The 114018-nt window shown below is 56.9% G+C and carries 108 protein-coding genes and 1 pseudogene (2 of these 109 running past the window's edge); 56 read left to right on the plus strand and 53 right to left on the minus strand.

Going from position 1 to position 114018, the window contains the following annotated elements; all coding sequences use genetic code 11:
• A protein-coding gene (locus AAE045_RS06760) for a GntR family transcriptional regulator (RefSeq protein ID WP_202304236.1) crosses the window boundary here: on the plus strand, positions 1-101 show its end. The gene continues 586 nt to the left of window position 1, outside the view; only the last 101 of its 687 coding nucleotides appear in the window; its start codon lies beyond the left edge, outside the window; it ends in the stop codon at positions 99-101.
• A 90-nt stretch (positions 102-191) separates the two neighbouring features.
• Here AAE045_RS06760 and AAE045_RS06765 read toward each other — a convergent pair whose 3' ends face one another.
• The 5 genes from AAE045_RS06765 to rspA all read right to left on the minus strand — a co-directional run bounded on the left by AAE045_RS06765 (position 192) and on the right by rspA (position 6858).
• Entirely contained in the window at positions 192-1643 is a 1452-nt protein-coding gene (locus tag AAE045_RS06765) for a mannitol dehydrogenase family protein (RefSeq protein ID WP_455547044.1), read from the minus strand.
• A 145-nt stretch (positions 1644-1788) separates the two neighbouring features.
• A complete protein-coding gene (locus AAE045_RS06770; RefSeq protein WP_455547045.1) occupies positions 1789-3084 on the minus strand; it encodes an MFS transporter in 1296 nt (431 codons plus the stop codon).
• A 74-nt stretch (positions 3085-3158) separates the two neighbouring features.
• Positions 3159-4172: a Zn-dependent oxidoreductase gene (locus AAE045_RS06775; protein ID WP_455547046.1), complete on the minus strand. Its 1014-nt coding sequence runs from the start codon at positions 4170-4172 to the stop codon at positions 3159-3161.
• Positions 4173-4245: 73 nt separating this feature from the next.
• Complete coding sequence (locus tag AAE045_RS06780) at positions 4246-5580, minus strand: MFS transporter (RefSeq protein WP_202304240.1); 1335 nt, start codon at positions 5578-5580, stop codon at positions 4246-4248.
• 63 nt (positions 5581-5643) lie between these two features.
• Positions 5644-6858: a starvation-sensing protein RspA gene (gene rspA, locus AAE045_RS06785; protein ID WP_202304241.1), complete on the minus strand. Its 1215-nt coding sequence runs from the start codon at positions 6856-6858 to the stop codon at positions 5644-5646.
• A gap of 310 nt (positions 6859-7168) precedes the next feature.
• Here rspA and AAE045_RS06790 point away from each other — a divergent pair, with 310 nt between their 5' ends.
• Together AAE045_RS06790 and speG are read left to right on the plus strand one after the other, a co-directional pair.
• Positions 7169-7519 carry a DUF1283 family protein gene (locus AAE045_RS06790; RefSeq protein ID WP_455547047.1) on the plus strand — a complete coding sequence of 117 codons (351 nt, stop codon included), beginning with the start codon at positions 7169-7171 and terminating at the stop codon, positions 7517-7519.
• Between the two features lie 127 nt (positions 7520-7646).
• Positions 7647-8204 carry a spermidine N1-acetyltransferase gene (speG, locus tag AAE045_RS06795; RefSeq protein WP_455547048.1) on the plus strand — a complete coding sequence of 186 codons (558 nt, stop codon included), beginning with the start codon at positions 7647-7649 and terminating at the stop codon, positions 8202-8204.
• 34 nt (positions 8205-8238) lie between these two features.
• Here speG and aldA read toward each other — a convergent pair whose 3' ends face one another.
• The 6 genes from aldA to AAE045_RS06825 form a co-directional block, all read right to left on the minus strand.
• Complete coding sequence (gene aldA, locus AAE045_RS06800) at positions 8239-9678, minus strand: aldehyde dehydrogenase (protein WP_455547049.1); 1440 nt, start codon at positions 9676-9678, stop codon at positions 8239-8241.
• Between the two features lie 220 nt (positions 9679-9898).
• Positions 9899-10519 carry a LysE family translocator gene (locus tag AAE045_RS06805; protein ID WP_455547050.1) on the minus strand — a complete coding sequence of 207 codons (621 nt, stop codon included), beginning with the start codon at positions 10517-10519 and terminating at the stop codon, positions 9899-9901.
• 78 nt (positions 10520-10597) lie between these two features.
• A complete protein-coding gene (locus AAE045_RS06810; protein ID WP_455547051.1) occupies positions 10598-11713 on the minus strand; it encodes a Gfo/Idh/MocA family protein in 1116 nt (371 codons plus the stop codon).
• A gap of 2 nt (positions 11714-11715) precedes the next feature.
• Positions 11716-12774: a sugar phosphate isomerase/epimerase family protein gene (locus tag AAE045_RS06815; RefSeq protein ID WP_455547052.1), complete on the minus strand. Its 1059-nt coding sequence runs from the start codon at positions 12772-12774 to the stop codon at positions 11716-11718.
• Complete coding sequence (locus tag AAE045_RS06820; RefSeq protein WP_455547053.1) at positions 12774-13862, minus strand: Gfo/Idh/MocA family protein; 1089 nt, start codon at positions 13860-13862, stop codon at positions 12774-12776. The genes AAE045_RS06815 and AAE045_RS06820 overlap by 1 nt, the downstream gene beginning before the upstream one ends.
• Positions 13852-15099, minus strand: a complete 1248-nt coding sequence (locus AAE045_RS06825; protein WP_455428063.1) for an MFS transporter — start codon at positions 15097-15099, stop codon at positions 13852-13854. Before AAE045_RS06825 ends, AAE045_RS06820 begins: the two co-directional genes overlap by 11 nt.
• A 185-nt stretch (positions 15100-15284) precedes the next feature.
• On the opposite strand from AAE045_RS06825, the gene AAE045_RS06830 reads away from it, so the two are divergent.
• The gene (locus AAE045_RS06830; protein WP_455547054.1) at positions 15285-16256 is read left to right on the plus strand and encodes a LacI family DNA-binding transcriptional regulator; all 972 of its coding nucleotides are present in this window, start codon (positions 15285-15287) and stop codon (positions 16254-16256) included.
• Positions 16257-16445: 189 nt separating this feature from the next.
• On the opposite strand, the gene AAE045_RS06835 is transcribed toward AAE045_RS06830, so the two are convergent.
• Positions 16446-17273, minus strand: a complete 828-nt coding sequence (locus AAE045_RS06835; RefSeq protein ID WP_455547055.1) for an aminoglycoside phosphotransferase family protein — start codon at positions 17271-17273, stop codon at positions 16446-16448.
• A 216-nt stretch (positions 17274-17489) separates the two neighbouring features.
• Positions 17490-18203 (minus strand): glutamine amidotransferase, encoded by a 714-nt coding sequence (locus tag AAE045_RS06840; protein WP_455547056.1) that lies wholly within the window; start codon positions 18201-18203, stop codon positions 17490-17492.
• Between the two features lie 192 nt (positions 18204-18395).
• On the opposite strand from AAE045_RS06840, the gene AAE045_RS06845 reads away from it, so the two are divergent.
• Genes AAE045_RS06845 through AAE045_RS06855 form a run of 3 tightly spaced genes read left to right on the plus strand, consistent with a single transcriptional unit; the run spans position 18396 to position 24813 of the window.
• Positions 18396-19700 (plus strand): SrfA family protein, encoded by a 1305-nt coding sequence (locus AAE045_RS06845; RefSeq protein WP_455547057.1) that lies wholly within the window; start codon positions 18396-18398, stop codon positions 19698-19700.
• A 2-nt stretch (positions 19701-19702) separates the two neighbouring features.
• On the plus strand, positions 19703-22675 hold the full coding sequence (locus AAE045_RS06850; protein ID WP_455547058.1) for a virulence factor SrfB: 2973 nt from the start codon (positions 19703-19705) through the stop codon (positions 22673-22675).
• On the plus strand, positions 22672-24813 hold the full coding sequence (locus AAE045_RS06855; RefSeq protein WP_455547059.1) for a virulence factor SrfC family protein: 2142 nt from the start codon (positions 22672-22674) through the stop codon (positions 24811-24813). Before AAE045_RS06850 ends, AAE045_RS06855 begins: the two co-directional genes overlap by 4 nt.
• 41 nt (positions 24814-24854) lie before the next feature.
• Here AAE045_RS06855 and AAE045_RS06860 read toward each other — a convergent pair whose 3' ends face one another.
• Entirely contained in the window at positions 24855-25565 is a 711-nt protein-coding gene (locus tag AAE045_RS06860) for a YnfC family lipoprotein (RefSeq protein WP_455547060.1), read from the minus strand.
• 109 nt (positions 25566-25674) lie between these two features.
• Between AAE045_RS06860 and AAE045_RS06865 the strand changes: the two genes are divergently transcribed.
• From AAE045_RS06865 to osmV, 9 genes are all read left to right on the plus strand, one after another.
• Positions 25675-25980, plus strand: coding sequence for a DUF1161 domain-containing protein (locus AAE045_RS06865; protein ID WP_455547061.1), 306 nt, complete (start codon positions 25675-25677; stop codon positions 25978-25980).
• A 228-nt stretch (positions 25981-26208) separates the two neighbouring features.
• Positions 26209-28647, plus strand: a complete 2439-nt coding sequence (gene ynfE, locus AAE045_RS06870) for a selenate/tellurate reductase subunit YnfE (protein WP_455547062.1) — start codon at positions 26209-26211, stop codon at positions 28645-28647.
• 10 nt (positions 28648-28657) lie between these two features.
• On the plus strand, positions 28658-29275 hold the full coding sequence (locus tag AAE045_RS06875; RefSeq protein WP_455547063.1) for a DMSO/selenate family reductase complex B subunit: 618 nt from the start codon (positions 28658-28660) through the stop codon (positions 29273-29275).
• A 1-nt stretch (position 29276) separates the two neighbouring features.
• Positions 29277-30134: a dimethyl sulfoxide reductase anchor subunit family protein gene (locus tag AAE045_RS06880; protein ID WP_455547064.1), complete on the plus strand. Its 858-nt coding sequence runs from the start codon at positions 29277-29279 to the stop codon at positions 30132-30134.
• A gap of 63 nt (positions 30135-30197) precedes the next feature.
• Positions 30198-30827: a Tat proofreading chaperone DmsD gene (dmsD, locus tag AAE045_RS06885; protein WP_455547065.1), complete on the plus strand. Its 630-nt coding sequence runs from the start codon at positions 30198-30200 to the stop codon at positions 30825-30827.
• Between the two features lie 396 nt (positions 30828-31223).
• Entirely contained in the window at positions 31224-31940 is a 717-nt protein-coding gene (osmY, locus tag AAE045_RS06890) for an osmoprotectant ABC transporter permease OsmY (protein WP_455547066.1), read from the plus strand.
• Between the two features lie 19 nt (positions 31941-31959).
• Complete coding sequence (gene osmX, locus AAE045_RS06895; protein WP_455547067.1) at positions 31960-32862, plus strand: osmoprotectant ABC transporter substrate-binding protein OsmX; 903 nt, start codon at positions 31960-31962, stop codon at positions 32860-32862.
• A 9-nt stretch (positions 32863-32871) separates the two neighbouring features.
• Complete coding sequence (gene osmW / locus AAE045_RS06900) at positions 32872-33519, plus strand: ABC transporter permease (RefSeq protein WP_455428048.1); 648 nt, start codon at positions 32872-32874, stop codon at positions 33517-33519.
• Positions 33519-34664 carry an osmoprotectant ABC transporter ATP-binding protein OsmV gene (osmV, locus tag AAE045_RS06905; protein ID WP_455547068.1) on the plus strand — a complete coding sequence of 382 codons (1146 nt, stop codon included), beginning with the start codon at positions 33519-33521 and terminating at the stop codon, positions 34662-34664. Before osmW ends, osmV begins: the two co-directional genes overlap by 1 nt.
• A 132-nt stretch (positions 34665-34796) precedes the next feature.
• Here osmV and hisD (AAE045_RS06910) read toward each other — a convergent pair whose 3' ends face one another.
• The 4 genes from hisD (AAE045_RS06910) to AAE045_RS06925 all read right to left on the minus strand — a co-directional run bounded on the left by hisD (AAE045_RS06910) (position 34797) and on the right by AAE045_RS06925 (position 39469).
• Positions 34797-36104, minus strand: coding sequence for a histidinol dehydrogenase (gene hisD, locus AAE045_RS06910; protein ID WP_455547069.1), 1308 nt, complete (start codon positions 36102-36104; stop codon positions 34797-34799).
• Between the two features lie 3 nt (positions 36105-36107).
• The gene (locus tag AAE045_RS06915; protein WP_455547070.1) at positions 36108-37247 is read right to left on the minus strand and encodes an ester cyclase; all 1140 of its coding nucleotides are present in this window, start codon (positions 37245-37247) and stop codon (positions 36108-36110) included.
• Positions 37248-37430: 183 nt separating this feature from the next.
• On the minus strand, positions 37431-38402 hold the full coding sequence (locus tag AAE045_RS06920) for a nuclear transport factor 2 family protein (RefSeq protein ID WP_455428044.1): 972 nt from the start codon (positions 38400-38402) through the stop codon (positions 37431-37433).
• Positions 38399-39469, minus strand: a complete 1071-nt coding sequence (locus tag AAE045_RS06925; RefSeq protein WP_202303644.1) for a LacI family DNA-binding transcriptional regulator — start codon at positions 39467-39469, stop codon at positions 38399-38401. The genes AAE045_RS06920 and AAE045_RS06925 overlap by 4 nt, the downstream gene beginning before the upstream one ends.
• 367 nt (positions 39470-39836) lie before the next feature.
• On the opposite strand from AAE045_RS06925, the gene AAE045_RS06930 reads away from it, so the two are divergent.
• The 7 genes from AAE045_RS06930 to clcB all read left to right on the plus strand — a co-directional run bounded on the left by AAE045_RS06930 (position 39837) and on the right by clcB (position 47347).
• Complete coding sequence (locus AAE045_RS06930) at positions 39837-41087, plus strand: MFS transporter (protein WP_455547071.1); 1251 nt, start codon at positions 39837-39839, stop codon at positions 41085-41087.
• Positions 41088-41170: 83 nt separating this feature from the next.
• Complete coding sequence (hisD, locus tag AAE045_RS06935; RefSeq protein ID WP_455547072.1) at positions 41171-42502, plus strand: histidinol dehydrogenase; 1332 nt, start codon at positions 41171-41173, stop codon at positions 42500-42502.
• Positions 42502-43266, plus strand: coding sequence for an SDR family NAD(P)-dependent oxidoreductase (locus AAE045_RS06940; protein ID WP_455547073.1), 765 nt, complete (start codon positions 42502-42504; stop codon positions 43264-43266). Before hisD (AAE045_RS06935) ends, AAE045_RS06940 begins: the two co-directional genes overlap by 1 nt.
• Positions 43263-43982, plus strand: a complete 720-nt coding sequence (locus tag AAE045_RS06945; protein ID WP_455547074.1) for an alpha/beta fold hydrolase — start codon at positions 43263-43265, stop codon at positions 43980-43982. Before AAE045_RS06940 ends, AAE045_RS06945 begins: the two co-directional genes overlap by 4 nt.
• Positions 43979-44770, plus strand: coding sequence for an HpcH/HpaI aldolase family protein (locus tag AAE045_RS06950; RefSeq protein WP_455547075.1), 792 nt, complete (start codon positions 43979-43981; stop codon positions 44768-44770). Before AAE045_RS06945 ends, AAE045_RS06950 begins: the two co-directional genes overlap by 4 nt.
• Positions 44771-44780: 10 nt before the next feature.
• Complete coding sequence (locus tag AAE045_RS06955; protein ID WP_455547076.1) at positions 44781-45947, plus strand: cupin; 1167 nt, start codon at positions 44781-44783, stop codon at positions 45945-45947.
• Positions 45948-46051: 104 nt separating this feature from the next.
• Positions 46052-47347, plus strand: coding sequence for a voltage-gated ClC-type chloride channel ClcB (gene clcB, locus AAE045_RS06960; protein ID WP_455547077.1), 1296 nt, complete (start codon positions 46052-46054; stop codon positions 47345-47347).
• Here the strand turns inward: clcB and bioD are convergent.
• From bioD to AAE045_RS06975, 3 genes are all read right to left on the minus strand, one after another.
• Complete coding sequence (gene bioD / locus AAE045_RS06965; protein WP_455547078.1) at positions 47300-47995, minus strand: dethiobiotin synthase; 696 nt, start codon at positions 47993-47995, stop codon at positions 47300-47302. The genes clcB and bioD overlap by 48 nt on opposite strands.
• Before the next feature lie 127 nt (positions 47996-48122).
• Positions 48123-49340 (minus strand): sugar metabolism global transcriptional regulator Mlc, encoded by a 1218-nt coding sequence (mlc, locus tag AAE045_RS06970; RefSeq protein WP_455547079.1) that lies wholly within the window; start codon positions 49338-49340, stop codon positions 48123-48125.
• A gap of 117 nt (positions 49341-49457) precedes the next feature.
• Entirely contained in the window at positions 49458-50366 is a 909-nt protein-coding gene (locus tag AAE045_RS06975) for a LysR family transcriptional regulator (RefSeq protein WP_455547080.1), read from the minus strand.
• 99 nt (positions 50367-50465) lie between these two features.
• Here AAE045_RS06975 and AAE045_RS06980 point away from each other — a divergent pair, with 99 nt between their 5' ends.
• The 5 genes from AAE045_RS06980 (at position 50466) to AAE045_RS07000 (ending at position 55037) form a co-directional block, all read left to right on the plus strand.
• Positions 50466-51716: an MFS transporter gene (locus AAE045_RS06980; RefSeq protein ID WP_455547081.1), complete on the plus strand. Its 1251-nt coding sequence runs from the start codon at positions 50466-50468 to the stop codon at positions 51714-51716.
• A gap of 72 nt (positions 51717-51788) precedes the next feature.
• Complete coding sequence (locus AAE045_RS06985; RefSeq protein WP_455547082.1) at positions 51789-53273, plus strand: carboxypeptidase M32; 1485 nt, start codon at positions 51789-51791, stop codon at positions 53271-53273.
• A 174-nt stretch (positions 53274-53447) separates the two neighbouring features.
• Positions 53448-53837, plus strand: coding sequence for an acid resistance repetitive basic protein Asr (gene asr, locus AAE045_RS06990; protein WP_455547083.1), 390 nt, complete (start codon positions 53448-53450; stop codon positions 53835-53837).
• A 204-nt stretch (positions 53838-54041) separates the two neighbouring features.
• Positions 54042-54122 carry a small membrane protein YdgU gene (gene ydgU, locus AAE045_RS06995; RefSeq protein WP_455547177.1) on the plus strand — a complete coding sequence of 27 codons (81 nt, stop codon included), beginning with the start codon at positions 54042-54044 and terminating at the stop codon, positions 54120-54122.
• Between the two features lie 108 nt (positions 54123-54230).
• The gene (locus tag AAE045_RS07000) at positions 54231-55037 is read left to right on the plus strand and encodes a trypsin-like serine peptidase (protein ID WP_455547084.1); all 807 of its coding nucleotides are present in this window, start codon (positions 54231-54233) and stop codon (positions 55035-55037) included.
• Between the two features lie 23 nt (positions 55038-55060).
• Here the strand turns inward: AAE045_RS07000 and AAE045_RS07005 are convergent, their stop codons facing one another.
• From AAE045_RS07005 to AAE045_RS07020, 4 genes are all read right to left on the minus strand, one after another.
• Positions 55061-55495, minus strand: coding sequence for an MchS3 family protein (locus tag AAE045_RS07005; protein ID WP_455547085.1), 435 nt, complete (start codon positions 55493-55495; stop codon positions 55061-55063).
• A 139-nt stretch (positions 55496-55634) separates the two neighbouring features.
• Positions 55635-55964 carry a multidrug/spermidine efflux SMR transporter subunit MdtI gene (gene mdtI, locus AAE045_RS07010; RefSeq protein WP_455547086.1) on the minus strand — a complete coding sequence of 110 codons (330 nt, stop codon included), beginning with the start codon at positions 55962-55964 and terminating at the stop codon, positions 55635-55637.
• Entirely contained in the window at positions 55951-56328 is a 378-nt protein-coding gene (gene mdtJ / locus AAE045_RS07015) for a multidrug/spermidine efflux SMR transporter subunit MdtJ (protein WP_455547178.1), read from the minus strand. Before mdtJ ends, mdtI begins: the two co-directional genes overlap by 14 nt.
• Positions 56329-56462: 134 nt before the next feature.
• Positions 56463-56585 carry a protein YdgV gene (locus AAE045_RS07020; RefSeq protein WP_455547087.1) on the minus strand — a complete coding sequence of 41 codons (123 nt, stop codon included), beginning with the start codon at positions 56583-56585 and terminating at the stop codon, positions 56463-56465.
• A gap of 253 nt (positions 56586-56838) precedes the next feature.
• Between AAE045_RS07020 and AAE045_RS07025 the strand changes: the two genes are divergently transcribed.
• Positions 56839-57879, plus strand: coding sequence for an AI-2E family transporter (locus tag AAE045_RS07025; RefSeq protein ID WP_455547088.1), 1041 nt, complete (start codon positions 56839-56841; stop codon positions 57877-57879).
• A gap of 154 nt (positions 57880-58033) precedes the next feature.
• On the opposite strand, the gene pptA is transcribed toward AAE045_RS07025, so the two are convergent.
• From pptA to AAE045_RS07040, 3 genes are all read right to left on the minus strand, one after another.
• Entirely contained in the window at positions 58034-58264 is a 231-nt protein-coding gene (gene pptA, locus AAE045_RS07030; protein WP_455547089.1) for a tautomerase PptA, read from the minus strand.
• 20 nt (positions 58265-58284) lie between these two features.
• Positions 58285-59106: an arylamine N-acetyltransferase family protein gene (locus AAE045_RS07035; protein ID WP_455547090.1), complete on the minus strand. Its 822-nt coding sequence runs from the start codon at positions 59104-59106 to the stop codon at positions 58285-58287.
• A 74-nt stretch (positions 59107-59180) separates the two neighbouring features.
• Positions 59181-59795, minus strand: coding sequence for a glutathione S-transferase family protein (locus AAE045_RS07040; protein ID WP_455547091.1), 615 nt, complete (start codon positions 59793-59795; stop codon positions 59181-59183).
• A 160-nt stretch (positions 59796-59955) separates the two neighbouring features.
• On the opposite strand from AAE045_RS07040, the gene AAE045_RS07045 reads away from it, so the two are divergent.
• Positions 59956-63051: a beta-galactosidase gene (locus AAE045_RS07045; RefSeq protein WP_455547092.1), complete on the plus strand. Its 3096-nt coding sequence runs from the start codon at positions 59956-59958 to the stop codon at positions 63049-63051.
• 70 nt (positions 63052-63121) lie between these two features.
• On the opposite strand, the gene AAE045_RS07050 is transcribed toward AAE045_RS07045, so the two are convergent.
• On the minus strand, positions 63122-64012 hold the full coding sequence (locus tag AAE045_RS07050) for a LysR family transcriptional regulator (RefSeq protein ID WP_455547093.1): 891 nt from the start codon (positions 64010-64012) through the stop codon (positions 63122-63124).
• A gap of 19 nt (positions 64013-64031) precedes the next feature.
• Entirely contained in the window at positions 64032-64382 is a 351-nt protein-coding gene (locus tag AAE045_RS07055; protein ID WP_455547094.1) for an MmcQ/YjbR family DNA-binding protein, read from the minus strand.
• Positions 64383-64611: 229 nt separating this feature from the next.
• On the opposite strand from AAE045_RS07055, the gene ansP reads away from it, so the two are divergent.
• The 3 genes from ansP (at position 64612) to AAE045_RS07070 (ending at position 67950) form a co-directional block, all read left to right on the plus strand.
• Positions 64612-66111: an L-asparagine permease gene (ansP, locus tag AAE045_RS07060; RefSeq protein WP_455547095.1), complete on the plus strand. Its 1500-nt coding sequence runs from the start codon at positions 64612-64614 to the stop codon at positions 66109-66111.
• Between the two features lie 385 nt (positions 66112-66496).
• Positions 66497-67492, plus strand: a complete 996-nt coding sequence (locus AAE045_RS07065) for a hypothetical protein (protein ID WP_455547096.1) — start codon at positions 66497-66499, stop codon at positions 67490-67492.
• 200 nt (positions 67493-67692) lie between these two features.
• Entirely contained in the window at positions 67693-67950 is a 258-nt protein-coding gene (locus AAE045_RS07070; RefSeq protein ID WP_455547097.1) for a biofilm development regulator YmgB/AriR family protein, read from the plus strand.
• Positions 67951-68009: 59 nt separating this feature from the next.
• Here the strand turns inward: AAE045_RS07070 and AAE045_RS07075 are convergent, their stop codons facing one another.
• Complete coding sequence (locus AAE045_RS07075) at positions 68010-68741, minus strand: MerR family transcriptional regulator (protein ID WP_455547098.1); 732 nt, start codon at positions 68739-68741, stop codon at positions 68010-68012.
• A 251-nt stretch (positions 68742-68992) separates the two neighbouring features.
• Positions 68993-70216, minus strand: coding sequence for a diguanylate phosphodiesterase (locus AAE045_RS07080; RefSeq protein ID WP_455547099.1), 1224 nt, complete (start codon positions 70214-70216; stop codon positions 68993-68995).
• Between the two features lie 343 nt (positions 70217-70559).
• Between AAE045_RS07080 and ycgZ the strand changes: the two genes are divergently transcribed.
• The 6 genes and pseudogenes from ycgZ (at position 70560) to AAE045_RS07110 (ending at position 73993) form a co-directional block, all read left to right on the plus strand.
• The gene (gene ycgZ / locus AAE045_RS07085) at positions 70560-70805 is read left to right on the plus strand and encodes a regulatory protein YcgZ (RefSeq protein ID WP_455428014.1); all 246 of its coding nucleotides are present in this window, start codon (positions 70560-70562) and stop codon (positions 70803-70805) included.
• A 162-nt stretch (positions 70806-70967) separates the two neighbouring features.
• Entirely contained in the window at positions 70968-71273 is a 306-nt protein-coding gene (locus AAE045_RS07090) for a hypothetical protein (RefSeq protein ID WP_455547100.1), read from the plus strand.
• Between the two features lie 40 nt (positions 71274-71313).
• Positions 71314-71592 carry a biofilm/acid-resistance regulator YmgB/AriR gene (locus AAE045_RS07095; RefSeq protein WP_455547101.1) on the plus strand — a complete coding sequence of 93 codons (279 nt, stop codon included), beginning with the start codon at positions 71314-71316 and terminating at the stop codon, positions 71590-71592.
• 428 nt (positions 71593-72020) lie between these two features.
• Positions 72021-72203, plus strand: coding sequence for a hypothetical protein (locus AAE045_RS07100; RefSeq protein ID WP_455547102.1), 183 nt, complete (start codon positions 72021-72023; stop codon positions 72201-72203).
• A pseudogene (locus tag AAE045_RS07105) lies at positions 72151-72264 on the plus strand (SDR family oxidoreductase); the annotation flags it as partial. The gene AAE045_RS07100 and the pseudogene AAE045_RS07105, both read left to right, overlap by 53 nt.
• Positions 72265-72301: 37 nt before the next feature.
• Positions 72302-73993, plus strand: coding sequence for a thiamine pyrophosphate-binding protein (locus tag AAE045_RS07110; protein ID WP_455547103.1), 1692 nt, complete (start codon positions 72302-72304; stop codon positions 73991-73993).
• Between the two features lie 46 nt (positions 73994-74039).
• Here AAE045_RS07110 and AAE045_RS07115 read toward each other — a convergent pair whose 3' ends face one another.
• The 3 genes from AAE045_RS07115 to AAE045_RS07125 all read right to left on the minus strand — a co-directional run bounded on the left by AAE045_RS07115 (position 74040) and on the right by AAE045_RS07125 (position 75873).
• Complete coding sequence (locus AAE045_RS07115) at positions 74040-74693, minus strand: anti-sigma factor (protein ID WP_455547104.1); 654 nt, start codon at positions 74691-74693, stop codon at positions 74040-74042.
• On the minus strand, positions 74690-75247 hold the full coding sequence (locus AAE045_RS07120; RefSeq protein WP_455547105.1) for an RNA polymerase sigma factor: 558 nt from the start codon (positions 75245-75247) through the stop codon (positions 74690-74692). Before AAE045_RS07120 ends, AAE045_RS07115 begins: the two co-directional genes overlap by 4 nt.
• 65 nt (positions 75248-75312) lie before the next feature.
• The gene (locus tag AAE045_RS07125; RefSeq protein WP_455547106.1) at positions 75313-75873 is read right to left on the minus strand and encodes a fasciclin domain-containing protein; all 561 of its coding nucleotides are present in this window, start codon (positions 75871-75873) and stop codon (positions 75313-75315) included.
• A 281-nt stretch (positions 75874-76154) separates the two neighbouring features.
• Here AAE045_RS07125 and pqqU point away from each other — a divergent pair, with 281 nt between their 5' ends.
• Positions 76155-78284, plus strand: a complete 2130-nt coding sequence (pqqU, locus tag AAE045_RS07130) for a TonB-dependent receptor PqqU (RefSeq protein WP_455547179.1) — start codon at positions 76155-76157, stop codon at positions 78282-78284.
• Between the two features lie 123 nt (positions 78285-78407).
• Here pqqU and AAE045_RS07135 read toward each other — a convergent pair whose 3' ends face one another.
• Together AAE045_RS07135 and AAE045_RS07140 are read right to left on the minus strand one after the other, a co-directional pair.
• Positions 78408-78701: a YicS family protein gene (locus AAE045_RS07135; protein ID WP_455428008.1), complete on the minus strand. Its 294-nt coding sequence runs from the start codon at positions 78699-78701 to the stop codon at positions 78408-78410.
• An 88-nt stretch (positions 78702-78789) separates the two neighbouring features.
• Complete coding sequence (locus AAE045_RS07140; RefSeq protein ID WP_455547107.1) at positions 78790-79698, minus strand: LysR family transcriptional regulator; 909 nt, start codon at positions 79696-79698, stop codon at positions 78790-78792.
• Positions 79699-79827: 129 nt separating this feature from the next.
• Between AAE045_RS07140 and AAE045_RS07145 the strand changes: the two genes are divergently transcribed.
• From AAE045_RS07145 to yjiA, 4 genes are all read left to right on the plus strand, one after another.
• Entirely contained in the window at positions 79828-81246 is a 1419-nt protein-coding gene (locus tag AAE045_RS07145) for a DHA2 family efflux MFS transporter permease subunit (RefSeq protein WP_455547108.1), read from the plus strand.
• A 289-nt stretch (positions 81247-81535) separates the two neighbouring features.
• Entirely contained in the window at positions 81536-83689 is a 2154-nt protein-coding gene (locus AAE045_RS07150; protein ID WP_455547109.1) for a carbon starvation CstA family protein, read from the plus strand.
• A 133-nt stretch (positions 83690-83822) separates the two neighbouring features.
• Positions 83823-84026, plus strand: coding sequence for a YbdD/YjiX family protein (locus tag AAE045_RS07155; protein WP_105592421.1), 204 nt, complete (start codon positions 83823-83825; stop codon positions 84024-84026).
• Positions 84027-84037: 11 nt separating this feature from the next.
• Positions 84038-85000: a GTPase gene (gene yjiA / locus AAE045_RS07160; protein WP_455547110.1), complete on the plus strand. Its 963-nt coding sequence runs from the start codon at positions 84038-84040 to the stop codon at positions 84998-85000.
• A gap of 14 nt (positions 85001-85014) precedes the next feature.
• Here yjiA and btsR read toward each other — a convergent pair whose 3' ends face one another.
• A complete protein-coding gene (btsR, locus tag AAE045_RS07165; protein ID WP_455547111.1) occupies positions 85015-85734 on the minus strand; it encodes a two-component system response regulator BtsR in 720 nt (239 codons plus the stop codon).
• Positions 85728-87416 carry a LytS/YhcK type 5TM receptor domain-containing protein gene (locus AAE045_RS07170; protein ID WP_455547112.1) on the minus strand — a complete coding sequence of 563 codons (1689 nt, stop codon included), beginning with the start codon at positions 87414-87416 and terminating at the stop codon, positions 85728-85730. Before AAE045_RS07170 ends, btsR begins: the two co-directional genes overlap by 7 nt.
• Positions 87417-87628: 212 nt before the next feature.
• On the opposite strand from AAE045_RS07170, the gene umuD reads away from it, so the two are divergent.
• The 3 genes from umuD to yciZ all read left to right on the plus strand — a co-directional run bounded on the left by umuD (position 87629) and on the right by yciZ (position 89634).
• The gene (umuD, locus tag AAE045_RS07175; protein ID WP_271128748.1) at positions 87629-88051 is read left to right on the plus strand and encodes a translesion error-prone DNA polymerase V autoproteolytic subunit; all 423 of its coding nucleotides are present in this window, start codon (positions 87629-87631) and stop codon (positions 88049-88051) included.
• Complete coding sequence (locus tag AAE045_RS07180) at positions 88051-89316, plus strand: Y-family DNA polymerase (protein ID WP_455547113.1); 1266 nt, start codon at positions 88051-88053, stop codon at positions 89314-89316. Before umuD ends, AAE045_RS07180 begins: the two co-directional genes overlap by 1 nt.
• 135 nt (positions 89317-89451) lie before the next feature.
• On the plus strand, positions 89452-89634 hold the full coding sequence (gene yciZ, locus AAE045_RS07185) for a protein YciZ/DeoL (RefSeq protein ID WP_202303587.1): 183 nt from the start codon (positions 89452-89454) through the stop codon (positions 89632-89634).
• Positions 89635-89676: 42 nt separating this feature from the next.
• Here yciZ and fsa read toward each other — a convergent pair whose 3' ends face one another.
• Complete coding sequence (gene fsa / locus AAE045_RS07190) at positions 89677-90339, minus strand: fructose-6-phosphate aldolase (RefSeq protein WP_455547114.1); 663 nt, start codon at positions 90337-90339, stop codon at positions 89677-89679.
• A gap of 134 nt (positions 90340-90473) precedes the next feature.
• On the opposite strand from fsa, the gene AAE045_RS07195 reads away from it, so the two are divergent.
• The 4 genes from AAE045_RS07195 (at position 90474) to osmB (ending at position 95090) form a co-directional block, all read left to right on the plus strand.
• Complete coding sequence (locus AAE045_RS07195; RefSeq protein WP_455547115.1) at positions 90474-91373, plus strand: glycyl-radical enzyme activating protein; 900 nt, start codon at positions 90474-90476, stop codon at positions 91371-91373.
• A 5-nt stretch (positions 91374-91378) separates the two neighbouring features.
• Positions 91379-93811, plus strand: coding sequence for a formate C-acetyltransferase/glycerol dehydratase family glycyl radical enzyme (locus AAE045_RS07200; RefSeq protein WP_455547116.1), 2433 nt, complete (start codon positions 91379-91381; stop codon positions 93809-93811).
• A 43-nt stretch (positions 93812-93854) separates the two neighbouring features.
• Positions 93855-94613, plus strand: a complete 759-nt coding sequence (gene yciT, locus AAE045_RS07205; RefSeq protein WP_455547117.1) for a DNA-binding transcriptional regulator YciT — start codon at positions 93855-93857, stop codon at positions 94611-94613.
• A 258-nt stretch (positions 94614-94871) separates the two neighbouring features.
• On the plus strand, positions 94872-95090 hold the full coding sequence (osmB, locus tag AAE045_RS07210; protein WP_271128996.1) for an osmotically-inducible lipoprotein OsmB: 219 nt from the start codon (positions 94872-94874) through the stop codon (positions 95088-95090).
• Positions 95091-95219: 129 nt separating this feature from the next.
• Here the strand turns inward: osmB and yciH are convergent, their stop codons facing one another.
• From yciH to pgpB, 5 genes are all read right to left on the minus strand, one after another.
• Positions 95220-95546, minus strand: coding sequence for a stress response translation initiation inhibitor YciH (gene yciH, locus AAE045_RS07215; protein WP_455547118.1), 327 nt, complete (start codon positions 95544-95546; stop codon positions 95220-95222).
• 2 nt (positions 95547-95548) lie between these two features.
• Positions 95549-96286 carry an orotidine-5'-phosphate decarboxylase gene (gene pyrF, locus AAE045_RS07220; RefSeq protein WP_455547119.1) on the minus strand — a complete coding sequence of 246 codons (738 nt, stop codon included), beginning with the start codon at positions 96284-96286 and terminating at the stop codon, positions 95549-95551.
• 207 nt (positions 96287-96493) lie between these two features.
• The gene (lapB, locus tag AAE045_RS07225; RefSeq protein WP_455547120.1) at positions 96494-97663 is read right to left on the minus strand and encodes a lipopolysaccharide assembly protein LapB; all 1170 of its coding nucleotides are present in this window, start codon (positions 97661-97663) and stop codon (positions 96494-96496) included.
• 6 nt (positions 97664-97669) lie between these two features.
• Positions 97670-97975, minus strand: a complete 306-nt coding sequence (locus AAE045_RS07230) for a LapA family protein (protein WP_455547121.1) — start codon at positions 97973-97975, stop codon at positions 97670-97672.
• 137 nt (positions 97976-98112) lie between these two features.
• Positions 98113-98877: a phosphatidylglycerophosphatase B gene (gene pgpB / locus AAE045_RS07235; protein ID WP_455547122.1), complete on the minus strand. Its 765-nt coding sequence runs from the start codon at positions 98875-98877 to the stop codon at positions 98113-98115.
• A 206-nt stretch (positions 98878-99083) separates the two neighbouring features.
• Here pgpB and ribA point away from each other — a divergent pair, with 206 nt between their 5' ends.
• A complete protein-coding gene (gene ribA / locus AAE045_RS07240; RefSeq protein ID WP_455427987.1) occupies positions 99084-99674 on the plus strand; it encodes a GTP cyclohydrolase II in 591 nt (196 codons plus the stop codon).
• 107 nt (positions 99675-99781) lie between these two features.
• Here the strand turns inward: ribA and acnA are convergent, their stop codons facing one another.
• The 6 genes from acnA to topA all read right to left on the minus strand — a co-directional run bounded on the left by acnA (position 99782) and on the right by topA (position 107299).
• Positions 99782-102457 (minus strand): aconitate hydratase AcnA, encoded by a 2676-nt coding sequence (acnA, locus tag AAE045_RS07245; protein ID WP_455547123.1) that lies wholly within the window; start codon positions 102455-102457, stop codon positions 99782-99784.
• 156 nt (positions 102458-102613) lie between these two features.
• Positions 102614-102712, minus strand: a complete 99-nt coding sequence (gene ymiC / locus AAE045_RS07250; protein WP_455427985.1) for a small membrane protein YmiC — start codon at positions 102710-102712, stop codon at positions 102614-102616.
• Positions 102713-102874: 162 nt separating this feature from the next.
• Entirely contained in the window at positions 102875-103054 is a 180-nt protein-coding gene (locus AAE045_RS07255) for a hypothetical protein (protein ID WP_455547124.1), read from the minus strand.
• 2 nt (positions 103055-103056) lie between these two features.
• On the minus strand, positions 103057-103218 hold the full coding sequence (locus tag AAE045_RS07260) for a YmiA family putative membrane protein (protein ID WP_202303686.1): 162 nt from the start codon (positions 103216-103218) through the stop codon (positions 103057-103059).
• Between the two features lie 311 nt (positions 103219-103529).
• Positions 103530-104504 carry an HTH-type transcriptional regulator CysB gene (gene cysB, locus AAE045_RS07265; protein WP_172569831.1) on the minus strand — a complete coding sequence of 325 codons (975 nt, stop codon included), beginning with the start codon at positions 104502-104504 and terminating at the stop codon, positions 103530-103532.
• Positions 104505-104701: 197 nt separating this feature from the next.
• Positions 104702-107299, minus strand: coding sequence for a type I DNA topoisomerase (gene topA, locus AAE045_RS07270; RefSeq protein WP_455547125.1), 2598 nt, complete (start codon positions 107297-107299; stop codon positions 104702-104704).
• Positions 107300-107704: 405 nt separating this feature from the next.
• Here topA and AAE045_RS07275 point away from each other — a divergent pair, with 405 nt between their 5' ends.
• Positions 107705-107956, plus strand: coding sequence for a YciN family protein (locus AAE045_RS07275; RefSeq protein ID WP_455427981.1), 252 nt, complete (start codon positions 107705-107707; stop codon positions 107954-107956).
• Positions 107957-108007: 51 nt separating this feature from the next.
• Here AAE045_RS07275 and sohB read toward each other — a convergent pair whose 3' ends face one another.
• Positions 108008-109057, minus strand: a complete 1050-nt coding sequence (gene sohB / locus AAE045_RS07280) for a protease SohB (RefSeq protein ID WP_455547126.1) — start codon at positions 109055-109057, stop codon at positions 108008-108010.
• Between the two features lie 263 nt (positions 109058-109320).
• Here sohB and AAE045_RS07285 point away from each other — a divergent pair, with 263 nt between their 5' ends.
• Both AAE045_RS07285 and cobO read left to right on the plus strand, forming a co-directional pair.
• On the plus strand, positions 109321-110082 hold the full coding sequence (locus tag AAE045_RS07285) for a YciK family oxidoreductase (RefSeq protein ID WP_455547127.1): 762 nt from the start codon (positions 109321-109323) through the stop codon (positions 110080-110082).
• Positions 110079-110669 (plus strand): cob(I)yrinic acid a,c-diamide adenosyltransferase, encoded by a 591-nt coding sequence (gene cobO, locus AAE045_RS07290; RefSeq protein WP_455547128.1) that lies wholly within the window; start codon positions 110079-110081, stop codon positions 110667-110669. The genes AAE045_RS07285 and cobO overlap by 4 nt, the downstream gene beginning before the upstream one ends.
• A 95-nt stretch (positions 110670-110764) precedes the next feature.
• Here the strand turns inward: cobO and AAE045_RS07295 are convergent, their stop codons facing one another.
• Positions 110765-113140 (minus strand): glycoside hydrolase family 3 N-terminal domain-containing protein, encoded by a 2376-nt coding sequence (locus AAE045_RS07295; RefSeq protein ID WP_455547129.1) that lies wholly within the window; start codon positions 113138-113140, stop codon positions 110765-110767.
• 321 nt (positions 113141-113461) lie between these two features.
• On the opposite strand from AAE045_RS07295, the gene AAE045_RS07300 reads away from it, so the two are divergent.
• Positions 113462-114018: the start of a glycoside-pentoside-hexuronide (GPH):cation symporter gene (locus AAE045_RS07300; protein WP_455547130.1), read on the plus strand. The gene runs 838 nt beyond the window's last position; 557 of the gene's 1395 nt are visible here — the first part of the coding sequence; the start codon lies at positions 113462-113464; its stop codon lies off the right edge, out of view.

The following is a 114018-nucleotide window of genomic DNA, read 5'->3' on the forward strand; positions in this document are numbered from 1 at the left end:
AGCACGATGTGGATCAGGCGATGCACCGCCATCTGCATGAGATAAGCCAGTCCATCCTATTGATTCGTCAGGAGAACAAAGACTGGTTTAGCGAGGAGTGATATTACACGGAAGTGTAAGGTGCTTACGCTTTCGTAGGTCGGATAAGCAAAGCGTCATCCGACAAAATCTGACGGATGACGCCGGGCCAATCAGTACTTCGCCACCGTTGCTTTAGCGCCGTTTTCACGCACCGCAAGATAAGCTTCTGTCACCTGCTTCACGAATTTCTCGTTTGCCGGTAAATCTTCGCCAAAGATGGTTTTCAGCCCCAGCAGCGCCTGCACGCGGGCTTCCCCTTCCTTGCTTCCTGACACCGCCTGCTGAATCGACGGCAGAAGCGGATCGCTGACCTCGATTTTTTCGCCCTGCTCGTCCACGCCGCCGACGTAGCGCATCCAGCCCGCCACGCCCAGCGCCAGCAGATCGAAACGGCTGCCGTTCGCCAGATGCCAGCGAATGGAGTCCAGCCAGCGCTGCGGAAGCTTCTGGCTGCCGTCCATGGCGATTTGCCAGGTGCGGTGCTTCAGGGCCGGGTTGGTGTAGCGGGCAATCAGCGAATCTGCGTACTTGCCTAAATCAACGCCCTGCACCTTAAGCGTAGGAGCCTGTTCGTTAAGCATCAGCGCATGGGCCATGCGGCGGTAGTTTTCATCCTGCATGCAGTCAGAAATATGCTGGTAGCCCGCCAGATAGCCCAGATAGGCCAGGAAGGAGTGGCTGCCGTTAAGCATTCGCAGCTTCATCTCTTCAAACGGCAGCACGTCCTTAACCAGTTCAGCGCCTGCTTTTTCCCACGCTGGACGCCCGGCAACGAAATTATCTTCGATAACCCACTGGCGGAACGGCTCACAGGCCACCGCAGCCGGATCCGCTACGCCCGTCGCCTGCTCAACCAGCGCCAGGGTTTCTGGCGTCACGGCAGGCACAATACGGTCTACCATCGTTGACGGGAACGTGACGTTAGCTTTGATCCAGGCACCCAGTTCCGGACTGATGGCCTCGGCTAAAGCGGTGATCACGTTGCGGGTCACATGGCCGTTTTCCGGCATGTTGTCGCAGGACATCACGCTAAACGGGGGCAGCCCGGCTGCTTTACGGCGCGCCAGCGCTTCGACAATCACGCCAGGTGCGGACTGCGGCTGGTGCGGGTTTGCCAGGTCATGCACGATAAACGGGTGATCCATCAGGATTGTCCCCGTGGCAGGAGCGTGGCAGTAGCCCTTTTCCGTCACGGTAAGGGAAACAATCGCCACTTCTGGCTGCATCATGGCATCAAATACGGCCTCCAGGCCGTCAACCTGAGCGTGAAGCGCCTTTTTCACTACGCCCACCACGCGGCACTGCCAGCCATCGGCGGACATTTCAGCCACGCTGTACAGTTTATCCTGCTGTTTGAGGTCGGCAATCTGCTGTTCGCCGCCGACCAGGTTTACTTCGCAGTAGCCCCAGTCGCTGCCGTGCTCCTGAGCAAGGATATCGGCATAAACGGCCTGGTGCGCGCGATGAAACGCGCCGAAGCCCAGGTGCACGATGCGCGGGACAAGTTTATTACGGTCGTAGTGCGGCACGGTGGCTTTTGCAGTTAAGAGCTTGTTTTCCATTTTAAAACTCGCTGTTTAGGGATCTCGGGACAGCTACAGACTACCTGCTATGGTAGTCTGCATTTTGATTTGAATTAATGTTCCGGCGTTTGGTATGACACAAATTCATAATTTGTATGACAACTCACAAAATGGCCAGCCGCACTCAGGAATGGCTGATTGCCAGAGGCTTTTCAGTTTTTGGCTGTTTGATAACAAAGAAGACCAGCACCGCACCGACGGCTGCCACCACCCCCGCAAGGATAAAGGCGCTGTCAAACTTGCCGGTATTCTGCACGATGAAGCCGGTGACAATCGGGCCGATAATCCCGGAGATGCTGCCGACAAAGTGAATAAACCCGCTGACGCTGCCGATACGCTTTTTAGTCACCACGTCCTGAATAATCGCCCAGTAAATAGAGCCGGTGACGTACAGGAAGAAGATAGAGATGGACATCAGGATGACGGCCGGAACAACCGAGCTGACCGAGCCAGCAAGCGCAACGCAGATAGCCGCTGCCAGTAAGCAAACCACTAAGACAATTTTTCTGGAAAGCAGAAGTTTCCCGGTGATGCGCAAAATTGCGTCGGAAATAACGCCGCCGAGCGCCAGGCCGACAAAGCCGACGATCCATGGAATAACCGTGGTAATACTCATCTCTTTAATATTCAGCCCGTGCGCCTGTACCAGATAAGACGGGAACCAGCTCAGGAAGAAGAACAGAATATAGTTGTAACAGAAGAAGGCAAAAGCGGTGACCAGGATAATAGGCTGCTTAAGATAGTGGCCCAGCGTATGGTCGGAAGCATCATCATTCAGGCCGCTGTTAGCAGCGTCATCCTGCGCTTTAAGCTCCGCGATATACGCCTGCTCTTCCGCGCTGACGCGACGGCTTTTCTCCGGGCTGTCCGCCACGATAAAGAACCAGACCAGCATCCAGACGATACCGATGCAGCAGATGATCATAAACGCCGGACGCCAGCCGAACGAGAGCGCCAGATAACCGACGATTGGCCCGGCAACCGCGCCGCCCAACGGCGAACCCGCGCTGAGGAAGCCAACGGCCGTCGCCGCCTGTTTTCGCGGGAACCAGCCGTTAATCATCTTGTTAGCCGACGAACAAATTGGCCCCTCCGCCATGCCGAACAGCACGCGCAGAATCAGCATCGACCAGAAGCCGGTTGCCAGCGCGGTCATACCGCAGAAGATAGACCACAGGCCAACGGCGCTGCCCAGCACGACCATCGGGCCGAACTTATCCACCGCCAGGCCGCCGATGAAATTAAATAAAGCGTAACCAAAGAAGAAGCTGCCAAATATCATCCCGAACTCTTCGGCATTAATAGTCAGATCTTTTTCGATCATCGGCAAGGTAATAGATAACGCAACCCGGTCGAGGTAATTGATCATATAGACTAAAAACAGCAACAGTACGATTATCCAGCGTAAATTCTTAGCCATAACTACTCCATAAATACGGTCTTACTATTTTGTAGGGTACGCAAAACAACAAAATGAGCGTAATGATGTGTGGTTTAAAATTTCAAAAGGACCTTGCAGCAGTGCTTCTGGTCTTCTTCAAATATCTTCATCGCCTCCAGCACCTCGGTATAAGGGTACTGATGGGTAATTAATTTCTCCGGCTGGACTTTTTTCTCTGTCATCCAGCTAATCACCTGCGGGAAGCGGTTGCTGTTTAAGCGCGAGCTGAAAATAGACAGCTCTTTACTGGTGATACCCTGCTGGCTGATAACGCAAGGATCCGAAGAGAACCCCATAATGCCGATGCGGGCGGCCGGGGATGCCAGGCTAATGGCTTCCGGCAGAATTGCAGGATGACAGGCGGCGTCAATAATCACCGTTGGGCGAATGCCCTTTTCTTCCAGCCAGCTTTTCAAATCGATATTCGTGTTGTTGATAACCCGGTCGGCACCGTTAAGCTCCGCCATAGCCAGACGCTCGTCAATGCGGTCCGCCACGATAATCTCTTTCACGCCATAGACGCCGCGCAGCGCCTGGATTGAGGTCAGCCCCATTGGGCCTGCGCCATAGACCAGCGCCGTGTCTAAAGGGCCAGGGTTCAGCTGGCTGCAAATGTTGGCGGCAATGGTGAACGGCTCCACCATCGTTGCTTCGTTATCGGGAATGCTGTCCGGCACCACGTGGGCATTTTTAGCGGGCAGCGTAATAAACTCGCTGAAGCCGCCGTCGCGGTGCACGCCAATGACCTGAAGCTCAGCGCATACGTTTGGGCGGCCTACCGAGCAGGGATAACAGTGTCCGCAGCTCACCACCGGGTCACCGACTACTCGCTCGCCAATGCGCGACGCGTCTACGCCCTCGCCGACCGCGTCAATATGGCCAAAGAATTCATGGCCGATAACGCGCGGGTATTTCGCGAAAGGATTGTGCCCGCGATAAATATGCACATCCGAACCGCAAATACCGGCGCTGGATACTTTGATACGGACTTCGCCAGCCTGTGGATTAACAAGTGGACGTTCCTCAATCTCTAATTTTCCTGGTGTCTGAATAGTGATGCTTTTCATATTTATCTTCTCATTATCAAAAATAAAATACTCAACTGTGTTTGAGGGCCGGTGGCATGTCCGGCCACGGTAATTAATGTTTATGCCATTCGTGGAATTCTTTTTTAAGCTTCAGCGGCGCGGTTTCCGGCATGGTCAGCAAGCCAATAACGGAAATAATCCCCAGCACGATGACATAAATTGCCAGCCCGTAATAATGTCCGCCGGTCATCTGCAATATCTTCACCGCCACCAGCCCCAGCACGCCGCTGCCGATAAGCGAGCCAACCTGCCAGATCAGGGCAATGCCGCTGCAGCGGATATGCGTCGGGAACAGCTCCGGGAAAAACGAAGCCTGCGGGGCGTAGCACATGCTGTGGCCGAAGCTCAGCACCAGAATCATCACCAGCTGGGTTAACCAGAAGGAATCCTGATTAATCGCCATAAAGAACGGAATAATCATAATGACCTGTAGCAGCGCCCCCAGAATATAGACGGGCTTTCGGCCTACCTTGTCGCACAGCGCGCCCATTAACGGGATAGCCAGCACCTCAAGCACGACGGCTACAATCATGGTTTCCATTAAAATATTGGCATCCAGATTGTTCGCCTTGCCGTAGGCCAGCACGATGACGGTAAACATCGCAAAGGTGCAGGCTTCGATAAGCTTCGCGCAGACGCCTTTCACCACGATGCCGGGATAGTCGCGAACCACCTCAATCAGCGGGCGCGACTCTTCCGCTTTGGTTTCCCGGATCTGTGCAAAGACCGGCGATTCGTCAATGCGCAGGCGGATAAACAGCCCGACGATCACCAGCAGCAGGCTCAGCAGAAACGGAATGCGCCAGCCGTAGTCCATCATCTCTTCCGGCGACAGCGTGGCGTTCAGCAGCGCGAAGAGCGCCAGCGGTAATAAAAAGCCAACCGGTGCGCCAATCTGCACCCAGCTGGAGAAATAGCCGCGCCTGGCGGGTGCCGAATATTCTGCGGTCATCAGCACCGCCCCCGCCTGCTCTCCTCCTACGCCAAAGCCCTGCAGTACGCGGATGAGGATCAGCAGCGCGGGTGCCCAGGCGCCAATCTTTTCATAGGTTGGCAGCAGCCCAATGCAGAACGTCCCTAACCCGACAATCAGGATGGTGATAACCAGGGCCTTTTTACGCCCGACCTTATCGCCGATATGGCCGAAGACAATGCCCCCCAGCGGCCGGGCCAGAAAGCCCACGGCATAGGTGGCAAAGGCGGCCAGCGTGCTGATTAACGGATCTGCGCTGGGGAAAAACAGATGGCCGAAAAACAGCACGGCAGCCGTGCCATAGGCGAAAAAGTCATAGTACTCAGCGGCGGTACCGATAGCCGATGCCGAAGCTACACGCCGGATGATCGACCTGTTTCCTGCATCATTCTTAATATCGACTGAACTGACCATGATTATCTGACCTTTATTGTAGGGTTGAGGTTGTTACCATCCCTGGCCGCTGCGGCTAATGGCCTACCAGTTCCACAAGGTGCCGTCTTCGAGGCGGGCTACCGGCAGATGCGCGGGCTCATACGGGTATTTCGCCGCCAGCTTTTCGTCAAATTCGATACCCAGCCCCGGCTTCTCGCCCGGATGCATATAGCCGTTATCGAAGGTCCAGCTGTGCGGGAACACTTCCAGCATCTGCTCGGAATAGCCCATATACTCCTGCACGCCGAAGTTCGGCACCCACAGGTCAAAGTGCAGCGCGGCGGCCATGCAGATCGGAGAGAGATCTGACGGGCCATGTGAACCGGTGCGCACCTGGTAAAGCGAGGCGAAATCGGCGATGCGGCGCATGCCGGTGATGCCGCCCGCGTGGGTAATGGTGGTGCGGATATAGTCGATTAGCTGCTCTTCAATAAGCTGCTTGCAGTCCCAGATGCTGTTGAAGACTTCGCCGACGGCAATTGGCGTCACGGTGTGCTGGCGGATGAGGCGGAAGCACTCCTGGTTTTCCGCAGGCGTCGGGTCTTCCATCCAGAACAGGCGGTAATCTTCAATGCTCTTGCCGAAGCGCGCCGCTTCGATCGGCGTCAAGCGGTGGTGCATGTCGTGCAGCAGATGTTCTTCAAAGCCAAACTTGCTGCGCACGGCGTCGAAAAGCTTTGGCGTGAAGTCGAGGTATTTTTCAGTGGACCACAGCTGCTCCTCCGGCCAGGCGCCTTTGGTGGCTGGCTCGTAGGCAAGCCCCTTGCCTTTTGACATGCCGTAGGTGGTTTTCATCCCCGGCACGCCGCACTGCACGCGAATCGCCTTGAAGCCCATCTCTTTATGGCGGGCGTAATCCTCAAGCACATCATCAAGCGTGTGGCCGGTTGTATGGCAGTAAACCATCACACCTTCGCGGGATGCGCCACCCAGCAGCTGGTACAGCGGCATGCCTGCGGCTTTGGCCTTGATATCCCACAGCGCCATGTCCACCGCGGAAATTGCCGACATGGTTACCGGGCCGCGACGCCAGTACGCGCCTTTATAGAAGAACTGCCAGATATCTTCGATGCGGTGCGCGTCACGGCCAATCAGCTGCGGGCAAACGTGATCCTGCAGATAAGAAGCCACCGGCAGTTCGCGCCCGTTCAGGGTGGCGTCGCCGATGCCGGTAAGCCCGTCGTCGGTGGTGATTTTTAACGTAACGAAGTTACGGCCGGGACAGGTGACAAACACTTCAGCCTTCACAATTTTCATTCTGCTTTCCTTACTACGGAGGTTTCCAGGTCGACAATGAGCAGAAAACTACCGCTGGACGAACTACCATACAAGTATATTTATTCGATTTTGACGGACTGAGTCACATTTTTCCGTGCGGCTTCAGGAGGGCTAAACAAAGAGAAAAGCAGGCTTAAAACACCAGGCCAGTGCGGGAAACAGTAAGGTTGTTTTGCTTCAATTGAACTCTGTCAGGGATAATAGTGACTAACGGATGCCCCTATGGCGCACTGGAACCACAGTGTTATAGTAACGATGAAGTCGTGCTTCACCTAAAAAGGAAACTGCAATGAACACAATCCTTCGCAAACGTCTGGCTCAGGCTTTGCTGCCTCTGGCGTTACTGATGAGTGCGTTCGCGTTAACTCAACCGGCCCAGGCTGAAACCAGCAAGCTGATTATTGAGTCCGGGGACAACGCGCAGACTCGTCAGGAGGCCGCGATGGAAAAAGAGCAGTGGAATGACACCCGCTCTTTACGTCAGAAGGTAAATAAGCGAGCGGAAAAAGAGTGGGATAAAGACGATGTCGCCTTCGACAACCGCGACAACTGCCAGCAAAGTTCGAACGTGAATGCCTATTGGGAACCCAATACGCTGCGCTGTCTGGATCGTCGCACCGGTCGCGCCATCACGCCGTAATATCCGCATTGAACCGATAAGGCTTCTCTTCTGAAGCCTTATTTTTGTAGGGTGGATAAGCGCCAGCGTCATCCACAAAAGCTATCGATAACTGAAAAGCCCCGTCTACACCCAGAAAGGAATCCCCATGAGTACAGAACTCAGCATCAGGCTGCGCCCTCTTGAACGTGAAGATTTACGTTTCGTCCATCAGCTGGACAACAACGCGAGCGTGATGCGCTACTGGTTTGAAGAGCCTTATGAAGCCTTCGTTGAGCTTTCAGACCTGTACGATAAGCACATTCACGACCAGAGCGAACGCCGCTTTGTAGTGGAGTGCGACGGCGAGAAAGCAGGCCTTGTAGAATTAGTGGAGATCAACCACGTTCACCGCCGCGCCGAGTTTCAAATCATCATCGCCCCGGATTTCCAGGGCAAAGGGCTGGCCTCCCGTGCCGCTAAGCTTGCGATGGACTACGGCTTTTCCGTCCTCAACCTCTACAAGCTTTATCTGATCGTGGATAAAGAGAACGCCAAAGCCGTACACATCTACAAGAAATTAGGCTTTATGGTGGAGGGAGAGCTGATTCACGAGTTCTTTATCAACGGCGAGTACCGTAACACCATCCGCATGTGCATTTTCCAGCAGCAGTATCTGGACGCCCATCGCCCGGCAGGCTCGCTGTTAAAACCGACCGCCCAGTAGCTTACTGCCGGGGGCAAGCCCCCGGCACTGAAGGCTAAACCTGCAGATAAACCATCTGGGTCTGGAGATATTCATTCAGGCCGTGACGCCCGTCCGCCCCGCCGATCCCCGATTTGCGCCACCCCGCATGGAACCCCTGCATCGCTTCAAAGTGCTCGCGGTTGATGTACGTTTCGCCGAACTTCAGCCCTTTTATCGCCTTCATGGCGGTATTCAGGTCGCGGGTATAGATTGAGGATGTCAGACCGTAGTCGCTGTCGTTCGCCATCGCCACCGCTTCGTCCAGCGTGTCAAAGGTTGTCACGGGCAGCACCGGACCAAAGGTCTCTTCGTGCATGATGGTCATATCCTGGCGCACGTCGACCAGCAGCGTTGGCGGATAGAAGTAGCCTTTGCCCTCCGGCGTTTTGCCCCCGGTCACTACGCGGGCGCCTTCTTTCACCGCCTGCGCTACCTTCTGTTCCACGCGCTCAAGCGCGGCGGCGTTAATCAGCGGCCCCATTGCGACGTCGTTACGCTCGGCCGTATCGCCAAAGCTAACCTGCTTAAACGCTTCGCTGAGGCGGGTAATAAACTCGTCGTAAATGCCCTTCTGCACGTATACGCGTTCAGCACAGTTACAGACCTGCCCGGTATTGATCATGCGGGAGTCCACGACGGCTTTTACCGCGATATCCAGATCCGCATCGTTCATCACGATAGCCGGGGCCTTGCCGCCCAGCTCCAGACAGACCTTAGTGATGTTTTTAGACGCTGCCGCCATGATTTTCTCACCCGCAGCGACGCTGCCGGTCATGCTGACCATCGCCACTTTCGGGTTACCGGCAAGCTCCTGGCCCACGGTTTCGCCACGCCCCAGCACCAGGTTGAACACACCTTTTGGCAGACCGATGTCGTGAACAATTTCTGCGAAAGCAATCGCATTATTCGGCGTGAACTCGCTCGGTTTAATGACGATGGTATTGCCGGTGATTAACGCTGGCGCGAGCTTGCGGGCAATCAGGAAGAACGGGAAGTTCCACGGCAGAATGCCGGTAGTGACGCCCAGCGCCCGCTTAAAGACAAGAATGTTTTCGCCCGGCCGGTCGCTCTGCAGGATTTCACCTTCGTAGCGGCGCGCCCACTCGGACATGTAATCCAGATAATCGGCGGTAAAGGCCACCTCCACCTCAGCCAGCTGCTGGGTTTTCCCGCCTTCCGCCACAATCATGGCGCTGATAGCCGCCGCGCGTTCGCGAATGCCTGCTGAGATTTTACGCAGCCAGCCCGCCCGCTCGATAGCAGGCAGCGCTTCCCACGCATCCTGCGCGCTGGCAGCGGCATCAATTGCGTCGCGAGCCTGCTGCGCGCTGCCGTCCGGAATGCGGGAAATCACCTCTTCGGTAGCCGGATTAATCACGTCAATCCACCTATCGCCCTGCCACTGAACAAACTGACCGTTGATATACATCGGGTGCTGTACGGGTGCCGTCATGACCGTCTCCTGAATGTGCAGATGAATGCCTGTTGTTATCGATACGTAAAACATTTGTAATCACTTTAAGCATCACAGGCAGGAAGTCGGGCAAAACGGTCATTTTTTGTGATGGCGCTCAATGAATTGTGCGCCGGAAGGATATTTTATTTACATATTAACAACATGAGACTGACCGTTTTAGCCGCAGAGCGTTTAAAACGGTCAATACGGGCAGGTTTCAGCGGCTGCTGATTGCCAGTTTTGCGGCAAACAGCATAAACAGGCCGCCCGTCGTACGGTCCATCCATTTCACTACGGCGGGAATTTTGAACAGGCCTGCTGCGTAGCGGGTAGTTGCAATCAGCGTCAGCGACCAGAGCGTACCAATCAATACGTGGATCGCGACGAGGAGAAAAGTCCAGACCACCGGGGAATGCCCCGCCGGAATAAACTGCGGCAGAAAAGAGACGTAAAAAATGCCCATTTTGGGATTGAGAACGTTACCCAGCATACCCCGGATAAACCAGTTGCCGCCGGGACGAGCGTCGGACTGAAAAGCATCAAACGTCCGGCGTGGCCGGAGAAGCAGCTGAACGCCCAGCCAGCATAAATACGCCGCGCCGCAGTACTTGAGCACGTTATAGGCCAGTTCAGAAGCGGCAAGCAAAGCGCCCAGGCCAAAGGCAACAACCGCGCCCCAGATAAAACACCCGGCGTCTATGCCGAGCGCGGCCTGAAATGCTTTCTTACCGCCTTCAACGGTGGCGGTACGCAGAATAAGCGCGGTATCAAGACCGGGGGTAAGCGTGAGGAGTAAGGCGGCGAGGGAATAAGCAAGAAGTGCATCAGCGACGGACATTTTGTCTCTCCGAAAGAGCGGATGTTACTGAAAATTTAACGCCCGCTCAATTGAAGAGATTTCACTTTCTCTGTTTCACTACCAGTCCATCCACACCCCGCCCTGGTCGCTGCTGGCGCGCAAGGTTTCGATAAAGCGCATGCCTGACAGGCCTTCAACAATTCCCGGTAATAAGGGCGTTGTACCGCCACGAATTTTCGTTGCCGCCTCACGGTAGATTTGCGCGAAGCCTTCCAGATACCCCTCCGGGTGGCCCGCCGGGGTGCGGCACTGATGGCGGATTGAATCATGATTATTGACGCCGTTTCGCGTGACAACGTAACTATTTCCGTGCAGCGGATGGATCTCCAGTATCTCCGGCTGCTGCTGGCGGAAGCAGATGCTGCCCCGGCTGCCGACTATCCGCAGGCGCAGATCGTTTTCAAAGCCCGGCGCAACCTGACTTGCCCACAGGCGGCCCCGCGCGCCGTTGGCGTAACGCATTTCGGCGTAAACTTCGTCGTCCAGCTCGCGGCCTTCGATGCGGGTCAGCAGCTCTCCGCGAATGGCTTCCGGCTCCATGCCGGTGACAAACGCCGCCAGCTGCCAGGCGTGGGTGCCAATGTCGCCAATCGCCCCGGCCCCCGCGAACTGCGCTTTGCCGCGCCAGCTCGCCTGCTTGTTATCCGTCAGCTCCAGCCGGTCGTTCAGCCAGCCCTGCAAATATTCCACCTCTACGTTGCGGATGTCGCCAATCTCACTGTTGGCGATGCGCGCCCGCGCCTCGCGCACCATCGGCAGCGCGCTGTAGTTATGGGTCAGAATAAAATGCGAGCCGCTCTGGTTGATGAGAAACGCCAGCTCTTCCCCTTCCGCAAGGCTGACGCCCAGCGGCTTATCGCAGATGACATGAATTTTCTTTTCAACAAACGCTTTGGCGATGGGAACGTGCAGGAAGTTAGGCGTGACGATGGCTACGGCTTCAATGCCGTCCGATCTTGCGGCCTCCTGCTCCGCCATCTCCTGCCAGCTTTCATAGCTGCGGCCCGGCTCGACAAACAGCGCTTCACCGCTGCGTTTTGCTACTTCCGGGGATGAGGAAAACGCGCCCGCAACCAGCTCAAACTGGTCGTCAAGACGTGCGGCAATGCGATGCACGCCGCCGATAAACGAACCTTCACCGCCGCCCACCATGCCTAACCGTATGCGTTTCATCGTTAACCCTCCAGCCCGAGCATTTTACGCACCGCCGCACCGTTGCTTTCGCTATGGGCAAAATCATCAAAAGCGTAGTCGGCAACGGGAATGATGTGGTCGGCGATAAACTTCGCCCCTTCGCGCGCGCCCGCTTCGCCCGATTTCAGACAGCACTCCCATTCAAGCGTAGCCCACCCTTCATAGCCGTACTGCGCGAGCCTGCTGAAAATGCCTTTGAAATCGACCTGCCCGTCCCCCAGCGAACGGAAACGACCCGGACGCTCCACCCACGGCTGGAAGCCAGCGTACACGCCACTGCGGGCAGAGCGCTGAAACTCCGCGTCTTTTACGTGGAAGGCCTTAATGCGGGAGTGATAGAGATCGATAAACCCGAGGTAGTCCATGTGCTGCAGCAGCATGTGGCTTGGGTCAAAGAGAATATTGCAGCGCGGATGATTATCAACCAGCGCAAGAAAACGCTCGAACGTGACGCCATCGTGCAAATCTTCACCGGGATGCAGCTCAAAACAGACGTCGACGCCTGCCTCATCGAAGGCATCGAGCACCGGCCTCCAGCGTTTCGCCAGCTCCTTAAATGCTTCATCGATAAGTAAGGCATTGCGCGGCGGCCACGGGTAGAAATATGGCCAGACCAGCGCGCCAGAAAATGTGGCATGGGCCTTCAGCCCCAGGTTTTGCGAAGCCAGCGCCGCCTGCTTCAGGCTTTCAACGCCCCACTGCTGGCGGGCCTTAGCATCTTGCGCCAGTTCAGGCGGGGCAAAACCGGCAAACGCGGCGTCGTAAGCAGGATGCACGGCAATCAGCTGGCCCTGCAGATGCGTGGAAAGTTCGCTGATTTGCAGGCCGACGTTAGCCAGCGTGCCGCTGATTTCCGCGCAGTAATCTTTGCTTTCTGCTGCTTTGCGCAGATCGAAAATATGCGGCAGATGCGTCGGGATCTGCACCGCTTTGTAGCCCAGGCCCGCAGCCCAGCCTCCCAGGGTTTCCAGCGAGTTAAACGGCGGCCTGTCGCCGATGAACTGGGAAAGAAAAATGGATGGCCCTTTTAGCGTTTTCATTATGAAATCTCCTTAATGTTCACCATGCGCTGCTCGCGCGCCGCGAGGTCAGCCGCCAGCACCACCGCCAGGCTCTCGATGGCCTGCTGCTGGTGCTGCGTTAAATCGTTATCGTCAAGAATTGCACGGGCAAAGAAATTCTGTTCCAGGCGGCAGAGTTCGTAGTGGTCGGGTTCGCCGTCGGCACTAATCCACTCGTCCGGCGCGGCAAATTCGCCGTCGGCGCTCAGCCGGGAATGATGCAGGCGCAGGGATTCGGTGCGGGTATGGGCTTCGACGCTGGCGGACTGCCCTTCGCCACCCGCCTCCCGGGCGACGATGGAGGCGGAACCCTCCGGCCCGATAACGTCCTTAATAAAGAACGCCGTCTGGCTCATCATCGGCCCCCAGCCCGCCTCGTACCAGCCCACCGAGCCGTCGGCAAAGCGCACCTGAAGCTGGCCGTAATTAAACTGTTTTGCCGGGATTTGATCCGTTAACCGCACGCCGATGGCACTGACGGACAGCGGGCTGGACTGGGTCATCTGGCACATCACGTCCAGATAGTGCACGCCGCAGTCCACGATCGGCGACAGCGACTGCATCAGCATTTTATGGGTGTGCCAGGCGGCCCCGGCGCTCTGCTGGTTGAGGTTCATGCGCATCACCAGCGGTTTGCCGAGGGTGTGCGCCAGTTCGATGTACTGCTGCCAGACCGGGTGATGACGAAGAATATAGCCGACGACGAGTTTTTTACCCGCCAGCTGGGCGGTTGCCACCACGCGCTTCGCGCCGGATACGGTGGTGGCGACGGGTTTCTCAATAAACACATGGCAGCCCGCAGCGAGCGCCGTCAGCGCCAGCACTTCATGGCTGTCCGGCCAGGTGGCGATGCAGACCGCATCCGCCTGTGTCTGTATAATCGCCACCTGCATATCGTCGAACAGCGGAATATCGGCCCCCAGCTGCTGCCGGAGGCGATGTTTAGAGTCCCCACGGGCGACCAGACCGCAGAGAGTAAATTCCGGAAGCGCCTGATAGGCCAGAGCGTGAGCCGCGCCCATATTGCCGCAGCCCACTACCAGCACCCGGAGTGCCCTATCTGCCATTATTAGCACCTTCTTTGTAATGGAAGGTGAAGAAGAAAATGGCGGCGATAACGACCGCGGCAATAGCAGGCATCCACCAGAAGTGCTGCCACTGCACCAGCGCCTCGGCCCCCTGCGCGGTGACCGAGCGGTTGAACACCGCGCCGCTGATCTGCGAGCCGATGAGCATCCCCAGCCCGTAGGTGAACAGCACCAGCAGGCTCTGCGCCTGGCCTTTCACCTTGTCCCCCGCCACCTTATCGGTATAGATAAAGCCGATAACGAAGAAGAAGTCGTAGCACACCCCGTGCAGGATAATGCCGATGTAAATCATCCAGCGGGTTTCCTCCGCGATGCTCAGCGCGAACATGGCGTAGCGCGCAAACCACGCGAGCATGCCGATCAGCAGCATCATCTTGATGCCGAGGCGGCGGAAGAAGAACGGGATCAGCAGCATGAACAGCAGCTCGGACATCTGCCCGAAGGCCATTACCCCGCTGACGTTCTCGAAGCCCAGCGCGGAGATAAACGGTGCGGCATAGGCGTAGTACGCGGCCAGCGGAATGGAGATCAGCGTGGCGCAGATGATAAACACCATGAAGTGCTTTTGTTTCAGCAGCGCGAAAGCGTCGGCGCAGACCAGGTCACGCAGGGAAAGTGGTTTGCCGCGATCCGGTGCTGGCGTGTTGGGCAGCGTGAAGCTGTAGATGCCCAGCACTACCGAGGCGACGGCGGCCATGGTAAAGATCCCGGTGCTGTCGGACAGCCCGCTCATCCCGACTATCAGCCCGGCAACAATCCAGCCGATGGTGCCGAAGGCACGCACGATCGGGAAGCCCCTCTCGCTGTTTGCAAGGCTGTGGAACGCAACGTTGTTGCTGAGCGCGATGGTCGGCATATAGCAAAGCATGTAGGCGAAAACTACCCACAGCAGGCCACTTTGCCCGCTTTCAAACATGCCCGGTAGCCACCACAGCAGCGCCGCGCCAACCAGATGCAAAATACCGAGCACTTTCTGCGAGGCAAAGAAGCGGTCAACCAGCATCCCGAGCACGAACGGCGAAAGAATCGAGGCGATTGGCCCGGTGGAGTACGCATCCCCTATTACCGCGCTCAGCCCGTATTTGCCCATCACCACGCCCAGCGTCACGTACCAGGCACCCCAGACGAAAAACTCCAGAAACATCATTAACGACAGGCGCGGGATAACCCACTTGTGGGTTAACACCTGAGCCCCAACGGCTGATTGAGAAGACATACATCCTCCACGGCAGAGTATTGATTTAAGGGTAAGAGGTTATTTTTGTAATCGATTACATTAACAGATCATTAAAAATGTAATCGATTTCAGAGGGGTTGCCATCATGCTCACGGATTATTTGATACTATTGATGCAAATCTGGAATGTGCTTCACAAATAGCCAATGCGCTCAAAGGATCAGCATGTCGATAGATAAAGTCGCCCGCACCGCCGGGGTGTCCACCGCCACCGTCTCCAGAGTGCTGAACGGCAATCCCGCAGTGAAGCCAGATACCCGCGATAAAGTGCTGGCTGCGATAGAATCCTGCGACTACCAGCCCAACCTGCTGGCCCGCCAGCTTCGCACGGCGCGCAGCCGCATGCTGCTCGTTCTTGTCTCTAACATCACCAACCCCTTCTGCGCCCGCGTGGTGCGCGGCATTGAAGAAGAAGCGGAAAAGCACGGCTACCACATTCTGCTGTGTAACTCTGAATCCCGGCTGACGCGCGAATCCGCCTATTTGCAGCTGCTGAGCGGCAAAGTCGTGGACGGAGTGATCACCATGGACGCCATCAGCTGTCTGCCGGGCTTAACCACGCTTATCGGCGATTCCCCGTGGGTGCAGTGCGGCGAAGGCGATCCGGGCTATAACGCCTCTTCCGTAACGATCGATAACTTCAAAGCGGCGGCGGCGGCGGTGGATCACCTTGCCAGCGCGGGCTACAAACGCATCGCGCTGATCAACGGCGATCTGCGCTATCTCTATTCCCAGCAGCGTGAGGCGGGCTACCGGTCGGCCACGGGCAGCGCCTGGCAGGCCGTGGTTTATGCGGACAGCCTCGAATATCAGGCAGGCGTACAGGCAATGGCGGAGCTGTTCACCATGCCGGAGCCGCCGGACGCGGTGTTTGCCATCTCCGACGCCTTAGCCGGAGGCGCATTGCATTACGCCCACATGAACGGACTGCGAGTCCCGCAGGACGTGGCGATTATGGGCTTCGACGGCGTGCCGTTCGGCTCGGTAACCAGCCCGCCGCTGACCACCGTCGAGCAGCCGATGCACCAGCTGGGCGTGCGCAGCGTACAGCTCCTGCTGGAAAGAATTGATAACCCGGAGGTGGAAACGGTAAATGAAATTCTGGACTGGAAGCTGGTGGTGCGTGGATCGGTGTAGGGCTGCGCACGGGTAATATGCCGGATGACGCTTCGCTTATCCGGCCTACGATATCTGTAAAGATGGGTTGGAGGTGATGTTATTGCTCATTTCATGTAAAAAACCAGGCCAATCTTAATCGATGTGGCTGGCAGCTTAGAGCGAAAAACGGAAGTACAGGAAATCACTTCACCCTTGTCGATATCCCACTCACTGTTCCAATTCAGTCATCGCCAACTCGGCAACCTTTATTGTTGTTGAAACAGTATCGTTGTCTGAGAGGGACCAGGCGGTTGAAAGACCACACCATGCAATTATCCATTTAAGCAGGCGTTCTCTGTCCAGGTCGACCGACCTGGTGACGATATTTAGGCGCTGTTTAAATATCTCCGGTACAGTCGCAACAGGAGGGACTGGATTACCAAGATCCGGATTAGTAAAAATATTAGCAAAGTCGAATCCGCGTTCACCTATCAGCCCTTTAGGGTCAATGGCAAGCCAGCCAGACGTTTCAAAATCAAGCACATTTTCGTGATGTAAGTCACCATGCAATGCAACCACATCTTGGGGAGAAGAAAGCAATTCTTCTGAAATTTCTGCGCAGCGTGTCAGGATACCACCATACTTCAAGGCTGCTGGTTTTAGAGGATTAAACCATTCATTTAATGACGTAAGCTGGGGCAACGGTCTTTTTGCGAATGTATGAAGTCGGTTCGCAGTAATACACAAAATACGGCAGGCTGCATCATCGTTAACTCCACGGGACATTGCTGATAAAGACGCGGAACCCGTTGCTCTTGAGAGAAGAATTGCTTCATTTTCATGTGCAATCACCTGCGCCGCACCATTCCCTTCCCACCATGCCATTAGTGCATTACCGGCTTGCTCATCAGTATCATCCGTAACTTTTAACATGGCTTTAAGACCATGTGTTGCCGTTTTGACCGGATATAGCTGGGATGTATGAGTTGTAAATGGAGTGCCATCAGGAATGAGGTTCCAGCGATTTAGCCAGAATTTTAACTTGAAAGTATCCATAAAGCCTTCTTTAACATCCTTATAGCACAAGCGGGAGATGGGTATGCATTCAGGCATTTTAATCCATAGGTGAAGTTCTTTCCTGCATACTGTTTTCTGGTAATGCAACTTTCGCTCATTGTCGGTCGTTCACTAACCCTTCACTGCAAAACGCCGGATGGCGCTTCGCTTATCCGGCCTACGATATCTGACTATGGGGCTGGATAAGCACCAACGTCATCCACCGAATACAAACCGCTGCAATAACGACCGGGACTCTGGCGTGTCGCTCACGCGTGACAACAGCGCGTCCCGATCCTTGCCTTTCATGGCGATTCTTTCGCTGCGGCTGGTAATGATTTGGCTCATTACCTGCGCGGTGAACTCCGGATGGAACTGCACCGAAAGGGCCGTTGGGGAGTAGCGGATAATCTGATGCGGGTCGTGGCCTGATGCGCCCAGCGCCGCTGCGCCCGGCGGCAGCGTCAGCACGCTTTGCTCGTGGCTCAGGAATACGTCAAAGGTATCGGGTAACTCACCCAGCAAGGCATCCTGTCTGGCTGCCGCGCTTAGCGTTACCGGCAGCTGCCCTACTTCGCTGCCCTGCGGATGGTAGTCCACCACGCCGCCCGTTGCGTAGGCCATAAGCTGATGACCGTAGCAGACGCCCAGAATCGGCACTCCGGCCTGCATCATTTCTCTTGTCCATTCGGCGGTGCGCTCGCTCCACGCCTCGTGGTCCGTCACCATCGACCATGAGCCTGAAATCACCGCCGCGCGAAACGTTCCTGCCACCGGCAGCGGGTCGCCGTCGAACGGGCAAACTACTTTTACCGGCACCCCGTCGCCGAGCGCGGCGCGAAACCATTGCGGCTGTTCACCCACCGCAGCACGAATATCCGCAGGCGGGTGGCCCATCTGCACCAGCAGGATCGGAAGGGACTCAGGCATCGGGTTAATCCTTAATCGTTGTGGAACCTAATGATTAGCACAGATTGCATCACGCCCCCAACGTCGATTTTCCCAATCCCCCAATAATTAGAAAAATATGGCGTCTCTTCTGCCGTTTGCTTAGCTCGGCGGTCGTTAGAATGTAACGCGTGAAGATGGCTCGAAAGGAGTCGTTAACAGCGGGATGATGACGTGGCAAAAACTTTACTGCGCAGCGGCAGCCTTGATGACTTTCTGGCGCTGGGCGAAAACGGACAGGCGGTGTTTGACTCGGCGCTGCAGATACGCGAAACCCTGCGCCTGCGTAAACAGCATGCGGTGGCGGACAGCCTTGCTATCCCCCAGCCGAACGACGAGGGCGATCGCGTTGACTGGTATGCGCCGCTCGAGGGCAGCGTGCTGAGCTGGGCCGCCGCCAGCGACGAGCAGCGTAAAAAAGCGCTGCGCTATCTGGATAACGGCCTGGCGAATATCGCTACGCTCATTCAGCGCTGCCAGCAGGCGGAGAAAACGGCCATTCAGCTGTTTGGCTCGCTGCTCTCCAGCGCTTTGCAGTTCCCCGGCAGCCAGCATGTTTATCTGGTTGACGGCAAACCGGTTATCACTTTCTGGGGCTTTGTGAATCTTAATCAGGGCGCGCGTGATGACGTGCTGGACTGCCTGCGCGCGGCTGAATCCCATGAGCCGGTTATCGAATTTATTCCCGAGCCTGATTTACCAGAAACTGCTCCCGCTCCCGCCCAAATAAGCTCCCCGGACGAGCCGCTGGTTTATTCCCTGCCGATGCAGGCTGCTCCTGCCCCCGTTATCGTTCAGGAAGAGCCCGAAGCGCTACCGGCTGCGAAACCTAAATCCCGCTTATGGATGCTACCTGCCGCCGCAGCAGCGCTGGTTTTGATGGCGGCTCCCGTTGCCTGGAACTATTTATCGACCCCGGAAGCAAAACCTTTTGCGTCGGTAAAAGCTGAGCCTGCACCCATTGCGCCTGCCGCGATCAAAACCGTCGATCAACCCATTCCGCAGTCCACGCTGCCGCTGGCCCATGCCAACGTGGTTGCCGCCCCCGCTCCGGAACCTGAGGCAGCACCAGTACCCGCTCCCGCTTCTGCCGCTAAGAATGCCCTGATGCTCCCGGCGGAGGCGCTGAAAATTGGTTCGACGAAATTCCTTAACGGCTCCTGGCGCGTGACCATCGATGCCAGTAACCCGATCACCGGTAAACCTCCGGTGCTGCGCTATCAGATTACGGATAACAAAGGCAGCGCGCGGCTGGTTCATGGCGATAACATCAGCTGCAAAGTGGCGGTGTTCTCCGGCCTGCACAGCAACGGCGTGCTGATGATTAAAACCCGTGGCAGCGCGCGCTGTAGCGACGGCTCCCGCTATCCGATGCCGGAAATCTCCTGCAGACCCGGCGATAACGGCGTGGCCCAGTGCAGCGGACGCTACGCGGGCGACACCGTGGTGCCGTTGACGTTTAAGAAAGTGAGTGACTGACCATGCTTGCCAACCTGTTCCACTACAAACCGGGCGTGACGCTTATTAAGGACAGCGGCATTCAGCTGCTGGACTTTGGTCTTGCCCCTCAGCCAGACGCCCCGCACACCGGGCGCTTCGTGCGTAAGACCGCCAATGGCCCGCTGCTGCGCCTCGATTACGATATCGTCCCCGGTAAGTTCACGCTGCCGGAAGGCCAGGGCGGCTCGCCGGAGGTGGTGAAGCCTGAAAGCACCGTTACCCTCGGCCATTCGCTGAAGGTGATGGATAAAACCTGGCTGCCGCTGCCGTTTGGCCGCTTCAACCCGCCGCGCACCTTCGTTGGCGGGCCGGATAACTGGGCGCGCGTGCAGATCCGCCTTCTTGACGAGCCAGACTCTGCGGGCAACACGGTACGAATAAGCATTGCGCTGGATACAAAAATCTACGCGGATGATCACCCTGCCGCGCATCTTGCCCCCACGCAGAACGACGTGCGCAACGGCGCCCGCTTCGCGCTGGCCTGGCAGAACCATGAGATCCACGATTTCCTCGACCAGACCTGGGTAGACGGCTGGCTGCGCGAGGTGTTCACCCAGTTCGTCTCGCGCCACGAATCCCGCACCGAGCGTGAAATCGTCAGCGCGATGAAGATGTTCGAGTACCAGGCGCACTATCTCAATATTCTGGAAATGCTCGGCGCGCAGCTCTCCGTGCCGGAAGTGAAAATTGTCACCGCCACTCTGCAAGCTCCTGCTATCCCTGTGGACCTGGTGCTCGACGTTGGCAACACCCATACCTGCGGCGTGCTGATTGAAGATCATGGCGAAGCCAACGATGGCCTGCGCCAGACCGCCGAGCTGCAAATCCGCTCCCTGAGCGAACCGCAGTTTATTAACGAGGCAATGTTCACCAGCCGCCTTGAGTTTTCCGAAGCCAGATTCGGCAAGCAGCACTTCTCGGTGGAGAGCGGGCGCGATGACGCCTTCGTCTGGCCTTCTATCGCCCGCGTGGGGGCCGAGGCCCGCCGTATGGCGAGCGTGCGCCTGGGGACGGAAGGCGCCAGCGGTATCTCCAGCCCGCGCCGCTACCTGTGGGACGAAACCCCGGCGAGCCAGGACTGGCGCTTCAGCCAGATGGGCATCAAAACCCAGCGCGAACCCCTCGCCACCGCCTTCCCGCTGATGAACCTGATGAACGACGACGGCCAGCCGCTTTACGATCTGCCGATGGACGAGCGCCTGCCGGTCTTCTCGCCGCAGTACAGCCGCAGTTCGCTGATGACGCTGATGCTCTGCGAGCTGCTCGCCCAGGCGCTGATGCAGATCAACAGCGTCGGCTCGCGCCAGAGCATGGGGCACCTGAACGCGCCCCGGCAGCTGCGCAATCTTATTCTTACCCTGCCATCCGCCATGCCAAAGCAGGAGCGTGAACTCTTCCGCCAGCGCATGCGCGAGGCCGTCGGCCTGGTGTGGAAAGCGATGGAGTGGCACCCGGCGGATGAGGGCTTTACCAGCGAGCGCGATAAGCAGAAGAGCGTTGTCCCGGTCCCGCAGGTCCATATGGAATGGGACGAGGCGACCTGCGGCCAGCTCGTCTGGCTGTATAACGAAGCCATCGTCAACTACGCCGGGCAAAGCGGCGCCTTCTTTAAGCGCCTCGCCCGGCCTGACCGCCAGCTTAGCGAAGATGAGCCTGCGGGCAGGACGCTGCGCGTTGCCTCTATTGATATCGGTGGCGGCACGACGGACATGGCTATCACCCAGTATCAGCTGGATGACGGCGTGGGCAGCAACGTCAAGATCGCTCCGCGCCTGCTGTTCCGCGAAGGTTTTAAAGTCGCGGGTGACGATATTCTTCTGGATGTCATTCAGCGCTGCGTGCTGCCAGCTTTACAGGTGCAGATTCATAAGGCGGGCGTGGCGGATGTGACCGGGCTGATGACCACGCTGTTTGGCGAGTCGGGCCGCATGGATACGCGCGGCACCCTGCGCCAGCAGACTGCCCTGCAGCTGTTTATTCCGCTGGGCCATGCGGTGCTGGATTTCTGGGAAAACAGCGATCCTGACGATCGCCTTGCAACGCTGGAAGCCACCTTCGGCCAACTGCTAGCCCAGCGGCCAACGGATAACGTCATTAATTACGTTCAGCAGGCCGTACAGCACGCGCTGCCAGCCGACGCGCCGCAGTTTGACCTGTTCAGCGTACCGATCCAGGTCGAGCTCTCTTCGTTACAGGAAGCGCTGATGGCCGGGCAGTTCACGCTCACCGCGCCGCTTCAGGCCCTGTGTGAAGTTATCAGCCACTACTGCTGCGATGTCCTGCTGATTACCGGCCGCCCGGCCTGCCTTCCGGGCGTGCAGGCGCTGCTTCGCCACCTGCAGCCGGTGCCGGTTAACCGCATCGTCTGGCTCGATAGCTACCAGACGCACGAGTGGTATCCGTTCAGCCAGCAGGGGCGCATCGGCAATCCGAAATCCACCGCCGCCGTCGGCGCTATGCTGTGCAGCCTGGCGATGGACCTGCGCCTGCCGGGCTTTAATTTCAAAGCCAGCGATATCCAGGCGTACTCGACCATTCGCCATCTGGGCATGCTCGACGGCAACAACGTGCTGAGCGATGAAAACGTCTGGTACAGCGATATCGATCTGGATAACCCGAAAGCAACCCTGGATACCCGCCTGCACTTCCCGCTGCGCGGTAACGCCTGCCTGGGCTTCCGCCAGCTGGATAATGCGCGCTGGCCCGCAACGCCGCTGTATACCCTGGCGATTAACTCGGCCTCGCTTGCCAAATCTATCGCCGGAGACGGCGTCTTAAACGTGCGCTTACAGCAAACCCGCGATGCGGACGCCTTTGTATTAGCCGAAGCCTGGCTGCAGGACGGCAGCAAAGTGCCGCTCAGCCAGCTGAGCTTCAAACTCAACACGCTCGCCGGCAGCTACAGCGGCGCGAGCCACTACTGGATCGACAGCGGGAGCGTCTACCAAAAATGAATACCACCCCCGTACTGCCAGAGCTGGTGAACTGGGTGCAGAATACCCGCCCGCACGCCCCGCTTTTAGAAAACGAGGCGGACAGCCTGCTTGCCCGCCTTCTGCCGCTGCAGCGTCGCCAGCAGCAGCTGAATGCGGCGCAGCACGCGCCGCTGACATTAGGCCTCTACGGCCAGTCGCTGGCGGGTAAGCGGCACCTGCTGAGCGCGCTGCTGGGCAACCACGCAGGCCGCATTGAAGTTGAGCTTGGCGAGAAAACGCTGGATTACCTGACGCATATCGATCCCGGACACGCCGCGGCTTCGCTGGCCGTGCGTTTTACCCAGCGCCCGGCACCGTCCAGCGACAAGTTCCCGCTGCTGCTGACGCTGCCGGGCGAAGGCGATCTGACGCAGCGAATGATTCGCCAGTACCACTCGCGTCCGCAGCCGCGCGTCGCCCAGAGCAGCTCGATCGCCGCCCGCCTGGCCGAACTGCAGTCCCACCGCCAGGCGCGGAGCGTGCCGGGTATCAGCAGCCAGCAGATGGCCGATATCGCCCGCTGTTACCATGCGCAGCTGCGCCGCCAGCACCATCTGGACGACGCGCTTTGGCAGCAGATGGCTGACCTGATCCCCTGGCTGACCACCGCCGACCGCGTTTCCCTGCTGGGGATGCTGTGGGGTGAGGACGCGCAGCTTAGCGCCCAGTGGCAGCATCTCAGCGAAACTCTGCATCATATCGGCGAGGCGCAGCAGTTTCTGGCCCCTGCCAGCCTGCTGGTCGACTCTTTCCTGCTGCCTGCCGAAGGTTTTCTGATCCCCGCAGCGCCGGATGAAACGGAACTCCAGGCCGATGTGTTGATCTGCCCGCTCCGGGGGGACGAAATCGGCTCGCCGGTCAGCCTGGCGCAGTCCGACCTGCTGGAACTTTGTGCGGAGGTCTGCCTGACGCTGTGTCATGCCCCCGCGCTACAGGGCGTGGATATCATTGATATTCCCGTTCGGCAGATTGACTATTATGCCGACCGTTTGCAGCCCGATACCCTGCTGGTCTGCAACGCTGCTGGCGATCGGGATGAGGTAAAAGCCATCGGCAAAACGCTTTCCCGCTGGGTTGACGATATCCAGGGACCGCATGCCGCGCTTCCGGGGCTGATCTGGACGATAACGCCGCATGATGCACGCTTCACCAGCGGCGTCAGCGTGGACGACGGCGTGCAGCGCGTGGTAGGCCAGGCCGGAAAGCGCTGGGGAACCCTCCAGGCGCTGGACAGCCGCAATATGCAGCGTCTGCTGGAGTGGCTTTCTGACGCCGTCAGCGTCGTGCGCCGGAATAGCCGTCTGGCAGGGTTACAGGCCGAGCTGGATGCGAAAACTGCGGAGGTTTTCCACCGCTTCACGGACGGTCATGACGTGGCCCCCGAAACGGCTCGTCTTCAGGCCGAAGGGCTGATTCGCGCCCTGCAGGCCAGCGCAGCTCTGCACGGCGAACTGCTGGCAAGCCTGGTGCCGGATCGCCACGCGCTGCAGCAGTGCTGGCTGCGCCATCACCATCAGCAGCAAAGCAAACCGGCCGGATTCGCGCTGGATATTAACCTGTTCGCCGACGATGACGTTGAGGCGCGCGGCCAGGCTGCGGCGACCAGCTATGCGCTGGCAGTTCATCAGCTGTGGGTTGCCCACCTGCGCGGGCCTGGTCAACGGGCCGGAGCGGCTCAGCGGCTGGGGCTGGACGCCAGCCAGCTGCGGGCGCTGTGCGAACTGCTGATTGCCACCGGCTACCGGCTCGGTCTGCCGGATCTTCTGGAAGAGATGCTGGCATCCGGCGACGGCAGCATGGCGCAGGAGATCACCTGTGCGGCAGGCGTGCTGGGAGATTTTGTTAACTGGCTCGGTTACGCCAGCGCTGCGCAGGAAAACCGACCGGCAAGCCGCGTGAACAAAGGTGCGAAGGTGTTTTCACCGGCGGTGCAGGCCAGGGCGGCTACGCGTCTCACGCAGCTGGGGGAAACGCCAGTCCGCGGCAACGCCAGCTACGTTTATGACTGGCTGGTCGCCCTGTACGCTCGGGCAGTGGAGAACATCGACTATCGCCACCCGCACGACGTCAGCGAAGATCATCGGGCAAAACTGCGCGGGCTGCTGGCGAAAATTTAAAGCAGGATAGCTACGGCGAGGGCAGAATCTGCCCTCGCTTATCAATAGTAATCAATCGTGTTTTTAATCGAGTAACGCGTGGTGGCGGGCGGAGTTACGCTGTCGTCGACGATATTCAGCTCGCAGGCGACCGGATTAAAGTGGTCGTCGTAATCACAGCTTTGCTTCGCCTGGGCGATGGCCTTGCCGTTTAGCGAGCTGGTCGCCGTGTAATCCAGCTTTTTTTTACTATCCGCGCCTGCTTTTGCCTCCACCGCAAGCGTGGAGTCTTTCGCGGTTGTGATTTTCCCCAGCGGGTAGCCATCCGGGTCATAGGTGTATTTCACAGAAACCTCTTTGCCGTGCGCGGCTACTACGAATCCGTTGTCATCGGTATCGTAGATAATCTGCGCGGCGGGCAGCTCGGCCAGCTGACATTTTCCCTGAAGCCTGACGCGCTTCTCCTGGCTGGTTGCATCAACGTAGTAGTTCGCATCCAGCACCAGCGACGCGCCGCTGTTCTCTTCCAGGTCGTGGAACTCCAGGGTGTCGAAACAGCCTTCCGCAGAAACCGATCCCGACACGCGCTTAACCACTTCGCCCTTTTCATTCATCAGCGTCTGGCTGAAGTCCTTTACCGGCCCGCGCAGCGGATCGAAATCAAACTCGTTCGAGAAGCTCGCCATCTCCGGCGTGTAGCTCAGCGGCGTATCCGGCTTATCGCACCCTGCCAGGGTCGCGACCAGCGCGCTGAGAATGATGATTTTCTTCACGTTAGTTCTGTTCCCGTTTTGAAATATCTCAACATGATATAAGCAAATACAAATATTTACAGCCGTTGGTCTATGATTATTGAACATCCTCAACATAAAGGAAGAGATGATGAAGAAGTCAATCTGGCTGGCAGCTTTGGTGCTGATGACCGCAACTCCGGCGCTGGCGGCACAAGGCTCCTGCGATAAAGTTAAGGCCGACATTCAGCAGAAGATCATTAACAACGGTGTGCCGGAGTCAGGCTTTACCCTGACCATCGTGCCGAACGACCAGGCGGATAAACCTGACGCTCAGGTCGTTGGGCACTGCGCAAACGACACGCAAAAGATACTCTATAGCCGCACCGGCAGCGGCAACGACGCCGCTGAAAACGCAGCCACCCAGGATGCGCCACAGGCGGAACAACAGCAGTAACCTTCGGGGCGCCATGTGCGCCCTTTTTCTTACCTGCAATTTCCCCTCCCCAATCGCTCCAAAATTGACGGGTGTTAATAAGTCATACCCCCAAGTAAGTACAATTGCTTACAGAGGGTATTATTTGTCTGATAATTAATTAGACATCTGCACGCCTCAGCAGCAATCAACGACAAAACAAAAACCTAAAATGACGGCCCTCTCAGGGAAAAAGTCATGGAGTGAGCTATGTCTGACATTAACAACCCCGGCGGCATCAGCCGCCGAAGCCTGGTGAAGTCAACGGCAATCGGGAGCCTTGCTCTCGCCGCCGGTGGAATTTCACTGCCCTTTGGCCTGAAAGCCGCCGCCGTCGCCGTTAACGGCGCGCTGGAAAATCCCGACGATAAAGTGGTCTGGGGCGCCTGTTCCGTCAACTGCGGAAGCCGCTGTGCCCTGCGTCTGCACGTTCGCGATAACGAAGTTTACTGGGTGGAAACGGACAACACCGGTCACGATGAGTACGGCGATCACCAGGTTCGCGCCTGCCTGCGCGGCCGTTCGATTCGCCGCCGTATTAACCACCCGGAACGCCTGAACTACCCAATGAAGCGCGTCGGCAAACGCGGCGAGGGAAAATTTGAGCGCATCTCCTGGGATGAAGCGCTGGACACCATCACCAAAAGCCTGAAAGAGACGGTGGCGAAATACGGTAACGAAGCGGTCTACCTGAACTACACCTCCGGCGTGGTGGGCGGGAACATTACCCGCTCCTCTCCTTACGCCTCATTACTGACCCGCCTGATGAACTGCTACGGCGGCTTCCTCAGCCACTACGGCACTTACAGCACCGCACAAATTGCCTGCGCCATGCCGTACACCTACGGCAGCAACGACGGCAACAGCACCTCCGATATCGAAAATACTAAGCTGGTCGTGATGTTTGGTAACAACCCCGCGGAAACACGCATGAGCGGCGGCGGCATCACTTATTATCTGGAACAGGCTCGCGAACGTTCTAATGCGCGCATGATCGTTATCGATCCGCGCTATACCGACACCGCCGCAGGCCGAGAAGACGAGTGGATCCCAATCCGTCCGGGCACCGACGCCGCGCTGGTCGCCGGTATCGCCCACGTGCTGATTAACGAAAACCTCGTTGACCAGCCGTTCCTCGATAAATATTGCGTAGGCTACGACGAGAAAACGCTGCCGGAAGGCGCTCCCGCTAACGGCCACTACAAGGCCTATATTCTCGGCGAGGGCGAAGACGGCATTGAAAAATCGCCGCAGTGGGCCTCTGCCGTCACCGGTATTCCGGTGGACCGCATCATCAAGCTTGCCCGCGAAATCGGCAGCGCCAAACCTGCCTGCATCGTGCAGGGATGGGGGCCGCAGCGCCAGGCCAACGGTGAACTGACCGCCCGTGCCATCGCCATGCTGCCAATCCTGACCGGTAACGTGGGTATTAACGGCGGCAACAGCGGCGCACGTGAATCCACCTACAACATCACCATCGAGCGTATGCCGGTGCTGGAAAACCCGGTCAAAACGCAGATCTCCTGCTTCAGCTGGACGGATGCGATTGTTCGCGGCCCGGAGATGACCGCCAAACGCGACGGCGTGCGTGGCAAAGACAAGCTGGACGTGCCCATCAAGTTCATCTGGAACTATGCTGGCAACACCATCATCAACCAGCACGCTGAAATCAACAAAACGCACGATATCCTGCAGGATGAGAGCAAGTGCGAGATGATTGTCGTCATCGAAAACTTCATGACCTCTTCTGCTAAGTACGCGGATATTCTGCTGCCGGACCTGATGACCGTCGAGCAGGAAGACATTATCCCGAACGACTACGCCGGGAACATGGGCTATCTGATCTTCATTCAGCCCGCTACCGCACCGAAGTTCGAGCGCAAGCCTATTTACTGGATCACCAGCGAAGTGGCCCGCCGCCTGGGGCCGGACGTTTACCAGAAGTTCACCGAGGGTCGTACCCAGGAAGAGTGGCTTAAGCACCTTTACGCCAAAATGCTCGCCAAAGATCCGGCGCTGCCTTCTTACGAAGAGCTGCGCACCATGGGCATCTACAAGCGTAAAGATCCGAACGGCCACTTCGTTGCCTATAAGAAATTCCGTGAGGATCCGGCGGCCAACCCGCTGAAAACGCCTTCCGGCAAAATCGAAATCTACTCCGACAGGCTGGCGAAAATTGCTGCCACCTGGGAGCTGCAAAAAGACGAAACCATCAGCCCGCTGCCAGTTTACGCCTCCACCTTTGACGGCTGGGACGCACCGGAGCGCAGCTCTTATCCGCTGCAGATGTTTGGTTTCCACTACAAAGCCCGTACCCACTCCAGCTATGGCAACGTTGACGTGCTCAAGGCCGCCTGCCGCCAGGAAGTGTGGATCAACCCGATTGACGCGCAGAAACGCGGTATCGCCAACGGCGATCTCGTCAGCGTATTCAACGGGCGCGGTGAGATTCGCGTTGAAGCAAAAGTTACCCCTCGCATCATGCCGGGCGTAACCGCAATGGGCCAGGGCGCCTGGCACGACGCCAACATGAACGGCGATCGTATCGATCACGGTTCCTGTATGAACACCCTCACCACGCAACGCCCGTCGCCGCTGGCGAAAGGCAATCCACAACATACCAATCTGGTCGAAATCAAAAAGGCGTGAGGCGTAGCTAATGACAACCCAGTACGGATTTTACATTGACTCAAGTCGCTGCACCGGCTGCAAAACCTGCGAGCTGGCCTGCAAGGACTACAAAAACTTAGGCCCGGACGTCAGCTTCCGCCGCATTTATGAATACGCGGGCGGCAACTGGCAGGAGGACAACGGCGTCTGGCATCAGGACGTGTTCGCCTACTATCTGTCCATCTCCTGTAACCACTGTGCGGATCCGGCCTGTACCAAGGTCTGCCCGAGCGGTGCGATGCACAAGCGTGAAGATGGTTTTGTGGTGGTTAACGAAGAAGTCTGCATCGGCTGTCGCTACTGCCACATGGCCTGCCCGTATGGCGCGCCGCAGTACAACGCCGAGAAAGGCCACATGACCAAGTGCGACGGCTGCTATGACCGTATTGCCGACGGCAAAAAGCCGATCTGCGTCGAGTCCTGCCCGCTGCGCGCGCTGGATATGGCGCCAATCGACGAGCTGCGCAAAAAATATGGCGAGCAGGCTGCCATTGCGCCGCTGCCGTCTGCGCACTTCACCAAACCAAATATCGTCATAAAACCTAACGCCAACGGTCGCCCCAGTGGGGATAAGACCGGTTATCTGGCCAATCCGAAGGAGGTATAAGATGGGCAGTGGATGGCATGAATGGCCGCTGGTGTTATTTACCGTGCTGGGCCAGTGCGTCGTCGGTGGCGTTATCGTGATGGGCATGGCGTGGATGTCCGCCAGCAATAACAGCGAGCTGCAAAACAAGATTGTCCGCTCAATGTTCTTCCTGTGGGTGATTATGGGCGTGGCATTTGTCGCCTCCATCATGCACCTTGGCTCGCCGCTGCGCGCCTTTAACTCCCTTAACCGCGTGGGGCACTCCGCCCTGAGTAATGAAATCGCCAGCGGCTCGGTGTTCTTCGCCGTGGGTGGTTTCTGGTGGCTGGTTGCGGTACTGAAAAAGATGCCCGCTGCGCTGGGTAAGGTCTGGCTGGTGGTGGCAATGCTGCTGGGCCTGGTCTTTGTCTGGATGATGACTCGCGTTTACCAGATTGATACCATGCCGACCTGGTACACTGGCTACACAACGCTGAGCTTCTTTATGACGGTGGTGCTGGGCGGTCCGCTGCTTGGCGCCGTGCTGCTGCGCCTGGTGAACTATCCGCTCGCGGGGACCAAACTCGCCGCGCTTTCCGTGCTGGCGCTGCTGGTAACCGTTGGGGTGATTGTGCTTCAGGGCTTCAGCCTCTCCGGCATCAGCAGCTCCATCCAGCAGGCTTCCGCGCTGCTGCCGGACTATGCTTCGCTGCAGGTCTGGCGAATTGTGCTGCTGGCGCTGGGCCTGGGCTGCTGGATTTGCCCGCTGGCCCGTCGCCTGACGCCTTCCACCGCCACGTTACTGGCCGGTTTTGTGCTGGTGGTAGCCGGTGAGCTTATCGGTCGCGGCCTGTTCTACGGTCTGCATATGACCGTAGGCATGGCGATTGCAGGTTAATTAGTTCAAAATGCGCGGGAAACCCCGCGCAAATTTTTTGCAGGTATTACCAGGAAAAGAAATATGTCATCTCAAGATTCGCAACGACTGGCGGTTATCGCCCTCACGGGCCGCGTGCTCGGCGTGCTGTATCACCAGGCCCCTCAGAGCCGGGATGCGGCTCCGCTTTATGCCTCCCTTGCGAACCCTGACTGGGCCGTCGAATGGCCGGTACAAGTGCCTGAGCTTGCGGATATCGCACAGCGCATGGCGGAAGGCTGCAACTATCAGCAGGAGACGCTGAACGAGGCGTTCCAGCGCCTGTTCATCGGCCCTCACGCACTCCCGGCCGCCCCGTGGGGTTCCGTTTACCTCGACAAAGAGAACGTGCTGTTTGGCGATTCGATGATTGAACTGCGCCGCTGGATGCGCAAGCACGAGATAGGCGTAGAGCTCGATCAAAACGAGCCTGACGACCACATTGGCACCCTGCTGATGATGTGCGCATGGCTTGCAGAGCAGCGCCAGCCGCAGCGCGTGGACGAACTTCTGGCCTGGCACATCCTGCCTTGGGCGGGGCGCTTCCTTGAGCTGTTTATCGAAAAGGCTAACCACCCGTTCTATCAGGGCCTGGGCGAGCTGACCTGCTTAACGCTGGCCAACTGGCGCGAAGGTCTGCTGATCCCCGTCGCCAGCAAAGAGCTGTACCTCTAAGATTCTGAGTAGCGGTGGATGGCGCTGGCGCTTATCCACCCTACAATACTGATGAAACACGGTGGATGACGCTTCGCTTATCCACCCTACAACTCCTCCCGTAGAGTAGGTCGGATAAGCGAAGCGTCATCCGGCACCCCCACAAAAGTTACAACGTCACCTCGCGTTAACATTTTTAAGACAATTCTTTACGAAGCGTAACCAAGCGAGGCGGCAGAAGGCTCCTCAATGATTCATCGCATAAATCATTAGCCACTTAATCATCACCCATGCTGGCATCCTCCCCGCGCCGTTGCTATAGCTTTCAACACCCTGCCGACACAAGGCATAACAACAGGCGCCTCTGGCAAAGCTCCACGGGCTGCTATAACGCGTGCAACAGGGAGACACACTGCAATGCAAAACGCATCCTTCGTAAAACGCACCCTTTTGGGTGCTCTGGCGCTGATTGTGGTGCTCGGGCTGCTGGTCTGGGGCATCGGGCCGGACACCATCCGGGCGCGAAAAGTCGATTTACTGTATCTGGGGCAGCAGCATCTGATCTTAGTCTTCAGCTCTATGGCGCTGGCGCTGCTGGTGGGCATTCCGAGCGGCATCATGCTCAGCCGCCCCGCCGCACGGCGCTGGGCTGAATACGTGATGCAGATCTTCAACGTGGGTAACACCCTGCCGCCGCTGGCCGTTCTGGCGCTGGCGATGGTGATTCTGGGCATCGGCGACAAACCGGCGATTATCGCCCTCTTCCTCGCCTCTTTATTACCCATTGTCCGCAATACCTACGCGGGGTTGTGCGGCGTGCCCGGCTCGCTTATCGAAGCGGCAAACGGCATCGGGATGACCAAATGGCAGCGCCTGCATCAGGTTGAGCTGCCAAACGCCTGGCCGGTCATTCTTTCCGGCATTCGTATTGCGACCGCCATCAACGTGGGTACCGCCCCGCTGGCGTTCCTGATTGGCGCGAGCAGCTACGGCGAGCTTATCTTCCCGGGCATCTATCTGAATGATTTCCCGACGCTGATCCTCGGCGCGGCGGCGACGGCTCTGTTTGCGCTGATCCTGGATATTGCCCTGGCGGGCCTGGGCCGCGTGCTGAGCCCGCACATCGCGAAATAACAACAATAAGGAGCGTTGCATGAATCCCTTAAAACGTCTGGTGACGGCCATTGCCGCCACGACTTTGCTGGCCGGGGCGGCCCACGCCGACCCCATTGTGCTGGCGACAAAGAGCTTTACCGAGCAGCATATTCTTTCGGCCATGACTACCCAGTATCTGCAAAAAAAGGGGTTTCAGGTCACCCCTAAAACCAACATCGCCACGGTAATTTCACGTAACGCGATGATCAACAAGCAGATTGATATGACCTGGGAGTACACCGGGACGTCGCTGATTATCTTTAACCACATCAACAAACGCATGACCCCACAGGAGTCTTACGACACCGTTAAAAAGCTGGATGCAAAGCTGGGCCTCGTGTGGCTTAAACCGGCAAACATGAACAACACCTACGCCTTTGCCATGCAGCGCAAGCGCGCGGAGAAAGAGAATATCAGCACCATGTCGGAGCTGGTTGCCAGAATCGAACATATCCGCCAGACCGATCCGGATAACAACTGGATGCTGGGCCTGGATCTGGAGTTCTCCGGGCGCAGCGACGGTATGAAGCCGCTACAGCAGGCCTATAACATGCCGCTGGACCGACCGCAAATCCGCCAGATGGACCCGGGCCTGGTTTACAACGCGGTGCGCGACGGCTTTGTTGACGCCGGGCTTATCTACACCACGGACGGCCGCGTGAAGGGATTCGACCTCAAGGTGCTGGAGGATGATAAAGGCTTCTTCCCGAGCTACGCCGTCACGCCGGTGGTGCGCAAAGATACGCTGGAGGCTAATCCCGGACTGGAAGAGGCGATGAACACCCTCTCCTCCCAGCTGAATAACGACGTGATCTCCACCCTGAACGCAAAGGTGGATATCGACCATGAAACCCCGCAGCAGGTCGCCCGCGAATTCCTGCAGCAGAAAGGCTTGCTCTAAGGAGGCATCATGGACACGTTACATTACATGATTGATAACGCTGGTTACCTGGGCAGCCTGACGTTGCAGCACCTCTGGCTGGTGCTGATGGCCGTGGGCCTGGCGATAATTATCGGCGTACCGCTGGGCATTCTTATTGTCCGTCACAAGTGGCTGGCAACGCCGGTGCTGGGCATCGCCACCATCGTGCTGACCATCCCGTCCATCGCCCTGTTTGGCCTGATGATCCCGCTGTTTTCGATGGTCGGTCAGGGTATTGGCGTGCTGCCCGCCATCACCGCCGTGTTTCTGTATTCGCTGCTGCCGATTGTGCGCAACACCCACACCGCCCTGGACAGCCTGCCGCCGGGCCTGCGTGAAGCGGGACGTGGCATCGGCATGACCTTCTGGCAGCGTCTGCGCTGGGTTGAAATCCCAATGGCCCTGCCCGTTATTTTCGGCGGTATCCGTACCGCCGTAGTGATGAACATCGGGGTCATGGCCATCGCCGCCGTGATCGGCGCAGGCGGTCTGGGTTTATTACTTCTTAATGGTATCGGCGGCAGCGATATTCGTATGCTGATTGCCGGTGCCGTCATGATTTGTGTTTTAGCCATTGTGCTGGACTGGCTGCTTCATCGCCTGCAGCTGGTACTGACACCGAAGGGGATCCGATAATGATAAAACTAGAAAATCTCACCAAGCAGTTCGTGCAGAAGAACGGTCAGAGTATGAATGCGGTTGATAACGTCAGCCTTAACGTGCCCGAAGGGGAAATGTGCGTGCTGCTTGGCCCTTCCGGCTGCGGCAAAACCACCACGCTAAAGATGATTAACCGTCTGATTGCCCCCACCAGCGGCAATATCCTGATTAACGGGAAAAATACCAACGAGCTGGATACGGTAACGCTGCGTCGCAATATCGGCTACGTGATCCAGCAGATCGGCCTGTTCCCCAACATGACCATTGAAGAGAACATCACGGTCGTGCCGCGCATGCTGGGCTGGGACAAAGCCCGCTGCAAAGAGCGCGCCAGCGAATTAATGAGCATGGTGGCGCTGGATCCGACAAAATTCCTGCATCGCTACCCGCGCGAAATGTCCGGCGGCCAGCAGCAGCGCATCGGCGTGATTCGTGCGCTGGCGGCGGATCCTCCGGTACTGCTGATGGATGAACCGTTCGGCGCGGTCGACCCGATCAACCGCGAAGTGATCCAGAATGAGTTTCTGGACATGCAGCGCCAGCTGAAGAAAACCGTCATGCTGGTAAGCCACGATATTGACGAGGCGCTGAAGCTCGGCGACCGCATCGCGGTATTCCGCCAGGGGAAAATCGTGCAGTGCGCAAGCCCGGACGAGCTGCTGGCGAAACCGGCCAACGAATTTGTCGGCTCGTTTGTCGGCCAGGACCGTACGCTCAAACGTCTGCTGCTGGTTCAGGCGGGCGACGTAACGGACCAGCAGCCGACGATTACCGCCCGCGAATCCACCCCGCTGCCGGAAGCCTTCGGCACGATGGACGATAACGACATGCGTTCGATTACGGTGGTGGACAGCGACGGCAAGCCGCTGGGCTTTGTGAAACGCCGTGAAGCGCGTGGGGCAACCGGCGTCTGCTCGGAAATGCTGCACCCGTTCCGCATCACCGGACGCGCGGAAGATAACCTGCGTATCGTGCTGTCGAAGCTGTACGAGCACAACATGGTGTGGATGCCGATTACGGATGAGGACGGACGCTACAGCGGGGAAATTTCGCAGGATTATATTGCGGACTACCTCAGCTCCGGCAAGACCCGCCGGGCGCTGAATATTTATCAGCCATAAATAAAAACACGGTGGATGGCGCTATCGCCTGTCCACCCTGCGACCGCTTTCGTAGATAGGAAAAGCGCAGCGTCATCCGACAATATCTGCTGGATGATGCCGCGCTCTTCAGGCCTGCGCACTCCTTCTGATTTAATCCCGCTTGCCGCCCGTAATCCCTTCAATTTCATCCGGACGTAAACGAATTTCTGCCGCGCGGCGGTGCGCCTGCATTCCTTCGGTACGGCTCTGGCGAATCGCCGGTTCCGCAATCGCCGCGATACCGTGGTCGTCAATCCACTGGTGCGTGCAGATCTTCACGTATGCGCCTACCCACAGGCCGCCGGTGTAGCGCGCTGCCGCCATCGTTGGCAGCGTGTGGTTGGTGCCGCAGCATTTATCAGAGAACACCACGCTGGCGTTCTGGCCGATAAACAGCGAGCCGTAGTTGCGGATTTTGCCCGCCGTGGCGTGCGGGTCGCGGGTATGCACCTGAAGATGCTCCGTTGCCATATGGTCCGCCCATGCAATCAGCTGCTCTTCGTCGCGGCAAATCACAATCTCCCCCTGACGGCGCCACGCTTCCCCCGCCGTTGCCGCCGTCGGCAGCGTTTTCAGCTGACGTTCGATTTCGCTGAGGGTTTCGCTGGCGATGCGTTCGCAGGTTGTCGCCATCCCCACGCGGGTATGAACGTCGTGCTCCGCCTGCGCCAGCAGGTCGGCGGCTAACATCTGCGGGTTCGCGCTGTCGTCGGCAATCACGTAGATTTCGCTCGGGCCAGCCAGGGCATCAATCCCTACCTTACCGAACACCTGGCGCTTGGCTTCGTTGACGAAGGCGTTGCCCGGCCCGACAACCTTATCCACCACCGGCACGGACTCCGTGCCCCACGCCATGGCGGCAATCGCCTGCGCGCCACCGACTTTAAAGATGCGATGCGCCCCGGCCAGGTGACAAACGGCGATCATCGCCGGATGCGCGCCCGGCGGCAGACAGGCAATAATCTCGTCACAGCCTGCCACCACGGCTGGCACTATGGACATCACCGGCGCCGACAGGATGGGATAGCGCCCGCCCGGCACGTAGCAGCCGACCTTTTCGATAGGGATAATGCGGTGCCCCAGATGCACGCCAGGCAGCGTTTCCACCTCCAGCGGCTTCATGGTTGCCAGCTGCGCCTGGGCAAAACGCTTCACCTGGGCAATGGCGAACTCGCTATCGCTGCGGGTCTGCGGATCGAGGTCTGCTAACGCCGCGTTAATTTCACTTTCAGAAACCTCAAAGCTGTCCGGCACGGTTTTATCAAACTTCGCCGAGAAGTCCCGCAGCGCGGCGTCCCCGTGCGTTTTTACCTGTTCGATAACATCATGAACGGTGTCCGTCAGCGTCCTGTCCGCCTGCGCGTCCTGCCCCTGCGGGCGTTTAAGAAACTGCACGTCTGCTTCACTGATATCGCCCATCTCTTACTCCTCCATTTGACCCAGTTTGATTTGCGCCAGCAGCGCCAGGTGATCGTAGACAACCCACTCATCGACGATTTTGCCGTTGACGATGTGGTAGTGGGACATGCCCATCACGAACAGGCGTTCACCGGTCGGCTTGCCCAGCTCGCCGTAGCCCAGGTGGTGACCTTCCATAATCCAGCGTACCGCAACCTTGGTACCGCCCTCTTCACACGGGTTGGAGCAGACGTGCTGCGGCATCCACGCGCCGTCCGGGATCATGCCAATCAGCGCCAGCGTCTGGTGGATCACCGCAGCCTGGCCGTACAGCTCTTTCATCAGCGGGCCGTGCCACTGAACGTTGGTCGCGTACACATCTTTTATTTTGCCCAGCATGCGGCGGTTGTAGATTTCGTGCAGCCAGCGCAGGCACTGCTCTTCGGTGTCGGTATGGGCGATGGAGACGTCGCACTCCATTTCCGGCGGATACTGGCCTACCATGCGGCGATTCTCGCCGATATCGGTCACGCGGAAGCCTTTATCAAACTGCTCTTTCGCCATGCCGTACGCCACCGCGTCGGTATCCAGGCCAAGCTGGCGCATCATCGCCATGTTGTCGCTGACCACCCACTCGCGGTAAATTTTGTTCTCGTGGATCATGCAGTCCGCTACGGTGCGGGTCACAAAGGTGCGGTTTGTCGGCTTGCCCAGATGGCTGAACTGCGTGTGGCGACCGGTGCCGGTTACCAGGTGCGAAGTGTAGAAACCATCCACGTCGTTGCCGTTCCAGATAACCTGGGTCGCCATACCGCGACGCTCCGGGAAGGCAATCAGGCGCTGCAACGTATCCTGCACGACCTGTTCGCGGTTATACATGGTGCCCAGCGCGTTATATAAAACGCAGTTATGCGTGTAGTGCGAGTAAATTAAACCTACGTCGCGCTCGTCCCATATTTTATGCGTACAGCGCACGATATAATCCACAATATCGGTATAACAGTCGTCAAATCCTCTTAATGACTGCACGCGGGGACGTTTTTCGGGAACTAAATCCACAAAGTCACGTCGCTCAACCTGTAATACAGGCTCGTCACGAGTGGATTTCGTATTTATTTTCTCAGCTACTACCGGCGTTTTATTTGTCGCTTCAGTTGATGACATATAACCTCCTGCGTTCGATGGATGCACTGAGAAATTTCCCGGCGCACTGTATTCGGGATGTAATTACCCCTCACCTGCAAATAGTGACAGCTTGTTTTCAGAATTAAGGCATCAGCAGCCCCTGATAAATAAATTATCATTTTCACGGGCTTTATTTATTCGGGGGAGCTATCCCCCGCGGGCTTAATTAAATATTTGTGACCAGATAGCTAACTCATCAATACCCAGATATTCACGGATAATTAATCCGTCGCGCAGTTCCAGCTGGCTGATGCCGGTGATTGAGATCGGCCGACGCGTCGGCGCGCCGAATCGGCCATAGCCGTCGTGCCAGGTTAACAGCGACCAGCGCAGGGAGAGGCGCACGGGTTCGTTGGCGTCACGGCGGACAATAAGATGGTGCAGCTGCGTTTCGCTGTCGGCAAAAGAAGCCCGGTAGCCCGAGAGAAACGCGCCAATATCCTGCTCGCCGGTGCGCAGCACGTGCGCCGGGCCATGGAAGGTAGCCGCCGGATGATAAAGCCCCGGTACCACGCCGCTGTTGCCCCCGGCCCACATAGAGAGATAGCGTTCAACAAGCCCGGCCAGCGGGCCGTCAACATCGTCGCCTTCCGGGCCACCTGCCCAGCGCGCGTCCATCTCCTCGGCGGAGGTATTCTCCAGCCCCAGCTCCTGACGGGCCGTCGCCAGCTGCAACGCAAAATCTCGCGCGCTGAGGCCAATCTGCGAGACTATCGCCGCGCGATCCTGCAGCAGCCATTCCTGCCGCACTGCGCCATCGGCACATACCCGGTCAGCCCAGGTGCGGACCCAGACCGCTTTACCGCTCGGCTTACCGAAGAAGCCTTCACCCTGGTGCTGAATACAGGCCAGCGTGCGCTGCGCCGCGTAATACTCGAATTCCGGGGTGTGGGTAGTCAGAATATCTTCGGTCAGCACCGTGCGCTGCGGGAAGCTGTGCATGGCCTCAAGCGTCAGGCGCATAAAGCCGGAAAGATCGTTCAGCTGCTTTTCCGGCGTGTGGAAGACCACCGGCGTGGCGTAAAAATCCGCGAGCTGTCCGATGTCCTTCTGCTCCCAGACCACGTGGGTCAGCGTCAGAATAAACTGCTGTATGGAATCAAACTGAGGGCTAAAGCCCGGCAACCTGGTCATTCAACCTCCTGCGGCTGGAACAGAGACAACCCGTCTTTTTCGATTACGCCCGAGCGTGGGCGGCGCGCGGAGTGGCGGACAATCAGCGCCCCCTTGACCACCAGCTGTTCGGGTTCGATGTTTTCACTTTCTATCTGCTTCATCAGCAGCGCCACCGTGGCGCTGACCATCTCGTCCACCGGCTGCGAGGCGGAGGTCAGCGCGTAGGATGGCCAGCCGGACGGGCCGGTATCGTCGTAGCCGATGACCGACAAATCGTCGGGGATCCGCAGGCCGAACTCATAGCGGGCAATATCCATCACGGTTAAGGCCATATGGTCATTGGCCGCAAAGATGGCGTCCGGCGGCTGCGGTGACGAGAAAAGCTCCCGGGCGGCGCGGCTGGTTTGCTGCGCATCGTAGTTACCCTGCACCACCCGGATATCCTCGACGCCTTTCGACCGCAGCGTGCTGACGAACCCGGCCTGGCGCGCAATATTTACCGATGAATCAGCAATGCCCGCGACATAGGCAAAGCGCTGGTGCTCACCGGCCAGTAAAAACTCGGCTATCTGGCGGGCGGCGGCTTCGTTATCCGTGTTGACGCTGGAAACTATGCCGTTCTCATCGTCGCGGTTAAACAGCACCACCGGGATCCCGGCGGCCAGGCACTCTTCCGATAGTTCAATGGATAGCGAAACGGACGCCAGCACGATGCCGTCAACCCGGTACTGCATGATCTGGTCAAAAATTCTGTCCACGTTGCCGTCGCGGTCGCCCACGAACAGCAGCAGGTGGTAGTTCAGCTCATCGAGCTTCTGCGCCAGCGCCTCAAGCACCTGCGGATAAAACTGGTTGTCAAAATAAGACATCACCACGCCGACAATGCGTGAACGAGCGGTGTTCAGCGACCGTGCGATGGCGTTGGGCCGGTAGCCCAGCTCCCGCGCCGCTTTCAGCACTTTTTCACGCGTGGCCGGCGAAATGCTGGCCCCCGGCGTGAACGTGCGGGACACCGCCGATTGTGACACTCCCGCGATCTGCGCCACCTGCTGCGAGGTCACGGGTCCAAAAGTCTTACGTTTCATTGTCGCTGTTCCTTATCAACATTCCCGCCACGATGCATCTCACGTGAAAACAAGGCGTTGCACCAGTGTAACGGACCGCGAGGGGATTGCCAGTACGGCCCTTTTTCCGCTCGCCAGAATGCCTGTTTTTAAGTCTTACACCATCTTTGCATGCGTATGCAACAGGCAATATTATTTTTTTCACATTTACAATCTTACCCTTTACAAATCTGAAACCTTTTCGTAACTTTCATTTTTGAATACGTATGCATGCAGTGCAAAAACGCCGTCAGTTTTTACCGGGGACAGGAGTCTCAGCCAAAAGGATTGAACCGGTTTATGCCGTACTTGATTGGTTATAACCCATTAATTTTAGAGGTTCACCACCATGTTTCGTGCACTATTTAGTCGATCCGAGGTCAGGCTGTTTTTCACCATCAGCGTCCTGTTCTTCATCTGTATCCACAGCATTGACGCCTTTCTGGCACCGATGCTCATCAGCGAAGGCATGCAGCCCGAAGTGGTCGGCATGATCATGGGGGCCAGCGGCCTGGCAACCCTGCTCGTTCGCTTCCCCATCGGCATTCTTTCGGACGTGGTAAAGAGCCGTAAGATATTTATTCAGCTCAGCCTGCTGCTGCCGCTGGTGACCTGGCCCATCGCTTACTTTGAGCCAACCGCCGTTACGCTCTATCTCGCCAAGGCTGCCGACGGTTTCACGGCGGCTACGTGGGTGCTCTATAACATCCTGTTTATTCGCTACTTCGATCGGAAAGACGCGCCTGCTGCCGTTGCCCTGCTGGCGCTTGCCGGGCCGCTGGGCGTCTTTCTGGGGAACTGTATCGGCGGGACGCTTATCCACTTCTTTGATAAAAGCATCGGCTACTTCGTTTCAAGCGTTGCGGCCCTGCTGGCGCTGATACTGACCTTCCGCATTAAGGAGTTTCATGACGCCGCCAGCGCGCCAACCCTCAGGGCCTGCGTTACCAGCGCCAAACGCCAGCTGGGTGACTCCTCCGTGTGGTTTATTGGCCTGCTGGCGACCATTGTAATTCTGGTGCCGTTTGCAACGCGCGATACCCTGACGCCGATATATGCCCAGCAGCTCGGGGCTAAAGCGGGCATTCTGACCCTGCTGAGCAACCTGCACCTTATTTTCTACGCGCTGGCTATCGCCCTGTGCAGCTCGGTGTTCTATAAGCGTTTAGGCCTGGCGAATACCGCCGTGATCGGCATTATGCTGCAGCTCGTCTCGACGCTGGGCGTGCCCTTCACCAGCAATATGTACCTGATCTACCTGCTGCAGTCCGTGGGCGGCTTCTCGTTCGGGATGGCGTTCGCGGTCTTTATGTCCCTGAGCGTGGTTAACACCGTCGAGGACGAGCAGTCCACCCGCATGGGCCTGTTCCAGACCATTTACTCCTGCGGGATGTTTGCCGGGCCGGTATTAATGGGGGTGATGCTGCAGCATATTAATTTATCCTCCGGCTATTTATTCATTTCAGGCCTGTGCCTGCTGGCGGCTGTACTAACCCCGTTAGCGGTTCGTAGCGTAAATCAGCGGCAGAATAAAAAGCCCGACGCCATAGCGGAAACAAATAATCTGGCTCCGGCACAGGATTACGGCAACAAGATTTAATTTCACCACCCTACTTTCAAAAAAGAGTTTTCCTCCCGTTCAGGCGGGTGGGACAGACTCGCAAAATATTCATGGAGAACATCATGGCGCAGTATTTAAAAACCAGTAAATCTTTATCTGAACGTCAGCAGGCAAATAAACAGGTGAGCATCACCGTTGAAAATATCCTCGCCGATATTGAACAGCGCGGGAATGCCGCCATTCGCGAGCTGTCCATTAAGTTTGATAATTACGACCGCCAGGATTATCGCCTGTCGCAGTCGGAAATTAACGCCTGTATTAAACAGCTGAGCCGCCAGGACCTTAAAGATATCGAATTCGCCCAGCAGCAGGTGTTTAACTTCGCCAGCGAGCAGAAAAAATGCCTGCTGGATCTGGAGGTGGAAACGCGTCCCGGCGTGATCCTCGGCCATAAAAATATTCCGATTAACTCGGTCGGCTGCTATGTGCCCGGCGGTAAGTACCCGCTTCTGGCATCGGCCCATATGTCCATCATCACCGCAAACGTCGCGGGCTGTTCGCGCATCATCAGCTGCGCCCCGCCGTTCCACGGCCAGCCCGCTCCGGCGATTGTGGCGGCGCAGGCGATGGCCGGTGCAACCGAGATTTACGCGCTGGGCGGCATTCAGGCGATTGGCGCGATGGCGCTGGGGACAGAAACCCTGCGGCCGGTAGACATGCTGGTCGGGCCGGGCAACGCCTTTGTGGCGGAAGCCAAGCGCCAGCTGTTCGGGCGCGTAGGCATCGACCTGTTCGCCGGGCCGACCGAAACGCTGGTCATCGCCGATGAGACCGTAGACGGGGAAATCTGCGCCACGGACCTGCTGGGCCAGGCCGAACACGGCATCACCACGCCCGCTATTCTGCTGACCAATTCCATGAAGCTTGCCCAGGAGACGCTGCGCGAAGTCGAGCGCCTCCTCACCCGTCTCCCAACCGCTGAAATTGCCAGCCAGGCGTGGCGCGACTACGGCGAGATCATCGTCTGCGAAAGCTACGAAGAGATGCTTCAGGAAGCTGACCGCATTGCCTCGGAGCACGTGCAGGTCATGACCGACCGCGATGACTGGTTCCTGCAAAACATGACCAACTACGGCGCGCTGTTCCTTGGGCCGCGCACCAACGTGGCCTACGGCGATAAGGTCATCGGCACTAATCACACCCTGCCAACGCAAAAAGCAGCGCGCTATACCGGCGGCCTGTGGGTCGGCAAGTTTATGAAAACCTGTACCTTCCAGAAGGTTCTTACCGACGAAGCCTCCACGGAGATTGGCAGCTACTGCTCCCGCCTCTGCCAGCTGGAGGGCTTCTCCGGCCACGCCGAGCAGGCCAATATTCGTGTGCGCCGCTACGGCAACATGGACGTGCCTTACGCGGGATCGGTGCCTCCCGTCGACGTGGCTAAGGCAAGCTGATGAGCCTACCCCGTACGCCTGATTTCCGACTCGATAACCGTCGTGCGCTGGTCACGGGCGGCTCACGCGGTATTGGTTTCGCGGCGGCCGTTGCGCTGGCGCGGGCCGGGGCAGAGGTCTGGATTGTCGCCCGTAATGCAGCACAGCTTCGCGAAGCGACCGATGCCGCCGCGCAGGAAGATCTGCGCCTGCATCCCGTCACGCTGGATATCACCGATACGCATCAGGTCCGTGAGACGCTTGCCGGGCTGCCCGCCTTCGACGTTCTGGTCAACAGCGCGGGCCTGGCGCGGCATCAGCCTTTTCTGGAGGTCAGCGAAGAGGACTACGACGCGGTGATGGCGCTCAACCTGCGGGCGACGTTCTTTCTCAGCCAGCAGGTTGCCCGCCGGATGAAAGAGAGCAGCATTGCCGGATCCGTTATCCATATCTCCTCCCAGATGGGTCACGTCGGCGGCCCGGCGCGCAGCGTTTACTGTGCCTCGAAGTTCGCGCTGGAGGGGCTGACCAAAACCATGGCGCTGGAGCTGGGGGACGCGGGGATCAGGGTGAATACGCTGTGCCCGACGTTTATTGCTACCGAACTTTCCCGCACGAACCTGGCTGACCCGGCGTTCCGCAGCTATGTGCTGGACAATATCAAGCTCGGGCGGCTCGGCACGATCGAAGACGTTATGGGGCCGGTGGTGTTTCTGGCCTCTCCGGCGGCGGCGCTGATCACCGGCTCCGCGCTGATGGTGGACGGAGGCTGGACCGCGACATGATGCAGGATAATCACAACACACCGCTGATTTTGCTGGGCGGCACTCTGTGTAACCACCGCCTGTGGCAGCCGGTCATCGAACGGCTCCGCGTCAGCCATGTCACCAGCATTGTCACCAGCGGCGCAGATTCCGCGCGGGAACTTTCTTCCCGTCTGCTCGTGACTTTGCCACCGCGCTTCTGCGTGGCGGGGTTTTCTCTGGGCGCTATGGTTGCGCTGCAAATGCTGGCCGATGCACCTGAACGCCTCGCAGGGATTGCTCTGCTTTCCGTTAATCCGCTCGCCGATTTGCCCGCAAATGCCGTTGGTCGACGGGCGGCGGTTTGCGAAGCGCAAGCCTTCGGCGTCGGGCGCTGGGTGAGCGAAAAAATGTGGCAGAAGTACGTCGCGCCGGGGCACCAGGACGATGCTGGCATGCGTTCGGTTATAGCGACCATGGCTGACGAGTCCGGCATCGAAACCTTTTCCCGGCAAACAGAAATAGCGATCTCCCGCGCCGACCACCGTGCCGCCCTGGCGGCGTTCAGCAGACCTTCGTTAATCCTCAACGGGGCGTATGACGCCATTTGTACCCCACAACATCACCAGCTCGCCGCCGAAGCGGCTAAAACCGCACGCTGGTTAACCCACTCAGACAGCGGGCACTTTCTGCCGCTGGAAGCCCCTGACTGGGTTGCCACGGCCCTGCGCGTCTGGATCAAGGAGTCACAAGCATGAGAAAAAATTCGCTCAAAGAGGCCTTTCGCCGGCAGCAGCCGGTAATTAACGGCTGGCTGGCCATCCCTTCCGGCTACAGCGCTGAAATCGCCGGTCATCAGGGATACGATGCCGTCACCGTTGATATGCAGCACGGCATGATCGACTTTGCCAGCGCGCTCGCCATGCTGCAGGCCATTTCCGCTACCCCGGCCACACCGCTTGCCAGGGTGAACAGCAACGATCCCGCGCAGATCATGCGCCTGCTGGACGCCGGGGCCTGGGGGATTATCTGCCCGATGGTGTCCACCCCTGAACAGGCGCAGCAGTTTGTTGCCGCCTGCCGCTATCCGCCGCTGGGTAACCGCTCGTTCGGCCCCGCGCGCGCGCTGCTCTACGGTGGTAAAGATTATCCGCAGTATGCCAACGAAGAGATCCTGACGCTGGCGATGATTGAAACCCAGCAGGGGCTGGACAATCTGGACGCGATTCTGGCCACCGACGGGCTGGACGGCGTGTTTATCGGCCCCAACGATCTCTCGCTTACCCTGACCGGCAGCGCCAGCGCCGAATCACAACACCCGAAAATGCTGGCCGCCGTGGAGCTCGTCGTTGCCCGCAGCCGGGCGCATAACAAAGTCGCCGGTATCTTCTGTACCTCCGGCCAGGCCGCCGCAAAGCGTCTGGCAGAAGGCTTTTCTTTTGTTACCCCCGCCAATGACGTCATGCAGCTTGGCCGCGCTTCCCGTGAAGCCGTGGCCTATGCACGCGGTGAAACGCCGTCCGCCAGCGGCTCTTCAGGCTATTAAGGAGAACAACATGCAATACGTAACACTGACTCAGGAAGAGGCGCGTCGCCGTCTCGTGCTTCCGGAAGACCGGGTTTCATGCAGCGTGGCGTTTATCGACTGCAAGCTGCCGGGTTCACATCTCAAGCAGAACTATTCGTTTATCGGGCCGGGCGTCACCCAGTCCGCCTCGCAGGTGGTGAACATTCCTGAAGCCCACGGCTTTAATATTGGCGCGGCCGCCATGCCCAAAGGCGTGACGAATAACCTCCATCTGCACTTCACCGCCGAAGTGTTCCTTATTCATGAAGGGAGCTGGCGCTTCCGCTGGGGGGCGAACGGCGAGCATGAGGCAGAGTTCAGCGCTCCGGCAATTCTGTCGATCCCGACGTGGATTTTCCGCGGTTTTACCAACGTCAGCCCGCAGGACACCAGCGGTATGGTCTTTACCGTGCTCGGCGGCGACAACACGGGCGGGATCATCTGGCACCCGTCGATTCTGGACGCGGCCAGCGAATACGGCCTGTATCTCAGCCGGGATAATATGCTGATCGACGTTGAGACGGGCGCGCCGGTACCGGCGGAAAGCGAGCGGCTACAGCCTCTTGCCCCGGAGCAGATCGCTGCGCTGCGGGATTATTCCGTGGAGGAGATGAGCCGCCGCGCGGTAACGGGTGAGCAGCGTCAGTGGTCCCGCGATGGGCTGCTGGATGCGGTTCTGCCCGGCCACGGCGGTGAAATCGCTCCGGTTATCGGCTTCGGCATCTCCCAGGATCGCAACAGCGCGCCCGCTATCGTTAACCCGCACGGTTTTTCCGTTGAGTGGCTGCGCATTCAGGACGGTTGCCAGGTCGGCCTGCACTGCTGCCCGGAAACGCAGGTGCTGATGGTGTTTAAAGGCAGCCTGGAAGTGACCTATAACCGCCAGGGCGAGGAAGTGTCGATAGTCGCAACCGAAGGTTCGGTGATCTCCGTGCCCGGCGGCAGCTGGCGTCGCTACCGCGCCACCGACGGCGTAATGGAGGCAACCCTGACCACCAAAGGCGACCAGCGCAAACGCCTCTATTGGGACAAAGCCGTTATCGAACGTGCTCGTGAAAATGACCGCTGCCTCGACCCGGACGGCTACGTTGCTGTCGCCAGCATTTTGCCCGCCACCGCCCGTCGCGCGGGGCTGAAAATCGAACAGCCCGTATAATTATCCAGCCAGGGTCCCGAAACGGACCCTTTTTCTTTCCGGAAGCTTTATGGAAAGCAGTTTCTGCCGCACAATATCCCCCTTTTCCCGCTACGCTATTGTTTATGCACCGCTTAAATCACTTCCCCGATATCCATGGCATGCTCAGACGGCTGGTTTTCGCCGTCGGGATCGGCATCGCCTCCGCCGTGGTGGTCTGGCTGTTCCGCCAGTCGATGTATCTGCTTGAAGGGCTTTTTCTGGGCGACCACAGCGGTAGCCTGGTTGCGGCAGCGGCGGCCCTGCCTTCCTGGCGCAGGCTGATTACCCCCGCGATTGGCGGACTGCTGGCCGGTTTGCTGCTCTGGGGCTGGCAGCGTGCGACGCGCCAGCGCCCCAGCGCCCCAACGGACTACATGGAGGCGATTGAAACCGGTGACGGGCGGCTGGACGTGCCCGCAAGCCTGGTAAAATCCGCCGCCTCGCTGCTGGTTGTCGCCAGCGGTAGCGCCATCGGGCGGGAGGGGGCCATGGTTTTGCTGGCGACGGTCTTCGCCTCGGTGTTTGCCCAGCGCTTTACCCGCAGCGATGAATGGAAGCTCTGGGTGGCCTGCGGGGCCGCCGCCGGGATGGCAAGCGCCTACCACGCGCCGCTGGCGGGCAGCCTGTTTATCGCCGAAATTCTTTTTGGCACCCTTATGCTCGCTTCGCTTGGCCCGGTGGTGATCGCCGCCGTGACCGCCCTGCTGGTGACTAACCTGCTCAGCGGCGGGCAGACGCTGCTCTATACCGTCAAAATTCTCAGCGCCCCGGTCCCTCTTCAGTATGGTTTGATGGGCATACTTGGCGTGCTGGCAGGCGTTGCCGGTCCCCTGTTCCTGTGGATGATGGCAACAAGCGGCGAGCTGTTCCGTCGCCTGCACCTGACGCCGCCGTTACAGCTGGCGCTCGGCGGGCTGATTGTCGGCCTGCTTTCGCTTATCACCCCGCTGGTGTGGGGGAACGGCTATAGCGTGGTGCAGTCGTTTCTTTCACGGCCGCCGGCCCTGCTGTTCGTCGCGGCTATTTTGCTCTGTAAGCTGGCGGCGGTGCTGGCAAGCAGCGGTTCGGGGGCTCCCGGAGGGGTATTTACGCCAACCCTGTTCGTGGGCGCGGCGCTGGGGATGCTGTTCGGGCAGTTCTGCGGCGTGTGGCCCGCAAGCGGGGAGTCGGTAGCGATTCTGATGGCGTTAACCGGCATGGCAACGCTGCTGGCGGCAACGACGCATGCGCCGATTATGGCAACGCTGATGGTTTGTGAAATGACCGGGGAGTTTTCGCTGCTCCCCGGCCTGCTGGTGTCCTGCGTGGTGGCATCCGCGCTGTCGCGCTGGCTATGCCCCCACTCGGTCTACCGTCAGGGCGCTGCCGAGCACGGATAAATCGATATACTGCGCCAGCTCGCGCTGTTCGGCGCGCGGCAGATAAGGCAGTTCGCCCATCAGCGGCCCCGGCAGCTTTTTGCTCAGCACGTCGATGATTTCAGCGTAGTGCGCGAGGCCGGGGTTAATACGGTTCGCCACCCAGCCCACCAGCGGCAGGCCGTCGTTGGCGATGGCCTGGGCGGTCAGCAGCGCGTGGTTGATGCAGCCCTCCTGAATTCCCACCACCATCAGCACCGGCAGCTGTTCCTGAACAACCCACTCCGACAGCGGACGAAGATCGTTCATCAGGCTGCGCCAGCCGCCTGTTCCCTCAATAACCACGTGATCCGCCATACGGCTGAGGTTTTGCAGGCCATCCGACAGCAAAGTGTAGTTAATCGGGCAGCTGTGGCTGACGCTGCTCTCCTCTTCGCTTAGCGCGATGGGGTTGATGGCGCCGTAGGGCAACTCCAGAGTAGAAACGCTCTGCAAAACCAGCGCGTCTTTGTTACGCAGTCCTTCCGGCGTCTCTTTGCTCCCTTTGGCTACCGGCTTGTAGCCGACAACACTTTTGCCACTGGTTGCCAGCGCCTGCAACAGCGCGCGTGACACCACCGTCTTGCCGACTGCGGTATCGGTACCTGTGATAAAGAAACGCTTAAGCATGATGACTCCCGAGGGTAATACGCAAAAAACTTTATTAAAAAATGAATAGTTCAGTGCCGGAAGTCTAAAAGATGCGGGAAAGGGGCGGTTTGAGATAGCGCAATATTTATTGCATCAATGAAAATGATTATCCCTGCAGCAGGCGGATCAGTAACGAACCGTTATACATTGCGTCTTTGACCAGCGCTGCTCCGGCCATGGTGCCACGGTGGTTGTACTGGGTGCTTTCCACGACCATATGCTGGCTGTATGCGGGCAGCGACTGCTGACGGATACAGCTGGTGATTGCGGGATGCAAAATTTCGGCCGCGCGGTTAAGGGGGGAACCAATAAGTATCACTTGAGGATTAAATAAATTAACCATAATGGCCAGGATGCGGCCGACGTTGATCCCCACGCCCAGAATAATATCTTTCGCCAATAGATCGCCCTGTAAGGCGGCATCGCAAAGCGATTCGACGGTCAGCGGCTGGCCGTGCAGCATTGAGCCCATCGACTGGTTCATGCGCTGCTGGGCAAGCTCGAGGATGCTTTCAATGCTGGCAATCGTCTCGAGGCAGCCGTGGTTTCCGCAGTAGCAGCGCTTGCCGTACGGGTCGACCTGCGTGTGGCCAATTTCGACCAGGCTGCTGCTTCCCGCGTGCAGCAAACGCCCGTCGGTGATGACGCCTGCCCCAACGTTATGATCGATAACAACCTGAATCACGTCGCGGGCGCCGCGTGACGCGCCAAACAGCCCCTCCGCCATCGTCCACGCGCTGATATCGTGCTGGATAAACACAGGTACGCCGGTGTGGTTCTCCAGCTCTTCTCCCAGCGGCATATCACAGACGTCATAAAACGGCATCCGGTGGACGATGCCTTTTACCGTGTCGATGATGCCAGGCAGCGTAATGGCGATAGCGGTTAAGCGTTCGAGCCTGTGCTGATGGCGGATGAAAAACTGGTCGACCTGGCTAATAACGCGGGAAAGCAGCGGATTCGGGTCATCCAACGGCAGAGAAACGGTATCCTCAACGATAAGCTGGCTGCTGAGATCGTGCAGGCCAAGGGAGATTTCGCCGCGGTTAATGCGCACGGACAGATAGTGCCAGGCTTCGGTTTCCACCATTAAGCCCACCGCCGGGCGGCCCCGGCTGCCGGGGTCCTGAATTTCAGTCTCCTGCACCAGGTGGGCTTCGAGCATTTCACGGACTATTTTCGTAATGCTGGCCGGGGCCAGCTGCGCCAGACGGGAGAGATCGATGCGCGATACGGGGCCGTGCCGATCGATGAGGCGGTAAACCACCCCCGCATTCGTCTGCTTAATCTGATCGATGTGCCCCGGCTGGCTGTCAGCAACCACGTAATGCTCCCTTTATTTTCGCGCTTCGAAATAAACTTTGGGCTATGGTGAAACACTTCAAGCAGAGGAGTCAAATATTTACGTAGGGTTGTGATTTGCCGCACATATTTGAGCTTATTATGGCGCAGAATTTCCTATATTTGCCTCGGTCAGCAGGGCGCTGATGCGAACGGCGGCGGCGCTAAGCTCGCGATGTTTTGGCCAGACCAGCCACATTTCCGACTGCGCTTCCGGCTCGCGGATGGGCAACCAGACGACGTCGCTAAGGCGCACGCGTTTAAAGGAGGCGGGCAGAATCGACACGCCCAGCCCGGCGGAGACCAGCCCGATAATCGTCATCGCCTCGCCCACTTCCTGGGTGATGTAGGGGGTGATTTCGTTACGGTGTAACAAACCGATGATGTCGTCGTACAGCCCCGTCCCGACGTGGGCGTCAAAAAAGACGAACGGCTCCTGGGCCAGATCCTGCAATGAGATAGCGGCCGATGCCGCAAGCGGGTGGTCCCGGTGCACCATTGCCAGCAGCGGCTCACGCAGCACCAGCTTCCAGTCCAGCGTATCCGGCAGGCGCGTGTTGCGCATCAGCCCCAGCTCCAGCTCGCCGTCGTTGAGCGGCGCTATTTGCTGACGGGTGTTGATTTCGCGCATCTGAATATGCACGTCCGGGTAGCGCCTGCGGAAGGTCGACAGGCTATCCGATACGCCCTTAATAAACGGCGCTGAAGAGGTGAAGCCAATGCGCAGCTCCCCCGTCTCGCCGCTGTGCAGGCGCCCGGCGCGAACCGCCGCCGCCTCCACCTGGCTCAAAATCTGCCTGGCATCGCTCAGATACTGGCTCCCCGCCGCCGTCAGGCTCACGCTGCGGTTGGTGCGCGCCAGAAGCCTTGCGCCTATCTGCTGCTCAAGGATCTGAATCTGCTGGCTTAGCGGGGGCTGCGAGATGCGCAGGCGCGCGGCGGCCCGGCCAAAATGCAGCTCTTCCGCCACCGCCACGAAGTAACGCAGGTGTCTTAATTCGATAGTCATATCTGATACGTATCAATTGAGATTATTAATATATTAGACAGAACATTTACATTTTTCTACTCTCAGTGGACAGACCGCAAAGCGCAGTAAGGATTGATTTTGAGCCGTACATCTACCGTCAGCACCGCCCCCTCTGAGGACGTTGACGAACGCATTTCAGCCAGCTCCCCTCTTTATATTAAGCGCGGCACGCCGCAGTTTATGCGCGTAACCCTGGCGCTGTTTTCAGCCGGGCTTGCCACTTTTGCCCTGCTGTACTGCGTGCAGCCGATCCTGCCCGTCCTGTCGCAGGAGTTTGGCGTTACGCCTGCCAGCAGCAGTATCTCCCTCTCCATTTCTACCGGCATGCTGGCCATCGGCCTGCTGTTTACCGGCCCGCTGTCCGACGCCATCGGCCGCAAACCGGTGATGGTCACCGCCCTGCTGCTGGCCTCCTGCTGCACATTGCTGTCGACCATGATGACCAGCTGGCACGGCATCCTGATAATGCGGGCGCTGATTGGCCTGTCGCTCAGCGGCGTGGCGGCGGTGGGCATGACATATCTCAGCGAAGAGATCCACCCGAGCGTGGTGGCTTTCTCTATGGGGCTGTATATCAGCGGCAACTCTATCGGCGGCATGAGCGGACGCCTGCTGAGCGGCGTGATAACGGACTTCTTTAGCTGGCGCATTGCCGTCGCCGCGATCGGCTTTTTTGCCCTGGCTTCGGCGCTGATGTTCTGGAAAATCCTCCCGGAATCACGGCACTTCCGCCCTTCCTCTCTGCGACCGAAAACGCTGTTTATCAATTTCCGTCTGCACTGGCGCGACCAGGGGCTGCCGCTGCTGTTTGCCGAAGGCTTCCTGCTGATGGGCGCGTTCGTCACGCTCTTTAACTATATCGGCTACCGGCTGATGGAAGCGCCCTGGTTCCTGAGCCAGGCCGTGGTGGGCCTGCTGTCCGTGGCCTATCTGACCGGAACATGGAGCTCACCGAAAGCGGGCGCTATGACGGCGAAATTTGGGCGTGGCCCGGTAATGATTTTCTCGACCGGCATCATGCTGCTGGGGCTTATCCTCACAGTGTTCTCTCCGCTGGTGGTGATATTCGGCGGTATGCTGCTGTTCTCCGCAGGCTTTTTTGCTGCCCACTCGGTCGCCAGCGGCTGGATTGGGCCGCGCGCGAAACGTGCCAAAGGCCAGGCCTCCTCCCTTTACCTGTTCAGCTACTATCTGGGATCCAGCATCGCCGGTACGCTCGGCGGGGTGTTCTGGCATAAGTTCGGCTGGAACGGCGTGGCGGGCTTTATCGGCGCGCTGCTGGTGATTGCCCTGCTAACCGGTTGCCGTTTACACCACCGCGCACAGTAAACACCGTCGGGCCTCGTGTTTTTCAACGCTTTTTGCTATTTTTTGCAGCGTCGATAACACTCGCGAGGCCCTATGGAAAAGCAAAACTATAACCATCTCACCCGCACCTTCCGCCGCCTGTCCCGCTTTGGGCATCTCTCCGCCATCGCTGGCTGGGATATGTTCACTAATATGCCGCCAAACGGCAGCGCCGCCCGGGGTGAAGCTCTGGCAGAGCTGAGCGTTCTGCAACATCAGATCCTGACCGACAAAAAAACCGTGACCTTCCTGCAGGCCGCCGCTCAGGAAGATCTTAACGACGTTGAACGCGCCAACCTGCGCGAAATGACGCGTCAGTATCAGGAAGCGGTGCTGCTGCCGGACTCGCTGGTTGAAGAGAAATCGCTGGTCGGCACCCGCTGTGAACACGGCTGGCGTACGCAGCGCCCGGCCAACGACTGGCAGGGTTTTGCCGCCAACCTGAAAGAGGTTGTCCGCGTAAGCCGCGAAGAGGCAAGGCTGCGCGCCGAAGCCAAGGGGAAAACCCCTTACGATGCGCTGCTCGATCTCTACGAGCCGGGCATGACCAGTGAAAAGCTGGACGTGCTGTTTGGCGATCTGCGAGGCTGGCTGCCTGACCTGCTGCAAAAAGTGGTCGATAAACAGTCTCAACGCCCGGCCCTCGACCCCATCGGCCCTTTCGCCATCCAGACGCAGCGTGAGCTGGGCCTTGAAACCATGCAGCTGCTGGGCTTCGATTTCAACGGGGGGCGTCTGGACGTCAGCGCGCACCCGTTCTGCGGCGGCGTACCGGAAGACGTGCGTATCACCACCCGCTATGACGAAAGCGATCTGATTACCTCGCTGTTTGGCGTCATTCATGAAACCGGCCACGCTCGTTATGAGCAAAACCTCCCGCGCGAGTGGCTGGGACAGCCGGTGGCGCTTGCCCGCTCAACCGCCATTCATGAGTCCCAGAGCCTGTTCTTCGAGATGCAGCTTGGCCGCAGCAAAGCGTTCCTCAACCTGCTGCTGCCGAAGATTATTGCGCGCTTCGGCAACCAGCCCGCCTTCGAGACGCAGAATTTTATCGCCGTGAACCAGCGTGTGGAGCGTGGGTTTATTCGCGTGGATGCGGACGAGGTAAGCTACCCGGCACACGTCGTTCTGCGCTACGAAATTGAGCGTGCGCTGATCAACGGCGATATTGAAGTGGACGATATTCCGGCGCTGTGGGATGAGAAGATGCAGCACTGGCTGGGCCTGTCCACCAAAGACAACTACCGCAACGGCTGTATGCAGGACATCCACTGGACGGACGGCGCCTTCGGCTATTTCCCGTCTTATACCCTGGGCGCAATGTACGCCGCACAGCTGTTCAGCGCTGCCAGCCGCGCCCTGCCGCAGCTCGACAACGACATTGCGGAGGGAAATTTCACCGCGCTGTTCGACTGGCTGCGCCAGAATATCTGGCAGCACGGCAGCCGCTTCACCACCTCGCAGCTGATTACCAATGCGACAGGAGAAGATCTTAACCCGCTGTATTTCCGCAAACATTTAGAATCGCGCTATCTGTAAGGCCCGTCGCCGGGAGCCTCCGTTCCCGGCGTTTTAGCCCTCACATCCCCCTTTTGTACATTGCGTTACACGCCGAAACCAATCACTCACTGAAGGCGCTGAGCCGCAGGCCTATAGTTCATCTCAACGGCCCCATAGTGGGGTTACACAAAAACCAAATTCGAGGATGTCGAGATGAATAAAGTATTAGCGCTGACCGTTGCTGCACTGATGGGTTTGTCTTCCGCTGCTTTCGCTGCTGAAACTACTGCTGCTCCGGCACCTGCTGCCACCGCTGCCGCACCGGCTAAAGCACCAGCAAAAACTACCCACCACAAAAAGCACAAAAAAGCAGCTACCGAGCAGAAAGCTCAGGCCGCTAAGAAACACAAAAAAGAAGTGAAGAAAACTGAAGCTACCGCCGCTAAACCAGAGCAGAAAGCTCAGGCTGCTAAAAAGCACCACAAAAAAGCAGTAGCGACCACTGACGCGGCAAAACCAGCTCAGAAAGCCCAGGCTGCTAAAAAGCACCATAAAAAAGCAACTCACGCTGCAACCAAACCAGCTGCACAGCCAGCAGCTTAAGTTTGTCGGGTTTAACCCGCTAACGACGTCCCCCATAAAAAACACCCGGCCTGCCGGGTGTTTCTTTCTGGAATTTTGTAGGGGGATAAGCGCAAACGTCATCCACCAGCGATGATTGCGGTGTCGGATGACGCTACGCTTGTCCGACCTACGATAAGATTTGTAAACCCGGCCTGCCGGGTGTTTCTTTCCGGAGTGCGGATGATGCTGCGACGCTACGGTTTTGAAATCATCCTCTCGCTGCTGATTATTTGCGGCATCATTACCTTTAGTTTCTGGTTTTAAGAACGTAGCACCCTGTTTTTACTCCCACTTTCAGCGTTACCCGTCTATAGTTATCCCATTCGTCGGGTTTATACATAATGATAATGAATCGCCCCATTAGAGAGTGATATGCAAAGAAAAGTTGTGTTGCTGCTGGGAGCTTTGAGTTTACTTCCCGCCCTCTCCCACGCTGATGATGACAGCGCTGAGGATGTCAAAACGCTGTTTTTTGGCCACGATGACCGCGTGCACGTCGCTGACCCGGAAAACAGCCCCTGGGACGCTATTGGGCAGTTAGAAACCGCCAGCGGTAATCTCTGCACGGCCACCCTGATTTCCCCGCATCTGGCGCTGACCGCCGGGCACTGTCTGCTGCAGCCGCCTCGCGGCAAACCTGATCGCGCGGTGGCGCTGCGTTTTATCTCGCAGAAAGGGAAATGGCGTTACGAAATTCACGACATCGAAGGCCGCGTGGAGAGCACGCTCGGCCGTCGGCTGAAGGCGGATGGCGATGGCTGGATTGTCCCGGCCGGGGCTGCGCCGCACGATTTTGGGCTGGTTATTCTGCATAATCCGCCTTCGGGCATTACCCCGCTGCCGCTCTTTGAAGGCGATCGCGATGCGCTGACGGCGGCGCTGAAAGCCAGCAACAGACAGGTCACCCAGTCCGGCTATCCGGAAGATCATCTCGACGATCTCTACACCCATACGGGCTGCCTGATCACCGGCTGGGCGCAAAAAACGGTGCTTTCCCACCAGTGCGATACCCTACCAGGCGACAGCGGCTCGCCTTTGATGCTGAAAACGGACAGTGGCTGGCAGCTGATTGCGGTGCAAAGCTCAGCCCCTGCGGCGAAAGACCGCTACCGCGCCGACAATCGGGCAATCTCCGTCACCGGCTTCCGCGACCGGCTTGAACAGTTAGCTACTCAGTAAGAGACCGCTGCCGTGCAGGCTTGTTAATCAGCATGGCCCGACCGGCAGACGCTATTTTTCAGGGCCAGCAAGGTTGCTTTGAAATTTTGTTTTGAGAGGATATCAGCACGCAACATGCTGACATCTGTTGCGTACTGCGTCGCAAATAAAGCATCCGGGACGCTATAACCTGCTTTTTCTAATGCGCATGCGGCATATAACTTGGCTTCCGGCGAAGACGCGGGGCTGCTGGCGATATTCATAAAAATTTCTCTTGCGTTACCCTGCGCCGCGATGGTTTTCATCAGGCGCTCGCCCTCGCTGATATGTCCGACGAACCCATTGAATCCTAAGGAAAAGACCTGGACTTTTGCAAGCTGTTCTGCAGGCGAAAGTACCGTGGTGTCAGCCACGCCTGAAGATGAAAACGCGACGGCTGAAAATAGCGAAGCCGCTAAACCTCTTAAAATTCCTTTCATATTTCGCCTCATGCGCTGATATTCCCTTTTACGCAGCACTGTCTGCGCGTTAGGTGAAGCTAATCGCAGGAGGCGTTCTTTGCAAGAAGGTCTACGCGGTAATCCGCAGCCTGGCTAATTCGCAGGCTGCAAAGCTCCCTCAGGCAAGCTTAATGATCACCATGCCCGCCAGCAGAATAACCAGCCCCAGCCAGCCCTTCCAGTTCAGCCGCTGGCCGAACAGGATCCAGCCCGCGGCGACGGTGGCGACGATGCCGAAGCCACCCCACAGGGCATAGGCCACGGAAAGCTCGATGCCTTTTACGGCCTGCGCCAGCGCGCTGAACGCCGCGAGGACGGAGAGCAAGGAAAGCAGGCCGTAGCCCAGACGGCGGAACCCATCGGAATGCTTAAGGAAGATGTTTGCCGCTATTTCCAGCACGATGGCGATCAGCAGCCAGCCCGCGTGGATCCATTCAAACGACTGCATGATCCCCTCCACGTTTCGCTTTATCGTCACGTTTGGTTCTGGTGGTGGTGCCTGATTTAATTAATACGATTCCTACCACCAGCGTGGTCAGCCCGGTAATTTTAAGCAGTGAGACCGACTCATCAAACAGCAGAACGCTAAACAAGGTGATAAATAAAATACCTATCCCTTCCCACATGGCATACGCCACGCCCAGCGCAATGCGCTTGATGGAGAAGGACAGCAAAATATAAGAAAGGGTGATCATGCCCAGCATGAAAATATAACCGAGGTTACTGTCGTTCACGCTCGACCATTTCATCGACAAGGTGCCAATAATTTCCGTGGCTATAGCCAGCCCTAATAAAATCCAGTAAATCATGATTTCTCTCCTGACAGAGAAAATAACGGTGCAGCAGCATGCAATATCGCCAACGGCGACAGGCAGACTAAAAATAGATCGTCAAAAAGCCTTACAGCGCAAGAGTTTTGCGTGCAGGAATATGCAGGAGAGCGGGTCTACAGCGCGTTGCGCCAGTGTTGTTCGCCGGACAGGGAGAAAGCAGAAGAGAGTATAACGCGGTGGTGCATTAATAACGTTTTGAACAGCTTGTTCGCACTCATAATGTCCATAGTTTTCACAACATATCCGCGGTGTTGCTTCTCATCGGTTGCGGATAGTAAATTGTCCTCGGTAGTTAAACACGCCGAATTTATACCATATTTAAGGATTATCCTACCTTCCCTTTTCACTTCTTTACTTTGCAGCACACAGAAAATAAATGTGTCGCGGCCCGCTCTTCCTCGTATTATGTTTCTCTATTCGGATAAAATAATCGCCCTTGCGGACACCGGGACGACATTTTTCTCACAATGATGTGGAGAATCTCATTTCATGGCAAAACCCATTGTCACCCTCAGCGGATTAAAGATTGTCATCATGCTGGGAATGCTGGTCATCATCATGGCGGGGGTAAAGATCGCCGCCGATATGATCGTGCCTTTTATTCTGGCGATGTTTATCGCGGTGATTCTTAACCCGCTGATCCGCCGTCTGGAACGTTTGCGGGTGCCGCGGGTGCTGGCGATTTCACTCGTTGTAGTGGCGATTGTCATGCTGATGGCGCTGCTGCTGGCCTATCTGGGAACGTCTCTTAACGAGCTGGCGCGGACCCTGCCGCAGTACCGGTCATCGCTGATTACGCCGCTGCAGGCCATCGAACCCTGGCTGCAGCGCGCGGGAATTACGGTGTCGGTGGATGAGCTGGTGAAGTATATCGACCCGAACGCTGCCATGACGCTGGTCAGCTCGCTGATTACTCAGCTTTCTAACGCCATGACGTCCGTCTTCCTGCTGCTGCTCACCGTGGTGTTTATGCTGTTTGAAGTGCCTCAGCTGCCGCTAAAGCTGCAGCAGCTTATGTCACGCCCCGCCGAAGGGATGGGGGCGATTCAGCGGGCGCTGGACAGCGTCAGCCAGTATCTGGTGCTGAAAACGGCCATCAGCCTGGTGACGGGGCTTATTGTGTGGGTAATGTTAGCCGCGCTGGACGTGCGCTTTGCCTTTGTCTGGGGGCTGCTGGCCTTTTCGCTCAACTATATTCCCAACATCGGCTCGGTGCTCGCGGCCATCCCACCCGTCGCGCAGGTACTGGTTTTTGGCGGTCTCTACGATGCGTTAATCGTGGTGGCCGGCTATCTGGCCATCAATCTGGTGTTCGGCAATATCATTGAACCGCGCATCATGGGACGCGGGCTGGGCCTGTCGACGCTGGTGGTTTTCCTGTCGCTGATATTCTGGGGCTGGCTGCTCGGCCCGGTGGGCATGCTGCTCTCCGTCCCGCTGACCATCGTAGTGAAAATTGGCCTCGAGCAAAGCGAAGGCGGCAAAGGGATTGCCGTACTGCTGAGCGATATGTCGAAAGCACAGCGTTAACCGCCGCAGGCAGCCAGCCTCCATGCCGGCTGCCGTTGATGGTCTGAGTTATGAAACACAATGCAGGCAAGAATGGTGACAGAAAGACCTGTCGAAAAATGAGGTGCAATTACCAACGTTGAGAATATGTTAATAGCCACACCTCATCCAGCCGTTACAGGCTGTAGCCCGGTTTTCTGGCCAGGGTTTCAAGCTCTGGGGCTATTTCCACGTCGTAGACCTCTTCCTTCCAGCGCTCCTGCTCTACCGGGATCAGCGCCACCGACAGCGACGCATCCTTTGAGCCAAAGTGCTTCTTCACCGTCTCGCAGAGATCGTCTGCCAGGGCTTTTTTCTGTTCTTCGTTCAGTTCACGCGGGAAATGCTTAACGGTGATATGCGGCACGGGTCTTCTCCATTGGGGTGTTAATTTGTCTTCTGCATCACAAGATTAAACGCAGCGGTGAAAGTAGCAAGCCCGATACCATGCAGCTTGTCGTCAAGGTGCAGACCGAGCTGGGTTTGCAGCGCGTTGTAGACCGCAACGGCATCCGGCAGCGCTTGTTTCTGCCCCGCCGCGTTCAGCTGATTATTACTGAGCGTGACGCTCTGCCCGTCCGCCGCTTTCAGGCACAGCGTCAGGTTATGCCTGAAGTGGGACGCGGGCCATGTAGCAACATAGTGATTCGCCATTTCATAATCGGCAAAGTACTGCGGTTGCAGATCGAAGCGGTACAGCGGCAGCCAGCCACTCTCTTCCTTTACGCTCAGCAGATAATCGTCATCAGCAGGCGTAAGGCGATACACGCCGTGCGGCGTAGTTTGTTCGCTGTTCAGCTCCAGCTTAATCGGGGACGTCAGCGTTTTACCGCCAAACCCCACATCCGCCAGCCAGCGTTCCTCGCCAAGCGTCACCAGCTGCAGGCGGTGGGTTCTGGGCGGCATCTCCAGCGGGCGCATAATCACTACCCGCGCGGCCAGGTCAGCAACCTGAAAGCCAATTTCGACAAGCGCCCGCCGCAGCAGGGCGTTTTGCTCGTAGCAGTAACCGCCCCGCCCGCCAGCGACCAGCTTCGCGAACACGCTGTCGTCATCAAGCAGGATCTGGCGTCCAAGCAGCACGTCCAGATTTTCAAAGGGGATGGTACAGGTGTGGCGCAGATGTATCTGCTGCAACGTTGCTAAGTCCGGCGCGCAGCCGCCGCTAAAGCGAATACGCGCCAAATAGGCCTCGAGATTGAACGACATGGACAGGCTCCGCTGTGTTAATTGAGTTCACTATAGCGAAACTGCGGCGGGCCATATGATCGATGGTGCGATCGCTACAGCTCGTTGCGGCTCAAAATTTCATGAAATTCTTCGCGTGCCCGCACGGCCTGGGCAACGGTGTAGAGTTTAGGCGTATTTTGTTCAAACCACGCCTGCCGTGGCCGCCAGCTAATCATTGCGGCAAGGTAAGTATCCAGTAACGAGATCTGGTCGCCGAATACGTACGGCCCGTGCCCAAGCTGCGACTCAAGCCACAGATACAGCTGCTGCCGGTAGCGATTGGTGCTGTCGCGAAGCTCTTCGGCACCGCTCTGTGTCCAGCGGTCGGGATAGTCGCCGTAGGTGAATGTGGGATAGACATTCGCCACCAGCCAGATCAGCAGGTGATGAAAGCGCTGGCGTTCGGCTGAACCCGCAGGCGGGGCCAGCTCAGGATGACTATCAAGCAGGTTCAGCGCAATGGCCGCGGTTTCCGTCAGGATGCTGCCGTCGTCGAGCTTTAGCGTCGGCACCTGGCCAAGCGGGTTCAGCTCAAGCAGCGCGTCACGCTGGGGCCCCGGCTCGTCAAATCCTTCAACGTTAATCCAGCGGTACTGCTCACCCGCCAGCACAAACATCATTTCGACAATCGCCGAGCCGCAACCCGGCGCACCATAAAGTTTCATCATAATGGACACCTCTCCTGCCATGACTTTATAGACCTTAGCGCATATTTTTCCCGTGTGTGATCCTCCCCGGAAGAACCCATCATGATTCTTTACAGCCCGGCGTTTAAAAATCATAGTGGCCGACAACTTTGAGCGCATCGCAACCCCAGGATATCCATCTATGATCGACAAAACCGGCACCTGCGCCGCTTCTCTTGCCGCCGTTCTGGCCCGCCGCGACTGGGAAAATCCTGGCGTCACGCAGATAAACCAGCTTCCTGCGCACCCGCCCTTTAACAGCTGGCGAGCGTCTGACCACGCCCGCGACGATCGACACTCCGCATCGTTACGCTCCCTCAACGGCCGCTGGCGGTTCAGCTATTTCACCCGGCCCGAAGCGGTGCCGGAAAGCTGGCTGGAGCAGGATTTACCAGACGCAGATGACGTTGCGGTGCCTTCTAACTGGCAGATGCTGGGGTACGACGCGCCAATTTACACCAACGTTACCTACCCGATTCCGGTCAATCCCCCTTTTGTGCCGCAGGAAAACCCAACCGGGTGTTACTCGCTGCTGTTTCAGGTTTCCGATGAGTGGCTAAGCGAGGGGCAGACGCGCGTCGTGTTCGACGGCGTGAACTCCGCGTTCCATCTGTGGTGCAACGGCTGCTGGGTGGGCTACGCGCAGGACAGCCGCCTGCCCTCTGAATTCGACCTCAGCGCCGTGCTTACCCCCGGTGAGAATCGCCTGGCCGTCATGGTGCTGCGCTGGAGCGACGGCTCATATCTGGAGGATCAGGATATGTGGCGAATGAGCGGCATCTTCCGCGACGTCACCCTGCTGCATAAGCCGCAAACCCAGATTGGCGATATGCGCGTCACCACGCATCTTTTTGACAGCTTCACCAGGGCCGAACTGGAAACGCTGGTGGTCGTGACCGGCCATGAAAAAGCAGGAACGCAAGTTAACGTCCAGCTCTGGCGGGCCGGCCAGCTTATTGCTGAGCAGCAGCAGCCCTCAGGCAGCGATATTATTGACGAGCGCGGGGCCTATGCTGACCGGACAACGGTTCGTATTCCCGTCGAGCGGCCTGAGCTGTGGAGCGCTGAAATCCCTGATCTTTACCGTGTCGTCGTTGAGCTGAAAGATAGCCAGGGCGCGCTGATTGAGGCCGAAGCCTGCGATGTGGGCTTCCGTCAGGTTGAAATCAACAACGGGCTGCTGAAGCTCAACGGCAAGCCGCTGCTGATCCGCGGAACCAACCGCCATGAGCACCACCCGGTAAACGGCCAGGTCATGGACATCGAGACCATGCGCCAGGATATTCTGCTGATGAAACGGCATAACTTTAACGCCGTGCGCTGCTCCCACTATCCCAACCACCCTCTCTGGTACCGCCTTTGCGACCGTTACGGCCTGTACGTGGTGGATGAGGCAAACATTGAAACGCACGGCATGGTGCCGATGAACCGTCTCAGCGATGACCCCGTCTGGCTTCCGGCGATGGCCGAGCGCGTCACGCGCATGGTGCAGCGCGACCGTAACCACCCGTCCATTATCATCTGGTCGCTGGGCAACGAGTCCGGGCACGGCGCCAGCCACGATGCGCTTTATCGCTGGATTAAATCCAACGACCCGACCCGTCCGGTGCAGTATGAGGGCGGCGGCGCGGACACCGCGGCGACCGATATCATCTGCCCGATGTATGCGCGCGTGGACCAGGACCAGCCCTTCCCGGCGGTGCCGAAATGGTCAATTAAAAAATGGCCCGGCCTGCCCGGCGAAAGTCGCCCGCTGATTCTTTGCGAATACGCCCACGCCATGGGCAACAGCTTCGGCGGCTTCCACAAATACTGGGCCGCCTTCCGCCAGCATCCCAAACTACAGGGCGGCTTTGTCTGGGACTGGGTGGATCAGTCGCTGATCAAACCTGATGAAAACGGCCAGCCGTTCAGCGCCTACGGCGGTGACTTCGGCGACAAACCGAACGATCGCCAGTTCTGCATGAATGGCCTGGTGTTTGCCGACCGCAAGCCGCACCCAGCCCTGTACGAGGCCCAGCACGCCCAGCAATACTTCCAGTTCAATCTGGTTCGTGAGCCGTCGCTGAAGATTGAAATTACCAGTGAGTATCTGTTCCGCACGGCAGATAACGAACGCCTGATCTGGACGATAAAACAAGCCGGAGAAGTGCTGGCGCGCGGCGAAGCGCCGCTGGAAATTGAGCCGCAGGGTAAGCAAGCTGTCGCGCTGGAAACTATGCCGGACATCATCCGCAGCGGTGACGTATGGCTGACCGTGCAGGTTCAGCAAATCGCAGCCACGGACTGGTCCGAAGCGGGCCATATCTGCGCGTGGGAGCAGTGGTCGCTACCGGGCATTTTGTCCGTGCCGGAACCTGTCCCGCAGAGCGAAGCGCCGCATCTGCAAACAACCGAAGCTAATTTTGAGATCGTTCACCGCAGTCACCGCTGGGCGTTCAGCCGTGAAAGCGGCCTGCTGACGCAGTGGTGGCAGGATGGAAAAGCCACGCTGCTTTCGCCGCTGCAGGATCAGTTTACCCGCGCGCCGCTGGACAACGACATTGGCGTCAGCGAAGTCACCCGCATCGACCCGAACGCGTGGGTGGAGCGCTGGAAAGCTGCGGGCCACTACGATCTGGAACCTGAGCTTGTAAACCTTGAGGCCTTCGCCGCAGGTCAGGAAATTCAGTTACGTTCCGTTCACCGCTGGCAACACGGTGACCGAACCCTGTTTATCAGCAGAAAAACCTACCGCATTGATGGTCAGGGCGAACTGCATATCAGCGTGGACGTGGAGATTGCCTGCGGTACCCCGCCCCCGGCCCGAATTGGGCTAAGCTGCCAGCTGGCGGAAGTCCAGCCAACGGTAAGCTGGCTGGGGCTTGGCCCGCACGAGAATTACCCGGACCGCAAGCAGTCGGCGCTGTTCGATAAGTGGCGTCTGCCGCTCGACGAGATGTACACGCCGTACGTGTTTCCAACGGAGAATGGCCTGCGCTGCGATACGCAATCCCTGGAGTATGGCGATAACGAATGGCGAGGTGACTTCCAGTTCAACATCAGCCGCTACAGCCAGCGGCAGCTGCGGGAAACCTCCCATCGCCATCTTTTAAAACCAGAGGCGGGAAGCTGGCTGAACATCGATGGTTTTCACATGGGCGTCGGCGGGGACGATTCGTGGAGCCCGAGCGTGTCGCCGGAGTATCTGCTGGATAAACAGCGGTACCATTACGCGTTAAGCTGGGTGAAACGTTAAAACCGCCGGTGGATGACGCTGCGCTTATCCACCCTACGACTGACCACCGTAGGCCGGATAAGCACCAGCGTCATCCGGCAGAATCAGGCCCCCACGCCTCCTGCATCGCATCCAATAACTGCGTCAACAACGGCTGCGCTATTTGCCCCGGTTTTGACAGCGTCACCATCGGGTGTGACAGGCCTGAATCACCAAACTCCGTTTCAACCCGTTCAACGCCGGGCCAGCTTTCCGCCTGAAAATGGTCCGGCAGGAACGCCCAGCCGTCTCCCGCCGCAAGCAGCTTCTCCAGCATGGCAATTTCATTCACGCGCACCGTACGGTCGGCAATTCGCAGCCGCTGCGCCAGCCAGTCCGGCATGGCCTGGAACGGGATAAGCTGCGTGCTGGATGCAAGCTGCAAAATGGATGCGGGCATCGCGGGGAAGAATCCCTTCGCGGCGTAAACCGCCAGCGAAATGCTGCCCGTCACCCGCCAGCGCAACGTGCCGTTTACGGAGCGGTTCATCGCCTGGAACAGGCCGATGTCGGCCAGCCCCTCTTCCAGCCACTGCTCCGCCTGGCTGCGCTCGCACATAATCAGCTCAGCCTGAATCTGTCTGCTTTGTAAAAGTCTGGTCAGGCGGAACAGAAAATCGCGCGGGGTAAACGGGTCGTAGCACAGGGTGATATGCGCGCTCATCTGCTGGGGGATCTGCCTCGCTATCTGGGCAAACGCCTGCGCTTCGTGCAAGAACAAGCGGGCCTGACGGTAGAGCAGCTGCCCGGCATCGGTCAGCGTCAGCGGGCGCGTTGAGCGGTCGAACAGCGGATAGCCGAGATCGAGCTCCAGATAATCCACCAGCTCGCTGACGGTCGTGCGGTCTTTCTTCAGTTTCCGCGCCGCCTGGGTCAGCGTGCCGCTTTCACAGACGCACGCAAAAGCTTCGATTTGCGCAAGGGTAAAGTTGAGCAGGCTCATGCATCCTTCCTGAAGGTAATTAGCGGGTCAGCTGAAAGCTCTCGTCAAGCAGCCCGAGGATCTCCTCCTCCGGCACTTTATCCAGCAGCACTGTCACCCAGTGCTCTTTGTTCATATGGTAAGCGGGCAAAACGCCCGGCATCATGCGCAGCGACCCGATGGTTGCAGGAGGAACTTTAATGTTCATCGCCTCGACCAGTCCTTCCCCATCCAGGCCAAGCTTTTGCGGCTCGATGCGGTAGATCAGCGCAAACCATTTACGTTTGAACCTGTGCCGCAGCACCGCGTAATCGCTTAATTTCTGCCAGGGATAATCAGGCTCTACCTGATACTTTTCATAGACGGCGGCAAAGAGATTTTCTCGTTTCACAGGCTGCTCACTCACCAGGGACGTTGCGAAGAGATTGAACGTTACCACATCGCCAGCTGGGAATTCGATTCTTAAGCAATAACAGTGACATCACGAATCGCAAAGCAGGTTTTGCGTTGCCGCTAATTTCCTGTCAGGATTCACCGCCGAAATTTGTCATGTCCGCGATCCACAAACTACAGGGCAGGCAGTTTCAAGGGTTAACACATCGAGGCAAACAGGAACAACAATGAAAACAACGCATAAAACCGAGGCTGAGCACCGCGCTGCCAAAAGGCGCTGGCTTAACTCTCACGATTCCGGCTATCACAAGGCAATGGGTAACCGTCAGGTGCAGATGATCGCCATCGGCGGCGCCATAGGTACGGGACTGTTTCTTGGCGCGGGCGCCCGTCTTCAGATGGCAGGCCCGGCGCTGGCGCTGGTCTATCTGGTCTGCGGCATCTTCTCTTTCTTTATATTGCGCGCGCTGGGCGAACTGGTTCTGCATCGCCCTTCCAGCGGCAGCTTCGTCTCTTATGCCCGTGAGTTTCTCGGGGAGAAAGCCTCCTACGTGGCGGGCTGGATGTACTTTGTAAACTGGGCGATGACGGGGATCGTCGATATCACCGCCGTGGCGCTTTACATGCACTACTGGGGCGCATTTGGCGACGTGCCGCAGTGGGTATTTGCCCTGGGCGCGCTGGCGATTGTCGGCACCATGAACATGATTGGCGTGAAGTGGTTCGCCGAAATGGAGTTCTGGTTCGCGCTGATTAAAGTGCTGGCGATCGTGGCGTTTCTGGTGGTCGGGACCGTGTTCCTGGGCAGCGGCAAAATGCTCGACGGCAACGCCACCGGCTTCCACCTGATCACCGATAACGGCGGCTTCTTCCCGCATGGCCTGCTGCCCGCGCTGGTGCTGGTGCAGGGCGTCGTCTTCGCCTTTGCGTCTATCGAGCTGGTGGGTACCGCGGCGGGCGAGTGTAAAGATCCGCAGAATATGGTGCCGAAAGCGATCAACAGCGTGATCTGGCGTATCGGGCTGTTCTACGTTGGCTCCGTGGTGCTGCTGGTTCTGCTGCTGCCGTGGAATGCTTATCAGGCGGGCCAGAGCCCGTTTGTGACCTTCTTCTCGAAGCTTGGCGTGCCCTATATTGGCGACATCATGAATATGGTTGTGCTGAGCGCGGCGCTCTCAAGCCTGAACTCCGGACTTTACTCCACTGGCCGCATTCTGCGCTCCATGTCCATGGGCGGTTCGGCACCAAAGTTCATGTCTAAGATGAGCAAACAGCAGGTGCCGTACGCGGGGATTCTGGTCACGCTGGGGATTTACGTGATTGGCGTGGTGCTCAACTACTACGTGCCTTCGCAGGTGTTTGAGATCGTGCTGAACGTGGCCTCGCTGGGGATTATTGCTTCCTGGGCGTTTATCGTGGTCTGCCAGATGAAGCTGCGCCAGGCCATCAAACAGGGCAAGGCGGAGGACGTCAGCTTTAAACTGCCGGGCGCACCGTTTACCTCATGGCTGACGCTGCTGTTCCTGCTGAGCGTGCTGGTGCTGATGGCGTTCGACTACCCGAACGGCACTTATACCATCGCCTCCATCCCGCTGATTGCCGTTATTCTGGTGCTTGGCTGGTTCGGCGCGCGCAAGCGCGTGCATGAGCTTGCAAATCAGGTACACGATCACCACGAAGAAACGCCAGCGGAAAAGCTGACGCCCGCTGACGATCTAAAAGGCTAATCGCCTCAGGGTGGGTACCGCCTGGTATCCACCTTTTTCTCTGTACTTCCTACCCTAAAACAGCATTGGTTTCGTTAATTTAATCAGTCTAGCCTTGCCCAATAAAAACTTGTAGCGGCCCGATCTTTTAATCAAATATATCCGTACAGTTTTATTCACGCAGCTATTATTATATTTTTATTGTCAGCAGCCATTTTATAGTCTAGCAATTTAAAACCCACTTTTTCCGCAATTTATTAACATCGTTACGTTGTGAGACTGGCGTTTTATTTACCAACTCCAGCCAACCTGCCGCTAACAGACTATTCTTATCAAGACCGCCATGTTTTATAAGCATGGCTCCCGTTGGGCTTTCTTCGCTATCACAAAAAACGTGGAGTTCACTATGACCGACCGTAACTTTGCTGATACCAGAACTTATGACCCTGAATTAATTCCGGTGCAGGGAACCTTCCTGAAGCGTATCTCCTGGAGCGCTATTTTTGCCGGTGTGGTTATTTCTATGGTGATCTATCTGCTTCTCATGGTGTTAGGTACCGCTGTGGGTACCACAACAATCGATCCGCTTAAGGAACAAAACCCTCTGGACGGGGTTGCGACCGGCGCGGCTATCTGGACCGGCATAAGCATGCTTATTGCCATCGCCGCCGGTGGGTACCTCAGCGGCTATCTGGCACACCGCGACGGCTGCCTGCACGGCGTCATGATGTTTGGCGTTAACACGCTTATCTGCAGCGTTTTTCTTCTCGCGATGGCGAATTACGCCGTAACCGGGGCGGCTAACGTGCTGGGGGCTGGCGTGCAGACGCTGGGCAACGGCCTGTCGGCTGCTGCGCCTTCGGTAGCCAATATGGCGAAAGAAAAGCTCGATGAAAACAACATCAATCTTGATGATCTACAGAATCAGCTGATGACCACGCTAAGGCAAACGGGAAAACCTGAGCTGCAGCCGGAGGCGCTGCAACAGCAGGCGACTAACGAAGGGCAAAGAGCACAGGATCAGCTAGGCCAGGGGGAAGACATCACCAGCTTCGTGAAGGGTCTGGCTTCCCGTAACAGCAGCACCTTTGAGGCGGCCGATAAAGAAGCGCTGAAGAATATTATTATGGCGCGCACGGGCAAAAGCGATGCGGAAGCCCAGCAGATAGTCGATCAAACCGAGAAGAACTATCAGGCGGCACAGGCGAAATACGCCGAGCTGAAAAAGCAGGCTGAGCAAAAGGCCCGTGAAGCAGGCGAAAAAGCGGCTGCGGCAACGGCGAAGGCCAGCTGGTTCACCTTCTTTATGCTGATCATCGAAGCCGTTCTGGCGGGTGCTATGGGGATGCTTGGCTTCCGTGGCTATTCACGCAGGGTCGTCACTCATCCACGCTCTTTATAACTGGTGACGTTTACACAGGTCAGACTTAGCCAGGATTTATCTTAAATCGTTAAGTCTTTCCGGTGAATGGTGCAGCATCGTCTATAAATAAAAGGCTTTTTAGCAGGTGGAGCAAGGGATGCTTTACCTGCTTTATTCCGGAAATTTTCCGGCTCTCTCCTGACCCATAAATGATGATCAACCTTTGAGGATCGTTTTGAATGACTGATATGCATATGAACAACTCTGTTCATACTATTCCCACGCAGTTTTTATCAGAATCGGCACTGGTTAATGCGGTAAAACAAAAATTAGTTGCGGAAAAAGGCTTTGCCACGCCTCGCGATATAAAAATGGTGATTACTCAGCAGCTGGAAAGCGAAACGAATGAGATTCTGGCGGATATATATCGCCAGACGCTGGCATTTTTATTTAGCGGCAATAAAGCGCAGTCCTGGACAGGCGTAACGCAACGGTAATATCCTTTGAAGCCCGGTTAAATTTGCTGGTTCAGTAAATCCGGGCGCTCTCTGATTAGTTAAGCCGTATGGCTGTACATCGTATATCCCTGCTCCTGCCAGTGATCCAGCTGCTCTTTCTGACGCGGCGACATTTCGGGTCCCGCCCACACAAAGATATGCTGTCCAGGGAACATTTCCGGGCGCGGTGAATCCAGCGGTTCGGCCAGCACGTCAATGTGCCACCCCTGCTGCGACAGCCGCCAGGCTTCGAGCCACAGGCGCGTGCGGTCTTCGGTGTCCCACCCTATCAGCAGCGCTTCTTTACCAGCCTTTTTCAGGGATTCCGCCAGCGACAGCACGGCAAAGTTTATCAGCGCGCCATCCAGCAGGCTGCTCATCACGCGTGCGGTGTTCTGTTCCAGACAAAGCCGCTGGCGTACCGGAACAAATACCCGGTCAATCAGATCGTCAACGGGATAATCGCGCCCCAGCGTGGCGAGGGTTGCCCGCAGCCTGGCCGGACGCACCTGGCGCAGGATGCCCATCATCTCTTCCTGTAGCGATGTCCAGCTGTCGTCTGAGGTGATTTTTTTGCCTTCCAGCAGCGCTTTAACTTTGCCAACAGGCACGCCGTTTTTCATCCAGCGTTTTATTTCCTCGATGCGCTGGATATCTTCCTCGTCAAACTGCCGGTGCCCGCCTTCGCTGCGCTGTGGCTTCAGTAAGCCATAGCGTCGCTGCCAGGCGCGAAGCGTGACGGGGTTGATTCCGCATCGTTCGGCGACGTCACCGATACTGTAATAGGCCATAAGCTCTCCCCTGCGCAAACCCGATACGTCAATCTTTAAACTAACCATTCCGGCTAAGTTGTACAAATTTTATTTACCTGTACAAGCAGAAAAAGACTGAATAATCAGATCATCTTACACCAGAAGAGCATAGCAAATGGAAGTGATTGAAAATACATGTACAGCCGATTGTACAGTATCAGGTGGAGATATCAGGAGCGAGGGTTGCGGCCGGAACGAATGAAGTGATTTTCCGGCCGCCGTGCAGAAGATTAGATGAAGGGGATCTTTTTTTCCGGCCAGGCAATCGCCGGGATACCCGCCAGGCAAGGCCGGGCAAACAGGTGCCCCTGAAACTGATAAACGCCCGCGGACTCAAGCCACATCCACTCTTCCGCCTTTTCAACGCCTACGGCAATGACCGTGATTTCCAGCGATGTACAGCACCGGATGATGGCCTGAATGATGGCCTGACGCGGGCCGCTTTTGTGCACGTCGCGGATTAAATCGCGGTTGATTTTAATCTTATCCGGCTGAAACTGCGCCAGCAGCGACAGCCCGGCAAAGCCTTCGCCAAAGTGCTCAATGGCCACCCGGATACCCGCCGCTTTCAGCTGCCGTACCGCATCGGTGAAGGCATCAAGGCGGGAAATTATCTCGCGCTCGGTGAACTCCACGATAATCTGTTCCGGCACCAGGCCGTTAATTTCAATCTCCTGCAGCAGAAAGTTGACCGCACCGGGAATATTCACCAGCGTCATAGGCAGCAGGTTCACGGTCAGGGTCTGCTCCCGCAGATTTAATTTCCGGGCCATGGCAAAGGCAACTTTTTTGCAGTCCAGGTCCGCTTTGTAACTCTCATTGCCCGTCAGCCCTGCAAACCAGGCCTCCGGGGAACCGCCATCAGGCGTGCGGAGTAAAGCCTCCAGCGCCACCACTTCCCTGGCCAGTGGATCGACGATCGGCTGAAACGCGAAGCTGCACTCCGTCTGGCTATCCATCGTCACCGTCGCTGGCGGCAGGATGGCGTCGTCGGCGATAAATTCCCAGGAGCCAGCGGGCGGAATTTCAAAGTAGTTTTCTTTTTCGGTCGACTCCACGAACGTCCGGAAGAACTGCAGGGCGCGATCGTCATAAATCAGCTGGTACTTGGAGGTGCCTTTATCCAGCACCGTTTGCAGGACGTCATCCCTGTCATGCTCTCTTAAATCAAAGAGTTCCATCCCGGATTTACCAAAACGTCGCGAGGGCGCGTAGTCGCGCATCAGCTCCACAACGTTGTAGTGCCGGGTATCTTCGCAAATGTGCTTATAGATAGCTGAAACGCTTTCGTCCGGCCCCTCAAGCAGCTGGAAAAAGTGCGTGCCGTTGAACAGCAGAATGCCCGTGACGTCCGCCTCGCCGTTTCGGCGGCTGGCAGCGGAAACCATATCCTCGAGTGATTTAACCGAGACGTTTTCGCAAATGTGGCTGCGATAAAGGATTGTTGTGAGCATGAAGTTTCCGAAAGGGGTAAGCGTTAAGCTGTTCACATTAGCAGATTGTTGCCGTTTCGTCTCGAAAGTACACGTAAAATTAACAGGGAATTTACATAAGTTAAGCCTTTCGGCTCAGCAACTTAGCGCCAGACACAGCTTCGACTTTTCAGTTTTACCACAGATGTACAATATTACCGGTGCGTTACATTACCACGCTATCTATAACTATATGTATTATAACGATTAGCACTTTTTGATCAAAAATCTTTAATTTTTTTGTACAGCTTTTATGTACAGCTTTGCAAAATGTGTATAGTTTAAATGTAACTTTTTGATGACCTAAATTTTACAGGAGCGAAAAATGCGCCAGAACAGTTACCTACCGGACACTGCCAACGATATCGCCCAATACTTTAACAAAGCTGGCATGCCTTCTCAGCAGGAGACGCTGGGGCAAATCGTGGTGGAGATCCTGGGCGACGGCCGCAATCTGAACCGAAAAACGCTGTGTACTAAACTGCTCTCCCGCCTCGAGCATGCATCCGGGCCGGAAGAAGAGAGCCATTATCACGCGCTGATTGGCCTGCTGTTCGAGCGCGAGGTATAAGACCACCAGCAACGTTTTACCCGTTTATTTTTGTCAACTCTGGCAGAGGTAAGTTCACGATTTCACTTCTGGCTGCCAGTCTCCGGCGGACCTGTTCCATCGGAAAGTTGGCTTCTTGCTGCGCTTCCGGTGCTGGATAGTGTGGCCATCAGAGACGTAGTTATGAAAAGTAGTGAATTTGATCGACAGGCAGATGAACTTATTGGCGAAGCGGTTTTAGCCCTGCTGAGGGGTAAGGGGGCGATTAATACGCAAACCCTGTTAGCAAAACTGCGGGCCATGGAGGCTGGAGAAACCGACGTTCAGCGCCGTGAGGCCATCGTGCGTGTTATTAATGATGTAACGGAGATGGCAACCAAACGCCGCCGTCTCAAACATGAGTTAAGCGAAAGAGATCAAAGTAATAGTGAAATGCCCGGTTCGTTTTTCCGCGACGGGCAGCCGCAGGGCAAAGACAACATCCACTGACTTACAAAGGTCACTAACAATCAACTTACGGTGAAACGACATGATACAGGCTACGCAACAGCAATCAGATATCTATAAAGCCCTGTCAAACACGGCTATGTCAGAATATTTTCGTTGTGCTGGCGACCTGCTGGCCGAAGAGTCTGCCCTGTTGGGTTCCGCGATTAGCCAAATTCTTGCCTCGGAAGGCCATGTCACGAACAAAGCGATCATTCTGTGGCTGGTCAACGCGCTGGAATGTACCGACGATGTTGTCACGGCTGACGTCATTCGTAAAACGCTGGAAATCGTTGTTGGTTACACAATGGACGACATCTGAACATAAAGTCTGATGCTATCCATGGATGGATAATATTCTCCCCTTCTGAAATTATTTCAGGTTCTGCTAACCTCCCCCCAAATCTTTAACGCTTTGTAGTCGCACAGAATAAATACTCCATTCACGTAAAAATTGGCTCATCAACATCTTAGAAAACATAATATATCCCGACATCATAAGAAAATAATATTACTTTCCTGTTTTATTGCTATGCGGCTGGCGTTATTTTCATTTGCAGATGGTGACTTTCCTCGTATAGTCACGGCAAGGGTTTTAATAACTTATGTTCTCATAAAAACCCAGATCATTAATTTACTTCATATTAATCACTTTAGATAGATATCACTCCCTGCATATACAATATATTTCTTGTGCTGACACGCACATGACAACATGCGTTGTGTTAATTATATTTTTATGAGGGCGTTATGAAAACTGCAACAGAAAGCATCGGTGTTTCCACATTGCATGATGCCATACATCTGATTCACACCAGCTATCAACCGCTTCCTGAGTTTTTAAAAACGGCTGAAGCTATTTTAGCCTCAGCGTTAAATTCAGCAGGCCATTCCGGCGCTGTTTATCGCAAAAGCCGTTGCTTACGCCATTGAACAGCCTGCGGAGGTTGACGTGAATGAAATAGTCATCCGCCCTACCCGCGAAGAATACTGAAGCCGTTTGACGATCATCTGCAAAAGGTAACCGGGCCATGAAAACCATCAGTACGTTAGCCGACTTCTCGCTGCGTTCGGGCGCAGATATCCTGCTTGAAGTTCTCGAAAGTGAAGGCGTTGAGTATATATTTGGCAACCCTGGCACAACAGAATTACCGCTTATTGACGCCCTGCTTCGTCACGAAGATATCCAGTATGTCCTCGCGCTCCAGGAAAGCAGCGCGGTGGCTATTGCAGACGGATACGCAAAGGCATCAGGTAAAACAGGTTTTTTGAATTTGCATACCGCAAGCGGACTGGGCCACGGCATGGGCAATCTGATTAACTCACGCATCATGAAAACGCCGCTTGTCGTGACGGTCGGCCAGCAGGACACCCGGCACTATGTGCGCGAGCCTCTCCTTTATGATGATGTAGTGTCTATTGCCTCACCCGTAGTGAAGTGGACAAAAGAAGTGACCAGCGCCGCTCAGCTTCCGGTACTGGTAAGGCGAGCGTTTCACGATGCCAGCTATCCCCCGGCTGGCCCGGTGCTGCTCTCGCTGCCCATGGACGTTATGGAAGAGATGCACGATGCCAGCATTCTTGCCTCTTCAAGAGTGAATTACCATACCGTAGCCAGCTCGCTGGACGAGCTTGCGGTTGAGCTAAGCAATATACCGCCGGGTAAGCTGATGATGATTGCCGGGGATGAAATTCACAGTAACCACTCCACGGATGAGACTGTCCTGCTGGCTGAAACGCTGGGTGCGCACGTTTATGGATCATCCTGGCCGTTAAACTTGCCCTTCCCGCCCCACCATCCCCTGTGGCGAGGGAATATGCCGACGGTATCCCGGGATATAGCAAAAATCATTATGAACTACGATGCCGTCTTCATTCTGGGCGGCAAAAGTTTAATCACTATTCTCTACAGCGAAGCTGAAGCTATTCCACAGGACTGCGTTGTGTATCAGCTTTCGTCAGATATGAACGAGCTGGGCAGAACCTACCCTACCCGGCTGTCGCTGATGGGCGATATCAAAATCTCGCTTCAGCAGCTGTTGCCTAAGCTCGAACGCCTGACCTACCGTAAGAAAGCGCTTTTCCAGAAGCGCATTAACGAAGCGAAAAGCGAGCGTGAAAAAACTCAGCGGCAGCTTGAGGCCATTTTCACATCGGAATTCACCCATCCCGTTATTTCGCCGCTGGTCGCCGCCCACGAGGTTCTTCGCGCTATCCCCCCGGGCCTTACCATCGTTGATGAGGCTATCGCGACTACCAACTACATCAGGAAATTCATCTCCGATCGACAGTACCAGCGATATTACTTTATGCGCGGTGGAGGCCTCGGATGGGGCATGCCTGCTGCGGTAGGTCATTCACTGGGGCGCGGGCGCGAGCCGGTAGTCTGTCTGGTGGGCGACGGCGCAGCGATGTATTCACCGCAGGCGCTGTGGACTGCCGCTCACGAAAACCTTCCGGTTACGTTTATCGTCATGAATAATTTTGAATACAACGTGCTTAAAAACTTCATGAAAAACCAGTCATCCTACACTTCCGTTGCCCAGGGAAGATTTATCGGCATGGATCTGGTCAACCCCTGCATTGACTTTCAGTCGCTCGCGGCGTCGATGGGCATTAGTGCGTGTCGGGTCACCGAAGCAGTGGATATCGCAGCGGCGGTTAAGAGCGGCATAGCCAGCGGGAAGACAAATCTGATTGAGGTGATCATTTCGGCGGGTTAGCCAGCCCGGCCTGAAGTCAGGAGCGGTTTTCCCGCTCCTCGTTTGTTTACAGCGCCCCGCTGTAAAGTACCGGCCCCGTTGGCTGGCCCGTAGGCGACCCACCCTGCGGCTCAAGGCTGACGGCGATTGTCGTGCCAGGTGACAACGTCACGTTAGCAACCTTCAGCAGCGTTGGCCGACCGCTGTTAAGCAGGCCGAGAGAGACTGGTTTTTCACCTGCTGGTATCGCCCACAATTGCAGGCTGTTGGCTGGCGCTACCGAGCGTGGCTGAACCGGCGTCAGGCTGAGCTGATTGCGCTCACGATCGGCGCTGACTATCCACTGCCCTTTACCGGCTTCACTGCTGTTCAGAACCAGCAGCGGCGACAGATCCTGTGGCTGCGACGTGAGGTAAGGCACGAGAGCCACGGCAGCAAGCCCCGCCGCCAGCGCCCAGCCCAGATAGTTCCAGCTCCAGCGCGACAGCTCTTTTTCCGGCGGCAGGCCGAGCTGGATTTTCTTCCACACGCGCTCTGGCGGCCTTTGGGGCGTAATTTCCTTATCCAGCCCGGAGAGCAGGGTCTGCCAGCTTCCTGCCTGCTTCGCAAGCTCCGGCTCGTTTACCAGCCGCCTTTCGAAGCGCAGACGTGCGCCCCCTCGCAGCGTACCAAGGGCATACTCCGCAGCCAGAGCCTTATCGATCTCCCGTTTATTTTTCATACCCCGACGCACTCCTTAAGATGAGTTAACGCCCTGCGCACCCAGCTTTTCACCGTGCCCAGCGGCTGGTGCAGCCAGGCGGCAATCTCACTGTGCGACATCCCCTGATAGTAGGCCAGCACCACGCTCTGGCGCTGATCGGGTTCGAGATGGGCCAGGCATCGGGTGAGCTTATCCACTTCATCATCGTCATGTAGTGCATCCGCACCCGTCTGCGACGCAGGCGTCGGCGTGAATTCGGTGAGCTCCTCTTCAAGCCCGCTGCTTTGCGCGCTTCCGCTTCTCAGCCAGTCGATGCAGCGGTTGCGAACAATATGCGTAAGCCAGGTCATCGGGGAACTGCAGGCGGGATCGTAACTTGCTGCCCGGTTCCACACGGCCAGAAAGCTGTCGTGCAGCACCTCTTCGGCCCAGGAAGAGCGCCTGAGCATGCGCAGCGCAACCGGAAACAGCTGCGGCGAAGTAAGACGATAGAGCTGTTCAAAAGCGCGACGATCGCCACCGGCAATAGCTCTCACCAGGGCCACCTGCTGCTGCACTAACGCGTTATCCATATCCGTCCTGATTGAGTGCGGGCAGCCCGCAGGTTGCGCCTGCCCACACCGAGTATAGACAGAAATTACTTAGGCATCAGGACCGTATCGATAACGTCAATCACGCCATTCTTCTGATTCACATCATAGGTGCTGATGCTGGCCACGTTGCCTTTCCCATCCTTAAGCTGAATATTGTGCGGGCCGTTGCTCATGATCCACAGCGGCTGGCCGTTCACGGTTTTCAGCTCCGCATGACCGCCGCCCGCTTTGATTTTTTGCTCCAGCTGTTTCATGTCGTATTTCCCGGCCACCACGTGGTAGGTAAGGATGCTGGTCAGCATGGCTTTGTTTTCTGGTTTGATGAGCTTATCCACGGTCCCGGCAGGCAGTTTGGCAAAAGCCGCGTCGGTTGGCGCAAAGACGGTGAAGGGACCCGCCCCTTGCAGCGTGTCTACCAGGCCCGCGGCCTTAACGGCGGCAACCAGAGTGGTGTGATCTTTTGAATTCAGGGCATTTTCAACAATGTTTTTAGAAGGATACATTGCCGCTCCGCCCACCATCACGGAATCATTCATCATGGCGGCCGTGCTTAACGCGCTGAACAGTAAGGTAGTTGAAACGGCGGAAACGAAATATTTGTTCATGGTTATTTCCTCATCGTATTGGAGCGAGCCAGGTGCTCACACTCTGATATACGGACGGGGAGGAAAATCGGATGCAGGAAAAACGAAAAATTTTTAAAAAAGGCTAAAAGCCGTTGGCCTCCTTGCTCTTCGTCCCGTCTTCACCAACACTTATCATTAACGTAAAGTGCCTTTACAGTTTTCAAACTTTCTTCATAAGTATTAACATATGCGCAAATGTTCCAGATGGTTCGTCTGGACGCTCGCCCTTCTCACCTGATGAATTTGTACTGATGAAAATGATGCCACACGGAAAGTCCCGCCTGTCCCTGCTCCTGCTGCCAGCCCTGTCGCCATGGGTTTCTCCCGCCTTCGCCGGAGAGACGCCTAAAAATAACGAACAAACCATGGTGGTAACCGCCACGCCTGGCGTAGTTTCTGAACTCGACGCTCCCGCCGCGGTCAGCGTCGTTTACGGCGACGATATGCGCCAGGCCGCACCGCGCGTGAACCTCTCGGAAAGCCTGAGCGCGGTCCCCGGTTTGCAGGTGCAGAACCGCCAGAACTACGCGCAGGATTTACAGCTGTCGATTCGCGGCTTTGGTTCACGCTCAACCTACGGCGTGCGCGGCGTAAGGATGTACGTTGACGGTATTCCTGCCACCATGCCGGATGGCCAGGGCCAGACGTCTAACATTGATATCAACAGCGTGGACAGCATCGAAGTCCTGCGCGGGCCGTTTTCTGCGTTATACGGCAACTCATCCGGCGGCGTAGTCAACGTTACGACCACAACCGGCACTCAGCCGCCTACGCTTGAAGCCAGTACCTACTACGGCAGTTTTGGCAGCTGGCGCAACAGCGTCAAAGCCACGGGCTCTACCGGCGACGGCACCCAGGCTGGCGATGTCGATTATTCTGTGTCCGCATCACGCTTTACCACCCACGGCTATCGTGACCACAGCAGCGCGCAGAAAAACCTCGGCAATGCCAAACTGGGCGTGCGCCTGGACGATGCCAGCAAGCTGACTTTTCTGTTCAACAGCGTGGATATCGATGCAAACGATCCGGGCGGCCTGACCGAACAGGAGTGGCACGACAACCCAACCCAGGCCCCGCGTGCCGAGCAGTACAACACCCGTAAAACCACCAAACAGACGCAGGCTGGCCTGCATTACGAGCGCCAGCTGACGGCGAATGACGATCTGAGCATCATGGCCTATGCCGGCGAGCGGGAAACGACGCAGTACCAGTCGATTCCCGTTGGGCCACAGCTTAACCCTACCCATCCGGGCGGCGTGATCCAGCTTTCCCGCCACTATCAGGGCATTGATTCCCGCTGGACGCATCGCGGCAACCTGCTCTCCATGCCGTTCACCTTCACGACGGGCCTTGACTACGAGACGATGTCCGAGAAGCGTAAAGGCTTTGAGAACTTTGTGGTGGAGAACGGCACCACGGTGCTGGGGGAAAAAGGCGATATGCGCCGCGATGAACGCAACCTTATGTGGAACGTTGACCCTTATCTGCAGACTGCCTGGCAGTTCACCGATAAGCTCAGCCTGGACGCGGGCGTGCGCTTCAGCTCGGTCTACTTCGACTCCAACGATTTCTACGTTACCGGCGCCAACGGGGATGACAGCGGCGACGCGAGCTATCACAAATGGCTGCCTGCGGCGTCGTTAAAGTACGCGATTACGGATGCGTGGAACGTCTACACCTCGGCGGGCCGAGGTTTTGAAACGCCAACCATCAACGAGCTGTCCTATCGCGATAGCGGCCAGTCCGGGCTGAACTTTGGCCTGAAACCGTCCACCAGCGACACCATTGAAGTAGGCAGCAAAACCCGCGTTGGCAACGGCCTGTTCACCGCAGCCGTATTCCAGACGGATACCGACGATGAGATCGTCGTGGATCAAAGCAGCGGCGGGCGCACCACCTACAAAAACGCCGGTGAAACTCGCCGTCGCGGCGTTGAGCTTTCGCTCGATCAGCAGTTTGCCTATGACTGGCGGGTGAAAGCAGCATGGACTTATCTTGACGCAACCTACCGTACTAACGTTTGCGGCGACGACAGCTGCAAAGGCAACCGCATGCCGGGTATCGCCCGCAACATGGGATACGCGGCGCTGGAATACGCCCCTGCGGAAGGTTTTTATGCCGGTGCGGACGTGCGTTATATGAGTGATATTCAGGCCGACGATGAAAACGATGCGAAAGCGCCGACCTACACCGTCGCGTCGCTGAACAGCGGCTATAAATTCCGTATCCGCGAAAGCTGGCTGCTGGACGTCTGGGGACGGGTGGATAACCTGTTCGACCGGGATTATGTCGGGTCGGTCATCGTTAACGAGGGCAACGGGCGCTATTTCGAACCCGCACCGGGCCGTAATTACGGCGTTGGCGTAAACCTGAGTTATTCGTTCCTGTAACCAACGGCCTGGGGTGGATGATGCTTGTGCTTATCCACCCTGCGCAGGTCGGATAAGCGAAGCGTCATCCGACAAAACATCGGTGGATAACGCTGCAATACGGGGGCGAGATTTTCATTCACGCTACATTTCCGGGCATTCCACTTTGCCAATCGCGTCCCAGTAGTTTTGCTGATTGTTACGCTCCAGGGCTATTTTCGCATCGCGGACGTGGCGCTGGTTCTCTTCCGTAGACATGATTTTTGCGGCCAGCGCATCGTCAGTCATGGGCTTTTGCGTATGGCAGGCCTTTTTCAGATCGCCCAGGATCTGTAGCTTGCTGTTCCCGAACTGCAGGTCCTTGAACGGGGAATCGGCCAGCGCGCTGGTACAGAACAGGCAGCTTAAAAGCAGGACGGTTACTTTGGTAGCACTCATAAGATCTCCTTGAAGCATGAGCATGGGTGAGGTTTTCTTAACTATATGTACAGCGCTGGCAATGCGCAACCGGGCAGAGACCATCGGTTCAGTCCGGCACCAGCCGACGACAGACGCCCAGCACCAGCGTTCTTAGCCAGCGGTGAGCCGGATCGACCTCGTTGCGCGGGTGCCACATCTGCGAAACGGTCAGGCCGCGAGTTTTCACCGGCAGCTCGAAGACGTGAAATGCATCGTCAGCCTGATTCAGCAGGAAGGAGCCCGGCACCAGCGCAACGAGGTCGGACGCCTTTGCCACCGCAAGCGACGCCGGAAAGCCCGGCACCACGGCGGCAATATTGCGCTGCAAACCAATATCCGCCAGCGCTTCGTCTACCGGCCCCGTCACACGCTCCCGGCGGGATGCCACGACATGGCCGAATGCCACATAATGTTCAGCGTTTATCACGGGCATTGCCGCCAGCGGATGTCCTTTTCTGACGACGCCGACAAAGCGGTCCCGGAACAGCGCCTGCAGGCGGATCTCCGGCCCCATCTCCCCCAGCGTGCCAATCTCTAAATCCACCAGCCCTTCCCGCAGATGTCTTGCGTTTTTTTCAGGCTTTGGCGCAAAGCGTAAACGCGCCTTTGGCGCTGCTGCGGCAACCTCCGCGATCAGCTGCGCGCCAAACGCCTCGACAAATCCGTCATTGGCCCGAATGACAAAGGTGCGGTCTAAAGCCGTCAGGGAGAGTCCGGCTGAGGAGGGGCTGAGCAGCGCGCGGGCCTCAAACGCCGCGTTTCTCGCCCGCTCGCGGATCTCCTGCGCGTAGGGAGTGAGCACCATGTTGCGCCCGGCTCTCACCAGCAGAGGATCGCCCGTAGCCGTTCGCAGGCGGCCTAGCGTGCGGCTCATCGCCGAAGCGCTTAATCCCAGGCGGCGGGCAGCCCCGGCCACGCTTCCTTCAGCCAGAAACGTGTCGAGGGCGATGAGTAAGTTGAGATCTGGTTCAGTCATACCGCATCTTAGCATCACATATGGCGTTTCGTGCAGGTTATAACTGCAACCGCTGCGCCTTCCGCCTTATCTCCCCGCTGGCTATAGTCCCCGCATCAACAATTCCCCACCGAACGGCAGAGGTATTCAATGGCACTTTTTTCTGATCAACCCGGCGATGAGGGACTTCCGGGACGCGAGCGGCGTTTAGCGACAATCGCAGTAATGACCACCACAACGATGGCGGTCTTCGACGGCTCGATGGTTAATATCGCTCTTCCACAGATTGCAAAGGCGCTGAACGTGACGGCAGGCGCGTCCGTCTGGGTCGCCAACGGCTATTTATTATCTGCGGCAATGACGCTGGCGATTTTCGCTGCCCTCGCCACCCGCCTTGGCTTCCGCCGCCTTTTCACCTTTGGCCTGGCGCTGTTCACCTTTTCCTCACTCGGCTGTGCGCTCTCTTCCTCTCTCGATATGCTGGTCGTGATGCGCATCGTTCAGGGGATCGGCGGCGCGGCAACGCTGAGCATCGCACCCGCCATCCTGCGGACAATATTCCCCAACCGGCTGCTGGGGCGCATCCTCGGCATGAACGCCCTGCTGATTGCCACCAGCACCGCCGTCGCGCCGCTGCTCGGCGGCACCCTGCTCTCTTCTTTAGGCTGGCCGTGGCTGTTCGCCATAAACGTCCCGCTGGGCGTTATCGCGTTTCTGCTCAGCCTGCGAGTTCTACCCGCCAATCAGACCAGCCAGAGCAAACCCTTTGACTACGCGGGCGCCCTGCTTTCGGCCGTTATGCTCGGCGCACTGATCGTGGCGGCAGACAGCTTTGCCAAAGCAGACGCTCACGAGCTGCTCAGCGCAGCGGCCTATGGTCTGACCGCCATCGCCGCGGCCGGGCTGTTTATCTGGCGTCAACGCCGCGCTGCGCAGCCGCTGCTGCCGCTTGAAATGTTCGCCTCATCGCGATTCTCTCTTGCTGCGCTCACCTCGCTTGCTTCTTTTGTCAGCCAGGGCATCACGTTCGTCGCCCTGCCGTTCCTGTTCCAGAGCGTCTACGGCCACAGCGTTTTCGTTTCGGCGCTGCTGTTTATGCCGTGGCCGGTTGGCATCATGCTTGCCGCCCCGCACGCCGGACGCCTGGCGGACCGCTATCCGCCCGCAATGATTTCCACCGTTGGGCTGTGCGTATTCGCCGCCGGTCTGATCCTGCTCGCGCTCCTGCCGGAACAGGCTCAGACCTGGGATATCGCGCTGCGCAGCCTGATTTGCGGCCTCGGGTTCGGCTGTTTTCAGAGCCCCAATAACCGCGAGATGCTGGCTAACGCGTCGCGAGAGCACAGCGGCTATGCCTCTGGCGTGCTGGCGATAATGCGTACTTTTGGGCAATGCCTGGGCGCGGCGCTGGTCGGGGTTATTCTGTCGTTCTGGCTGCACACCGGAACCGGCGTGGTGCAGGAAGCTCAGGCGGTGCGCATGAGCCTGTGGCTGGCTGCGGCCGCTACGATTTTAGCCGTTGGCTTCAGCAGCCTGCGTAACCGACGCCGCCTGCCGCAGCGGGCCTGAGGCTATTTAAATCCGTATTAACGAGGCGCGGCGGCTGGCGTTTTGCTGGCCCTCGCCCCGTTCACCGTGATCTGACTCGCAAATTTCAGGCCGTTTTACCTCCCCTTAACCGCTTATCCCGTCAGATAACCGCTTATTCCCCCCAGTGACCGCTAAGCAGGTTTTCCCCTTCTTCGCGGGCAAATTTGGCACCCTGTTGCCCGAAAACAGGCCTCCTTCTCCGACACCGACTTTAAACATACAAATCTGAGAAGGCTTTTTCATTTGTCCTTAAATCACTGGGTTAATTATGAACAAAAACAATTTATTAAAGCATCTGCCCTGGATGGTTATCGCCATCCTGGGCGCCTGCTGCCTGGGCGTGGTTGCCCTGCGGCGGGGTGAACACATCAGCGCGCTGTGGATAGTCGTGGCTTCGGTCTCGGTCTATATCGTGGCCTATCGCTACTACAGCCTCTACATCGCGCAAAAGGTCATGCAGCTCGACCCTAACCGCGCGACGCCAGCCGTGCTGAACAACGACGGACTGAACTACGTGCCAACGAACCGCAACGTGCTGTTCGGCCACCATTTTGCCGCTATCGCCGGGGCGGGTCCGCTGGTCGGGCCGGTGCTTGCCGCGCAGATGGGCTATTTACCCGGCGTGCTGTGGCTGCTGGCGGGCGTTGTGCTGGCCGGTGCCGTGCAGGACTTTATGGTGCTGTTTATCTCCTCGCGCCGTAACGGGGCTTCCCTGGGCGAGATGATCAAAGAAGAGATGGGCCCGGTTCCCGGCACTATCGCCCTGTTCGGCTGCTTCCTGATCATGATTATTATTCTGGCCGTGCTGGCCTTAATCGTGGTTAAGGCGCTGGCGGAAAGCCCGTGGGGCGTGTTTACCGTTTGCTCTACGGTGCCGATCGCCCTGTTTATGGGGATCTACATGCGCTACATCCGCCCGGGACGCGTGGGCGAGATCTCGGTGATTGGCGTGATCCTGCTGGTGGCTTCCATCTGGTTCGGCGGCGTGATTGCCCACGACCCGTACTGGGGCCCGGCGCTGACCTTTAAAGATACCACCATCACCTTTGCCCTGGTTGGCTACGCGTTTGTCTCCGCCCTGCTGCCGGTCTGGCTGATTCTGGCCCCGCGCGACTACCTGGCGACCTTCCTGAAAATCGGCGTTATCGTCGGGCTGGCCATCGGCATCGTGATCCTGAATCCTGAGCTGAAAATGCCTGCCCTGACCCAGTACACAGACGGCACTGGCCCGCTGTGGAAAGGCGCGCTGTTCCCGTTCCTGTTTATTACTATTGCCTGCGGTGCGGTGTCTGGTTTCCACGCGCTGATCGCCTCCGGCACCACGCCAAAACTGCTGGCCTGCGAAACCGACGCGCGTTTCATTGGCTATGGCGCCATGCTGATGGAGTCTTTTGTGGCGGTGATGGCGCTGGTTGCCGCTTCTATCATCGAGCCGGGCCTCTACTTCGCCATGAATACGCCGCCTGCGGGCCTGGGCATTACCATGCCAAACCTGCATGAGCTGGGCGGTGAGAACGCACCGCTTATCATGGCGCAGCTAAAAGACGTGACCGCCCACGCCGCCGCCACCGTCAGCTCCTGGGGCTTTGTTATCTCCCCTGAGCAGATCCTGCAAACGGCGAAAGATATCGGCGAGCCATCCGTGCTGAACCGCGCGGGCGGTGCTCCTACGCTTGCGGTAGGCATTGCACACGTGTTCCACAAGATCATGCCGCTGGCGGACATGGGCTTCTGGTATCACTTCGGTATTCTGTTTGAAGCCCTGTTTATCCTGACGGCGCTGGATGCGGGCACGCGTTCCGGGCGCTTTATGCTGCAGGATCTGCTGGGTAACTTTATTCCGGGGCTGAAAAAAACCGATTCGCTGGTGGCAGGTATTATCGGCACCGCTGGCTGTGTTGGCCTGTGGGGCTATCTGCTGTATCAGGGCGTGGTCGATCCGTTAGGCGGCGTGAAAAGCCTGTGGCCGCTGTTTGGTATTTCGAACCAGATGCTGGCCGCCGTCGCGCTGATCCTCGCCACCGTCGTGCTGGTGAAGATGAAACGCACCCGCTATATCTGGGTTACCGTGGTGCCTGCACTGTGGCTGCTGCTCTGCACTACCTGGGCGCTGGGCATGAAGCTGTTCAGCACCAATCCGCAGATGGAAGGCTTCTTCTATATGGCCGGCCAGTATAAAGAGCGCATTGCTAACGCCGGTGCGGATCTGACGCCGGAGCAAATCAGCAACATGCACCACATCGTCATCAACAACTATACTAACGCCGGGCTGAGCATCCTGTTCCTGATCGTGGTGTACAGCATCATTTTCTACGGTATCCGCGCGATTAAGCAGGCCCGTAATAACGACCAGCGAACCGACAAAGAGACGCCGTTTGTGCCGGTGCCTGAAGGCGGCATTGAGATCTCCAACGGTCATTAATCTCTGGGTTTTGTAGGGGGGATAAGCGTCAGCGTCATCCACCGCTTTGCCTGCTTCGACAGGTGAAGTTAACGGGTGACGCTGCGTTTATCCAATCTGCAAAAGAGGTTTCAGCAAGCTCCAGAGGTGACAGATGTTTGATAACTTAGGCGCGGCAAAAAAGTATCTCGGCCAGGCCGCCCGCATGCTGGTGGGCATCCCGGATTACGATACCTACGTTTTGCATATGCAGACTAACCATCCGGATAAGCCCGTGATGACCTACAAAGAGTTTTTCCGTGAACGCCAGCAGGCGCGCTATGGCGGGGACGGTAAAGGCGGAATGCGTTGTTGTTAACAGGAAAAATTATGACCCCGATTGCGGTAACAGTTTTAACCGGCTTTCTCGGCGCAGGGAAAACCACCCTTTTACAGCAAATTCTCCATAAGCAGCAGGATCATAAAATAGCGGTTATCGAGAATGAATTTGGTGAGATGCCCATCGACAGCCAGCTGCTTGGCGACGGCGCCACCCGCATCACCACGCTTGCCAACGGCTGCATCTGCTGTACCCGCTCCGGCGAGCTGGAAGCGGCGCTGCTGGATCTGCTGGACGGCTACGACAAAGGCGAGGTTTCTTTTGACCGGCTGGTTATCGAGTGTACCGGCATGGCCGACCCAGGGCCGATTTTACAGGCCTTCTTCGCCCACGAAATCATCTGCGAGCGCTATCTGCTGGACGGGGTTATCACGCTGGTGGACGCGGTGCATGCGGGTTCACAGCTGGATAAATTCGCTATTGCCCAGTCGCAGATTGGCTATGCCGACCGCATCCTGCTGACCAAAACTGATATTGCCGGTGACAGCCAGGAGTTGATTGAGCGGCTGCAGCGCATCAACGCGCGGGCGCCCGTCTATAAAGTTGTACAGGGTGAGATCGACCTGGCGCTGCTGTTTGATACCCGTGGGTTTATGCTGGAAGAAAATGTGGTGGTTGCAAAACCCCTCTTCCACCGCATAGCCCCAGCTGAAAACGCCGTCTCGTCTATTGTTGTGGAGCTGGACTACCCGGTCGCGCTGTCCGCGGTGTCTGCCGTCATGGAACAGCTGCTGAGCAGCTTTGCGGATAATTTGATGCGCTATAAAGGCATGCTGTGGATCGAAGAGCAGCCGTGCCGCCTGCTGTTCCAGGGCGTGCAGCGGCTGTACAGCGCCGACTGGGATCGCCCATGGCAGCCGGACGAAACGCCGCGCAGCGCGCTGGTGTTCATTGGTCTGCAGCTGCCCGAAGCCGAAATCCGTGAGGCCTTTGCCCGGCTACGGCCTGCCTGATACAACGGTGGGCTTTACAGCCCCACCGTCTCCTTCAGCGCTTTCAGATAGCGGCGGCTGACCGGCACGATTTGCCCGTCGCGCAGCAGCAGCTCCGCCTGATTTTTATCCTCCAGGCGGATCTCCTTCAGGTAATTCATGTTCACCAGGTACTGCCGGTGGCAGCGCAGCAGCGGCGTGCGCGTTTCCAGCGTGCGCAACGTCAGCTCGGTGAAGCTCTCCGTGCCGTCCTGACGGGTAACGTACACCCCGCCCACCCGGCTGCTGACAAAGGCCACATCCTCCAGCTGTAGCAGCCAGATCCGGCTGCTGCTGAGGCAGGGGATAAATTTCAGCGGCTGCTGGTAGTCCGGCAGCTGCGAAACGTCCTGCTGCTGATTTCCCTGCCGCAGCCTGTCCAGCGTCTTTTGCAGACGTGCCGTCTGAATGGGCTTCAGCAGGTAGTCAAAGGCGCACTGTTCAAAGGCCTGCACCGCGTACTCATCAAAGGCGGTGAGGAAAACAATGTGCGGGCGATGCTGTTCGTCGAGCATGCCGACCATCTCCAGCCCGCTGATGCGCGGCATATGAATATCCAGAAACACCACGTCGGGACGGAGCTTATGAACGGTGCCAATCGCCTCTATGGCGTTGGCGCACTCCCCGACGATCTCAATGTCGCTTTCGTCCTCCAGCAGCAAACGTAAATTCTCGAGCGCCAGCGGCTCGTCATCAACAATCAGTACTCTCAACATGCGGATCCCTCCACCGGCAGTCTTAAGGTGACGCGGGTAAACTCATCGGGTTTGCAGATTACGGTAATACCGTAATCGTCGCCAAAACGCGCGCGCAGGCGTTTATCTACCAGGCTCATGCCCAGCCCGTCGCTGATTTTTTCCGGCTGGTACAGCCCGGCGTTATCTTCCACCTCAACAACCACCAGCCCGTTTTCGCCGTAGGCGCGAATAATGATATTGCCGTTGCACAGCAGGTGCGAAGTGCCGTGTTTAATGGCATTTTCCACCAGCGGCTGCAAAGTGAATGCGGGCAGGCTGTGCTGTGACAGCGCGTCCGGCACCTGTAAATCCACCTTCAGCTGGGTCGGGAAGCGCGCCAGCTCAATTTGCAGATAGGCGTTTACGTGCTCCAGCTCGTCGGCCAGGGTGACCGTGCCGGAGGAGCGCTTAAGATTTTTGCGAAAGAACGTCGACAGGTAGTGCACCAGCTGCCCCGCTTTCTCACTGTCGTTACGGATGACCGCCATCAGCGTGTTCAGGGCGTTGAACAGGAAGTGCGGGTTCACCTGGGCATGCAGCAGCTTGATTTCCGACTGCGCCAGCAGCGCCTTTTGCTGTTCGAACTTGCCGGCAAGGATCTGGGCCGACAGCAGCTGGGCGATGCCTTCCCCCAGCGTGCGGTTGATGGAGCTGAAGAGCCGGTTACGGGCCTCGTACAATTTTATCGTGCCGATAACCCGCTTATTTTCACCGCGCAGCGGGATCACCAGCGTTGAGCCGAGCTTGCAGTTGGGGTGCAGCGAGCAGCGGTAAGGCATCTCGTTGCCGTCCGCATAGACCACCTCGTCGTGCTCGATGGCCCGCCAGGTGTAGTCAGAAGAGATGGGTTTGCCCACCAGATGGTGATCGTCACCGATGCCGGTAAAGGCCAGCAGCTTTTCGCGATCCGTGATCGCCACGGCGCCGATATCCAGCTCCTTAAGCAGCACCTGCGCCACCTTCATACTGTTCTCTTCGTTAAAGCCCCGCCGCAGGATCCCCTCCGTCGAGGCCGCCACTTTCAGCGCCGTCGCCGAGAAAGCCGAGGTGTATTTTTCAAACATGGCGCGCCTGTCCAGCAGGATGCGCATAAACATCGCGGCGCCCAGGGTGTTGGTCACCATCATCGGCGCGGCAATATTGCTGACCAGCGACAGCGCGTCCTGGAAAGGCCGGGCGATAAGCAGAATGATCGCCATCTGCACCATTTCCGCCACGAACGTGACGCCGCCTGCCACCAGCGGATTAAAAATTTTATCGGGCCGCCCGCGCTTGATGAGCACGCTGTGAACAAGGCCGCCCAGCAGCCCCTCCGCAATGGTGGAGATCATGCAGCTGAGCGCCGTCATTCCGCCCATGGAGTAACGATGAATGCCCCCGGTCAGGCCCACTAATCCACCGACCACCGGCCCACCCAGCAGGCCGCCCATTACGGCACCAATAGCGCGGGTATTGGCAATTGAATCTTCGATATGCAGGCCAAAATAGGTGCCCATAATGCAGAAGATGGAGAAGGTGATGTAGCACAGCAGCTTGTGCGGCAGACGCACGGTGACCTGCACCAGCGGAATAAACAGGCGCGTTTTGCTCATCAGCCAGGCGATAACCAGAAACACGCACATTTGCTGTAACAGCAGCAAAACTAAATTGAATTCATACATATCCGGACATCCGTTATCCAACACGCCGCTACTCTACCCTGCAACGGAAACTATTTCTTTGAATCAGCCTGAAGTTACCGAAACGCGCCGTGACCGCGAGCTAAATTCATCAGCACATCAAGCGCTTTTCAGAAAGTGTCGGCAAGCGGCTTGATCGCGACAGCGATTCAGTTAACACTGTATATATTCACAGTACATATGAGTAACCGACCATGATGTTGTACCGTCCTGATGACAATCTGTCTTCGCTGACCCTGCCCTTTTTCCTGGAACGCGTCTCTGCGGGATTTCCCAGCCCGGCGCAGGATTATATAGAAAAAGGCATCGATCTAAATGAGCTTTGCATCAGTCATCCCGCAGCGACCTATTTCGTGATGGCTACCGGCATGTCGATGATAGACGCCGGGATTTACGAAGGGTCATTGCTGGTGGTCGACAGAAGCCTGCAGGCGAGACATGGTGACATCATCATTGCGTCAGTCGGCGGCGAGTACACTGTAAAACGCCTTTGCACCCATCCTCTGCTGCAACTTATTCCCATGAACCCTAATTTCCCGCCGATTATCCTGCAGGAAGGGGGTGAGGATCTGGAAATTTTTGGCGTCGTCACGTTCAGCATTAATGGATTTAAGTGATGTTTGCCCTGGCCGACGTTAATTCATTTTACGCAAGCTGCGAAACGGTATTTCGCCCGGACCTGAAGGGACGTCCCGTTGTCGTTCTGAGCAACAACGACGGTTGCGTCATAGCGCGTAATGCTGAAGCAAAATCGCTGGGCGTCCCGATGGGGACTCCGTGGTTCAAAATGCGCAGCGAGTTTGAGCGGCATAAAATAGTGACGTTCAGCAGTAACTACGCCCTGTACGCCGATATGTCTGCCCGGGTGATGACAATTCTGGAAGAGATGTCTCCCTGCGTCGAAATTTACTCCATTGATGAAGCTTTTATCGATCTGCACGGGGTGAGCCACTGCCAGAATCTGGAAACCTTCGGACAGGAAGTCAGAGCAAAAGTCCTGCAGTGGACAGGCTTAACCGTCGGGGTGGGCATCGGGCCGACCAAAACGCTCGCCAAACTTGCCAATCACGCGGCTAAAAAATGGCCGCAGACGGGCGGCGTCGTCGACCTCTCCATCATGGCGCGACAGCGTAAATTAATGAATCTGGTCGATGTCGGCGACGTCTGGGGCATTGGTCGCCGTATCTCTAAAAAGCTTAACGACATGGGCATTAAAACGGCGCTCCAGCTTGCCGATGCGTCAGCGCCCTTCATCAGAAAGCATTTCAGCGTGGTGCTTGAACGCACGGTACGAGAGCTGCGCGGCGAGTCCTGCCTGGCGCTCGAGGAATTTGTCCCGACAAAGCAGCAAATTATCTGTTCACGTTCGTTCGGCGATCGGGTCAGCGACTATGAACAAATGCGGGAGGCCATTTGCAGCCATGCCGCCCGGGCAGCGGAGAAATTACGTGGCGAACATCAGTATTGCCGCCATATTTCCGCCTTCGTGAAAACCAGCCCCTTTGCCGTCAATGAGGCCTATTACGGCAATACCGCCGGAACAAAGCTTCAGACGCCAACCCAGGATAGCCGTGATATTGTTGCCGCGGCGACAAAGTGCCTGGATACCATCTGGCGGGAGGGGCACAGATTTCAGAAGTGCGGCGTCATGCTGGGAGATTTCTACAGCCAGGGCGTAGCGCAGCTCGGTTTATTCGACGAGTATCAGCCCCGCAGCAACAGCGAACAGCTGATGGCCGTTCTGGACGGCATCAACCACAGCGGCAAAGGCCGCATCTGGTTTGCCGGTCAGGGCATTCAGAAAAGCTGGGAAATGAAACGCCAGATGCTCTCCCCGGCTTATACCACCCGGTTTAGCGATTTGCTGCGCGCGAAACTGTAGCCCTAATAATCATTACTTATATCTTGTGCGATAATCTGTTGATGAATAGCGGAAAAAATGGCGCCTGCGCCTTCTCTTTGGCGGCCTTTTTTTGCATTATTCGTAAACGTTAACCCGCAGATAAAAGGATGCGCTATGCCTACAGTGGACCCGCAGCAGCTCGCCAGACGTATTGATACGGTGCTGGATATTCTGGTCGGCGGCGATCACGCCTCGGCGATTAACAACCTTGAGATCCTGAAGGCGGAGCTGCTGAGCATTGCCCGCGGCGAAGCGCCGCAGGACGGCGAGTTGAAAAAATCGCCGTGGGAGATTTGAGACACCTGATATTTCCTCTCCCGGCGGAGAAGAAGTCATTTATCAGAGGCTTAAAGAACCAAAAGCACCCTGCCAGTCTTTTTCAAAGGTAGCGATGGCGGCGGTGACGGCGGGCGTGGTCAGCAGCTGATCGGCGACGTCTACCGGTAAGGTGATGGACTCACAGCCCGCCAGCAGGCAGGACATGGCCTGATGCGGCGTGCGGAAGCTCGCGGCCAACACTTTGGACTGCGGCGCATGCAGCGTCAGCAGCTGCTGCAGATCCTGAACCATCTGAATGCCGTCGCCGCCCTGCGCGTCCAGGCGATTCACATACGGCGCAACGTATTCCGCACCGGCCAGCGCGGCCAGCAGCCCCTGTGCCGCACCGTAGACAGCGGTGCCAAGCGTTGGGATGCCCAGAACTTTCAGCTGTTTCATCGCCGCAAGGCCTTCGACCGTCGTCGGTACTTTCACTACGATTCCCGGTACGCGGCTGGTCAACAGCTGCGCTTCACGCACCATCTCATCCGCATTTGCCGCAATGACCTGAGCAAACAACTTGCCTTCGCCACCCAGCGCATCCTGCAACGCAGGTAATACGTCCCAGATCGGCTTGACAGCTTTGGCAACAATCGATGGGTTAGTCGTCACGCCCTGCAGGGGCAGAACGCGGGCCAGCCGCTTAACGGCAGCCACGTCGGCGGTATCTAAATACAGTTCCATAAGGTTCTCCAGATTCGTTGCAGATCTCATTGCCGTCATCATAGCTTCGCCTTCTGATTGATTCCTGATCGAAATCAATAAAACTTTCATTCGAAACCTATTTAATTTGCGAAAGAAAGTTAAGGGGCGTAATTATGCTTTTCAATATTCAGCGTTACTCGACACATGACGGCCCGGGCATCCGCACGGTCGTCTTCCTGAAAGGCTGCTCTCTCGGCTGCCGCTGGTGCCAGAACCCTGAAAGCCGCGCCCGTACGCACGACATCTTATTTGACGAACGTCTCTGCCTCGCCGGATGCGAGCTTTGCCAGCATGCCGCGCCGCAGGCGATCTCCCGCACAGATAACAAACTGGTTATCGCCCGGGGAAAAGTCACCGATGCCGACATTCTTGCTTTAAACGACTGCTGTCCGACGCAGGCGCTGACCGTGTGCGGCGAAACCCAAAGCGCAGACGCCATTATGGAAAAAGTGCTGCGCGATAAGCCGTTTTACGACCGCAGCGGCGGCGGCATTACCCTCTCGGGCGGCGAGCCGTTTATGCAGCCTGAACTGGCGCGCATGCTGCTGCAACGCAGCAAAGAAGCCGGAATCAACACCGCCGTAGAATCCTGCCTGCACGTACCGTGGAAGTATATCGAACCTTCACTCCCGCATCTGGATCTGCTGCTGGCGGATCTGAAACACGTCGATAAACAGCGCTTTAAGCAGTGGACGGACGGCAATGCCGACCGGGTGCTGGATAACTTCCGCAGGCTTGCCGCCCACGGCGTAGAAATGACCATTCGCGTGCCGCTGATCCCTGATTTTAACGCTGATGAGCGGTCCATTCGCGCCATCAGCGATTTTGCCGCCGACGAAATCGGCGCGAAGGCGATTCATTTTTTGCCCTACCACACCTTAGGTATCAACAAATACAAACTCCTGAACGTGCCCTATCTGGCAGCGCAGAAACCCCTTGATGCGCCCGACCTGCTGCAGTTTGCCGAACAGTATGCCAGCCAGAAAGGCATGACCGCCTGGATAAGAGGATAAACATCATGACCGAACTGAACCTGAACTTTCTCAGCCCGCGCGTCAAAGCGCACAAAGAAGCGCTGATCCACATCGTGAAGCCGCCGGTGTGTACCGAGCGCGCCCAGCACTACACTACTATTTATCAGCAGCATCAGGATAAGCCGCTGCCGGTTCGCCGCGCGCTGGCGCTGGCGCATCATCTGGCCGAACGCACCATCTGGATCAAACACGATGAGCTGATCGTCGGCAACCAGGCCAGCCACGTGCGAGGCGCGCCGTTCTTCCCGGAATATACCGTGGGCTGGATTGAAACAGAGATCGACGAGCTGGGCGACCGTCCGGGCGCGGGCTTCTCTATCACGGAAGAAGACAAAGCCGTGATGCATGAAATCTGCCCGTGGTGGAGGGGCCAGACGGTGCAGGATCGCTGCTACGGGATGTTTACCGACGAGCAAAAAGCGCTGCTGGCCACCGGCATTATCAAAGCCGAAGGCAACATGACCTCCGGCGACGCGCACCTGGCGGTGAATTTCCCACTGCTGCTGGAGCTGGGGCTTGATGGCCTGCGCGAAAAAGTCGCAGAACGCCGCGAACGTCTGCATCTCACCGACTGGGACGATCTGCATAAAGAGCAGTTCCTGAAGGCGATCGATATTACTTTCTGCGCCCTGAGCGACCATATCCTGCGCTTTGCGGCGCTGGCAAAAGAGATGGCGGGCAAAGAGCCCCGCCCTACCCGCCGCGACGAGCTGCTGGCAATGGCGGATAACTGCGAACACATCGCCCACCAGCCGCCGAAATCCTTCTGGCAGGCGCTACAGCTGAGCTACTTCGTACAGCTGGTGCTGCAGATTGAATCCAACGGCCACTCCGTCAGCTTTGGTCGTCTGGACCAGTACCTTTATCCCTGGTACCGCCGCGACGTTGAGCTGGAGCAAACCCTGGGCCGCGAGCAGGCTATCGAACTGCTGCAAAGCTGCTGGCTTAAGCTGCTGGAGGTAAATAAAATTCGCTCCGGCTCGCATTCCAAAGCCTCGGCGGGCAGCCCGCTGTATCAGAACGTGACCATCGGCGGCCAGACGCTGCTCAACGGGAATGCGGTCGATGCGGTCAACCCGCTCTCTTATGCCGTACTGGAATCCTGCGGCCAGCTGCGCTCTACCCAGCCAAACCTTAGCGTGCGCTATCACGCGGGAATGAGCAATGACTTCCTGGACGCCTGCGTTCAGGTCATTCGCTGCGGCTTCGGTATGCCTGCCTTTAACAACGACGAAATAGTTATCGACGAGTTCATCAGGCTCGGCGTCAGCCGCGAAGATGCCTACGATTATGCGGCGATTGGCTGCATCGAAACCGCCGTCGGCGGCAAGTGGGGCTACCGCTGCACCGGCATGAGCTTCATCAACTTTGCCCGCGTCATGCTGGCAACGCTTGAGCACGGCCGTGACGCCACCAGCGGGAAAGTTTTCCTGCCGCAGGAAAAGGCGCTGTCTGACGGCAGCTTCACCTCTTTCGACGAGGTGATGAACGCCTGGGACGAGCAGATTCGCTACTACACGCAGAAGTCCATTGAGATCGAATGCGTGGTAGATACCGTGCTGGAAGAAAACGCCCACGATATTCTGTGCTCTGCGCTGGTGGATGACTGCATCGAACGCGGTAAGAGCATCAAACAGGGCGGCGCGAAGTACGACTGGGTTTCTGGCCTGCAGGTGGGGATCGCCAACCTGGGCAACAGCCTGGCGGCGGTGCGTAAGCTGGTGTTTGAACAGGGTGTGATTGGTCAGCAGCAGCTCGCCGAAGCGCTGGCGAACGATTTTGACGGGCTTAGCGGCGAACAGCTGCGCCAGCGTCTGATCAACGGCGCGCCTAAGTATGGCAATGACGAAGACGAGGTGGATCTGCTGCTGGCGCGAGCCTACCAGACCTATATTGATGAACTGAAGCAGTATCACAATACCCGTTTTGGACGCGGGCCCATTGGCGGCACCTACTATGCGGGCACCTCGTCAATCTCCGCAAACGTCCCATTCGGCGCCGCAACTATGGCAACGCCTGACGGTCGTAAGGCGACAACTCCGCTGGCGGAAGGGGCAAGCCCGGCATCAGGTACTGACCGCCTGGGGCCGACTGCGGTAATAAGCTCCGTAGGCAAGTTGCCAACCAGCAAGATTCTGGGCGGCGTACTGCTTAATCAGAAACTTAATCCGGCCACGCTCGATAACCCGCGCGACCGTGAGAAACTGATGTTTATGCTGCGCACCTTCTTCGAAGCGCATAAAGGCTGGCACGTGCAATACAACATCGTTTCCCGCGAAACGCTGCTCGATGCCAAACAACATCCTGACAAGTATCGCGATTTAGTGGTGCGAGTAGCAGGTTATTCGGCATTCTTTACAGCCTTATCTCCGGACGCGCAGGATGATATTATAGCCCGAACTGAACACACTCTTTGATAACTTCGGCGGTGGCGAAAACCACCGCCTATAATTGGCTGACATGAATTCCAGACAACAAATCATATTACAGATGGTGATCGATCAGGGCCGCATGAGCGTGGCCGATCTCGCTAAGACAACCGGCGTTTCCGAAGTGACCATCCGTCAGGATTTGAACCTTCTGGAAAAGCGGAGCTACCTGCGTCGCGCCCACGGTTACGCTGTGCCGCTGGAAAGTGACGACGTCGAAACCCGCATGATGAACAACTTCACGCTGAAGCAGAATCTTGCCGGGTTTGCAGCATCGCTGGTTAACGACGGTGAGACGGTGTTCATTGAAAACGGCAGCAGCAATGCCCTTCTCGCCCGTACGCTGGCCGAACGCAAGCGCGTGACGCTTATCACCGTCAGCAGTTATATCGCTCATCTTCTCAAAGATACCAACTGCGAAGTAATCTTGCTGGGCGGCATTTACCAGAAGAAAAGTGAAAGCATGGTCGGCCCTCTGACCCGCCAGTTCATTCAGCAGGTTCACTTCAGTAAGGCATTTATCGGTATTGATGGATTCTTGCCAGAAACAGGCTTTACCGGCCGCGACATGATGCGTGCCGACGTGGTGAACGCCGTGCTGGAAAAAGGCAGTGAAGCAATTGTGCTGACGGACAGCAGCAAGTTTGGCGCAACCCATCCTTACACCCTCGGCCCAATGGCACGTTTCAGCCGCGTCATCACCGACGACGGCCTGAACGATACCGCCCGACAGCAGCTGCAGGACAGCGGCATCCAGATTGATATCGTCAGGCAGTTCCCTCTGAGCTAACGCGATTCCCGGATACTGTCTGTCAGGTTACAGACAGTGATCTAATCAGATTAATCCTGCCTCGCCTTTAAGAGTTTTCACCTGTATTAATTTTCTGTAACATTTAGACTAATTATTAGCGATATAACAGGAAGTAACAGCCACCCGAATTATATTTTGGGTTTATATCGCTAAGCAGTTTCACGGAAGCTCCGCTTAAGAAGCTATACTTGTAGAGAGGCTTTGTTTCCGTGGATCAATTATTCAGGAGAAAAAATGATGACCTTAAATAACAAAAAAATTGCCGCCGTCGTGCTGGCTGTAACCGTTGCGATGTCACTGAGTGCTTGTTCAAACTGGTCCAAACGTGACCGCAATACCGCGATTGGCGCGGGTGCTGGTGCGTTAGGCGGTGCGGTACTTACCGATGGCAGTACCCTGGGTACCCTGGGTGGCGCAGCGGTAGGTGGTGTTATCGGTCACCAGGTCGGTAAATAAGGCAGGATGCCAGCAAAAGCTTAATTGCTTTAACGAATTAAAAACGTTACGACTTTCAGGTCTTGCAGCAGACATAACAAAAGGCCACGGTAATTACCGTGGCCTGATAGTTTCTATCAAATAAAAGCGTTAGCCACCCGCCAGTTTTACTTTCATTCCTTTTGCTTCCAGCAATGATTTAATCAGGTCGCGTTTATCCCCCTGAATTTCAATCACTCCCTCTTTTAGCGAGCCACCGCAGCCGCATTTCTTTTTCAGCTCGGCGGCAAGGGTTGCAAGGGTTGTATCATCCGCATCGATACCGGTAATCAGGCAAACCCCTTTGCCTTTGCGCCCGCTGGTCTGACGCTGGATTCGTACAATTCCGTCCCCTTTCGGGCGCACCGCTTCCGCTTTAGGCTCGTCGATTCGTCCCGTATCCGTGGAGTAGACCAGACGGCTGTTGTTATCTTTCATGCTTATGCCCCCTGTTGCAGCGACGCGCGAATATCACGCAGGGTTTGCGCCGGATCGGCAGATTGGGTGATCGGACGCCCGATAACCATATAGTCCACGCCCGCCGTCTGCGCCTGAACCGGCGTCATAATGCGACGCTGATCGCCCGCCTCGCTGCCAACCGGACGGATGCCAGGCGTGACCAGCTTAAATGCCTGACCCAGCTCATTTTTAAAACGTACTGCTTCATGAGCCGAACAGACCACGCCGTCCAGACCGCAGTTCTGCGTCAGGCGCGCCAGGCGTTCAGCGTAATCCGCCGGGCTTGCGTTAATCCCTAAATCAGCCAGATCGCTGGCTTCCATGCTGGTCAGCACGGTGACGGCGATCAGCAGCGGAGCATCTTTGCCAAACGGAGTTAAAGCCTCACGTGCCGCGCTCATCATGCGCGCCCCGCCGCTGGCGTGGACGTTAACCATCCATACGCCAAGCTCGGCCGCTGCTGCAACCGCACGGGCGGTGGTGTTTGGAATATCGTGGAATTTTAAATCGAGGAAGACATCAAAGCCGCGCTGCTGCAGATCGCTGACGAACTGCGGCCCGAAAAGCGTGAACATCTCCTTGCCGACCTTCAGACGGCAGTCCTGCGGGTCGATACGGTCGACGAATGCCAGCGCGCTGTCGCGCTTGTCGTAGTCGAGCGCAACGACAACTGGCGAATCGGTGGCAACACGGGAGGAGGAGGATGCGGTTGAATTCATGACTTAACCTTCTGACTGTTGGGCACCAGCGCGGCGCAGGGGATAAACGGCAAGCATTCTACTCGCGCGCAGGGAAAATTTACAGTTGCCATTGCACCCTGCCAGGCGATGGCTGCTCGAGGCCGGAATAAGGGGATTTAACGATAGGCAAGTATGTTGTAACTAAAGTGCAGGCTTTTTTAAAAACGGCGCTAACCCGCCGCCGTTTTATTGTCCGTCCAGACCCCGAATGGGCTTAACGGTTGACCAGGCCCGGCATGACGGGCAGTGCCAGTACATCGTGAAGGCGGTGAAACCACACTTCTGGCAGCGATAGCGCGGTTTAGTCCTCACCTGTTCGCCCACCATATCACGTAATACGATCAAACTCTCTTTCGCACGCCCTTCTTCTGCTTCCTGGAGATGGTAATCAATCAGGCGGTGGAAGACGCGCATGGTCGGGTGGCGCTGCAGCTGCCGGTTAATATACACCTGCGCCGTATCGGCCCCCTCTTTCTGCTCCAGAATACCGGCCAGCATCAGTTCTGCTACGGCACCGGCATTCTCTTCAACGCAGCGCTTGAGGAACGCTTCCCACTCGTCAGGTTTATTGAGCTGCTGGAAACAGACCTGCAGCATATCCAGCGTTTCGCTGACCAGCTCGCTATCCTGATCGATAACGCGCTGCAAAGATTCGACGGCTTTGGCGTACTCGCCTTTGGCCATGAAAATGCGGCCCATCATGATGGAGACGCGGGCACAATTTTTGTCCGCCGCCGCGCCCTTCTTCAGCAGCGACATGGCGCGATCCAGATCGTCACTGCCCATCAGCTGCAGCGCGAGCTCGCAGTAAAAATGGGCAATTTCCGTACGCTGCTTGTCTTTGCCGAGCTTGACCAGGCGTTCGGCAACGTCAATGGCTTTCTGCCAGTCGCTGGTTGCCTGATGGATCTGCAGCAGCTGCTGCAGCGCGCTGACCCGGAAGTCAGTTTCGTCTACCAGCTGAGCAAACATGTCTTCTGCCCGGTCGTACAGCCCGGCGGCCATGTAATCACGGCCAAGCTGCTGCACGGCCAGCAGACGCTGCTCGTAGGTCAACGAGGCGCTTTCCATTAACGACTGATGGATACGGATTGCGCGGTCGACCTCACCGCGCGAACGAAAGAGGTTGCCAAGCGTAAGGTGAGCCTCCACGGTGCTGGTATCTTCTTTGAGCATATCAAGGAAGAGATCGACCGCTTTGTCCTGCTGATTAGACAGCAGGAAGTTCACCCCGGCGACGTAGTCTCGCGACAGGCGATTGGCTTCCTGCTGTTTATCTTGATGCGCACTTCTGCGTCCCATGTACCAGCCGTAAGCGGCAGCCACGGGCAACAGCAGAAACAGCAGCTCCAGCATATACGGTTATTCCTTCACTGCCGGAACGGAGGTCGCTGGCACCACTGGGTCCACGGACACCTGTTGCTCAAGGCGTTTAATTTTACGGTCGGCCCGCGCCAGCAGAATGCGCACGCGTAGCCAGAACAGGCTGCAAATCAGCCAGCCGATGATAAAACCAGCGGCAAAGAGCGTTGCCAGCAACGTGGAGACACGGTATTCGCCCTGCGCCAGCAGGTAATTAAAATTGACTACCTGATCGTTTTGCGCACCCAGGGTAACGGAAACCACAAAGATCGCCAGCAGCAGTAAAAAGATGAATAAATATTTCACATTACTTCCCGTTATGTGGTCTTGCGCGACTGTTATGCCCTAATGCTTTTCAACGGTATAAATTACCATTTCCGGGGAGCCCGGGGAATCCATTAGCGACGTCCAATTCATAAGAAATGGGGCTTAAATCAATAATCTCAAGGTTCTTCGTCCCTTTCGGCTATTTCCTGGTCTTCTTCTGCCGGTGGCGTAAGCGGCCCACACCATTTTTGAGCAAGCCAGGTAGCAAGCGTGACCAGCAGCCAGGAGATGAGCGTAGCCACCGCCAGATCCCGTGGCCAGTGCATGCCCAGCAGCAAACGGCTCCCCATTACGCCCGTAGCCCATACCAGCAGCAGGACAATGGTAAACGTGCGGCGACGCGGCCACAGCAGCCCAACGCCTAATAATGCCCAGCTTGCGGCAAACATCGTGTGGCCTGACGGAAACGCAAAACCGGTCTCTTTTTGCCAGTGCTGACGCAGCCAGCCCGGCACTTCGCTGTGGGTGGAAAGTTGGTTTTTAACCAGCTCACCGCGCTGCTTACGCTTTAAATTGTAGAACTCATCGGTCGGGACATGCTGCGTTTTTTCAAGCCAGACCACAAACGGACGCGGCTCCTGGACTTTATCTTTAATAACCGACTTAACGCCCTGACCAATAAGGATAGCCGAACCAAGGATAGCAAAAAGCATCAGCGCCGCTTTTAAGCGGAACCTGAGGCACCACAGGAACCAGCCGCAGAGCAAAACGTGCGTGATAATGCCCCAGGGCTGAGTCACGGTCTCTGTGACCCAATACATCGCTTTAAGCCAGGCGTTACCGCCATCCGGCGCCCATTGCCAGCCAGAAAACCAGACGGTTAACGGCATGATTAACAGCACTCCGGCACCGGCAGCCGTTCGTTTAGCGATAGCCCGCATTGTTGCTCCTTAACAATCAAAGTCGCCCAAGGATACCCGAAAAAGTGCACGGATGGGAAAACGGCACGTTCTGCTACAGGTAAAAATAGCAGACCACCCAGTCTATTAGGCGAAGTGTTCCGCCTTGTGGCAAAATAACGATAATCATTGCCGCCAGAAAGCTGGCAGTCGCCCACGGGCGTCAAAATAAGTACCTGGAGAATCACATGCAGCTTAAACGTGTGGCAGAAGCCAAACTGCCTACCCCATGGGGCGATTTCCTGATGGTGGGTTTTGAAGAACTGGCAACCGGGCAGGACCACGTGGCCCTGGTTTTTGGTGATATTACCGGGGATCAATCCGTACTGGCCCGCGTGCATTCAGAATGCCTGACGGGTGACGCGCTGTTTAGCCTGCGCTGCGACTGCGGTTTCCAGCTCGAAGCCGCGCTGTCGCACATTGCCGAAGAAGGCCGCGGCGTGCTGCTTTACCATCGTCAGGAAGGCAGGAATATTGGGCTGCTGAATAAAATCCGCGCCTACGCCCTGCAGGACAAAGGTTACGATACGGTCGAAGCAAACCATCAGTTAGGCTTTGCGGCAGACGAGCGGGACTTCACCCTATGCGCGGATATGTTCAAGCTGCTGGGCGTGGACGCGGTGCGTCTGCTGACCAACAACCCGAAGAAAGTCGAAATTCTGAGCGAGGCGGGTATTAATATCGTTGAGCGAGTGCCGTTAATCGTGGGGCGTAACCCGAAGAACGCGCACTATCTGGACACGAAAGCGGCGAAGATGGGGCATTTGCTTTCCGAATAATTCTCAAGAAATTGTAGGGTGGATAAGCGGCAGCGCCATCCACCAGACAACCCTGTGGCGGATGACACTTCGTTTATCCGCCCTACGCTTCAGGCGGATCTACTTTCTCACTTCAGCATATTACGTATCACATAGTGCAAAATGCCGTCGTTCTGGAAATAGGTTAACTCATTTCCGGTGTCGATTCGGCAGCGACACTCAACCACCTCTTTGCGACCGTCGGCATGAGTCAGCGTCACCGGCACCGTCGCACCTGGCTTCAGGTCGTTCAGGCCGGAGATATCAAGCGTCTCATCTCCCGTCAGGCCCAGCGTTTTGCGCGTTACGCCCTGCGGGAACTCAAGCGGCAGAATGCCCATGCCAATCAGGTTTGAACGGTGGATACGTTCGAACGATTCGGAAATCACCACCCTCACCCCCAGCAAGCGCGGGCCTTTTGCCGCCCAGTCGCGGCTTGAGCCGGATCCGTACTCTTTACCGGCGATGACCGCCAGCGGAATGCCTTTGGCCTGATAGCGCATTGCCGCATCGTAGATGGACATCAGCTCATCGCCGGGCAGCAGGCGCGTCATGCCGCCTTCAACGCCGGGAACCATTTCATTGCGGATACGGATGTTGGCAAAGGTGCCGCGCATCATCACCTCGTGGTTACCGCGGCGCGATCCGTAGGAGTTGAAGTCTTTGCGCTCCACGCCGTGATTTTGCAGATAGCGTCCCGCCGGGCTGTCTGGCTTGATACTCCCCGCAGGGGAGATGTGGTCCGTAGTGACCGAATCCCCCAACATGGCCAGCACGCGGGCACCGTGGATATCCTCAACGGGTTTCGGCTCGGCCTCCATGTCATCGAAGAATGGTGACAAGCGTATATAGGTAGAATCGCTCTGCCAGCCGTAGGTGTCGGACCGGTCAACCTGAATATTGCGCCACTCCGGCGTGCCTTCGAAGACCTCAGCATATTCTTTGTTGAACATTTCAGTGGATACCTGGGCTACCGCGCGGGCGATCTCCTGGCTGCTCGGCCAGATATCTTTCAGATAAACCGGGTCGCCTTTGCGGTCGTGACCCAGCGGGTCGGTCATCAGGTTAACGTTCATGTTCCCGGCCAGCGCGTAGGCAACCACCAGCGGCGGCGACGCCAGCCAGTTCGTTTTCACCAGCGGATGGATACGGCCTTCAAAGTTACGGTTACCGGAAAGCACCGCACCGACGGTGAGATCGCCTTTTTTGATCGCCTGCTCAATAGGATCCGGCAGCGGCCCGGAGTTACCGATGCAGGTTGTGCAACCGTAGCCCACAAGGTTGAAGCCAAGATCGTCCAGATACGGCGTCAGTCTGGCCTTCGCCAGGTAATCAGAAACAACTTTGGAGCCCGGAGCCAGTGAGGCCTTGACCCACGGCTGTCGTTTCAGGCCCAGCGTCAGGGCCTTCTTCGCCAGCAGCCCCGCTGCCATCAGCACGCTCGGGTTAGAGGTGTTGGTACAGGAGGTGATGGCGGCGATAACAACGGCTCCGTCAGGAAGCTGATATTGGTGCCCGCCCATCGTGTAGTTAACCGGAGCACGGTCTTTTTGCGATGAATTGACTTCAAGTTCGTTGCTGGCGCTAAAGGCTTTGGGTACATCACCCAGCGCAACACGATCCTGCGGGCGTTTTGGCCCGGCAAGGCTCGCCTCAACTTCGTTCATATCCAGCGACAGCGTGCTGGTAAAGACGGGTTCATCGCCGGTATTGCGCCACATACCCTGTGCTTTAGCGTAGGCCTCAACCAGCGCAATCTGATCTTCCGTGCGGCCGCTCAGGCGCATGTAGTCCAGCGTGACGCCGTCAATCGGGAAGAAGCCACAGGTTGCGCCGTATTCAGGGGCCATATTGGCAATGGTGGCGCGATCCGCCAGCGGCAGCGAGTCCAGCCCGTCACCGTAAAATTCAACAAATTTGCCCACCACGCCGTGCTTGCGCAGCATCTGCGTGACGGTCAGCACCAGGTCGGTGGCGGTAATACCTTCGCCAAGTTTACCGTCGAGTTTAAAGCCTACAACGTCGGGGATCAGCATTGATACCGGCTGGCCGAGCATGGCCGCTTCCGCCTCGATGCCCCCCACTCCCCAGCCCAGAACGCCGAGGCCGTTGATCATCGTGGTGTGGGAGTCTGTGCCGACCAGCGTGTCGGGATAGGCCACGAGCTCATCGCCCTGCATTTCGCTCCAGACAGCTTTCCCGAGATACTCAAGGTTTACCTGGTGACAAATGCCGGTGCCCGGTGGCACAACGCTGAAACGGCTGAAAGCCTGCTGGCCCCAGCGCAGGAAGACATAACGCTCGTGGTTACGCTCCATCTCCAGGCGCACGTTTTCTTCGAAGGCATCATCATCGCCGAAGTGGTCAACGGTAACGGAGTGGTCAATGACCAGGTCGACGGGGGAAAGTGGGTTTACTTTGGCGGTGTCGCCGCCGAGACGTTTGACGGCTTCACGCATCGCGGCCAGATCGACGACTGCGGGAACGCCGGTAAAATCCTGCATTAATACGCGCGCCGGGCGGTAGGCAATTTCACGGTCGGCGTGGGCATTTTTCAGCCAGCCCGCCAGCGCATGAATATCCTCTCGGGTCACCGAATCTTCATCCTGCCAGCGCAGCAGGTTTTCGAGCAGAACTTTTAGCGACTTGGGTAGACGGGTGATATCCCCAAGTTCCTTTGATGCCAGCGGCAGGCTGTAGTAGTGATAGGTTTTATCCAGCGCCTGTAGCGTATCCTTACTGGCTTCTCGTAGGGTTGACGACATAGCTCCTCCTTAACGATGTCCTGAGTGAATTCAGGGTCACTATTAAAGATAACACAAACATGTCGTAACGTTTTGATAACAACCCAAAATGATAAATGGCCCATTCTGGCGGCTGCGGAGACGAAAACGCCCGGGCATGCAGCCAGGGCGTTTGAATTAGTTAGCCAGCGTGGCGATCAGCTGCGCCCAGAACAACACCGAAACGGTGAACGCGCCAACCCATGACCAGTATTTAAGACTTCCGAAGTTAATCATAAGCATTACTCTTTTTATATACGCTATGCACATTGACTGACTAATTAAGCAGTCGCGAAGAATATTGCCGTGTGTAGTTATTAATAAGTACGCCAGTTTGCTGCCGCTAATATAAAAAGTGTGATTGACAGCAAGTTAATTGAACGTAAATAAAATGAGTAATTATTGTTTTTTGTGATCGTCAGCAGCAAAAAGGTCGATAAACTCCTGCTGCTGCTTTGACAGCTTCCAGCGCTCGGGGGACACGTTTTTGGCGTTTTTTCCTCCCTTCAGCGTCTGAAGGGTCTTGTCATCCTGTTGACACACAGGATCGGGCTGCTGGACTTGTCCGTGAGTCACCATTTTCAGCTCCAGTAATGCCAGGCCACCAGCGCGACCACCAGCCAGAACAGGCCTGAAACCAGAAAGACCGCAAGCCATGCTTTGCGTTTAAGCTCGGGATCCCTTTGCGGTTGTTCACGTCCTGCAGGCATTGCTAACCTCATACAATCGACACCACTTATCAGAAATTCATTAACAATCGGTATAAACAATCGGCTGTTGGGATTAATCCTAAAGAAACTCTAGCTCAAAAGCCAGCGGTTTTGCGCGCTGTTTTCAGGAAAAGATTTAATCTTTTGACATGAAATAAGTTATTGAACTCTAAGATTTGCGCTGCGGTTAATTATTAACTACGCCTGTCGCATATTAGAGACATATTAACCATTTTAAATGAAAGGGTATTAAGGGGGGATTTAAATTCGGATGAGTTTAATTCGTATTTCCCAGTGGAAAATAGAACGGTACCCTCTTTCGTATAAGAAGGTACCGTGCGTCATTATTTGGCGGGTAATTTAATATCTTTAAACATCGCTTCAATATCTTCATTGGAGCGTAGCGCAACGGCAGTGTCCACTACGTCTCGCGTCAGGTGCGGCGCAAAGCGCTGAATAAAATCATACATATAGCTGCGCAGGAAGGTGCTGCGGCGGAAGCCTATTTTGGTGGTGCTGTGGCTGAATACGCCCTGCGCTTCAATCCTTACCAGATCCGGGTCGGAGACCGGATCTACCGCCATGCTGGCGATGACCCCGACGCCAAGGCCAAGGCGGACGTAGGTTTTAATCACGTCCGCGTCGGTCGCCGTAAAGACGATGCGTGGCGTTAAGCCTGCGCGATTAAACGCGGTGTCCAGCTCCGATCGCCCCGTAAAGCCGAAGGTATAAGTAACCAGCGGGTACTGCGCGAGCTCTTCAATGGTTACGGACTCTTTGGATGCCAGCGGATGATCCGGCGTCACGACAATAGAACGGTTCCAGTGGTAGCAAGGCAGCATCACCAGGTCGTCATAAAGATGCAGCGCTTCGGTCGCGATGGCAAAGTCCGCGTTGCCCTTAGAAACGGCCTCAGCAATCTGCGTAGGCGAGCCCTGATGCATATGCAGGGAAACCCGCGGGTAACGCTCAATAAAACCTTTAATTACGCCGGGCAGAGCATAACGAGCCTGTGTGTGGGTAGTTGCCACGTAAAGGGAGCCTTTATCCGGCCACGTGTGCTCACCGGCAACGGATTTAATGGCGTCCACCTTTGAAAGCACCTCACGGGCAATACGAATGATCTCCTGCCCTGCGGGGGTGACCTGGGTGAGATGCTTGCCGCTACGGGCAAAAATCTGTATCCCCAGCTCATCTTCCAGCATGCGTACCTGCTTGCTGATGCCCGGTTGAGAGGTATATAGCCCTTCCGCCGTCGACGAGACGTTAAGATTGTGGTTGACCACCTCAACGATATAACGAAGCTGCTGTAGTTTCATGACTTACCATCCAGGTCAAAACGCCCCGTCGCAGGCGATGCGGGGAGTAAGACGATATGAAAGTGACAAGATGCGATGGGATCACTATATCAGTTATATCTTCTCTGTATAGATGTTAAGAAAAAATAATAAAGAGGTTATATAAGGGGATATAAAAAAACCGGAGCCAGGCTCCGGTTTTTCATTTCACAGGAAAATTACTTCTTCCCTTCAACCCATTTCCCGTCGACGAAGAAGGCGGACCAGCCGGTGGCCTTACCGTCTTTCTCGGAGGAAACGTACTGCTGTTTGGTCTTGCGGCTAAAGCGTACCACCGACTTGTTACCGTCCGCGTCCTGCTGCGGGGCGTCGGCCAGATAGCGCAGCTTCTCCGGCAGACGGTCACGGAAGCGGTACAGCTCTTCCACTAACGGCGCGCGGGTTTCACGCGATTTAGGGAAGGTGTTAGCCGCCAGGAACACGCCGGCCGCGCCGTCACGCAGAACAAAGTAGGCGTCTGATTTCTCGCACGGCAGCTCCGGCAGTGGAACCGGATCTTCCTTCGGAGGTGCCACTTCGCCGTTGCGCAGAATCTTACGGGTGTTCTTACAGTCGTCGTTGGTGCAGGCCATGTATTTACCGAAGCGCCCCATTTTCAGGTGCATTTCAGAACCACATTTTTCGCATTCAACGATAGGGCCGTCATAACCTTTGATACGGAACTCGCCCTCTTCGATTTCGTAGCCGTCGCAGGTTGGGTTATTACCACAAACGTGCAGCTTGCGCTTCGGATCGATGAGGTAGCTGTCCATCGCGGTACCGCATTTAGCACAGCGACGCTTAGCGCGCAGGGCGTTAGTTTCCGCGTCGTCGCCCTCAAGGACGTTGAGCACTTCGTTTTCCGGCACCAGGTTAATGGTGGTCTTGCAACGCTCTTTCGGCGGCAGCGCGTAGCCGGAACAGCCCAGGAACACGCCGGTGCTGGCGGTACGGATACCCATCTGACGGCCACAGGTCGGGCAGTCGATGCTGGTGAGCACCATCTGGTTCGGGCGCATCCCGCCCTCTTCCGGCTCCTGCGCCGCTTTTTCAAGCTGGCCGCTGAAATCGGTAAAGAACTCGTCCAGCACCCCTTTCCACTCGGCCTGATTGTTGGCCACCTGGTCGAGGTTGTTTTCCATCTGCGCGGTGAAGTCGTAGTTCATCAGCTCGCGGAAGTTCTCTTCCAGACGATCGGTGACGATCTCGCCCATTTTTTCCGCATAGAAACGACGGTTTTCCACACGCACATAGCCACGATCCTGGATAGTGGAAATGATAGACGCATAGGTGGAAGGACGACCGATACCGCGTTTTTCCAGCTCTTTCACCAGCGACGCTTCGCTAAAACGAGCGGGCGGCTTGGTAAAGTGCTGGCCCGGCAGCAGTTCAACCAGCGACATCGCGTCACCCTTGTTCACCGCAGGCAGCGTTTTGTCTTCGTCGCCTTTGCGCAGCGCAGGCATCACTTTCGTCCAGCCGTCGAAGCGCAGGATACGGCCACGCGCTTTCAGGCGGTAGTCACCGGCGGCAACGGTTAAGGTCGTGGAGTCGTACTGCGCAGGCGTCATCTGACAGGCCACGAACTGGCGCCAGATCAGCTGATAAAGCTTCTGCGCGTCCGCTTCCATATCCTTCAGGGATTCAGAAACTACGCCGACGTCAGAAGGACGAATCGCTTCGTGCGCTTCCTGAGAATTCTCTTTATTGGAGTACTGAAGCGGTGACTCTGGCAGGTATTTCTTGCCAAAGTTCTCGCCGATGTACTCACGCACCATGTTCACCGCGTCCTGGCTCAGGTTCGTGGAGTCGGTACGCATGTAGGTGATGTGGCCCGCTTCATACAGGCGCTGCGCCATCATCATGGTTTTCTTGACGCCAAAACCAAGACGGGTGCTTGCCGCCTGCTGCAGCGTGGAGGTGATAAACGGCGCGCCAGGCTTGCTGCTGGTCGGCTTATCTTCACGCTCAAGTACGCTGTAGCTCGCTTTTTCAAGCTCGCTGACCGCCGCCATGGTCTGTTCACGATTGACCGGACGGAAGGGTTTATCTTTGTGGTGGCTGACCTGAACCGGCAAGTTGTCGCCCTTAGGCGTTGCCAGATTGGCATCAATTTCCCAGAACTCTTCCGGCACGAACGCTTTGATTTCGCGCTCACGCTCCACGACCAGACGCACCGCAACGGACTGCACACGGCCTGCGGACAGGCCACGGGCAATTTTCTTCCACAGCAGCGGAGAAACCATGTAGCCCACGACGCGGTCCATAAAGCGGCGCGCCTGCTGAGCGTTAACACGGTCAATATTCAGTTCGCCCGGCTTTTCGAAGGCCTGCTGGATAGCATTTTTGGTGATTTCGTTAAACACCACGCGGCTATAGCGCGATTCATCGCCCCCGATCACTTCCCGCAGGTGCCATGCAATGGCCTCCCCTTCGCGGTCAAGGTCGGTTGCGAGATAGATATGGTCGGCTTTCTCAGCAAGGGATTTCAGTTCTGAAACCACCTTTTCTTTGCCCGGCAGCACTTCATACTGGGCTTCCCAGCTGTGCCACGGGTCGACACCCATACGGTTTACGAGCGCGCCGCGTTCATCCTTTTTGACCTTTTTGGTCGTTTTGGTGGAGGCAGAGTCAGCGCTCTTCTTGGTGGTTGATCCACTGGTCGGCAAATCACGGATATGACCTACGCTGGACTTAACCACGTAGTCATTACCGAGATATTTGTTGATCGTTTTGGCTTTTGCCGGGGACTCAACGATGACGAGAGCTTTACCCATATTCACCTTTACCTAATTTAATTCATCCAGAATACGTCGCACGCTGCCTCAATCTCTCACAATCAGCGTGCCTTTTTTTATATTGCGGCAGCCTCAGGGGAGATCAACTCTTTTTTCAAGCACCCAGTCTGAAAGCTGACGTAGCGCAGGTGATTGAGATAACGGCTCTTTCGTACAGGTGACATAGCACGACGGAAGTTTGGTTGAATGTCAAGCAAATCCTTTGCCAGATTTGCGAAAGCGTCACACTCTACCTGATAAAATCCGATACGCAACTTTATTAGCATGCAAAACCGTTTCTCGCCAGCATGGTCAACTTTTTTGCAGGCCCACACTTTACAGGGAGATATTGCCCAACGCCGCCAAGTGGACGTAAACTAGCGCCAGTTTTCTGGAGGAGACAACATGCAATCTACAACTCAGCCTATTGACCGTGAGACGCTTCTTGCCGAGGCCAACAAGATCATCCGTGAACATGAAGATTTCATGCACGGCATGCATGCTACTGGCGTTGAGCAAAAAAACGGCGTGCTGGTATTTAGCGGCGAATACTTCCTTGATGAACAAGGCTTACCGACCGGAAAAAGCACCGCGGTATTCAATATGTTCAAACACCTGGCCCACCTGCTTTCTGAAAAATACCATCTGCAGGACTGAAGCCGCCTGAAGTAAAAAGCGAGGCTATCAGCCTCGCTCTTAATCCTTCCTTTACAATAGCGGCTTTTCACCGCGCTGCCACCAGCGAAGCAACAAACGATCCAGACTGTTTGCCGCGCTCCCCGTGAAGCGATCCATCATTTTCTTGCGCTGGGCATAACGCACGCCGATAACATCATGGTTTGCCATCAGGCTGATAAGCAAATCGTCGCTGGTGCTGACGTCGTCCACTAAGCCCTTCTCTTTTGCCTGCATGCCGTACCAGTGCTCACCGGTAGCGACAGCTTCAATATCCAGGCTCGGGCGCATTTCGTGTACGAAAGACTTAAAAAGAAGGTGCGTTTCGTTCAGGTCTTCCCGGAACTTTTCGCGTCCCTGCTCGGTGTTTTCACCCAGCAGCGTCAGGGTACGTTTGTACTGCCCCGCGGTATGTAACTCGATGTCGATATCGTTACGCTTTAACAGACGGTGGAAGTTAGGCACCTGCGCCACGACGCCGATGGAGCCAATAATAGAAAACGGTGCGGCAACAATGCGATCCGCCACGCAGGCCATCATGTAGCCGCCGCTGGCGGCGACTTTATCTACCGCCACGGTCAGGCGAACTTTATGATCGCGCAGACGCTGCAGCTGAGATGCCGCAAGGCCATAACCGTGCACCACGCCGCCCGGGCTTTCCAGACGCAGCAGCACCTCATCTTCCGGTTTGACAACGGCCAGCACGGCGGTGACCTCTTCCCGCAGAGAAGTGACCTCGTGGGCATCCATACTGCCTTTAAAATCCAGCACATAGAGCGTTGGTTTGTCAGAACTGACCGTTTCACCGCGTTTAGCCCGCGCTTTGGCTTGTTTAGCCTCAAGTTTATGCTTTTTCTTCTGGCCCTTATGCCATTGTTTCTGCTGATGGTTATCCAGACGGGCCACCTGCATTTCTTCACGCATCTCCTGATACTGTTCGCTCAGGTTGGTTAGCCGCAGCTCACCACGCTGGTGCTTTTTACGCACCGCGGCATTCACGATAATGAGAACAACAGCCGCGATCGCGACGACAACAGTGACAATTTTGGCCAGAAACAGTCCATAATTCGCAATTAAATCCACGCATTCCGCCTTTATTTCAGAGCATTAATCATCCGTGGAGTTTACCTGAGGGGGCAATCCACGTCTCCAGGCAACTTTATACGCTGCGAGATGCCTTCCTGAATCGAAAAATTGCCGTGAAACTTTTGCAAAATGTTAATCAACGGTAATGTCTCCTGATGGCTGATTGAAATACCCCCTCCTTTCAGGCATAAAGCCCTGTGAGTAAGACACCTTCAGAAATAAGACGTGAGCGTCTGACTGCATCACGCGAGGAGTGAATTTTGCATTACCAACCGAAAATCGACCTGCTACAAAACCGCATTATTCTGGTCACGGGCGCAAGCGACGGCATTGGCCGTGAAGCCGCCCTGACCTACGCACGTTACGGCGCGAGCGTGATCCTGCTCGGGCGTAACGAAGACAAACTTCGCGCTGTGGCGCAGGAATTACATCATTTAAACGGCGACACGCCGCACTGGTTCACCCTGGATCTGCTGACCGCCACGCCGCAGGATTGCGAGCAGCTGGCGCAGAAGCTGGCTGGTCTGGTGCCGCGCCTTGATGGCGTGCTGCACAATGCGGGAATGCTTGGCGACGTGGTGCCGATGGACCAGCAGGATCCGCAGACCTGGCAAAATGTCATGCAGGTCAACGTTAACGCCACCTTTTTCCTTACCCAGGCGCTGCTTCCTCTGCTGCTGAGGTCCGATGCGGGATCGCTGGTGTTCACCACTTCAAGCGTGGGCCGCCAGGGTAGCGCCGGATGGGGAGCCTACGCCGCGTCCAAATTTGCCACCGAAGGCATGATGCAGGTGCTGGCAGAAGAATATAAGCAGCAGAATCTTCGCGTGAACTGTATTAACCCCGGCGGCACCCGCACCACAATGCGCGCCAACGCCTTCCCGACGGAAGATCCGCAGAAGCTGAAAACGCCGCGTGATTTAATGCCGCTGTATTTATGGCTGATGGGCGACGACAGCCGTCGCAAAACCGGCATGAGCTTCGATGCGCAGCCTAACCGTAAACCAGGAATTTCCGAATGAGTGACGATCGTTACCAGCAGCGCGCCCAGCGACAGAAAGAGAAAGTTGATGCCCGCATTGAATCAGCCCAGGAAGAGCGTGGGATCCTGATTGTCTTCACCGGCAACGGCAAAGGCAAAACCACGGCGGCGTTTGGCACGGCGACACGCGCAGTGGGCCACGGAAAAAAAGTCGGCGTCATCCAGTTTATTAAAGGCCAGTGGCCAAACGGCGAGCGTAACCTGCTGGAGCCGCACGGCGTGGAATTCCAGGTCATGGCCACCGGCTTCACCTGGGAGACGCAGAACCGGGAGACGGATACCGAGGCCTGCCTGGCAGTCTGGCAGCACGCAAAGCGTATGCTGGCGGACAGCTCGCTGGATATGGTGATCCTCGATGAGATCACCTATATGGTGGCCTACGATTACCTGCCGCTTGCGGAAGTGATGGAGGCGCTGCAGCAGCGTCCGGCAAACCAGACGGTCATTGTTACCGGCCGCGGCTGCCACAGGGATATCCTCGAGATTGCCGATACGGTCAGCGAGCTGCGCCCGGTGAAGCACGCGTTTGATATCGGCGTGAAAGCGCAGATTGGGATCGATTACTGATTCTGGGTGATGACGCTATCGCTTATCCCCTGCATAACCAAACGCAGGACGGTTAAGCGAAGCGTCATCCAACAAGTTACATCACCCGTAGCAGCCTACTGCTTAACCTCGCAGTGGCTGACCATACGCCAGTGCCCCTGCAGAACATGAATTTCCCCCTCAACATTCACCACGTCACGGCTGCGAATATCGCCGCTTGAGGCACCCACTCTTATTTCAAATTCGCCGGGCTCCACCACGCGCTGTCCGTCACGTCGGGTAAAGTTGAGCATATCCGTCGGCACATTGAACGTCAGCTCTGCGCTTTCTCCGGCCTGTAAATATACGCGCTGGAAAGCCTTAAGCTCCTGCACCGGACGCACCATTGAGGCGACTTTGTCGTGAACGTAGAGCTGGACGACTTCGCTCGCCGCTTCGCGGCCACAGTTCGTTACCGTGACGCCTGCGATTATTTCACCGCCCTGATTTTCGACCTTTTTACCGGCAAGCTTCAGCGGACCGTAGCTGAAGTCCGTCCATGTTTTCCCGTAACCAAACGGATAGCGCGAGCCAAAGTGGAAGGCGAACGGCGTGCCGCCGCTTTTCAGCTTGTGGTTATAGTAGTAAGGCATGGCCCCGGCGCTTTTCGGGACGGAAACCACCAGCCTGCCTCCCGGCTCGGCCTGCCCCGTTAGCACGTCCGCAATCGCATAGCCTCCTTCCTGCCCCGGCGCCCACGCCATCAGCAGCGCCGCCACGTTATCTTCCTGGCCACCCAGGTTATAAGGACGCCCACCCGTCATTACCACCACCACTGGTTTACCCGTTGCCACCAGCTCATCCAGCAGCTGCTGTTGAACGCCGGGCAGCGTCAGGCTGTCGGTATCCGAACCTTCCCCCACGGTGCCGCTCTGGAACAGCCCGGCCAAATCGCCGACGCATAGCACGACAACATCACTCTGTTGCGCGGTACGCACCGCTTCCGGAATAAGGCTGAGATCCTGCGAGACCGGGGAGCTTTGCATGGGCTTACCGCCGCTGTCGCCGGGGAAGACCGGCGCACCAGCCATGCGTTTTTCTATAATATGGCAGCCTTTGGCATAGCGAACATTTTCGCTGCCAAGCCGCTCACGCAGCGCGGCCAGCGGGGTTATCACCTGCGACGTCTGCTCCAGCATATCGCTGATGATCAGGTGCACCGGGAAGCTGTAGCCGCTCAGCAGCGCCAGCGGGTCGTCCGCGGTAGGCCCAATGACCGCGACTTCAGGTGTGCCTTTTAGCGGCAACGTGCCGTCATTTTCCAGCAGGGTGATGGAGCGGGTGGCAACCTCGCGGGCAAGCTGTTTTGCCGAGTCGCTCTGCAGCGCAACCCGGTTTTCATCGGCATAAGGATGCTCAAACAGGCCCAGGCGGAATTTTTCCTTGAGCACGCGAGCAACAATTTCATCAACTTTTGCCATAGTAATCAGCCCGCGTTCAACGGCCCCGGCCAGATGGCGCGCGCAGTCATCTTTGGGCAGCTCTACGTCCAGACCGGCGTTAAATGCCAGCGCCGCCGACTCTGCCGGATCGTGAGAGATACCGTGGTGCTGATGCAGGAGGCTGACACCGCCATAGTCCGCCACCACCAGCCCGTCGAAGCCCCACTGCTCGCGCAGGATTGTGGTGAGCAGGAACTCATCAGAGTGCCCGGGCTGGTTATCGATATCGTGATAGGCAGGCATCACGGAGCCTGCGTTCGCAAGCTTCACCGCCATCTCAAAGGGCAGCAGGAAAGTGTCGTTCAGCTCGCAGAATCCGAGATGAACCGGGGCATGGTTGCGCGCGCCTTCGCTAAAAGAGTGGCCGACATAGTGCTTAAGCGTCGCCAGCAGGTCACGTTTTTTGCCCTGTAAGCCTTTCACATAGCTGGTTGCCATCATGCCGACCAGCCACGGATCCTCGCCAAAGGTCTCCTCCGTGCGGCCCCAGCGCACATCCCTCGAGACGTCCAGCACCGGTGCCAGCCCCTGATGGCAGCCCGTTGACCGGGCCTCTTTGCCTATCGCCTCAGCGGCACGTTCGATAAGTTCCGGATCCCAGGTTGAGCCATAATTCAGCGGCGAAGGAAACAGCGTGGCATCTTTGCACAGCAGCCCGACCAGGCACTCTTCATGGAACAGCGCCGGGATCCCCAGCCGCGTATCTTCTACCAGCGTTTTTTGCAGGCGATTAGCTGCCCTGACGCCCTCTTGCGCATCGACAATATGCGTACCCAGCGGCCTCGTGATTTGGCCGATGCCGAGCTTCATGCGTTCGGCGAGGCCGGTCTGCTCCGTAACGCCAGCAAACTCATCGCTCAGATCGGTTCTTTCCCGGTGATTGCCATCACTCGACAGAATCAGCCACCAGGCGTGCATCTGTGCAAACTTTTCTTCCGGCGTCATGCGTGAGAGTAAATCAGCAACGCGCTCGTTAACCGGGCGGCGGGCATCCTTATAGATAGCAGACATTATTTTCCCCTTAGAGGCTCATCGGATTTTGGCTCGTTAATTTCTCCGTCGTTATTAATGATTTTGCGGATGAACCTCGCCCGCGGCAATTGCCGAAACAGACTGCGCGTTTACGATATTTGGTTTTCTCGGCCGAATGTGATGAGTCTCAAAAACAGCATGAAAATATCTGCAACCGGTTACCTAAAATGCTTCGCGGTGTGCATCTGCGTCACAATTGATAAGAAACATAATTTATAAGTTAAAAATCTCAATACCCGCCCCGACATTCACCGATTACCTTCTTTGGCGTACCCTGGACTATTAAAATAGGTAAAAACCATGTCGACAATAACGGGAAGAATTAGCAGTAAAGAAAAACTAGGCTTCGGGCTGGGTGATGCAGCCAGCCATATCGTGTTTGATTCTTCGGTGGCTATTCTGGCCTATTTCTACACGAACATTTACGGCCTGCCTCCTGCCGTTATGGGCACGCTTTTCCTGGTGGTTCGGGTGCTGGATGCAATAACGGACCCGATTATGGGCGCGATTGCCGATCAGACTAAAAGCCGCTGGGGAAGATTCCGTCCCTGGCTGCTGATAATCTGCGTTCCATTTGCCGTAAGCTGCGTTCTGGTTTATTCCACGCCCGACTTCGATCAAACCGGAAAAATCATCTACGCCGTTCTTGCCTATATCTTTATGACGCTGATGTACACGGCAATCAATATCCCCTATTGCTCGCTGGGCGCCGCCATTACGGCGGATCCGCAGGAAAATTTATCGCTGCAGTCCTGGCGTTTTGCCATTGCGCCAATAGGCGGCGCGATGGGTACCGCTCTCATCCTGCCGCTGGCCGACTTTATTGCGCCGGGTGACCGGGCCAGCGGCATGCAGTG

It is taken from the genome of Dryocola clanedunensis (genome assembly GCF_038405435.1).
In the GTDB taxonomy this organism is placed as follows: Bacteria; Pseudomonadota; Gammaproteobacteria; order Enterobacterales; family Enterobacteriaceae; genus Dryocola; species Dryocola clanedunensis_A.

Excerpts from the sequence above, each read along its gene's own strand:
- AAE045_RS06765 (WP_455547044.1), bottom strand. The coding sequence starts at position 1,643 with ATGGAAAACAAGCTCTTAACTGCAAAAGCCACCGTGCCGCACTACGAC.
- AAE045_RS06770 (WP_455547045.1), bottom strand. The coding sequence starts at position 3,084 with ATGGCTAAGAATTTACGCTGGATAATCGTACTGTTGCTGTTTTTAGTC.
- AAE045_RS06775 (WP_455547046.1), bottom strand. The coding sequence starts at position 4,172 with ATGAAAAGCATCACTATTCAGACACCAGGAAAATTAGAGATTGAGGAA.
- AAE045_RS06780 (WP_202304240.1), bottom strand. The coding sequence starts at position 5,580 with ATGGTCAGTTCAGTCGATATTAAGAATGATGCAGGAAACAGGTCGATC.
- rspA (WP_202304241.1), bottom strand. The coding sequence starts at position 6,858 with ATGAAAATTGTGAAGGCTGAAGTGTTTGTCACCTGTCCCGGCCGTAAC.
- AAE045_RS06790 (WP_455547047.1), top strand. The coding sequence starts at position 7,169 with ATGAACACAATCCTTCGCAAACGTCTGGCTCAGGCTTTGCTGCCTCTG.
- speG (WP_455547048.1), top strand. The coding sequence starts at position 7,647 with ATGAGTACAGAACTCAGCATCAGGCTGCGCCCTCTTGAACGTGAAGAT.
- aldA (WP_455547049.1), bottom strand. The coding sequence starts at position 9,678 with ATGACGGCACCCGTACAGCACCCGATGTATATCAACGGTCAGTTTGTT.
- AAE045_RS06805 (WP_455547050.1), bottom strand. The coding sequence starts at position 10,519 with ATGTCCGTCGCTGATGCACTTCTTGCTTATTCCCTCGCCGCCTTACTC.
- AAE045_RS06810 (WP_455547051.1), bottom strand. The coding sequence starts at position 11,713 with ATGAAACGCATACGGTTAGGCATGGTGGGCGGCGGTGAAGGTTCGTTT.
- AAE045_RS06815 (WP_455547052.1), bottom strand. The coding sequence starts at position 12,774 with ATGAAAACGCTAAAAGGGCCATCCATTTTTCTTTCCCAGTTCATCGGC.
- AAE045_RS06820 (WP_455547053.1), bottom strand. The coding sequence starts at position 13,862 with ATGGCAGATAGGGCACTCCGGGTGCTGGTAGTGGGCTGCGGCAATATG.
- AAE045_RS06825 (WP_455428063.1), bottom strand. The coding sequence starts at position 15,099 with ATGTCTTCTCAATCAGCCGTTGGGGCTCAGGTGTTAACCCACAAGTGG.
- AAE045_RS06830 (WP_455547054.1), top strand. The coding sequence starts at position 15,285 with ATGTCGATAGATAAAGTCGCCCGCACCGCCGGGGTGTCCACCGCCACC.
- AAE045_RS06835 (WP_455547055.1), bottom strand. The coding sequence starts at position 17,273 with ATGGATACTTTCAAGTTAAAATTCTGGCTAAATCGCTGGAACCTCATT.
- AAE045_RS06840 (WP_455547056.1), bottom strand. The coding sequence starts at position 18,203 with ATGCCTGAGTCCCTTCCGATCCTGCTGGTGCAGATGGGCCACCCGCCT.
- AAE045_RS06850 (WP_455547058.1), top strand. The coding sequence starts at position 19,703 with ATGCTTGCCAACCTGTTCCACTACAAACCGGGCGTGACGCTTATTAAG.
- AAE045_RS06855 (WP_455547059.1), top strand. The coding sequence starts at position 22,672 with ATGAATACCACCCCCGTACTGCCAGAGCTGGTGAACTGGGTGCAGAAT.
- AAE045_RS06865 (WP_455547061.1), top strand. The coding sequence starts at position 25,675 with ATGAAGAAGTCAATCTGGCTGGCAGCTTTGGTGCTGATGACCGCAACT.
- ynfE (WP_455547062.1), top strand. The coding sequence starts at position 26,209 with ATGTCTGACATTAACAACCCCGGCGGCATCAGCCGCCGAAGCCTGGTG.
- AAE045_RS06875 (WP_455547063.1), top strand. The coding sequence starts at position 28,658 with ATGACAACCCAGTACGGATTTTACATTGACTCAAGTCGCTGCACCGGC.
- AAE045_RS06880 (WP_455547064.1), top strand. The coding sequence starts at position 29,277 with ATGGGCAGTGGATGGCATGAATGGCCGCTGGTGTTATTTACCGTGCTG.
- dmsD (WP_455547065.1), top strand. The coding sequence starts at position 30,198 with ATGTCATCTCAAGATTCGCAACGACTGGCGGTTATCGCCCTCACGGGC.
- osmY (WP_455547066.1), top strand. The coding sequence starts at position 31,224 with ATGCAAAACGCATCCTTCGTAAAACGCACCCTTTTGGGTGCTCTGGCG.
- osmX (WP_455547067.1), top strand. The coding sequence starts at position 31,960 with ATGAATCCCTTAAAACGTCTGGTGACGGCCATTGCCGCCACGACTTTG.
- osmW (WP_455428048.1), top strand. The coding sequence starts at position 32,872 with ATGGACACGTTACATTACATGATTGATAACGCTGGTTACCTGGGCAGC.
- osmV (WP_455547068.1), top strand. The coding sequence starts at position 33,519 with ATGATAAAACTAGAAAATCTCACCAAGCAGTTCGTGCAGAAGAACGGT.
- hisD (WP_455547069.1), bottom strand. The coding sequence starts at position 36,104 with ATGGGCGATATCAGTGAAGCAGACGTGCAGTTTCTTAAACGCCCGCAG.
- AAE045_RS06915 (WP_455547070.1), bottom strand. The coding sequence starts at position 37,247 with ATGTCATCAACTGAAGCGACAAATAAAACGCCGGTAGTAGCTGAGAAA.
- AAE045_RS06920 (WP_455428044.1), bottom strand. The coding sequence starts at position 38,402 with ATGACCAGGTTGCCGGGCTTTAGCCCTCAGTTTGATTCCATACAGCAG.
- AAE045_RS06925 (WP_202303644.1), bottom strand. The coding sequence starts at position 39,469 with ATGAAACGTAAGACTTTTGGACCCGTGACCTCGCAGCAGGTGGCGCAG.
- AAE045_RS06930 (WP_455547071.1), top strand. The coding sequence starts at position 39,837 with ATGTTTCGTGCACTATTTAGTCGATCCGAGGTCAGGCTGTTTTTCACC.
- hisD (WP_455547072.1), top strand. The coding sequence starts at position 41,171 with ATGGCGCAGTATTTAAAAACCAGTAAATCTTTATCTGAACGTCAGCAG.
- AAE045_RS06940 (WP_455547073.1), top strand. The coding sequence starts at position 42,502 with ATGAGCCTACCCCGTACGCCTGATTTCCGACTCGATAACCGTCGTGCG.
- AAE045_RS06945 (WP_455547074.1), top strand. The coding sequence starts at position 43,263 with ATGATGCAGGATAATCACAACACACCGCTGATTTTGCTGGGCGGCACT.
- AAE045_RS06950 (WP_455547075.1), top strand. The coding sequence starts at position 43,979 with ATGAGAAAAAATTCGCTCAAAGAGGCCTTTCGCCGGCAGCAGCCGGTA.
- AAE045_RS06955 (WP_455547076.1), top strand. The coding sequence starts at position 44,781 with ATGCAATACGTAACACTGACTCAGGAAGAGGCGCGTCGCCGTCTCGTG.
- clcB (WP_455547077.1), top strand. The coding sequence starts at position 46,052 with ATGCACCGCTTAAATCACTTCCCCGATATCCATGGCATGCTCAGACGG.
- bioD (WP_455547078.1), bottom strand. The coding sequence starts at position 47,995 with ATGCTTAAGCGTTTCTTTATCACAGGTACCGATACCGCAGTCGGCAAG.
- AAE045_RS06975 (WP_455547080.1), bottom strand. The coding sequence starts at position 50,366 with ATGACTATCGAATTAAGACACCTGCGTTACTTCGTGGCGGTGGCGGAA.
- AAE045_RS06985 (WP_455547082.1), top strand. The coding sequence starts at position 51,789 with ATGGAAAAGCAAAACTATAACCATCTCACCCGCACCTTCCGCCGCCTG.
- asr (WP_455547083.1), top strand. The coding sequence starts at position 53,448 with ATGAATAAAGTATTAGCGCTGACCGTTGCTGCACTGATGGGTTTGTCT.
- ydgU (WP_455547177.1), top strand. The coding sequence starts at position 54,042 with ATGCTGCGACGCTACGGTTTTGAAATCATCCTCTCGCTGCTGATTATT.
- AAE045_RS07000 (WP_455547084.1), top strand. The coding sequence starts at position 54,231 with ATGCAAAGAAAAGTTGTGTTGCTGCTGGGAGCTTTGAGTTTACTTCCC.
- AAE045_RS07005 (WP_455547085.1), bottom strand. The coding sequence starts at position 55,495 with ATGAAAGGAATTTTAAGAGGTTTAGCGGCTTCGCTATTTTCAGCCGTC.
- mdtI (WP_455547086.1), bottom strand. The coding sequence starts at position 55,964 with ATGCAGTCGTTTGAATGGATCCACGCGGGCTGGCTGCTGATCGCCATC.
- AAE045_RS07025 (WP_455547088.1), top strand. The coding sequence starts at position 56,839 with ATGGCAAAACCCATTGTCACCCTCAGCGGATTAAAGATTGTCATCATG.
- AAE045_RS07035 (WP_455547090.1), bottom strand. The coding sequence starts at position 59,106 with ATGTCGTTCAATCTCGAGGCCTATTTGGCGCGTATTCGCTTTAGCGGC.
- AAE045_RS07040 (WP_455547091.1), bottom strand. The coding sequence starts at position 59,795 with ATGATGAAACTTTATGGTGCGCCGGGTTGCGGCTCGGCGATTGTCGAA.
- AAE045_RS07045 (WP_455547092.1), top strand. The coding sequence starts at position 59,956 with ATGATCGACAAAACCGGCACCTGCGCCGCTTCTCTTGCCGCCGTTCTG.
- AAE045_RS07050 (WP_455547093.1), bottom strand. The coding sequence starts at position 64,012 with ATGAGCCTGCTCAACTTTACCCTTGCGCAAATCGAAGCTTTTGCGTGC.
- ansP (WP_455547095.1), top strand. The coding sequence starts at position 64,612 with ATGAAAACAACGCATAAAACCGAGGCTGAGCACCGCGCTGCCAAAAGG.
- AAE045_RS07065 (WP_455547096.1), top strand. The coding sequence starts at position 66,497 with ATGACCGACCGTAACTTTGCTGATACCAGAACTTATGACCCTGAATTA.
- AAE045_RS07070 (WP_455547097.1), top strand. The coding sequence starts at position 67,693 with ATGACTGATATGCATATGAACAACTCTGTTCATACTATTCCCACGCAG.
- AAE045_RS07075 (WP_455547098.1), bottom strand. The coding sequence starts at position 68,741 with ATGGCCTATTACAGTATCGGTGACGTCGCCGAACGATGCGGAATCAAC.
- AAE045_RS07080 (WP_455547099.1), bottom strand. The coding sequence starts at position 70,216 with ATGCTCACAACAATCCTTTATCGCAGCCACATTTGCGAAAACGTCTCG.
- ycgZ (WP_455428014.1), top strand. The coding sequence starts at position 70,560 with ATGCGCCAGAACAGTTACCTACCGGACACTGCCAACGATATCGCCCAA.
- AAE045_RS07090 (WP_455547100.1), top strand. The coding sequence starts at position 70,968 with ATGAAAAGTAGTGAATTTGATCGACAGGCAGATGAACTTATTGGCGAA.
- AAE045_RS07095 (WP_455547101.1), top strand. The coding sequence starts at position 71,314 with ATGATACAGGCTACGCAACAGCAATCAGATATCTATAAAGCCCTGTCA.
- AAE045_RS07100 (WP_455547102.1), top strand. The coding sequence starts at position 72,021 with ATGAAAACTGCAACAGAAAGCATCGGTGTTTCCACATTGCATGATGCC.
- AAE045_RS07110 (WP_455547103.1), top strand. The coding sequence starts at position 72,302 with ATGAAAACCATCAGTACGTTAGCCGACTTCTCGCTGCGTTCGGGCGCA.
- AAE045_RS07115 (WP_455547104.1), bottom strand. The coding sequence starts at position 74,693 with ATGAAAAATAAACGGGAGATCGATAAGGCTCTGGCTGCGGAGTATGCC.
- AAE045_RS07120 (WP_455547105.1), bottom strand. The coding sequence starts at position 75,247 with ATGGATAACGCGTTAGTGCAGCAGCAGGTGGCCCTGGTGAGAGCTATT.
- AAE045_RS07125 (WP_455547106.1), bottom strand. The coding sequence starts at position 75,873 with ATGAACAAATATTTCGTTTCCGCCGTTTCAACTACCTTACTGTTCAGC.
- pqqU (WP_455547179.1), top strand. The coding sequence starts at position 76,155 with ATGCCACACGGAAAGTCCCGCCTGTCCCTGCTCCTGCTGCCAGCCCTG.
- AAE045_RS07135 (WP_455428008.1), bottom strand. The coding sequence starts at position 78,701 with ATGAGTGCTACCAAAGTAACCGTCCTGCTTTTAAGCTGCCTGTTCTGT.
- AAE045_RS07140 (WP_455547107.1), bottom strand. The coding sequence starts at position 79,698 with ATGACTGAACCAGATCTCAACTTACTCATCGCCCTCGACACGTTTCTG.
- AAE045_RS07145 (WP_455547108.1), top strand. The coding sequence starts at position 79,828 with ATGGCACTTTTTTCTGATCAACCCGGCGATGAGGGACTTCCGGGACGC.
- AAE045_RS07150 (WP_455547109.1), top strand. The coding sequence starts at position 81,536 with ATGAACAAAAACAATTTATTAAAGCATCTGCCCTGGATGGTTATCGCC.
- AAE045_RS07155 (WP_105592421.1), top strand. The coding sequence starts at position 83,823 with ATGTTTGATAACTTAGGCGCGGCAAAAAAGTATCTCGGCCAGGCCGCC.
- yjiA (WP_455547110.1), top strand. The coding sequence starts at position 84,038 with ATGACCCCGATTGCGGTAACAGTTTTAACCGGCTTTCTCGGCGCAGGG.
- btsR (WP_455547111.1), bottom strand. The coding sequence starts at position 85,734 with ATGTTGAGAGTACTGATTGTTGATGACGAGCCGCTGGCGCTCGAGAAT.
- AAE045_RS07170 (WP_455547112.1), bottom strand. The coding sequence starts at position 87,416 with ATGTATGAATTCAATTTAGTTTTGCTGCTGTTACAGCAAATGTGCGTG.
- umuD (WP_271128748.1), top strand. The coding sequence starts at position 87,629 with ATGATGTTGTACCGTCCTGATGACAATCTGTCTTCGCTGACCCTGCCC.
- AAE045_RS07180 (WP_455547113.1), top strand. The coding sequence starts at position 88,051 with ATGTTTGCCCTGGCCGACGTTAATTCATTTTACGCAAGCTGCGAAACG.
- yciZ (WP_202303587.1), top strand. The coding sequence starts at position 89,452 with ATGCCTACAGTGGACCCGCAGCAGCTCGCCAGACGTATTGATACGGTG.
- fsa (WP_455547114.1), bottom strand. The coding sequence starts at position 90,339 with ATGGAACTGTATTTAGATACCGCCGACGTGGCTGCCGTTAAGCGGCTG.
- AAE045_RS07195 (WP_455547115.1), top strand. The coding sequence starts at position 90,474 with ATGCTTTTCAATATTCAGCGTTACTCGACACATGACGGCCCGGGCATC.
- AAE045_RS07200 (WP_455547116.1), top strand. The coding sequence starts at position 91,379 with ATGACCGAACTGAACCTGAACTTTCTCAGCCCGCGCGTCAAAGCGCAC.
- yciT (WP_455547117.1), top strand. The coding sequence starts at position 93,855 with ATGAATTCCAGACAACAAATCATATTACAGATGGTGATCGATCAGGGC.
- osmB (WP_271128996.1), top strand. The coding sequence starts at position 94,872 with ATGACCTTAAATAACAAAAAAATTGCCGCCGTCGTGCTGGCTGTAACC.
- yciH (WP_455547118.1), bottom strand. The coding sequence starts at position 95,546 with ATGAAAGATAACAACAGCCGTCTGGTCTACTCCACGGATACGGGACGA.
- pyrF (WP_455547119.1), bottom strand. The coding sequence starts at position 96,286 with ATGAATTCAACCGCATCCTCCTCCTCCCGTGTTGCCACCGATTCGCCA.
- lapB (WP_455547120.1), bottom strand. The coding sequence starts at position 97,663 with ATGCTGGAGCTGCTGTTTCTGCTGTTGCCCGTGGCTGCCGCTTACGGC.
- pgpB (WP_455547122.1), bottom strand. The coding sequence starts at position 98,877 with ATGCGGGCTATCGCTAAACGAACGGCTGCCGGTGCCGGAGTGCTGTTA.
- ribA (WP_455427987.1), top strand. The coding sequence starts at position 99,084 with ATGCAGCTTAAACGTGTGGCAGAAGCCAAACTGCCTACCCCATGGGGC.
- acnA (WP_455547123.1), bottom strand. The coding sequence starts at position 102,457 with ATGTCGTCAACCCTACGAGAAGCCAGTAAGGATACGCTACAGGCGCTG.
- ymiC (WP_455427985.1), bottom strand. The coding sequence starts at position 102,712 with ATGATTAACTTCGGAAGTCTTAAATACTGGTCATGGGTTGGCGCGTTC.
- AAE045_RS07255 (WP_455547124.1), bottom strand. The coding sequence starts at position 103,054 with ATGGTGACTCACGGACAAGTCCAGCAGCCCGATCCTGTGTGTCAACAG.
- cysB (WP_172569831.1), bottom strand. The coding sequence starts at position 104,504 with ATGAAACTACAGCAGCTTCGTTATATCGTTGAGGTGGTCAACCACAAT.
- topA (WP_455547125.1), bottom strand. The coding sequence starts at position 107,299 with ATGGGTAAAGCTCTCGTCATCGTTGAGTCCCCGGCAAAAGCCAAAACG.
- AAE045_RS07275 (WP_455427981.1), top strand. The coding sequence starts at position 107,705 with ATGCAATCTACAACTCAGCCTATTGACCGTGAGACGCTTCTTGCCGAG.
- cobO (WP_455547128.1), top strand. The coding sequence starts at position 110,079 with ATGAGTGACGATCGTTACCAGCAGCGCGCCCAGCGACAGAAAGAGAAA.
- AAE045_RS07295 (WP_455547129.1), bottom strand. The coding sequence starts at position 113,140 with ATGTCTGCTATCTATAAGGATGCCCGCCGCCCGGTTAACGAGCGCGTT.